At 69.1% G+C, this 111,297-nt stretch carries 110 protein-coding genes (2 of these 110 only partly in view); 60 read left to right on the forward strand and 50 right to left on the reverse strand.

All coding sequences use genetic code 11. The annotated features are described in order from the left end of the window. Together M2352_RS14325 and M2352_RS14330 are read left to right on the forward strand one after the other, a co-directional pair. Positions 1-895, forward strand: the 3' portion of a protein-coding gene (locus M2352_RS14325; protein WP_264665152.1) for an FAD-dependent oxidoreductase. Its footprint begins 407 nt before the window's first position; only the last 895 of its 1,302 coding nucleotides appear in the window; the start codon falls outside the window, past its left edge; its stop codon occupies positions 893-895. Next, a complete protein-coding gene (locus M2352_RS14330) occupies positions 892-1,185 on the forward strand; it encodes a ferredoxin family protein (protein WP_264665153.1) in 294 nt (97 codons plus the stop codon). The genes M2352_RS14325 and M2352_RS14330 overlap by 4 nt, the downstream gene beginning before the upstream one ends. 105 nt (positions 1,186-1,290) lie before the next feature. Here the strand turns inward: M2352_RS14330 and M2352_RS14335 are convergent, their stop codons facing one another. Continuing rightward, a complete protein-coding gene (locus tag M2352_RS14335; protein WP_264665154.1) occupies positions 1,291-2,073 on the reverse strand; it encodes a 3-hydroxybutyrate dehydrogenase in 783 nt (260 codons plus the stop codon). A gap of 80 nt (positions 2,074-2,153) precedes the next feature. Then, on the reverse strand, positions 2,154-5,498 hold the full coding sequence (locus M2352_RS14340; RefSeq protein ID WP_264665155.1) for an AsmA family protein: 3,345 nt from the start codon (positions 5,496-5,498) through the stop codon (positions 2,154-2,156). Between M2352_RS14340 and M2352_RS26500 the strand changes: the two genes are divergently transcribed. Both M2352_RS26500 and M2352_RS14350 read left to right on the forward strand, forming a co-directional pair. Then, on the forward strand, positions 5,479-5,883 hold the full coding sequence (locus M2352_RS26500; RefSeq protein WP_319802040.1) for a DUF4169 family protein: 405 nt from the start codon (positions 5,479-5,481) through the stop codon (positions 5,881-5,883). The two genes, M2352_RS14340 and M2352_RS26500, sit on opposite strands and share 20 nt — an antisense overlap. Before the next feature lie 120 nt (positions 5,884-6,003). Next, positions 6,004-6,447 carry a bacteriohemerythrin gene (locus M2352_RS14350; RefSeq protein WP_264665156.1) on the forward strand — a complete coding sequence of 148 codons (444 nt, stop codon included), beginning with the start codon at positions 6,004-6,006 and terminating at the stop codon, positions 6,445-6,447. A gap of 5 nt (positions 6,448-6,452) precedes the next feature. Here M2352_RS14350 and M2352_RS14355 read toward each other — a convergent pair whose 3' ends face one another. The 4 genes from M2352_RS14355 to M2352_RS14370 form a co-directional block, all read right to left on the reverse strand. After that, positions 6,453-6,941: an SH3 domain-containing protein gene (locus M2352_RS14355; protein WP_264665157.1), complete on the reverse strand. Its 489-nt coding sequence runs from the start codon at positions 6,939-6,941 to the stop codon at positions 6,453-6,455. A gap of 72 nt (positions 6,942-7,013) precedes the next feature. Further along, entirely contained in the window at positions 7,014-8,327 is a 1,314-nt protein-coding gene (gene guaD / locus M2352_RS14360) for a guanine deaminase (RefSeq protein WP_264665158.1), read from the reverse strand. Next, positions 8,324-9,529, reverse strand: coding sequence for a urate hydroxylase PuuD (locus M2352_RS14365; protein ID WP_264665159.1), 1,206 nt, complete (start codon positions 9,527-9,529; stop codon positions 8,324-8,326). Before M2352_RS14365 ends, guaD begins: the two co-directional genes overlap by 4 nt. Positions 9,530-9,616: 87 nt before the next feature. Next, positions 9,617-10,639, reverse strand: a complete 1,023-nt coding sequence (locus tag M2352_RS14370; protein WP_264665160.1) for an alpha/beta hydrolase family protein — start codon at positions 10,637-10,639, stop codon at positions 9,617-9,619. A gap of 141 nt (positions 10,640-10,780) precedes the next feature. On the opposite strand from M2352_RS14370, the gene M2352_RS14375 reads away from it, so the two are divergent. From M2352_RS14375 to trmFO, 3 genes are all read left to right on the forward strand, one after another. Further along, positions 10,781-11,101, forward strand: coding sequence for a heavy metal-binding domain-containing protein (locus M2352_RS14375; RefSeq protein ID WP_264665161.1), 321 nt, complete (start codon positions 10,781-10,783; stop codon positions 11,099-11,101). 79 nt (positions 11,102-11,180) lie between these two features. Beyond that, positions 11,181-13,550, forward strand: a complete 2,370-nt coding sequence (locus M2352_RS14380; RefSeq protein ID WP_264665162.1) for a Tex family protein — start codon at positions 11,181-11,183, stop codon at positions 13,548-13,550. 358 nt (positions 13,551-13,908) lie between these two features. Further along, a complete protein-coding gene (gene trmFO / locus M2352_RS14385) occupies positions 13,909-15,246 on the forward strand; it encodes a methylenetetrahydrofolate--tRNA-(uracil(54)-C(5))-methyltransferase (FADH(2)-oxidizing) TrmFO (protein ID WP_264665163.1) in 1,338 nt (445 codons plus the stop codon). A 42-nt stretch (positions 15,247-15,288) separates the two neighbouring features. Here the strand turns inward: trmFO and M2352_RS14390 are convergent, their stop codons facing one another. Next, on the reverse strand, positions 15,289-16,143 hold the full coding sequence (locus M2352_RS14390) for a phytoene/squalene synthase family protein (RefSeq protein WP_264665164.1): 855 nt from the start codon (positions 16,141-16,143) through the stop codon (positions 15,289-15,291). 130 nt (positions 16,144-16,273) lie between these two features. Between M2352_RS14390 and M2352_RS14395 the strand changes: the two genes are divergently transcribed. From M2352_RS14395 to M2352_RS14410, 4 genes are all read left to right on the forward strand, one after another. Further along, positions 16,274-17,146: a squalene/phytoene synthase family protein gene (locus M2352_RS14395; RefSeq protein WP_264665165.1), complete on the forward strand. Its 873-nt coding sequence runs from the start codon at positions 16,274-16,276 to the stop codon at positions 17,144-17,146. A 12-nt stretch (positions 17,147-17,158) separates the two neighbouring features. Beyond that, entirely contained in the window at positions 17,159-18,055 is an 897-nt protein-coding gene (gene hpnD, locus M2352_RS14400; protein WP_264665166.1) for a presqualene diphosphate synthase HpnD, read from the forward strand. Next, a complete protein-coding gene (gene hpnE, locus M2352_RS14405; RefSeq protein WP_264665167.1) occupies positions 18,010-19,293 on the forward strand; it encodes a hydroxysqualene dehydroxylase HpnE in 1,284 nt (427 codons plus the stop codon). Before hpnD ends, hpnE begins: the two co-directional genes overlap by 46 nt. A 135-nt stretch (positions 19,294-19,428) precedes the next feature. Further along, complete coding sequence (locus M2352_RS14410; RefSeq protein ID WP_264665168.1) at positions 19,429-20,028, forward strand: superoxide dismutase; 600 nt, start codon at positions 19,429-19,431, stop codon at positions 20,026-20,028. An 85-nt stretch (positions 20,029-20,113) separates the two neighbouring features. Here the strand turns inward: M2352_RS14410 and M2352_RS14415 are convergent, their stop codons facing one another. From M2352_RS14415 to M2352_RS14435, 5 genes are all read right to left on the reverse strand, one after another. Next, positions 20,114-20,476, reverse strand: a complete 363-nt coding sequence (locus M2352_RS14415; protein WP_264665169.1) for a hypothetical protein — start codon at positions 20,474-20,476, stop codon at positions 20,114-20,116. Positions 20,477-20,632: 156 nt separating this feature from the next. Further along, positions 20,633-22,786 (reverse strand): methylmalonyl-CoA mutase, encoded by a 2,154-nt coding sequence (gene scpA / locus M2352_RS14420; protein WP_264665170.1) that lies wholly within the window; start codon positions 22,784-22,786, stop codon positions 20,633-20,635. Positions 22,787-22,867: 81 nt separating this feature from the next. After that, positions 22,868-23,458 carry a biotin transporter BioY gene (locus M2352_RS14425; RefSeq protein WP_264665171.1) on the reverse strand — a complete coding sequence of 197 codons (591 nt, stop codon included), beginning with the start codon at positions 23,456-23,458 and terminating at the stop codon, positions 22,868-22,870. A gap of 110 nt (positions 23,459-23,568) precedes the next feature. Next, complete coding sequence (locus M2352_RS14430; RefSeq protein ID WP_264665172.1) at positions 23,569-25,569, reverse strand: acetyl-CoA carboxylase biotin carboxylase subunit; 2,001 nt, start codon at positions 25,567-25,569, stop codon at positions 23,569-23,571. A gap of 13 nt (positions 25,570-25,582) precedes the next feature. Continuing rightward, entirely contained in the window at positions 25,583-27,115 is a 1,533-nt protein-coding gene (locus M2352_RS14435) for an acyl-CoA carboxylase subunit beta (RefSeq protein WP_264665173.1), read from the reverse strand. A gap of 229 nt (positions 27,116-27,344) precedes the next feature. On the opposite strand from M2352_RS14435, the gene M2352_RS14440 reads away from it, so the two are divergent. Then, complete coding sequence (locus tag M2352_RS14440; RefSeq protein ID WP_264665174.1) at positions 27,345-28,805, forward strand: helix-turn-helix domain-containing protein; 1,461 nt, start codon at positions 27,345-27,347, stop codon at positions 28,803-28,805. A 52-nt stretch (positions 28,806-28,857) separates the two neighbouring features. On the opposite strand, the gene M2352_RS14445 is transcribed toward M2352_RS14440, so the two are convergent. The 3 genes from M2352_RS14445 to M2352_RS14455 all read right to left on the reverse strand — a co-directional run bounded on the left by M2352_RS14445 (position 28,858) and on the right by M2352_RS14455 (position 30,060). Further along, entirely contained in the window at positions 28,858-29,166 is a 309-nt protein-coding gene (locus M2352_RS14445) for a hypothetical protein (RefSeq protein ID WP_264665175.1), read from the reverse strand. 64 nt (positions 29,167-29,230) lie between these two features. Next, the gene (locus M2352_RS14450; RefSeq protein ID WP_264665176.1) at positions 29,231-29,752 is read right to left on the reverse strand and encodes a hypothetical protein; all 522 of its coding nucleotides are present in this window, start codon (positions 29,750-29,752) and stop codon (positions 29,231-29,233) included. A 50-nt stretch (positions 29,753-29,802) separates the two neighbouring features. Next, on the reverse strand, positions 29,803-30,060 hold the full coding sequence (locus M2352_RS14455) for a hypothetical protein (RefSeq protein ID WP_264665177.1): 258 nt from the start codon (positions 30,058-30,060) through the stop codon (positions 29,803-29,805). Positions 30,061-30,258: 198 nt separating this feature from the next. Between M2352_RS14455 and M2352_RS14460 the strand changes: the two genes are divergently transcribed. Beyond that, positions 30,259-30,633 (forward strand): hypothetical protein, encoded by a 375-nt coding sequence (locus M2352_RS14460; RefSeq protein WP_264665178.1) that lies wholly within the window; start codon positions 30,259-30,261, stop codon positions 30,631-30,633. A 325-nt stretch (positions 30,634-30,958) separates the two neighbouring features. On the opposite strand, the gene cysS is transcribed toward M2352_RS14460, so the two are convergent. The 3 genes from cysS to M2352_RS14475 all read right to left on the reverse strand — a co-directional run bounded on the left by cysS (position 30,959) and on the right by M2352_RS14475 (position 34,026). After that, positions 30,959-32,338, reverse strand: a complete 1,380-nt coding sequence (gene cysS, locus M2352_RS14465) for a cysteine--tRNA ligase (protein WP_264665179.1) — start codon at positions 32,336-32,338, stop codon at positions 30,959-30,961. Positions 32,339-32,372: 34 nt separating this feature from the next. Beyond that, complete coding sequence (gene gltX / locus M2352_RS14470) at positions 32,373-33,722, reverse strand: glutamate--tRNA ligase (protein WP_264665180.1); 1,350 nt, start codon at positions 33,720-33,722, stop codon at positions 32,373-32,375. A gap of 109 nt (positions 33,723-33,831) precedes the next feature. Then, complete coding sequence (locus M2352_RS14475; protein ID WP_264665181.1) at positions 33,832-34,026, reverse strand: hypothetical protein; 195 nt, start codon at positions 34,024-34,026, stop codon at positions 33,832-33,834. Positions 34,027-34,168: 142 nt separating this feature from the next. On the opposite strand from M2352_RS14475, the gene elbB reads away from it, so the two are divergent. From elbB to M2352_RS14490, 3 genes are all read left to right on the forward strand, one after another. Further along, the gene (gene elbB, locus M2352_RS14480) at positions 34,169-34,837 is read left to right on the forward strand and encodes an isoprenoid biosynthesis glyoxalase ElbB (protein ID WP_264665182.1); all 669 of its coding nucleotides are present in this window, start codon (positions 34,169-34,171) and stop codon (positions 34,835-34,837) included. 171 nt (positions 34,838-35,008) lie between these two features. Next, complete coding sequence (locus M2352_RS14485; RefSeq protein WP_264665183.1) at positions 35,009-35,476, forward strand: preQ0 transporter; 468 nt, start codon at positions 35,009-35,011, stop codon at positions 35,474-35,476. A gap of 113 nt (positions 35,477-35,589) precedes the next feature. After that, positions 35,590-35,898 (forward strand): hypothetical protein, encoded by a 309-nt coding sequence (locus M2352_RS14490; protein WP_264665184.1) that lies wholly within the window; start codon positions 35,590-35,592, stop codon positions 35,896-35,898. A 2-nt stretch (positions 35,899-35,900) separates the two neighbouring features. Here the strand turns inward: M2352_RS14490 and M2352_RS14495 are convergent, their stop codons facing one another. Both M2352_RS14495 and M2352_RS14500 read right to left on the reverse strand, forming a co-directional pair. Beyond that, entirely contained in the window at positions 35,901-37,739 is a 1,839-nt protein-coding gene (locus tag M2352_RS14495; protein WP_264665185.1) for a CHASE domain-containing protein, read from the reverse strand. A 34-nt stretch (positions 37,740-37,773) separates the two neighbouring features. Further along, a complete protein-coding gene (locus M2352_RS14500) occupies positions 37,774-38,157 on the reverse strand; it encodes a response regulator (protein WP_264665186.1) in 384 nt (127 codons plus the stop codon). 170 nt (positions 38,158-38,327) lie between these two features. Between M2352_RS14500 and cimA the strand changes: the two genes are divergently transcribed. Next, on the forward strand, positions 38,328-39,965 hold the full coding sequence (gene cimA, locus M2352_RS14505) for a citramalate synthase (protein WP_264665187.1): 1,638 nt from the start codon (positions 38,328-38,330) through the stop codon (positions 39,963-39,965). A 43-nt stretch (positions 39,966-40,008) separates the two neighbouring features. Beyond that, complete coding sequence (locus tag M2352_RS14510) at positions 40,009-40,815, forward strand: RNA methyltransferase (RefSeq protein WP_264665188.1); 807 nt, start codon at positions 40,009-40,011, stop codon at positions 40,813-40,815. 55 nt (positions 40,816-40,870) lie between these two features. Here the strand turns inward: M2352_RS14510 and M2352_RS14515 are convergent, their stop codons facing one another. Further along, on the reverse strand, positions 40,871-41,482 hold the full coding sequence (locus tag M2352_RS14515) for a GNAT family N-acetyltransferase (protein WP_264665189.1): 612 nt from the start codon (positions 41,480-41,482) through the stop codon (positions 40,871-40,873). 251 nt (positions 41,483-41,733) lie between these two features. After that, complete coding sequence (locus tag M2352_RS14520) at positions 41,734-42,645, reverse strand: substrate-binding periplasmic protein (RefSeq protein ID WP_264665190.1); 912 nt, start codon at positions 42,643-42,645, stop codon at positions 41,734-41,736. 221 nt (positions 42,646-42,866) lie between these two features. Here M2352_RS14520 and M2352_RS14525 point away from each other — a divergent pair, with 221 nt between their 5' ends. Both M2352_RS14525 and M2352_RS14530 read left to right on the forward strand, forming a co-directional pair. Further along, positions 42,867-43,943 carry an IS5 family transposase gene (locus M2352_RS14525; protein ID WP_264662801.1) on the forward strand — a complete coding sequence of 359 codons (1,077 nt, stop codon included), beginning with the start codon at positions 42,867-42,869 and terminating at the stop codon, positions 43,941-43,943. Between the two features lie 214 nt (positions 43,944-44,157). Further along, positions 44,158-45,387 carry a DUF2336 domain-containing protein gene (locus M2352_RS14530; RefSeq protein ID WP_264665191.1) on the forward strand — a complete coding sequence of 410 codons (1,230 nt, stop codon included), beginning with the start codon at positions 44,158-44,160 and terminating at the stop codon, positions 45,385-45,387. 12 nt (positions 45,388-45,399) lie between these two features. Here M2352_RS14530 and M2352_RS14535 read toward each other — a convergent pair whose 3' ends face one another. Further along, a complete protein-coding gene (locus M2352_RS14535; protein WP_264665192.1) occupies positions 45,400-45,804 on the reverse strand; it encodes a hypothetical protein in 405 nt (134 codons plus the stop codon). A gap of 242 nt (positions 45,805-46,046) precedes the next feature. On the opposite strand from M2352_RS14535, the gene mdh reads away from it, so the two are divergent. The 5 genes from mdh to odhB all read left to right on the forward strand — a co-directional run bounded on the left by mdh (position 46,047) and on the right by odhB (position 53,597). Continuing rightward, entirely contained in the window at positions 46,047-47,012 is a 966-nt protein-coding gene (gene mdh, locus M2352_RS14540; protein WP_264665193.1) for a malate dehydrogenase, read from the forward strand. Between the two features lie 212 nt (positions 47,013-47,224). Further along, positions 47,225-48,421, forward strand: a complete 1,197-nt coding sequence (gene sucC / locus M2352_RS14545) for an ADP-forming succinate--CoA ligase subunit beta (protein WP_264665194.1) — start codon at positions 47,225-47,227, stop codon at positions 48,419-48,421. A gap of 1 nt (position 48,422) precedes the next feature. Beyond that, a complete protein-coding gene (gene sucD / locus M2352_RS14550) occupies positions 48,423-49,298 on the forward strand; it encodes a succinate--CoA ligase subunit alpha (RefSeq protein ID WP_264665195.1) in 876 nt (291 codons plus the stop codon). 127 nt (positions 49,299-49,425) lie between these two features. Continuing rightward, positions 49,426-52,323 (forward strand): 2-oxoglutarate dehydrogenase E1 component, encoded by a 2,898-nt coding sequence (locus M2352_RS14555; RefSeq protein ID WP_264665196.1) that lies wholly within the window; start codon positions 49,426-49,428, stop codon positions 52,321-52,323. A 38-nt stretch (positions 52,324-52,361) separates the two neighbouring features. After that, entirely contained in the window at positions 52,362-53,597 is a 1,236-nt protein-coding gene (gene odhB, locus M2352_RS14560) for a 2-oxoglutarate dehydrogenase complex dihydrolipoyllysine-residue succinyltransferase (protein WP_264665197.1), read from the forward strand. A 134-nt stretch (positions 53,598-53,731) separates the two neighbouring features. On the opposite strand, the gene M2352_RS14565 is transcribed toward odhB, so the two are convergent. The 5 genes from M2352_RS14565 to M2352_RS14585 all read right to left on the reverse strand — a co-directional run bounded on the left by M2352_RS14565 (position 53,732) and on the right by M2352_RS14585 (position 58,345). Then, entirely contained in the window at positions 53,732-54,325 is a 594-nt protein-coding gene (locus M2352_RS14565; RefSeq protein WP_264665198.1) for a YajG family lipoprotein, read from the reverse strand. A 37-nt stretch (positions 54,326-54,362) separates the two neighbouring features. Beyond that, the gene (hslO, locus tag M2352_RS14570) at positions 54,363-55,319 is read right to left on the reverse strand and encodes an Hsp33 family molecular chaperone HslO (protein WP_264665199.1); all 957 of its coding nucleotides are present in this window, start codon (positions 55,317-55,319) and stop codon (positions 54,363-54,365) included. A 27-nt stretch (positions 55,320-55,346) separates the two neighbouring features. Beyond that, the gene (gene argF / locus M2352_RS14575; protein ID WP_264665200.1) at positions 55,347-56,261 is read right to left on the reverse strand and encodes an ornithine carbamoyltransferase; all 915 of its coding nucleotides are present in this window, start codon (positions 56,259-56,261) and stop codon (positions 55,347-55,349) included. Next, positions 56,258-57,415: an aspartate aminotransferase family protein gene (locus tag M2352_RS14580; RefSeq protein ID WP_264665371.1), complete on the reverse strand. Its 1,158-nt coding sequence runs from the start codon at positions 57,413-57,415 to the stop codon at positions 56,258-56,260. Before M2352_RS14580 ends, argF begins: the two co-directional genes overlap by 4 nt. A gap of 126 nt (positions 57,416-57,541) precedes the next feature. After that, positions 57,542-58,345, reverse strand: coding sequence for an ABC transporter permease (locus tag M2352_RS14585; protein WP_264665201.1), 804 nt, complete (start codon positions 58,343-58,345; stop codon positions 57,542-57,544). 92 nt (positions 58,346-58,437) lie between these two features. On the opposite strand from M2352_RS14585, the gene M2352_RS14590 reads away from it, so the two are divergent. From M2352_RS14590 to M2352_RS14600, 3 genes are all read left to right on the forward strand, one after another. Continuing rightward, complete coding sequence (locus M2352_RS14590) at positions 58,438-58,998, forward strand: regulatory protein RecX (RefSeq protein ID WP_264665202.1); 561 nt, start codon at positions 58,438-58,440, stop codon at positions 58,996-58,998. Positions 58,999-59,124: 126 nt separating this feature from the next. Further along, positions 59,125-60,150, forward strand: a complete 1,026-nt coding sequence (locus M2352_RS14595) for a pentapeptide repeat-containing protein (protein WP_264665203.1) — start codon at positions 59,125-59,127, stop codon at positions 60,148-60,150. 93 nt (positions 60,151-60,243) lie between these two features. Further along, positions 60,244-60,366, forward strand: a complete 123-nt coding sequence (locus M2352_RS14600; RefSeq protein WP_264665204.1) for a hypothetical protein — start codon at positions 60,244-60,246, stop codon at positions 60,364-60,366. Between the two features lie 12 nt (positions 60,367-60,378). Here the strand turns inward: M2352_RS14600 and M2352_RS14605 are convergent, their stop codons facing one another. Beyond that, positions 60,379-61,392, reverse strand: a complete 1,014-nt coding sequence (locus tag M2352_RS14605; protein ID WP_264665205.1) for an esterase-like activity of phytase family protein — start codon at positions 61,390-61,392, stop codon at positions 60,379-60,381. Positions 61,393-61,628: 236 nt separating this feature from the next. On the opposite strand from M2352_RS14605, the gene M2352_RS14610 reads away from it, so the two are divergent. Then, positions 61,629-62,336, forward strand: coding sequence for a sensor histidine kinase (locus M2352_RS14610; protein ID WP_264665206.1), 708 nt, complete (start codon positions 61,629-61,631; stop codon positions 62,334-62,336). A 65-nt stretch (positions 62,337-62,401) separates the two neighbouring features. Here M2352_RS14610 and cysK read toward each other — a convergent pair whose 3' ends face one another. From cysK to coaBC, 4 genes are all read right to left on the reverse strand, one after another. Then, positions 62,402-63,361 (reverse strand): cysteine synthase A, encoded by a 960-nt coding sequence (cysK, locus tag M2352_RS14615; protein ID WP_264665207.1) that lies wholly within the window; start codon positions 63,359-63,361, stop codon positions 62,402-62,404. 75 nt (positions 63,362-63,436) lie between these two features. Next, positions 63,437-63,892: an RrF2 family transcriptional regulator gene (locus tag M2352_RS14620; protein ID WP_264665208.1), complete on the reverse strand. Its 456-nt coding sequence runs from the start codon at positions 63,890-63,892 to the stop codon at positions 63,437-63,439. Between the two features lie 18 nt (positions 63,893-63,910). Further along, on the reverse strand, positions 63,911-64,360 hold the full coding sequence (dut, locus tag M2352_RS14625; RefSeq protein WP_264665209.1) for a dUTP diphosphatase: 450 nt from the start codon (positions 64,358-64,360) through the stop codon (positions 63,911-63,913). After that, positions 64,357-65,604 (reverse strand): bifunctional phosphopantothenoylcysteine decarboxylase/phosphopantothenate--cysteine ligase CoaBC, encoded by a 1,248-nt coding sequence (coaBC, locus tag M2352_RS14630; RefSeq protein ID WP_264665210.1) that lies wholly within the window; start codon positions 65,602-65,604, stop codon positions 64,357-64,359. The genes dut and coaBC overlap by 4 nt, the downstream gene beginning before the upstream one ends. Positions 65,605-65,882: 278 nt before the next feature. On the opposite strand from coaBC, the gene M2352_RS14635 reads away from it, so the two are divergent. From M2352_RS14635 to M2352_RS14705, 15 genes are all read left to right on the forward strand, one after another. Beyond that, on the forward strand, positions 65,883-67,271 hold the full coding sequence (locus tag M2352_RS14635; RefSeq protein ID WP_264665211.1) for a sigma-54-dependent transcriptional regulator: 1,389 nt from the start codon (positions 65,883-65,885) through the stop codon (positions 67,269-67,271). A 2-nt stretch (positions 67,272-67,273) separates the two neighbouring features. Further along, positions 67,274-68,131, forward strand: coding sequence for a peptide chain release factor N(5)-glutamine methyltransferase (gene prmC / locus M2352_RS14640; RefSeq protein WP_264665212.1), 858 nt, complete (start codon positions 67,274-67,276; stop codon positions 68,129-68,131). A gap of 281 nt (positions 68,132-68,412) precedes the next feature. Beyond that, a complete protein-coding gene (locus tag M2352_RS14645; RefSeq protein ID WP_264665213.1) occupies positions 68,413-68,916 on the forward strand; it encodes a DUF4167 domain-containing protein in 504 nt (167 codons plus the stop codon). Positions 68,917-69,114: 198 nt separating this feature from the next. After that, positions 69,115-69,249 (forward strand): 50S ribosomal protein L34, encoded by a 135-nt coding sequence (rpmH, locus tag M2352_RS14650; protein ID WP_264665214.1) that lies wholly within the window; start codon positions 69,115-69,117, stop codon positions 69,247-69,249. Between the two features lie 5 nt (positions 69,250-69,254). After that, the gene (gene rnpA, locus M2352_RS14655; RefSeq protein WP_264665215.1) at positions 69,255-69,749 is read left to right on the forward strand and encodes a ribonuclease P protein component; all 495 of its coding nucleotides are present in this window, start codon (positions 69,255-69,257) and stop codon (positions 69,747-69,749) included. Beyond that, on the forward strand, positions 69,746-70,039 hold the full coding sequence (yidD, locus tag M2352_RS14660) for a membrane protein insertion efficiency factor YidD (RefSeq protein ID WP_264665216.1): 294 nt from the start codon (positions 69,746-69,748) through the stop codon (positions 70,037-70,039). The genes rnpA and yidD overlap by 4 nt, the downstream gene beginning before the upstream one ends. Positions 70,040-70,101: 62 nt before the next feature. Further along, a complete protein-coding gene (gene yidC / locus M2352_RS14665) occupies positions 70,102-71,817 on the forward strand; it encodes a membrane protein insertase YidC (protein ID WP_264665217.1) in 1,716 nt (571 codons plus the stop codon). A gap of 108 nt (positions 71,818-71,925) precedes the next feature. Then, positions 71,926-72,606 carry a ribosome biogenesis GTP-binding protein YihA/YsxC gene (gene yihA / locus M2352_RS14670; protein WP_264665218.1) on the forward strand — a complete coding sequence of 227 codons (681 nt, stop codon included), beginning with the start codon at positions 71,926-71,928 and terminating at the stop codon, positions 72,604-72,606. 13 nt (positions 72,607-72,619) lie between these two features. Continuing rightward, positions 72,620-73,882 (forward strand): cation:proton antiporter domain-containing protein, encoded by a 1,263-nt coding sequence (locus M2352_RS14675; protein WP_264665219.1) that lies wholly within the window; start codon positions 72,620-72,622, stop codon positions 73,880-73,882. 11 nt (positions 73,883-73,893) lie between these two features. Then, entirely contained in the window at positions 73,894-74,820 is a 927-nt protein-coding gene (gene argB / locus M2352_RS14680; RefSeq protein WP_264665220.1) for an acetylglutamate kinase, read from the forward strand. 22 nt (positions 74,821-74,842) lie between these two features. Next, positions 74,843-75,157 carry a hypothetical protein gene (locus tag M2352_RS14685; protein ID WP_264665221.1) on the forward strand — a complete coding sequence of 105 codons (315 nt, stop codon included), beginning with the start codon at positions 74,843-74,845 and terminating at the stop codon, positions 75,155-75,157. A gap of 40 nt (positions 75,158-75,197) precedes the next feature. Further along, positions 75,198-76,178, forward strand: a complete 981-nt coding sequence (locus M2352_RS14690; protein WP_264665222.1) for a magnesium transporter CorA family protein — start codon at positions 75,198-75,200, stop codon at positions 76,176-76,178. 107 nt (positions 76,179-76,285) lie between these two features. Then, the gene (locus M2352_RS14695) at positions 76,286-76,537 is read left to right on the forward strand and encodes a hypothetical protein (RefSeq protein WP_264665223.1); all 252 of its coding nucleotides are present in this window, start codon (positions 76,286-76,288) and stop codon (positions 76,535-76,537) included. A 114-nt stretch (positions 76,538-76,651) separates the two neighbouring features. Next, entirely contained in the window at positions 76,652-77,266 is a 615-nt protein-coding gene (locus M2352_RS14700) for a glutathione S-transferase family protein (RefSeq protein ID WP_264665224.1), read from the forward strand. Between the two features lie 86 nt (positions 77,267-77,352). Further along, positions 77,353-78,525, forward strand: coding sequence for a M20 aminoacylase family protein (locus M2352_RS14705; protein WP_264665225.1), 1,173 nt, complete (start codon positions 77,353-77,355; stop codon positions 78,523-78,525). 1 nt (position 78,526) lies between these two features. Here M2352_RS14705 and M2352_RS14710 read toward each other — a convergent pair whose 3' ends face one another. After that, positions 78,527-78,940 (reverse strand): group III truncated hemoglobin, encoded by a 414-nt coding sequence (locus M2352_RS14710; RefSeq protein WP_264665226.1) that lies wholly within the window; start codon positions 78,938-78,940, stop codon positions 78,527-78,529. A gap of 553 nt (positions 78,941-79,493) precedes the next feature. Here M2352_RS14710 and M2352_RS14715 point away from each other — a divergent pair. The 4 genes from M2352_RS14715 (at position 79,494) to M2352_RS14730 (ending at position 82,129) form a co-directional block, all read left to right on the forward strand. Then, complete coding sequence (locus M2352_RS14715) at positions 79,494-80,477, forward strand: pyridoxal-phosphate dependent enzyme (protein WP_264665227.1); 984 nt, start codon at positions 79,494-79,496, stop codon at positions 80,475-80,477. A gap of 11 nt (positions 80,478-80,488) precedes the next feature. Then, positions 80,489-81,244: a class I SAM-dependent methyltransferase gene (locus tag M2352_RS14720; RefSeq protein WP_264665228.1), complete on the forward strand. Its 756-nt coding sequence runs from the start codon at positions 80,489-80,491 to the stop codon at positions 81,242-81,244. An 80-nt stretch (positions 81,245-81,324) separates the two neighbouring features. Continuing rightward, a complete protein-coding gene (locus tag M2352_RS14725) occupies positions 81,325-81,567 on the forward strand; it encodes a hypothetical protein (protein WP_264665229.1) in 243 nt (80 codons plus the stop codon). 124 nt (positions 81,568-81,691) lie between these two features. Continuing rightward, positions 81,692-82,129, forward strand: a complete 438-nt coding sequence (locus M2352_RS14730) for a DUF2155 domain-containing protein (RefSeq protein ID WP_264665230.1) — start codon at positions 81,692-81,694, stop codon at positions 82,127-82,129. Here M2352_RS14730 and aat read toward each other — a convergent pair. Further along, positions 82,087-82,797, reverse strand: coding sequence for a leucyl/phenylalanyl-tRNA--protein transferase (gene aat, locus M2352_RS14735; protein WP_264665372.1), 711 nt, complete (start codon positions 82,795-82,797; stop codon positions 82,087-82,089). The genes M2352_RS14730 and aat overlap by 43 nt on opposite strands. Before the next feature lie 97 nt (positions 82,798-82,894). Here aat and M2352_RS14740 point away from each other — a divergent pair, with 97 nt between their 5' ends. Beyond that, a complete protein-coding gene (locus M2352_RS14740; protein ID WP_264665231.1) occupies positions 82,895-83,557 on the forward strand; it encodes a ribonuclease T2 in 663 nt (220 codons plus the stop codon). Here the strand turns inward: M2352_RS14740 and M2352_RS14745 are convergent. The 6 genes from M2352_RS14745 to M2352_RS14770 all read right to left on the reverse strand — a co-directional run bounded on the left by M2352_RS14745 (position 83,504) and on the right by M2352_RS14770 (position 92,219). Further along, positions 83,504-86,392 carry an ATP-binding protein gene (locus M2352_RS14745; protein ID WP_264665232.1) on the reverse strand — a complete coding sequence of 963 codons (2,889 nt, stop codon included), beginning with the start codon at positions 86,390-86,392 and terminating at the stop codon, positions 83,504-83,506. The genes M2352_RS14740 and M2352_RS14745 overlap by 54 nt on opposite strands. After that, complete coding sequence (locus M2352_RS14750) at positions 86,389-87,978, reverse strand: bifunctional metallophosphatase/5'-nucleotidase (RefSeq protein WP_264665233.1); 1,590 nt, start codon at positions 87,976-87,978, stop codon at positions 86,389-86,391. Before M2352_RS14750 ends, M2352_RS14745 begins: the two co-directional genes overlap by 4 nt. A gap of 141 nt (positions 87,979-88,119) precedes the next feature. Beyond that, positions 88,120-88,407, reverse strand: a complete 288-nt coding sequence (locus M2352_RS14755; RefSeq protein ID WP_264665234.1) for a hypothetical protein — start codon at positions 88,405-88,407, stop codon at positions 88,120-88,122. A gap of 140 nt (positions 88,408-88,547) precedes the next feature. Then, positions 88,548-89,414, reverse strand: coding sequence for a universal stress protein (locus tag M2352_RS14760; RefSeq protein WP_264665235.1), 867 nt, complete (start codon positions 89,412-89,414; stop codon positions 88,548-88,550). 193 nt (positions 89,415-89,607) lie between these two features. Next, entirely contained in the window at positions 89,608-91,143 is a 1,536-nt protein-coding gene (locus M2352_RS14765; protein WP_264665236.1) for a bifunctional aminoglycoside phosphotransferase/ATP-binding protein, read from the reverse strand. Positions 91,144-91,184: 41 nt separating this feature from the next. Further along, a complete protein-coding gene (locus M2352_RS14770) occupies positions 91,185-92,219 on the reverse strand; it encodes an alpha/beta hydrolase family protein (RefSeq protein WP_264665237.1) in 1,035 nt (344 codons plus the stop codon). 179 nt (positions 92,220-92,398) lie between these two features. Here M2352_RS14770 and M2352_RS14775 point away from each other — a divergent pair, with 179 nt between their 5' ends. Both M2352_RS14775 and M2352_RS14780 read left to right on the forward strand, forming a co-directional pair. Further along, entirely contained in the window at positions 92,399-92,659 is a 261-nt protein-coding gene (locus M2352_RS14775) for a (2Fe-2S)-binding protein (RefSeq protein ID WP_264665238.1), read from the forward strand. 497 nt (positions 92,660-93,156) lie between these two features. After that, complete coding sequence (locus M2352_RS14780) at positions 93,157-93,468, forward strand: hypothetical protein (RefSeq protein WP_264665239.1); 312 nt, start codon at positions 93,157-93,159, stop codon at positions 93,466-93,468. 25 nt (positions 93,469-93,493) lie between these two features. Here the strand turns inward: M2352_RS14780 and M2352_RS14785 are convergent, their stop codons facing one another. Then, positions 93,494-94,117, reverse strand: a complete 624-nt coding sequence (locus tag M2352_RS14785; protein WP_264665240.1) for a response regulator transcription factor — start codon at positions 94,115-94,117, stop codon at positions 93,494-93,496. Beyond that, the gene (locus M2352_RS14790; protein WP_264665241.1) at positions 94,114-96,078 is read right to left on the reverse strand and encodes a PAS domain S-box protein; all 1,965 of its coding nucleotides are present in this window, start codon (positions 96,076-96,078) and stop codon (positions 94,114-94,116) included. The genes M2352_RS14785 and M2352_RS14790 overlap by 4 nt, the downstream gene beginning before the upstream one ends. Positions 96,079-96,205: 127 nt before the next feature. Here M2352_RS14790 and M2352_RS14795 point away from each other — a divergent pair, with 127 nt between their 5' ends. The 3 genes from M2352_RS14795 to M2352_RS14805 all read left to right on the forward strand — a co-directional run bounded on the left by M2352_RS14795 (position 96,206) and on the right by M2352_RS14805 (position 99,239). Next, the gene (locus M2352_RS14795; RefSeq protein WP_264665242.1) at positions 96,206-97,222 is read left to right on the forward strand and encodes a TRAP transporter substrate-binding protein; all 1,017 of its coding nucleotides are present in this window, start codon (positions 96,206-96,208) and stop codon (positions 97,220-97,222) included. Between the two features lie 149 nt (positions 97,223-97,371). Next, positions 97,372-97,959, forward strand: a complete 588-nt coding sequence (locus M2352_RS14800; protein ID WP_264665243.1) for a TRAP transporter small permease — start codon at positions 97,372-97,374, stop codon at positions 97,957-97,959. Beyond that, on the forward strand, positions 97,956-99,239 hold the full coding sequence (locus M2352_RS14805; protein ID WP_264665244.1) for a TRAP transporter large permease: 1,284 nt from the start codon (positions 97,956-97,958) through the stop codon (positions 99,237-99,239). The genes M2352_RS14800 and M2352_RS14805 overlap by 4 nt, the downstream gene beginning before the upstream one ends. 79 nt (positions 99,240-99,318) lie before the next feature. On the opposite strand, the gene M2352_RS14810 is transcribed toward M2352_RS14805, so the two are convergent. Next, positions 99,319-99,696, reverse strand: coding sequence for a tautomerase family protein (locus tag M2352_RS14810; RefSeq protein WP_264665245.1), 378 nt, complete (start codon positions 99,694-99,696; stop codon positions 99,319-99,321). A 109-nt stretch (positions 99,697-99,805) separates the two neighbouring features. On the opposite strand from M2352_RS14810, the gene M2352_RS14815 reads away from it, so the two are divergent. Together M2352_RS14815 and M2352_RS14820 are read left to right on the forward strand one after the other, a co-directional pair. Then, positions 99,806-100,723 carry a LysR substrate-binding domain-containing protein gene (locus M2352_RS14815; RefSeq protein ID WP_264665246.1) on the forward strand — a complete coding sequence of 306 codons (918 nt, stop codon included), beginning with the start codon at positions 99,806-99,808 and terminating at the stop codon, positions 100,721-100,723. Between the two features lie 41 nt (positions 100,724-100,764). Then, positions 100,765-102,813, forward strand: coding sequence for a molybdopterin oxidoreductase family protein (locus M2352_RS14820; RefSeq protein ID WP_264665247.1), 2,049 nt, complete (start codon positions 100,765-100,767; stop codon positions 102,811-102,813). A gap of 37 nt (positions 102,814-102,850) precedes the next feature. On the opposite strand, the gene M2352_RS14825 is transcribed toward M2352_RS14820, so the two are convergent. The 3 genes from M2352_RS14825 to M2352_RS14835 all read right to left on the reverse strand — a co-directional run bounded on the left by M2352_RS14825 (position 102,851) and on the right by M2352_RS14835 (position 104,475). Beyond that, a complete protein-coding gene (locus M2352_RS14825; protein ID WP_264665248.1) occupies positions 102,851-103,300 on the reverse strand; it encodes an Atg14 domain-containing protein in 450 nt (149 codons plus the stop codon). 109 nt (positions 103,301-103,409) lie between these two features. Then, complete coding sequence (locus M2352_RS14830; RefSeq protein WP_264665249.1) at positions 103,410-103,826, reverse strand: hypothetical protein; 417 nt, start codon at positions 103,824-103,826, stop codon at positions 103,410-103,412. Between the two features lie 160 nt (positions 103,827-103,986). Next, positions 103,987-104,475 carry a YajQ family cyclic di-GMP-binding protein gene (locus M2352_RS14835; protein WP_264665250.1) on the reverse strand — a complete coding sequence of 163 codons (489 nt, stop codon included), beginning with the start codon at positions 104,473-104,475 and terminating at the stop codon, positions 103,987-103,989. Between the two features lie 202 nt (positions 104,476-104,677). Between M2352_RS14835 and M2352_RS14840 the strand changes: the two genes are divergently transcribed. Both M2352_RS14840 and secB read left to right on the forward strand, forming a co-directional pair. After that, a complete protein-coding gene (locus tag M2352_RS14840) occupies positions 104,678-105,718 on the forward strand; it encodes an aldo/keto reductase (RefSeq protein ID WP_264665251.1) in 1,041 nt (346 codons plus the stop codon). A 129-nt stretch (positions 105,719-105,847) separates the two neighbouring features. Then, positions 105,848-106,351 carry a protein-export chaperone SecB gene (gene secB, locus M2352_RS14845; protein ID WP_264665252.1) on the forward strand — a complete coding sequence of 168 codons (504 nt, stop codon included), beginning with the start codon at positions 105,848-105,850 and terminating at the stop codon, positions 106,349-106,351. Between the two features lie 127 nt (positions 106,352-106,478). Here secB and M2352_RS14850 read toward each other — a convergent pair whose 3' ends face one another. Beyond that, positions 106,479-106,652, reverse strand: a complete 174-nt coding sequence (locus M2352_RS14850; RefSeq protein WP_264665253.1) for a hypothetical protein — start codon at positions 106,650-106,652, stop codon at positions 106,479-106,481. Positions 106,653-106,839: 187 nt separating this feature from the next. On the opposite strand from M2352_RS14850, the gene leuC reads away from it, so the two are divergent. Beyond that, entirely contained in the window at positions 106,840-108,246 is a 1,407-nt protein-coding gene (gene leuC / locus M2352_RS14855; protein WP_264665254.1) for a 3-isopropylmalate dehydratase large subunit, read from the forward strand. Between the two features lie 16 nt (positions 108,247-108,262). Here leuC and M2352_RS14860 read toward each other — a convergent pair whose 3' ends face one another. Beyond that, positions 108,263-109,402, reverse strand: coding sequence for a PAS domain-containing protein (locus M2352_RS14860; protein WP_264665255.1), 1,140 nt, complete (start codon positions 109,400-109,402; stop codon positions 108,263-108,265). A 22-nt stretch (positions 109,403-109,424) separates the two neighbouring features. Continuing rightward, positions 109,425-109,943, reverse strand: coding sequence for an MmcB family DNA repair protein (locus tag M2352_RS14865; RefSeq protein WP_319802041.1), 519 nt, complete (start codon positions 109,941-109,943; stop codon positions 109,425-109,427). A gap of 157 nt (positions 109,944-110,100) precedes the next feature. On the opposite strand from M2352_RS14865, the gene M2352_RS14870 reads away from it, so the two are divergent. Continuing rightward, on the forward strand, positions 110,101-111,297 hold the 5' portion of the coding sequence (locus tag M2352_RS14870; protein ID WP_264665256.1) for a hybrid sensor histidine kinase/response regulator. Its footprint extends 165 nt past the window's final position; only the first 1,197 of its 1,362 coding nucleotides appear in the window; the start codon lies at positions 110,101-110,103; its stop codon lies off the right edge, out of view.

Genomic DNA, 111,297 nt, shown 5'->3' on the forward strand with positions numbered 1-111,297 from the left:
CGAGGCGGGCCGCGTGACCGGCGTGCGCACCGACCGCGTGGGCGGCGAGATCCACGCCGACGTGGTGGTGATGGCCGACGGCGTGAACGCGCTGCTGGCCAAGCGCGCCGGGTTCCAGCAGGAAGCCAAGCCGGAAAACGTGGCGCTGGCGGTCAAGGAGATCATGTTCATCGACCCGCAGCTCATCGAGCAGCGGTTCGGGATCAAGGACGACGAGGGCGTCGTCATCGAGATCATGGGCAAGGTCACCAAGGGCATGGTGGGCACGGCGTTCCTGTACACCAACAAGGAATCGCTGACCATCGGCATCGGCTGCCTGATCTCCGACTTCAAGGCCGGCAACACCGCGCCGTACAAGATGCTGGAGGATCTGAAGAACCACCCGGTCATCAAGCCGCTGGTGGAGAACGCCGAGATGAAGGAATACGCCGCCCACATGATCCCCGAGGGCGGGTACAAGGCGGTGCCGCAGCTCTACGGCGACGGCTGGATGGTGGTGGGCGACGCCGCCCACTTCAACAACGCCGCCCACCGCGAAGGCTCCAACCTCGCCATGGCCTCGGGCCGCATGGCGGCGGAGACCATCATCGAGCTGAAGCGGTCCGGCCGTCCGATGACCACGGCCAATCTGGCCGCCTACAAGGCGAAGCTGGACGGCAGCTTCATCATGAAGGATCTGAAGAAATACCGGAACCTGCCGGGCGTGATGCACGGCAACAAGCAGTTCTTTACCGACTACCCCGACCTCATCAACGGTGCGGCGCACAATCTCTTCACCGTGGACAGCGTGGACAAGCTGACCAAGGAGAAGGAGATCATGAAGTCCTTCGCCAAGAAGCGGTCGGTGATGGGTCTGGTGGGTGATGCGTTCAAGCTGGTGAGGGCGTTCCGATGAGCCACATGATCAAAGTCGAAGAGAAGCTGTACCAGAACCGCTACATCGTCGATGAAAGCCGTCCGCACATCGCGATCAAGAACGAGGAGACCTGCAAGACCTGCGAAACGCAGCCCTGCACGTGGTGCTGCCCCGCGGCCTGCTATTCCAAGAACGAAGCCGGCACCGTGACCCTGGTCACCGACGGCTGCCTGGAATGCGGCACCTGCCGGGTGGTGTGCCAGGACAAGGAAAATGTTCTCTGGGACTACCCGCGCGGCGGTTACGGCATCAGTTATAAGTTCGGCTGAGGCAGGCCGCCCGACCATCCGGCGGCTGGACCCTCTCCTATCCGCCAACTCTGGAGACCCCTCCGTTCTTGTGGACGGAGGGGTTTTTTTGTGCCCGCTCCCCCTTTACTGCGCCGTCCAGCCGCCGTCGATCGACAGGGCCGCCCCGGTGATCTGGTCGGCGCTGGGGGAACAGAGGAAGGTGGTGAAGCCGCCGATCTGTTCGGGCGTCACGAAATCCCCCGACGGCTGCTTGGCGCCCAGCAATTCGGCCCGCGCGGCGTCGGTGGTCAGGCCACGGGCGGCGGCCAGCGCGTCGATCTGCGCCTGCACCAGCGGCGTCAGCACCCAGCCGGGGCAGATGGCGTTGCAGGTGACGCCGGTGCCGGCGGTCTCCAGCCCCACCACCTTGGTCAGCCCCACCACCCCGTGCTTGGCCGCCACATAGGCCGCCTTCTGCGCCGAGGCCACCAGCCCGTGGGCCGACGCGATGTTGACGATGCGGCCCCACCCGCGCTCCTTCATCCCCGGCAGGGCCAGACGGGTGGCGTGGAACACCGCCGACAGGTTCAGCGCGATCACCGCGTCCCAGCGCTCCACGGGGAAATCCTCCACCGGGGCCACATGCTGGATGCCGGCGTTGTTGACCAGGATGTCGATGCGCCCCCAGGCGGCCAGGGTCTCCCCCACCAGCGCTTCCACCCCGTCGGTGCGGGTCAGGTCGGCGCCGTTGTGCCGCACCCGCACCCCGTGTTCCCCGGCGATGTCCCGCACCAGCGAGGCGACCGCATCCGGCGCGCCGAAGCCGTTCAGCATCACGTCGGCCCCGGCACCGGCCAGGGCGCGGGCCGTGCCCAGCCCGATACCGCTGGTGGAGCCGGTGACGATGGCGACCTTACCCTTCAACATGGCGCGTTCCTGCCCGTGGTTTTCGTCGAGACGGCAGGAATGTACGCCATCCCCGGCGTTCGTCCAGGGTGGCGTGCGGGTTACGGCGCTCCCCCCTCCCCGCCCGCGCGGCGGGTCAGGAAGGCATGCACCGGGGCCATGTCCAGGGACCGCGACGGCGCATCCGCCGCACCCGACAGGCGCAGGGTGACCGGCGGCGCGTCGGTTTCGGTGGCGGGGGTCATGGTCACCTGCCCGGTCACGGTGCCGGCCAGCAGGTCGTACGACCCCGCCGCCGCCGCCTGCCCCAGGGGTGCCGTCATGCGGGCGTCGTCGGTGCGCAGGACGCCGTGGTCGGCGGTGACCGTCGCGGTCAGCGTGTCGAACGGCGTCACGCCCCCCTTCATGGCCGCGGTCAGAGCCTCCAGCGCGTCCTGCGGGCGGGCCACGCGGGGAAGCCGGTCGCGCAGGACGGCGAAATCCACCCCGCCCAGCCGCCCGTCCCGCACCGTCACCGTGCCGGTGCCGGCCATGCCCAGGGCCATCGCCTGACGGCTGCCGCCGACGGTGGTCAGGTCGAAGCTGGCATCCACCGCCCCATCGGCGATGCCGAAGGGAAAGCCCGCCGCCCCCGTCCCGTCAGGGCGCGCGCCCACCAGGGTCAGCGACAGCGCCGCCGTGGGCGATTGCCCCGGCGGTGCCGACAGGGTGCCGCTCACCCCCAGCCGCCCGCCCAGAAAGCGGGCATCCATGGGATCGAGCGACAGAACGCCATCGGACAGCGACGCCTTCAGCGCCGCGTCGTCCAGACGCCACCCGCCCATGCGGATGGAGGAGGCGGTCAGCGACAGCCGCCCGTCGGCGGCCCGCAGCCAGCCCAGCGGCAGCGGCTGCACCGTCTCGTGTTCCTTGGCCGGGGACGGGGACGGGGCGGCGGAGGCCGGCGCCGTGCCACCCATCAGCCGCTCCAGGTCAAGCCCGCCGGTCTGCAGCGCCGCCTCCACCCGCGGACGCTCGCCGTCCAGGGCGACCTCCACCCGGCCGGCGACGGCGGTGTCCAGCGCATGGCCCTGGATGTTGTTCAGCGTCACCGCCGCCCCCGCGGCGGTCATGTCGGTGTAGAGATCCAGCGCCCCGCCCAGCGCCACCGCCCCATCGGTCACCAGCGGCGCCAGCGCCGACAGGTCGGGGTGGGTGACCCGGACGGTCAGGGCGGAGTCGGGCATCTGGCCCGGCGGCGTGTGGACGGCGTTGCGCACCACCCCGCCCGCCTGCAGCGTGCCGCCGGCGGCCTTCAGCACCACCTCCACGCCCAAGGCGGCGGCATCGCCGGTCAGCCGCCCGTCCAGCGCCACCGGCCCCAGCCGTTCGGGCGCCGGGACCGCCGCCGGCCACGGCAGCAGACGCGCCGCCGCGGCCAGATTGTCCGCCCGCGCCGTCACCGTCAGATCCGCCCCCTGGAGCGGCAGGATCCCGGCCAGCGTGCCACGGACCCGGCCCGACACACCGGCCACATCGTCCACCCGCGCATCCCGGATGGTCAGGGTGCCCCGGGCGACGGTGGCGTCCAGGGCGGCCCCCCTGACCGGCACGCCGGCCATGGTCAGCTCCCCCGCGGACAGCGCCAGATGGGCGTCGAAACCGTCCAGAAACCGCGCCGGGGCCGGGGTGGGCGCCATGCCGCGGGCGATGCCGCCGCCGTTGCGCGCCGCCGGCCGCGATTCCGCCGCGGGAGACGGGGACGGGGACGGGGACGCCGCCGCGGTCAGGTGATAGGCATCGGCGTCCAGCCGGTCGATGGCCAGTTGCACGCCCAGCGCCGGGCGCGGGCGGTTGCCGCCCGCGGCGGCATAGGTGACGCCGCCGGTGGCGCGGGTGCCGTCCACGGTCAGGTCGAGCCCGCTGACCTCCACCACGCCGGGGCGCAGGCCCACCTGCGCTTGCATGGACGCCTTGGCCAGACGGTCCGCGGACACGGCGGCGGTGTCCACCTTCAGCCAGTCCAGCAGGCCGCGCAGATTGGCCGTGCCGGCCCCCAGCCGCAGGGCCGCCGCCGGCTCGCCGTTCTCCGCGCGCCTGACGGTGCCGGCCAGCCCCACCTCGGTCCCGCCGGGCAGCAGGGCGCCGGCCCGCTCCAGGGTGACGGCATCCTCCCTCACCGTGCCCTCGGCCCGCAGCTTCTGCACCGCGGCCCCGTTCCAGGTCACCGATTCCACCGCCAGATCGACGCGGGTTTCCACCCCTGCGGGGAACGCCGGCCAGTCCGGGGCCGCGGCGGGGTCGCTGCGGTCCGTCCTGCCGGCGGAACCGCCGCCCAGCGCGTTCCCCAGCGACGGCAGCGCGGACAGGGACGGCAGCGCCGAGGCCGGCTTCTGCGCCGCCCGCTGCTGCCAGCCGTCCAGGTCGAGACGGTTGACCGACAGCGACACCTCCGCCTGCGCCGGGACCGGAGCCGGGGCGCCACCGGGCGCGGCGGGGCCGGTGCGGTAGGAGGCCGTGCCGCTGGCGTGGGTGTCGCCCACCACGGTTTCCAGGGCCGACAGGCGCACGGTGCCCGGCGATGCCTCCACCGCCGCCTTCAGGGTGAAGGGCTGGGGCGGCGCCCCGGCGGGGGCGGTGCCGATGACCGGTTGGAGCACCGACAGGGTGCGCGCCAGATCGTCGCCCTCGGCCCGCACCTCGCCCTGCAGCCGCACGCCGGGGGCGGCCTCGCCGCCCATGGCGGCCCCGGTGATGATGCCGGCGAAACGGACGGTGGCGTCGGAGTCCACCAGCGACATCCCGACTCGCAGCGACGCGGCGGTGCCTTCGGACAGGCGCCCGACGTTGACGTCCCCCTTCATGGGCAGGCCGCGCAGGGTGAACGACCCTTGCGCCTGCAGCGGCCCGGTGATGGACGAGGCCACCACCCGCGCGTTGACCCCGCCGATGGTTTCGGTCTGGCCGCGGGCGGCGTCGCGGTAGACGATGGTGCCCTGCTCCACCGTCACCTGATCGAAGCTGATGGCCCCGGCCAGCCCGCTGCCGGCGGGGTTGGGGATGGCGGGGCGGGCGCGGGTGCCGTTGAAATCCCAATTGAAGCGGCCGTCGGCCAGCACCTCGAACACGAAGACCGGCTCGATCAGCGTGACGCTTTCCACCTGGATGCGCCCGCTGAGCAGCGGCCACAGCGCCACCGACACGTCCAGTTCCTTCAGCCGCGCCATCACCGGCTCGGCGGCCCCCGGCGGGCCGGCCAGCCGGGCGTCGCGCACCACCAGCGTCGGCACGGGCAACAGGCTGAGGCGGATCGGCCCGGCCAGTTCCAGCGGGCGCCCCGTCACCTCGCTCACCTGGGCGGCGATCTCGTCCTTGTATGCGGTCCAGTCGATCAGCGCCGGCGCCGCCAGCAGCAGCGCCGCCCCACCCCCCAGGACCGCCCCAACCGTGATCAGGATCTTCTTCACCGGATCTCCACCGCGGTTCTCCACCCGTCGTCTGCGCCCGAACGATGCCCGCCCGGCAGCCTTCGGGCAAGGCTTCTCCGACGTGCCGTGTTCGGGTACTCTTTTGCCCCGGACGGACGGCGGCACAACAGAAGCCAAGGAATTTGGGCATTCCCGCGGCAAAGCTGCCGCCAGCGCCGGATTTTGGCGATTTCCGCAGAGGTGCTCCATGGGCGACATCGTGAACCTGAACCGTTTCCGCAAACAGCAGGAACGCCGCCGCAAAGAGGACGAAGCCGCCGAGAACCGCGTGCGCTTCGGCCGGACCAAGGCCGAACGCGTCCAGGACCGCACCGAGGAGGACCGCCGCAACCGCGATCTCGACGGAAAGAAACGCGGCGATTGACCTTTTCCCTGCGCACGCCCTGCGGCACGGCGCCGCAAGGTCCGGGTTTGCCAAAACCGGCGGCACCCGTCACAACAGACCCGTCCCCTGACCGGCAGGAGATGGCCCGAGGTACCCGGCATGACCCCTCACGATCCCATCGACGGCCTGCTGAAACCGACCGGCGTGTCGGAGGTCGATGAACAGCATACCGCCATCCTGGATTCCCTGGACGGGATCCTGGAACAGGACACGGTGGATCTGGCCGATTTGGCCGCGCTGAAACGGCTGCTGCAGGAGCATTTCGACGAGGAGGAGGCGCTGATGCGCCAGATCCTGTCGCTGGATTACGCGGACCATTGCGAAAAGCACCGCCACTTCATCCAGTACATCGCCACGCTGGAAGCGCGGGCGGGCGAAAGCGGGCCGCTGCCGTCCGGCGACGTGCATCTGCTGCGCGCGTGGTTCGTCAGCCATTCCAACGTCCACGACCTGGACATCGCCGACGACATGAACCGGCTGGGCCGGTCGCAGCAGGTCCGCGACCTGGGCCTGTGGCTGGAGGCGCTGAAGGCCCCGTCGTAAGCCGGTTACGACGGGTCCGGCACCGGCGTGGCCTGGATGGCGGTGCCCTTGATGGGGGCGGCCTGCACCTTGGTGCGCGGGGCGGCTTTCATGGCCGGACCGTCGTTGTCGGCGGGCTTGGGCATGACGGTGGTGGTGCCGCGGGGGCTGCTCTGGTTGGTGCCGCGCAGTTCCAGGAGGTCGAGCCGGACATAGGCCATGCCGCCCGCCGCCTGCAGCGCGAACCAGTCGGTGTTGGGCACCCGGCCCAGCACCTTCACCGGCTGGCCCAGCGACAGGCGCCCGACCACGGCGGCGCTGGTGGTGGGGGCGGAGCGCAGGTTGGCGTTCTTTCCCGCCTCCCACTCGCCCGACACGGGCAGCAGTCCCTTGGGCGCCGTCTCAGCCGCCGGGGGCGGCGGGGCCGAGCCGCCGAACCGCCAGCCGCAGCCCGTCACCGGCAGGCTCAACGCCAGAGCCAGAAGGACCGGAACCGCCCGAGACATCCTCACCATCACCAAACCCTCATATTCTTGCGGCGCAGCAGCGGCGGACTGTACGCCAGCGCGGCTTTGCCGTGAAGCCGGTTAAGCTGTGGTTGTAGCGATGTCACGGCATCCCTGGACATAGGTGGCCGTCACCACCCGCTCGTCGCCCAGCGTCATCAGGGCGAACAGCTCATCCTCCAGCCCGCGGGCGGTCTTCATCCGGTGGGCCAGCGCCGGAATGGCCGACGGGTCCAACACCACCGCGTCGGCCCAGGCGCCGGGCACGAACGTCCCGATGGCATCCCCCATCCCCAGCGCCAGCGCGTTGCCGCGGGTCATGGTGTAGAAGGCGGCCAGGGCCGGCAGGTTCTGCCCCTGAAGCTGGAGCACCTTGTAGAGTTCCGCCGCCGTGCGCAGCATGGAATAGCTGGTGCCGCCGCCCACGTCGGTGGCCAGCCCCGTGCGCACCCCGGCACCCCGCACCCGTGCGGCGTCGAACAGCCCGCTGCCGATGAACAGGTTGGACGTGGGGCACGCCACCGCCACCGCCCCCGACGCGGCCAGCCGCGCCAGCTCGCCGTCGGACAGGTGCAGGCAATGGCCCAACAGCGACCGCGGCCCCAGCAGGCCGAAACGGCCGTACACGTCGGTGTAGTCGCGGGCGGCGGGGAACAGGCGGGCCACCTGCCGGATCTCCTCATGGTTTTCCGACAGGTGGGTTTGCAGGTAGCAGTCCGGGTGTTCCGACAGCAGCGCCCCCGCCGCATCCAACTGTTCGGGCGTGGAGGTGATGGCGAACCGCGGGGTGACGGCGTAGCGCTGCCGCCCCCGCCCGTGCCAGCGCCCGATCAGCGCCTTGGAGTCGTCGTAGCCGCGCTGGGCGGTGTCGCACAGGGGGGCCGGGGCGTGGCGGTCCATCATCACCTTGCCGGCGATCATGGCGGTGCCGCGGCGCTCGGATTCGGCGAAGAACGCCTCCACCGATTCCGGGTGGACCGAGCCGTAGACCACGGCGGTGGTGGTGCCGTTGCGCAGCAATTCGTCGAGGAAGAACCGCGCCTGCCGGGCGGCGAAGGCCGGGTCGCCGTACTTCTGTTCCTCGGCGAAGGTGTAGGTGGTGAGCCAGTCGAGAAGCTGCGCCCCATAGGACGCGATCACCTGGGTCTGGGGAAAATGGATGTGCAGGTCGATGAAGCCCGGCATCACCAGCCGTTCCCCATGATCCTCCACCGGGGTTCCGGGCGGCAGATGGGGTTCCAGCACCGCCGCCGGGCCGACGGCGGCGATGCGCCCGTCCTCCACCCGCAGCATGCCGTCGGGGATCAGGGTGTAGCTGGCGGCATCGCCCGCCCCCGCCGGTTCGGCGGTGAAGCTGAACAGCCGCCCGCGGATGGCGCGTACGACGGCGGTCATCGCACCACCCCCGTCCCAACCGCCTCGGCCCAGGCGGCGAGCGTCCGCCGCTCGTCCGCCGTGATGCCGGTGACGTTGCCGGGGGGCATGGCGTCGGTCAGCACCGCGTGCAGCCGGATCAGCGGCGCGTGGCGGCGGATGGCGGCGGGATCATCCAGCCGCACCCCCTTGGGCGGGGACGCCAGCCCTTCCCACACCGGGGTTTCGGCGTGGCACATGGAGCAGCGGGACAGCACGATCTCCTCCACCGCCGCCACATCCACCGATGCGGGAACGGGCGCAGCGGCCACCGCGTGGCGCGGGCCGGCGGCGGACAGCAGCACGATGGCCGCGAACCCCGCCGCGGCCACGCCCCAGGTCCACCACGGGGTGGGCTTGCCGGCGTGGCGGCTGTTGAAGAAATGGCGGATGGCTGCCCCCATCACCAGCACCACCGCCACGATCACCCAGTTGTAGCGGGTGGCGAAGACCAGCGGGTAATGGTTGCTGAGCATCAGGAACACCACCGGCAGGGTCAGGTAGTTGTTGTGCAGCGACCGCTGCTTGGCCTGCTTCCCCAGCGCCGGGTCGGGGATCCTGCCCGCCAGCATGGCCGCCACCGTCTTGCGCTGGTTGGGAATGATGACGAGGAAGACGTTGGCCGACATCATGGTCGCCATCAGCGCGCCGATGTGCAGCATGGCGCCGCGCCCGGTGAACAGGTGCGTCAGCCCCCACGCCACCGCCACCAGAAACACGAAGCCCGCCAGGGCCAGCGTGGTGTCGTTGCGGCCCAGCGGCGATTTGCACAGCCGGTCATAGACGGTCCAGCCCAGCGCCAGCGCAGCCACACTGATCGCCACCGCCCCCCAATGGGGCAGCGCCAGCACCGCCGGGTCGATCAGGTACAGATCCGCCCCGCGGTAATAGAGCACGCACAGCAAAAAGAACCCGCTGAGCCAGGTGCTGTAGGCTTCCCACAGGAACCACGTCAGCTTTTCCGGCAGCCGGGCGGGGGCGACCAGATACTTGACCATGTGGTAGAAGCCGCCGCCGTGGATCTGCCACGCCTCCCCCGCCGCCCCGGCGGGCAGGCCGTCGGCCCGCCGCAGGCTGGCGTCGAGGTGGATGAAGTAGAACGACGACCCGATCCACGCGATGGCCGTCACCACATGCAGCCAGCGCGCCGCCAGATTGACCCATTCCCAAAGCACCGCGTCCATGAACCGCCCCTTCGCCATGACGATTGGGTCAGTGTAAGGCCGGCGTGTGCGCCGCGGAAAGATGGGCCGTGCGGGGACGGCGGAAAATCAGTGCAGGCCCCGGTCCAGCAGGGTGGCGATGCGTGCGGCGATGCGGTCGTGAATCGCCGCGCGGGACGGCACGCCGCCATCGCGGCACAGGGCGGGGTCTTCCCCCTCGTCCTCCAGGATGGCGGCGGCCTTGGCGGTGCAGACGCCGAACAGGCTGAACGGCGTGGCGGCGGGCAGCGCCTCCGGCTCCACGCCGGGGATCAGGGTTTTCAGCGCCCCCGCCGCCGGTCCCGTGTGCAGCAGATGCACAGGAGCCGCCGGCGGGGACAGGCTGGCGGGGGCGAAGCTGTCGGCCAGTTCGGGATCGACGGCCACGGCCAACGCCACGCGGGGATCGCGGCGGCTGGCCCCCGCCTCCGGCCCCGCGGCATCGGCGTGAAGATCGACGCCCTGGGCGGCGAACCAGCCGCAGTCCGGCCCCCGGCGTGGGGCATCGCAGGAGCCGCGGAACCGTTCCCCGTCCAGACGCCCGCCGGCCACGGCCAGCGCCGACGTGCCGCCCATGAAGAACCCCAGCGCCGCCACCCGGCCCGGCGCCGTATGGGATGCAAGCTCCGGGTCGGCCAGCACGGCGTCGAGAGCCGCCGACAGATCGCCGGGGCGCAGCCACGCCTCCGCCACCGCCCGGCGGGCGTCGGTGGGTTTCAGGGGCGGGGGATGGGCGATGACGGCGACGGTGCCGCGCCGGGCCAGGGCCGCGGCGATCCACCCCGCCGCCCCCGGATTGGCGCGCAGCCCGCCATGGGCGATCAGCACGACGGGAAAGCGTCCGTCCGCCACCGCCGCCCCGCGGCGCCCGGCCACGCCGGTGAAGACCGGCGATGCCCCGAACACCGCCGGATCGCCGCCGTCCTTGGCGGGATACCAGACGGTGGCCCCGATGGCCTGTCCACGGGCGGGGGCCTCCACCGTCAGCGTGCGGAAACCGGGGGCACGGTCCGCCCCCTCGTCGGCTCGCAGGGAGGCGGCGTGCAGCCCCAACCCCAGCGCAACGGCCATGCCGATCCCGTGATTGAGCATTCTTCCCCCCATCCAAGCCGCGAAGACATGGGGAGGCTGCCGCCGGAAACCAACACCCCGGCCTCTACCGGGCGGCATCCCCCTTGCACCGCCCCCGCCGCACCCCATCTGCGGACGGACCAACCAACGGAGGCCACGGTCATGCTGCTGTCCACCACCGATTCCATCGAGGGGCGCCGGGTCGTCCAGTATCTGGGCGTGGTGACCGGGGAAGCGATCATCGGCGTGCACATCTTCCGCGACCTGTTCGCCGGCATCCGCGACATCGTGGGCGGGCGGGCCGGTGGCTATCAGAACGCGCTGAAAGAGGCCCGCGAGGCCGCGTTTGCGGATCTGGAGGCCGCAGCATCCGGGCTGGGCGCCAACGCCGTCGTCGCCATCGACGTGGATTACGAGGTGCTGGGCAAGGAAAACGGCATGCTGATGGTGTCGGTCAACGGCACCGCCGTGCGGCTGGAATGACCCAAGCCATTTGCCCCGGCCCGCGTATGGGAGTATAGACCCGGCCCCACAGGTTCCAACCATGAGAGGCGGGCCCTCCATGCTTTCGATCACCCAGCGCATCGCCGACGAGCTTCAGGTCCGCGAGGCCCAGGTCGCCGCCGCCGTCTCCCTGCTCGACGAAGGGTCAACCGTGCCCTTCGTCGCCCGTTACCGCAAGGAGGCGACCGGCGGCCTGGACGACACCCAGCTTCGCACGCTCGACGAGCGGCTGCGCTACCTGCGCGAGCTTGAGGAACGCCGGGCGGCGATCCTCGCCTCCATCGAGGAACAGGGCAAGCTGACCCCGGAACTGGCCGGGCAGATCCGCAGCGCCGACACCAAGACCCGGCTGGAGGATCTCTATCTCCCCTACAAGACCAAGCGCCGGACCAAGGCGTCCATCGCGCGTGAGGCCGGGCTGGAGCCGCTGGCCGACCGTCTCCTGTCCGACCCCACCCGGTCGCCGGAGGCCGAGGCCGCCGCCTTCCTGAAACCCGACGCCGTGCCCGACGTGAAGGCCGCCCTGGACGGCGCCCGCCACATCCTGGTGGAACGCTTCGGGGAAGACGCCGAGCTGGTGGGCCGCCTGCGCACCACCATGGCCGACCGTGGCCGCGTGTGGTCCAAGGTGATCGAGGAGAAGAAGGCGGAGGGCGCCAAGTTCTCCGACTATTTCGATTTCGACGAGCCGTGGAAGCAGGTGCCGTCCCACCGGGCGCTCGCCCTGTTCCGCGGGCGCGCCCAGGGGGTGCTGGACCTGCGCCTGGACCTTGAGGTCGAAGAGGGCCAGCCCCACCCGGCGGAAAACACCATCGCCGCCCATACCGGCATCCGCGGCAACCAGGGCCGCCCCGCCGACAAGTGGCTGGGCGACGTCTGCCGCTGGACGTGGAAGCTGAAGATCGGCCCGCATATCGAAAACGACCTGATGGGCGAACTGCGCGAACGGGCGGAGGACGAGGCCATCCGCGTCTTCGCCCGCAACCTGCACGATTTGCTGCTGGCCGCCCCGGCCGGGCCGCGGGCCACCATCGGGCTGGACCCCGGCATCCGCACCGGGGTGAAGGTGGCGGTGGTGGACGCCACCGGCAAGCTGGTGGAAACCACCACCATCTATCCCCACCAGCCGCGCAACGACTGGGACGGCTCCATCGCCGTGCTGGCGGCCCTGGCCGTGCGGCACAAGGCCGAACTGGTCGCCATCGGCAATGGCACGGCATCGCGCGAAACCGACAAGCTGGTGCAGGACCTGTTCAAGCGCCACCCCGACCTGACGCTCACCAAGATCATGGTGTCGGAGGCCGGCGCCTCGGTCTATTCCGCGTCGGAAGTGGCGGCGGCGGAATTCCCCGGCCTGGACGTGTCGCTGCGCGGCGCCGTCTCCATCGCCCGGCGCCTGCAGGATCCGCTGGCCGAGCTGGTGAAGATCGAGCCGAAGTCCATCGGTGTGGGCCAGTACCAGCACGACGTGGGTGCCTCCAAGCTGGCCCGCTCGCTGGACGCGGTGGTGGAAGACTGCGTGAACGCCGTGGGGGTGGATCTCAACACCGCCTCCATCCCGCTGTTGACGCGGGTGTCGGGGCTGAACGAGACCATCGCCCGCAACATCGTGGAATTCCGCGACCGCAACGGCGCCTTCCGCACGCGCAAGCAGCTTCTCGACGTTGCTCGCCTGGGGCCGAAGACCTTCGAGCAGGCGGCGGGCTTCCTGCGCATCCGCGGCGGCGACACGCCGCTCGATTCCTCCGCCGTCCACCCCGAAGCCTATCCGGTGGTGGAACGCATCCTGAAGACAACGGGCCGCGAGCTGGGCAGCGTCATCGGCGATGCCCGCTTCCTGCGGTCCCTGAGTGCGGAGGATTACACCGACGCCCGTTTCGGCGTGCCGACGGTGGAAGACATCCTGAAGGAGCTGGAGAAGCCGGGCCGCGACCCACGGCCCGAGTTCAAGACCGCCGAATTCAAGGACGGCGTGAACGAACTGAAGGATCTCCAGCCCGGCATGATGCTGGAAGGGGTGGTGACCAACGTCACCGCCTTCGGCGCCTTCGTTGACGTGGGCGTGCACCAGGACGGTCTGGTCCACATCTCCCAGCTTGCCGACAGCTTCGTCAAGGACCCCCACGCGGTGGTGAAGGCCGGTGACGTGGTGAAGGTCAAGGTGCTGGAGGTGGACCTGCCGCGCAAGCGCGTGGCCCTGACCATGCGCATGAGCGAGGCCCCGGCCCGCAACGCCGGCCCCCGGGGCGGCAACGGCCCGTCGCGTGACGAGCGCAACAACAATCGCGACGACCGCAACAGCCGCCCGTCCGGCGGCAAGCCCGCCGGCGGCAAGGGCGGCCCGGCCCCGGCGCGCAAGCCGGAGCCGGCCCCCGGCAACAGCGCGCTGGCCGAAGCCTTCGCCCGCGCCCGCGCCGGCAAGAAGTAAGCCTCTTTCCCCCTCGATCCCCGTTGTGTGGGGAAGAGGAATTGTCCCCGGTCCCAGGCGGCGTGTTGACCGCACGCCGCCTGGCCCCTTTACCCCTGTCCGCCACAGCGCCTTCAATGCCCTTGCCATCGCCCCGCGCGCTCCGGCGGCCCGTGTTGGGGAAATTGTCAACGAACGCCGCTCCGTCACCGTCGATGCGGTTCTGCGTCCTGCCCGCCACTTCGAACCTCCAGCAGATTACGACCTGTCCATCGCCGCGGCGGAGCGGGGGAAGGAAATCGAACGGGACGCCCACCCGTGGGCCACGGAACGCCGCTCCCCCGTTGACCCCGGCCCCGCGCCGCGCCATTGTCGCGCCATGTCCGAGATTCGTCCTGTTCACGTCATCGGCGGCGGTCTGGCCGGCAGCGAAGCGGCCTGGCAGCTCGCGTCGGCCGGTGTCCCCGTCATCCTTCACGAAATGCGCCCCGTGCGCGGCACCGAGGCCCACCAGACCGACCATCTGGCGGAACTGGTGTGCTCCAACTCCCTGCGCTCCGACGATGCGGACTACAACGCCGTCGGGCTGCTGCACGCGGAGATGCGGCGCACCGGCTCGCTGATCCTGTCGTGCGCCGACACGCACAAGGTGCCCGCCGGCGGTGCGCTGGCGGTGGACCGCGACGGCTTCGCCGCGGCGGTGACCCAGGCGCTGGCCCAGCACCCGCTGGTCACGCTGGTGCGCGAAGAGGTGCCGGCCATCCCGCCCGAGGACTGGGACAGCGTGATCGTCGCCACCGGCCCCCTCACCTCCCCCACCCTGGCCGACGCGGTGCGGGAGCTGACGGGCGAGGAGTCGCTGTCGTTCTTCGACGCCATCGCCCCCATCGTCCATCTGGACAGCGTGGACATGTCGAAGGCGTGGTTCCAGTCCCGCTACGACAAGCCCGGCCCCGGCGGCACCGGCAAGGACTACATCAACTGCGGCTTCGACAAGATCCCCTACAACGACTTCATCGACGCCCTGCTGGCCGCCGAGAAGGTTGACTTCAAGGAATGGGAGAAGAAGACCCCCTATTTCGAAGGCTGCCTGCCGATCGAGGTGATGGCGGAGCGCGGGCGCGATACCCTGCGCTACGGCCCCATGAAGCCGGTGGGCCTGACCAATCCCCATGACGGGCGGCGCCCCTACGCCGTGGTGCAGTTGCGCCAGGACAACGCGCTGGGCACGCTCTACAACCTCGTGGGTTTCCAGACCAAGCTGCGCCACGCCGAGCAGGTCCGGGTGTTCCGCATGATCCCCGGACTGGAAAACGCCGAATTCGCCCGGCTGGGCGGCCTGCACCGCAACACCTTCCTCAACAGCCCGCGGCTGCTGGACGGGGCGCTGCGGCTGAAGGCCATGCCCCGTTTGCGCTTCGCCGGCCAGATCACCGGGTGCGAGGGCTATGTGGAAAGTGCCGCCGTCGGCCTGCTGGCCGGCCGCTTCGCCGCGGCGGAACGGCGGGGCCGCGCCATCACCCCGCCGCCGTCCACCACGGCACTGGGGGCGATCCTGTCGCACATCACCGGCGGGGCCATGGCCGACACCTATCAGCCGATGAACGTGAACTTCGGCCTGTTCCCCCCCATCGACGACGCGATCCGCGGCAAGGAACGCAAACTGGCCTACACCCGCCGCGCCGCCGCCGACCTGACGTCCTGGCTGGAGTCCTGACCGGAAGAACCCTCTCCCCGCCGGGGAGAGGGCTTTTGACCCTCAATACCGCCCGCGGAACGCCGCCCACGCCAGCCGCGCGTGACGGAAGGGGTTGGGCATGTGCAGCCGCGCGGCGAACACGTCGTTCCCTTCCCGTTTCAGCACCCCCAGATGGACCGAGGCCAGCACCGCCGGCAGCAGCGCCGGCAGGGCGTCCCTGGGCACGTCCCGCCGGGCGGCGCGGGCCTGGTCCAGATGGGTTCTGGCGGCGGCGGCGACCTCCGCCACCACCGGGCGCAGGGCGGGGGTGGGCTTGAAGTCCAGCACCTCCCGCGCCTTGGCCCCATGGGCCTCCATCCGGTCGGCGGGCAGCAGGGTGCGGCCCTGGCGGGCGTGGAACGGCACGGCGCGCAGCAGACCGGCCAGCGCATAGCCGGTGGCGGCGTGGCGCCCGGCCTCCTGCGCCGCCGCGTCACGCACGCCCAGCGCCTCCAGCGCCAGCCGGGTCAGCGGCACGGCGGTGCCGGCGGCGTAGCGCTCCAGAGCGGCCAGGGTGGCGGGCGGCTCGTCGTCCAGGTCGGATTCCCGCGCGTCGATCAGGGCGTCGAAGGCATCGCGGCTCAGCCCATGGGCAGCCACCGCCTGCTGCAACGCCTGGACCACGCCGTGGACGGGCGCGGCCCCCTCGCCGTACAGCGCGGCCACGGCGTCGCGCCACCATTGCAGGCGGATCTGGCCCAACAGCGGCTCGCTCACCACCTCGCGGGTCTTGGCGACCTCCACGTTGAAGGCGTAGAGGGCGAACAGGGCTTCCCGGCAGCCGGCGGGGGCGAACAGGGCGGTGAGGAAACGGTCGTTGTCGTATTTCCTCACCTCCTGTCCGCAATAGGACAGGGCGGGGGTATCTTTGACCATCGGCAATCCGGTCGGAAAAAAGGGGGTTCAGACGTGCGGGGGGACGGGAAATCCGCGCGCCGCGCTTATATTAAACTCAACGGGCCGCCGTGCCAGCCCATTGCCGCGACAAAGAGCAGGCTCACCCCCCATGGCCGATTTCAACATCGCCCCGCCGACCGCCGCGAAGCCCGGACCCTTTGCCCGCAAATCGGCGGATGAGGAGAATTTTCCCGTCGCATCCCGGCTGCTGCCGCGGCATCTGCGGCCCCACATCATGGCGTTCTACCGCTTCGTCCGTCTGGCGGACGATATCGCCGACGATCCCGGCCTGGAACCGGAAAACAAGCTGGCCTATCTGGACGCGCTGGAAAAATCCCTGAGCAGCGGACAGGCCAAGCACCCCTATCAGCGCCCGGCCCTGGACCTGCGCCAGAGTCTGGCGGTCACCGGCCTGTCCGACCGCCACGCGCGCCAGGTGCTGCGCGCCTTCCGCCGCGACGCCATGGGGGCGCGGTGCCAGACGTGGAGCGACCTGATCCTCTATTGCCGCTTCTCCGCCAACCCGGTGGGCCGCTACCTGCTGGACCTCCATGGGGAGGGGGCGGAGGCCGGGCCGGCGGCGGACGCCCTGTCGTCGGCGCTGCAGGTGCTGAACCACCTGCAGGACGTGCGCGACGACTGGATGGAGCTTGGCCGCTGCTACATCCCGCTGTCGTGGTTCGACGAGGCGGGCATCAGCATCGAACGGCTGGTGGAAACCCGCAGCGACGCCAAGATGCGCGCCCTGTTCGACCGGGTTCTGGACAATGTGGACCAGTTGCTGGACCGGGCATCCGCCCTGCCCGGCCTGATCCGGCACCGCAACCTGCGGCTGGAGGCGGCGGTGATCCTCAGCCTGGCGCATGCGCTGTCGCGGCGGCTGCGGGTGCGCGATCCGCTGCGGGCACGGGTGGCGCTGCCGCTGCACGTCAAGCTGTTCGCCTCGGCAAGGGGTATCGCCCGCGGGCTGCGCTCGCGCTAAGATGACGGGATCATGGCCTCTCCCCTGATCCCATCCCCCGGCCTGTCCCGTCCCTCCGATGCTCCGGCCTCCGGCGCGTCGGGCAGCACGTTCTATTGGCCCATGCTGCTGCTGCCACGGTCCAAGCGGGCGGCGATGTTCGGCATCTACGCCTATTGCCGGCGTCTGGACGACATCGCCGACGAACCCGGCGATCCCGCCGTCAAGCGGCGGGAACTGGACCAGTGGCGCCGGGACATCCACGGCCTGTACAGGGGCGATGCCCCCACCAGCCCGATCCTGGCGGCGCTGAAGGGCGCCATCGACCGCTATGGGCTGCCGCGGGCGGAATTCGACGCGCTGATCGACGGCATGGCCATGGACATCCCCTCCCCCTCGGGTGACGGGGGGATGCGGGCGCCGCCCTTGTGCACCCTGCGGCTTTATTGCCGGCGGGTGGCGGGGGCGGTGGGGCATCTGGCGATCCGGGTGTTCGACCGCGCCGATTCCGACACCGAGATCTTCGCCACCTCCCTGGGCGAGGCGCTGCAGCTCACCAACATCCTGCGCGACCTGGACGAGGATGCGGCCATGGGCCGTCTCTACCTGCCGCGGGAAATGCTGGACGCCGCCGGCATTGCGGAGTCCGACCCGGCGGCGGTGCTGGCCCATCCGAAGCTGGAGGCCGCCTGCACCGCGCTGGCCCGGCGGGCGGAGGGGTGTTTCGGGGCCGCCGAACGGGCGCTGGACCGCTGCCCCCGCCGCGGGCGGCTGTGGGCGGCGCTGGCGATGATGATCCTCTACCGCCGGCTGCTGGCCCGGCTGATGGTGCGGGGCTGGGCCGGCCACCGCCGCGGTGTGCGCATCGGCAAGCGGGAAGCGGCGTGGGTGACCATCCGCTGCACGCTGGGCCACCCCCCGGCCCGCTGATGGTTCCTCCGGTCATCGTGGCCGGCGCCGGGCTGGCCGGGTTGGCCTGCGCCCTGCGGCTGGCCGAAGCGGGCGTGGCCGTGACGGTGGTGGAGGCCGCCCCGCGGGCGGGCGGGCGCACGCGCTCGTTCCACGATCCCCACCTGGACCGCACCCTCGACAACGGCAGCCATCTGGCGCTGAGCGGCAACGGTGCCCTGGTGGATTACCTGCGGCGGTGCGGGGCGGAGGACCGCATGCGGGCGGTGCGCCCGGCCCGCTTCCCCTTCCTCGACCGGCGGGACGGGACACGGTGGACGCTGCGGCCCGGCGGGCTGTGGTTCCTCGACCCGCAGCGGCGGGTTCCCGGTGCCGGGGCCTGGGCGCATCTGGCCGCCCTGCGGCTGCTGACGGCACCGCCCGGCGCCACCGTCGCCGACGTGCTGCCCCCCGGCGGTCCCCTGTTCACCCGTCTGTGGGAACCGCTGGCGGTGTCGGTGCTGAACGGCGCCCCCCACGCGGTGTCCGCCCGGCTGATGGGCGCGGTCCTGCGCCTGACGCTGCTGCGGGGGGAGCGGGCCTGCCGCCCGCTGCTGCCGGTGCGCAGCCTGTCCCACGCGCTGGTCGAGCCGGCCCTGGCGCGGCTGGCGGCGCTGGGCGTGCCGGTCCGGTGCAACGCGCGGGTGGACGCGCTGGAGCGTGACGGGGACCGGGTGACCGGCGTGCGGGTGAACGGGGCCGTGATGCCCGCCGGCCGGGTGGTGCTGGCGGTGCCGCCGTGGGCGGCGGCACGGCTGGTGCCCGGCCTGACGGTGCCGCCGCCGGGGCCACCCATCGTGAATGTGCATTACCGCCTGCCCCCTGACCTTGGACTGCCTGATGACGCGCCGCTGCTGGGCCTGTGCGGCGGCACGGCGGAATGGCTGTTCCAGCGGGGCGATGTGCTGTCGGCCACCGCCAGCAACGCGGGCGCGCTGGCCGAGGAGCCGGCGGACGCCATCGCCGCCCGCGTCTGGGGAGATGTGCGCGCGGCGCTGGGAACCGCCGCCCCCCAGCCGCTGTTCCGCGTGGTGAAGGAGCGGCGGGCCACTATCGCCCAGACTCCGGGGGCCGAGTCGCTGCGTCCGGGGCCGGACGGACCGTTGGTGGGGCTGACGATGGCCGGGGACTGGACCGCCACGGACCTGCCCGCCACGATGGAAGGTGCCATTGTGTCCGGCAACCGGGCGGCACGGGCCATAATCGATCCTGGCAAGTAGAGAAAACAGCCAAGGTTGCGATTTCCCCCCTTTCCTTCGCCGGGGTCACGACATATCTCACCCACGGGGGCGCATTGCCGCCCGCCCAAGTGTGTCCAAACAGGCAAACCAAACTCGAACAGAGGGATAGGACTGATGGCGTTCGAACTTCCGCCGCTCCCCTACGGCTATGACGCTCTGGAACCCGTGATGTCGGCGCAGACCCTGCATCTGCACCACGACAAGCATCACCAGACCTACGTCACCAACCTGAACAACCTGACGAAGGACACCCCGCTCGCCGACGCGTCGCTGGAAGACATCATCAAGCAGACCGTGGGCGACGCCTCCAAGATCGGCCTGTTCAACAACGCCGGTCAGGTGTGGAACCACACCTTCTACTGGAACTGTATGAAGCAGAACGGCGGCGGGGATCTGCCGGCCGAGCTGCAAAAGCGCATCGTCGCCGATTTCGGCAGCGTGGAGAAGTTCCGGGAAGAGTTCACCCAGGCCGCCCTGACCCAGTTCGGCTCGGGCTGGGCGTGGCTCTATGTGGATGGCGGCAAACTGAAGGTGGGTAAGACCGCCAACGCCGACAGCCCGCTGGCCCACGGCCACACCCCGCTGCTGACCGTTGACGTGTGGGAACACGCCTATTACGTCGATTTCCAGAACCGCCGCCCCGATTTCGTGAAGGCGTTCCTGGACAGCCTGGTCAACTGGGATTTCGTCGCCGAACAGCTCGCCAAGGCGTGAGCCTGACGCCGCACGGCTGACACGCAAAACCCCCGCCGGACGCCCGTCCGGCGGGGGTTTTTGTTTCATGGCCGAGAGTGGATGATTACGCCGCCGGCTTCTTCGGGGTTGGCGGGACCACCGGGGCCATCAGGGCGCTGAAACGCAGATCCATGGATTGCAGCCACTGCAACATGACGCTGAGTTGCCCTTCGCTGCGAAGCTGGCTGGCTTCCACCATCGCCATCCGGTCCTTGGTATCCCGCAGGTCGCGTTCGACGGTCTGCAAACGGACATCAATCCCGTCGATCCGCTTGTCGATCCCGTCAAGGCGCCCATCAATTCCATCAAGGCGCTTGTCCATTCCATCGAGGCGCTTGTCGATCCCGTCAAGGCGCACCTCCTGCCGCTGCTGAATGCCGAGCAGGATATCGAGTTTCGCAAGGATCTCGTCGTCACGGCTGGACATGCGGCACCCCCATGAACATCGCAGCCATCATACGGTACACCCCGCCTCATGCAAGTGTACTTTTTCGCGCATAACGCGAAGCCATCTCCCCAAACGCAGCGGGGGCGCCCGGACCTTCGCCCGGACGCCCCCGTCCGCAACCCATGCCCGTCTGGCTTACGCCGCGGCCTTCTGCTTGCGCAGGATCGACAGGATGTCGGCGGCCGCCTTGGGGATGTTGGTGCCGGGGCCGTAGATGGCGGCGGCACCGGCCTTGTAGAGATAGTCATAGTCCTGGGGCGGGATGACGCCACCGCACACGACGATGATGTCCCCGGCCCCCTGCGCCTTCAGCGCGTCGATGAGCTGCGGCACCAGGGTCTTGTGGCCGGCGGCCTGCGACGACACGCCGACCACGTGGACGTCGTTTTCGATGGCCTGACGGGCGGCTTCGTCCGGGGTCTGGAACAGCGGCCCGATGTCCACGTCGAAGCCGATGTCGGCAAACGAGGTGGCGATCACCTTCGCACCGCGGTCGTGGCCGTCCTGGCCCATCTTCACCACCAGGATGCGCGGGCGGCGGCCCTCTTCCTCGGCAAAGGCTTCGATGTCCTTCTGGATGGCCTTGAAGCCCTCGTCACCCTCGTACGCCGCGCCATAGACGCCCGACACCGAACGGATCTGGGCGACATGGCGGGAGAACACCTTTTCCAGCGCGTCGGAAATTTCGCCGACGGTGGCGCGGGCGCGGGTGGCTTCCACCGCCAGACCCAGCAGGTTGCCGGACTTCTCGGCGGCGGCCTGGGTCAGCGCGTCCAGGGCGGCGCGGCACTTGGCCTCGTCGCGGGTGGCGCGGATCTGCTTCAGGCGGGCAATCTGGGCTTCGCGGACGGCGGTGTTGTCGATGTCCAGCACATCGACCTGCTCCGGCTGCTCGACCTTGTACTTGTTGACGCCGACGATGACTTCCTCGCCGCGGTCGATGGCGGCCTGCCGGCGGGCGGCGGCTTCCTCGATCAACAGCTTGGGCATGCCGGAATCCACGGCCTTGGTCATGCCGCCCAGTTCCTCGACCTTCTTGATGAGGTCCAGCGCCTGGGTGGCCAGGCTGTGGGTCAGGTGTTCGATGTAGTAGGAGCCGCCCAGCGGATCGACCACCTTGGTGATGCCCGACTCTTCGGCGATGATGAGCTGGGTGTTGCGGGCGATGCGGGCGGAAAACGCGGTGGGCAGGCCCAGCGCCTCGTCCAGCGCGTTGGTGTGCAGCGACTGGGTGCCGCCCAGCACCGCGGCCATCGCCTCGATGGTGGTGCGGATGACGTTGTTGTGCGGGTCCTGTTCCGTCAGCGACACGCCCGAGGTCTGGCAGTGGGTGCGCAGGGCCAGCGAGCGCGCGTCCTTGGGCTGGAAGTTCTTTTCCATCAGGCTCGACCACAGCAGGCGCGCGGCGCGCAGCTTGGCGATCTCCATGAAGAAGTTCATGCCGATGGAGAAGAAGAACGACAGGCGCGGCGCGAACTTATCGACCGGCAGCCCCTTGGACAGCGCGGCGCGCACGTATTCCAGGCCGTCGGCGATGGTGAAGGCCAGTTCCTGCACCGCCGTGGCGCCGGCTTCCTGCATGTGGTAGCCGGAAATGGAGATCGAGTTGAACTTCGGCATGTTCAGTGCCGTGTACTCGATGATGTCCGCAATGATCCGCATCGAGGGCTCGGGCGGATAGATGTAGGTGTTGCGGACCATGAACTCCTTCAGAATGTCGTTCTGAATGGTGCCCGACAGCTTGTCCTGCGGCACGCCCTGCTCTTCCGCCGCGACGATGTAGCCGGCCAGGATCGGCAGCACAGCACCGTTCATGGTCATCGACACCGACATCTTGTCCAGCGGGATGCCGTCGAAGAGGATCTTCATGTCCTCAACGCTGTCGATGGCGACACCGGCCTTGCCCACGTCGCCGACCACGCGCGGGTGATCGCTGTCGTAGCCGCGGTGGGTGGCAAGGTCGAAGGCCACCGACAGGCCCATCTGGCCGGCCTTCAGGTTCGCCTTGTAGAAGCGGTTCGACTCTTCCGCCGTGGAGAAGCCGGCGTACTGGCGGATGGTCCAGGGCTTGACCGCGTACATGGTGGCGCGGGGGCCGCGGGTGAACGGCGCAAAGCCCGGCAGCGTGTCAAGCTCCAGGCTTTCCAGGTCGGCGGCGGTGTAGAGCGCCTTGACGTCGATCCCTTCCGGCGTCTGCCAGACCAGATCCTGCAGCGAGCCCTTGGCCCCGATATCCTTGGCCGCGAGGGCTTCCCAGTCCGCGATCGTCTTCTTCGGGAAGTCGGTCATGACACCTCTCCTTGAACGTCCGCCGCCGGCCATGATTGGGCACCGGCGGCCAAGTCTATCGCATGTTTCTTATAATAAAGGTCAGGGGCCGTGGCGGCGCCCCACCCCCCACCACGCGGCCTGCATGATGGCAGCGCCCAGCGCGGTCTTCAAAACCGTGGCGGCCAGGAAGGGCACCAGCCCCACCGCCACCGCCTTTTCCGCGCCGAACAAGGTGGCGAGCCACCCCACCCCGGCACCCAGGATCACGGCATGGCCCACGAACATGGCGGCCAGCGCCTTGACGGCGGAGCGGTCCCAGCCGCGTTCGGCCAGCCAGCCGGTGACGAAGGCCGCGGCCACGAACCCCGCCAGATACCCCGCGGTCGGCCCCGCCATATAGGCCGGGCCGGCGCCGGTTCCGGCGAAGACCGGCAGGCCCGCCAGACCTTCGGCCAGATAAAGGAGAACCGCCGCCGCACCCAGCCGGCTGCCGTAGGCCAGACCCAGCACCAGCACGGCCATGCTCTGCATGGTCATGGGGACGGGCCAGAACGGCACCTGCACCTTGGCCGAGGCGATGAGCAGCAGGCTGCCCAGCACCACGGCCAGACCGGCGGTGACCACGCCGCCCTGCGGGCGGAGCCTGGTCAGCAGCGGCACGGCGGGGGCGGCGGCGGTTTCTTGCACCATAGGAAGCGTCCCAATCCTTTGATGGACCGGCGGCCCTCGTTGAAGGCCGGGGCCGCCTGATCCGTTTGCTTTTTGTTTTTACAGCGTTTCTTGAGGCTTTTTTATCAGACTTACGCGAACTCGATGATCTTCTGGTCCACCGCCAGGCTCGACCCGGCCTGGGCGTGGATCTTGCCGACGGTGCCGTCCTGCACGGCGCGCAGGATGTTTTCCATCTTCATGGCCTCGACCACCGCCAGCACCTCACCGGCCTTCACCTCCTGACCCTCGGTCACGGCGATGGAGACCAGCAGGCCCGGCATGGGCGACAGCAGGAACTTGGACATGTCCGGCGGCGCCTTGAACGGCATCAGCGCGTCAAGCTGGGCCGCCCGCGGGGTCAGCACCTTCACATTGGCCTGGGAGCCTGAGTGGAACAGGCGGTAGCCGATGCCGTGGCGGTCGATCTGCACGCACACCGGGCGGCCATCGACGGTGCCCTGGAACAGCGGCTGGCCGATCTGCCAGTCGCTCCACACCTTGTGAACCTTGCCGGCGATCTCCACGCCGTACCCGATGCGCTGCGGGCTGTCGGCCAGGGGGTGCAGGTGCACCGGGTGGGCGTTGCCTTCCACCACGACAACCCAGTCGTTGCGGACCTTCACCGGGGCCGCCGGGATCTTGCCCGAAATCTGGATGTCGCGGTCGTTGAGCACCCGGTGGGCCACCGCGGCCACCGACACCAGCACCGCGGGATCGTCGGGGGGCAGGTCGGCGGCGTGGAAGCCGTTGGGGTACTCTTCGGCGATGAAATTGGTGGTCAGACGTCCGTCCACGAAGCACTGGTTCGCCATCAGCGAGGCCAGGAACGGGATGTTGTGGCTGACGCCGCGGATGTAATACTGGTCCAGCGCCTCCCGCATCCGCGCGATGGCGGCGTCGCGGGTGGACCCCCAGGTGCACAGCTTGGCGATCATGGGGTCGTAGTACATGGAGATCTCGCCACCGTCGTACACGCCGGTATCGACGCGCACGTGGGGATCTTCCGCCGGCGGCTGGTAGTGGGTCAGACGGCCGGTGGAGGGCAGGAAGTTGCGGTACGGGTCTTCGGCGTACACGCGGGCTTCCAGCGCCCAGCCGTTCAGGCGGACGTCTTCCTGTTTGATGGCCAGCTTTTCGCCGTTGGCGACGCGGATCATCAGCTCCACCAGATCCAGGCCGGTGATCAGCTCGGTGACCGGGTGCTCCACCTGAAGACGGGTGTTCATCTCCAGGAAGTAGAAGTTGCGGTCGGCGTCCACGATGAACTCGACCGTGCCGGCGGACTTGTACTGCACCGCGTTGGCAAGCGCGCACGCCTGCTCGCCCATGGCCTTGCGGGTGGCTTCGTCCAGGAACGGCGACGGCGCTTCCTCGATCACCTTCTGGTGACGGCGCTGGATCGAGCATTCACGCTCGCCCAGGTACAGGGTGTTGCCCTGGCCGTCGGCGATGACCTGGATTTCGATGTGGCGCGGCTGCTGGATGTATTTTTCGACGAACACCCGGTCGTCGGCGAAGCTGCTGCGCGCTTCGTTCTGGGCCGAGATGAAGCCTTCGCGGGCCTCCTCGTCGTTCCAGGCCACGCGCATGCCCTTGCCGCCGCCGCCGGCCGACGCCTTGATCATCACCGGATAGCCGATGTCGCGGGCGATCTTCACCGCCTCGTCACCGTCGGCGATGACGCCGAGGTAGCCGGGCACGGTGGAGACACCGGCTTCCTTGGCCAGCTTCTTGGATTCGATCTTGTCGCCCATGGCCTGGATGGCGTGGGCGTCGGGACCGATGAAGGTGATGCCTTCCTTGGCCAGCGCTTCCTGGAAGTCGCGCTTTTCCGACAGGAAGCCGTAGCCGGGATGGACGGCCTGGGCGCCGGTCTTCTTGCAGGCATCGACGATGCGGTCGATCAGCAGGTAGCTCTGGGCGGACGGGGCGGCACCGATGTGCACGGCCTCGTCGGCCATCTCCACGTGCAGCGCGTTGCGGTCGGCGTCGGAATAGACGGCGACGGTCTTGATGCCCATGCGCCGTGCGGTCTTGATGACGCGGCAGGCGATTTCGCCACGGTTGGCGATCAGGATCTTGGAAAACATGGTACGCCGGCCCTCAGAGCGGGATGTTGTCGTGCTTGCGCCAGGGGTTTTCCAGCGACTTGTTCTTCAGCATCGCCAGCGCCTGGCAGATGCGGCGGCGGGTGCCGTGGGGCATGACCACATCGTCCAGATACCCGCGCGACGCCGCGACGAAGGGGTTGGCGAACTTGCGGCGGTATTCCTCGGTGCGCGCCTCGATGGCGGCGGTGTCGCCGATGTCGGAGCGGAAGATGATCTCCACCGCGCCCTTCGGCCCCATCACCGCGATTTCCGCCGACGGCCACGCATAGTTCATGTCGCCGCGCAGGTGCTTGGACGACATCACGTCGTACGCACCGCCGTAGGCCTTGCGGGTGATCAGCGTCACCTTCGGCACGGTGGCTTCGGCATAGGCGAACAGCAGCTTGGCGCCGTGCTTGATGATCCCGCCGTATTCCTGCGCGGTGCCGGGCATGAAGCCGGGGACGTCCACGAAGGTCACGATCGGAATGTTGTAGCAGTCGCAAAAACGCACGAAGCGCGCGGCCTTGATCGAGCTGTCGATGTCCAGGCAGCCGGCGAGCACCAGCGGCTGGTTGGCGACGAAGCCGACGGTCTGGCCGTTCATGCGGCCGAAGCCGATGATGATGTTCTTCGCGTGCTCGGCCTGAAGCTCGAAGAAGTCCCCCTCGTCCACGACCTTCAGGATCAGTTCCTTCATGTCGTAGGGCTTGTTGGGATTGTCGGGCACCAGGGTGTCGAGGGAGAAGTCCTGACGGTCCCAGGCGTCCACCACCGGGCGCTCCGGCGCCTTCTCGCGGTTGGACGAGGGCAGGAAATCGACGAAGCGGCGGATCTGCAGGATCGCTTCCACGTCGTTTTCAAAGGCGAGATCGGCCACCGACGACTTGGTGGTGTGGGTGATGGCCCCACCCAGTTCTTCCGCCGTCACCACCTCGTGCGTCACCGTCTTCACCACGTCGGGGCCGGTGACGAACATGTAGGAGCTGTCCTTCACCATGAAGATGAAGTCGGTCATGGCCGGCGAATACACCGCACCACCGGCGCACGGCCCCATGATCAGCGAGATCTGCGGCACGACGCCCGAGGCCAGCACGTTGCGCTGGAACACCTCGGCATAGCCGCCCAGCGACGCGACACCTTCCTGGATGCGCGCCCCGCCGGAATCGTTGAGGCCGATGACCGGCGCGCCGACCTTCATCGCCATGTCCATGATCTTGCAGATCTTTTCGGCATGGGATTCCGACAGCGAGCCGCCGAAGACGGTGAAGTCCTGGCTGAAGACGAAGACGAGGCGCCCGTTGATGGTGCCGTGGCCGGTCACCACGCCGTCGCCGGGAACCTTCTGCTCTTCCATACCGAAGTCGATGCAGCGGTGTTCGACGAACATGTCGAATTCTTCGAACGACCCTTCGTCGAGGAGCAGCTCGATGCGCTCGCGCGCGGTCAGCTTGCCCTTCTTGTGCTGGCTGGCGATGCGCTTCTCACCGCCCCCCAGCCGCGCCCCTTTGCGCATCGAATCCAACTTGGCGAGAATCTCTTGCATCAGGCGTATCCCACGATGACCGGCCATCCCACGCCGCGCTGTAAGCCGCAGCGGATGTTACCTTCAGACGGCCCGAATTATTCACAAAGTTAGAATGTGGGCAATTGCGCCGCGGGCGTAGGCCGGCAAAATCGTGCGAACTTGCAAATGCCTTTGCCAACACAGGGGATAATTTGCAACAGTTGCGAACCCATCCGTTCCCCCTGCCCGGCCCCTGTTCCGCGTCCCGATGCAAAAGAAACTCTTTCTCGGTTACAAGCTCCGCCGGCTGCGCGAACAGCGCGGCCTGACCCAGGCGGCCCTGGCCAAGACGCTGGAACTGTCGCCCAGCTACCTCAACCAGTTGGAAAACAACCAGCGTCCGCTGACGCTGGCCGTGCTGCTGAAGGTCAGCGCGGTGTTCGAGGTGGAGCTGACCAACTTCATCGAGGACGACGAGGCCCGGCTGGTCTCGGACCTGCGCGAAGCCCTGGCCGACCCCATGTTCGCGGGGGCGCCGCTGGGCATGGCGGAGCTTCGCGGGGTGGTGGGCGCCTCGCCGGAGCTGGCCCGCCGGGTGCTGGCGCTGCATCAGGCGTACCAGAAGCTGCACGAGCGGGTCCAGTCCCTGGCCGACAGCCTGTCGAGCCAGGAACGCAGCGGCGACCCGGCCAGCGCGCAGTTCCCCTATGAAGAGGTGCGCGACTATTTCCATTACTGCAACAACTACATCGGCCCGCTGGACGAGGCCGCCGAACGGCTGTGGGAGACGGAGGGCTTCCGCTCCGCCGACCTGACCAACGATCTGGCGGCGTACCTGAAACGGCGCCACGACGTGCGGGTGACCCTGGCCACCGACGACGACGAGGGCACCACCGCCATGCGCTCCTACGACGCGCGCACCGGCACGCTCAGGCTGTCGTCCATGCTGTCGGAACCGTCGCGCGCCTTTCACATGGCCCACCAGATCGCGCTGCTGGGGTTCCGCGACGTGATCGAGGCGCTGATCGTGGAGGCGGGGTTCGCCAGCGACAACGCCCGGTCCATCTGCCGGGTGGGGCTGGCGAATTACTTCGCGGGCGCGCTGGTCATGCCCTACCGCCCGTTCCTGCACCAGGCCCGCGCGCTGCGCCACGACGTGGAAAAGCTGCAAAGCCGCTTCAACGCCAATTTCGAGCAGGTGTGCCACCGGCTGTCCACACTCCAGCGGCCCGGCGCCCGCGGGGTGCCGTTTTACTTCGTGCGCGTGGACATGGCCGGCAACATCACCAAGCGCCACTCGGCCACCCGCTTCCACTTCGCCCGCTTCGGCGGCGCGTGCCCGCTGTGGAACGTGCACGAAGCCTTTGCCCAGCCGGGCAAGATCCTGGTGCAGTTCGCCCAGATGCCCGACCGCACCACCTACATCGGCATCGCCCGCACGGTGACCAAGCGCGGCGGCGCCTATATGCGCCCGTCGCGCCAGTTCGCCATCGGGCTGGGGTGCGAGGCCACATACGCCAACGAGCTGGTCTATTCCGCCGGCATCGACATCGCCAGCGAGGAGGCGGCGGTGCCCATCGGCGTCAACTGCCGCATCTGCGAGCGCACGGATTGCCAGCAGCGCGCCTTCCCGCCCATCGGCAGCAAGCTGTCGGTGAACGAGAACCACCGCAGCTTCGTGCCCTACCTGTTCACCCAGGCCGGGCACGCCAGCGACGAGGACGCCTGATGCCCTTGCGTGTGATGGACGTTCGAACAGTCCTGTCTGAACCGATCACACCCTAGCCGAAGGCCGGGACCGGGCGGCGCATGTCCGGCCCCTCGTTCTGCACGGTGATGGTCAGCGTGCCCTGCACATCGCCTTCCATCCCTTCGGGAATGGTGAAGCCGGTGACGGCGATGTGCCGTTCCTCCAGCGCCGTGGTCAGGATGCCCACCTGATCCGCCGGCACCTCGAACGCCGCCATCAGCATCACATTGGAAAAGAGCTGGTGGTTGACGATCCAGCCGCCGGCCGTGCCGATGGCCTCCGCCACCTCCATCAGAACGGCGCTGAACGGGCGGTGGGTCACCGCTTCCAGGCGGATCATGATCCGGTCTCCTCACGGGGATTGGTCCGGGAAGAAGCGTCCTCCATCCCCGGCCGCCGATCAATCAGAAAGCACCGTCCGGCACAGCCAGAAATGGCAGGCGCGGCGTCATCAGCAAACCCGCCAGCCCCACCGCCATGGCATAGGGCACGGGCGCGCCGGGGGCGAACAGCCGCGGCAAGGGTGCCTCGCCCTGCCCCATCACGCGGAACAGCGGCGGCAGCACCAGCCGGGTGCCGAACACCCCGAACGCCAGCAGCGCCCCCAGAATGCCGGCCAGCATGGCAAAGGACAGGATCTGGTCCATCCCCTGCCACCCGGCCACCAGGGCGGCGAGAACGGCGGTCCGGCGGTTCATGGCGCGGGCCAGGATCAGCAGCGCCGCCGCCGCGGCCCCCAGCCCCAGCGCCTCCCCGTGGCCCAGCCATGCCGCCGGGGCCTGGCCCAGCAGGGCCGCCACCGGCAGCCCCGCGGCGAACGCCGCCACCACCACCCACGGGATGCGGGCGAACATCAGGTCGGTTCCCATCGCCAGCAGCAGCGGCAGCGCGTACAGCGCCACGATCACCGGCTCGCCCCATGTCATGGCCGTCGTCCGCGTTCCGTTGTGGTTCCGCCGCCTTTATCGCCCCATCGTCAGCGCAGGGCAATCACCACCGGCAGGGCCTGAAGCACCGGAGGGTACATCAGCAGCAGCGCCAGCAGCGGCACCGCCGCCACCATCAGCGTGATTCCCCGCCGCCACATCCCCACCGCCGCCACGGCGACGGCGACGATGGCCAGCGCCAGCCATTCCACGGGGCGCCGCCCCGGCGCGTCGGGAACCGCCCAATCCAGCGTCAGGGTCAGCAGAACATCCACCAGCCGGGCCGCAACAGCGGTCATATCGCCCATGGCACCCTCCCCGCACGGTCATCCACGGGGGAAACGGATGGAACGGGCACACGGCCCCGCCGAAGCCGTAAAATCAGCGCGGGCGAAATTGGGACAAACCGGCGTATCCGGGTTATACTCTTTCGCATACCGGATTATTCCTGTCCCCGGCGGCCCGGCCGCCGCTCGGGACGGAGAGCGAGGAAGGAGGGGGAACACATGCCGTTCAGCGTGATCGAAATCGCCGTCTACGCCATGGTTCTCAGCGCTTCCCAGCCACGGCCCTTCGAATGCGTGGAGGTGCAGCCCCAGGGGGTGAACTGCACCAACGGCATGGCCGCAGATCCCCTGCCCGACGACGGGCTGCGCTTCAACACCGGGGTGACCATCAGCCGCGGGCGCAACCGCGATCTGATCTTCAGCAACGGGCTGCAGGTCCATCTGGACGCCTCCGCCTGGGCGCAGTTCCAGAAGGACGGGGCCACCATCGTCTCCGTCCGCCGCATGGACGCCCGCGGCAGCCGCTTCGTGTTCAACAACGGCTACGCCTGCCAGTCGGTGGACAAGGGCACCGCCCGCTGTTACCGGCAATAACCCCCGGCCGCCCCCCACCGGGGAGAAGGTGGCGCGAAGCGCCGGGTGAGGGCGGGATGTCGCGCAAACCACCCGGCATCCGGTGCCAAGCAACGTCAAACCTTGAGCTTGAAGAGCCTTGCGGCTCGATTCTTGGGCCAACGCGCGAAGAAACGCCGACCATAGGACGGCAGGATACACCGCTGGCGAGGACCAGCCGAGGCCAACAGCCGCCCAGAGGGCGGACGCCCGCCAGCGAGGCGCCTTGACAGGATGACCCGCGGTTTACGCGCTTTTTATCCTCATCAGGGTTGCCCTCCCCGGTGGGGGAGGGTTCCTGCGTGCATCACCCGCGTTTCCAGGTGGTGCCCTGCGGTCCGTCTTCCAGCACGATGCCGTTGTCGGACAACTCCTTGCGGATGCGGTCGGCCTCGGCGAAGTTGCGGGACTTGCGGGCGGTCTGGCGGTCCTGGATCAACCGCTCGATGGCGGCGTCGGTCAGACCGGCCCCGGCGGCTCCGGCGGGCGCCCAGCGGAACCACGCTTCCGGCTCCTGATACAGCAGGCCCAGCGCCTGCCCCGCGGCCAGCAGCGCGCCCTTGGCCGCCGCCTTGGCCGCATCCCCCTCGGCCTTGTTCACCGCGCCGGCCAACTCGTGCAGGTGGGCGATGGCCAGCGGGGTGTTCAGATCGTCCTCCAGCGCCGCCAGCACCTCGAACGGCAGGTCGGCTTCGGCGGGGGCCGGGGCGCCGCGCAGGGCCTGATACCAGCGGTCCAGCGTGGTCTTCGACACCTTCAGCCCGTCCTTGGTGAAGTCCAGCGGCTGGCGGTAATGGGCCGACATCAAGGTCAGGCGGATCGCCTCCCCCGGATGGTCGTTCAGCAGGTCGTTGACGGTGAAGAAGTTGCCCAGGGACTTGGACATCTTCTCACCCTCGACGGTGACGAAACCGTTGTGGACCCAATAACGGGCCAGGGCGGCACCGTCGTGGGCGCAGCGGCTTTGGGCGATCTCGTTCTCATGGTGGGGGAAGATCAGGTCCAGCCCGCCGCCGTGGATGTCGAAGGTGGCGCCCAGATGCTCCTTGGACATGGCCGAGCATTCGATGTGCCAGCCGGGGCGCCCGCGGCCCCACGGGCTGTCCCAGCCGGGCTGGTCGTCGGATGAGGGCTTCCACAGCACGAAATCCTGCGGGTCGCGCTTGTAGGGCGCCACCTCCACCCGCGCGCCGGCGATCATCTCGTCCGGCGAGCGGCGCGACAGTTGCCCGTACTCGGCCATGGACGGCACGGAGAACAGCACGTGCCCTTCGGCGGCATAGGCGTGGCCGCGCTCGATCAGGGTGGCGATCAGCGCCACCATGTGGGCGATGTGGTGGGTGGCCCGCGGCTCGATATCCGGGCGCAACGCGTTGAGCGCACCCATATCCTCGTGGTACTGCCGGGCGGTGCGCTCGGTCAGCACGTCGATGGGTTCGCCCGACGCGCGGGAGCGGTCGATGATCTTGTCGTCCACGTCGGTGATGTTGCGGACATAGGTGACGTGCGGGTACAGCCGCCTCAGCAGGCGGTAGAGCACGTCGAACACCACCACCGGGCGGGCGTTGCCGATGTGGGCGGTGTCGTACACCGTGGGACCACAGACATACATGCCGACCGTGCCGGGGGTCAGGGGCTCGAACGTCTCCTTGCGGCGGTTCAGCGTGTTGTAGAGTTCCAGGGGCACGGGTCAGGCTCCTTCCGGCAGGTCGGACGGGGTATCAGGCGGTTTCGCCGGCCAGCCGCTTCACGGCGCGCTCCCGGCCGATCAGGGGTAGCAGGTTCTTCAATTCCGGTCCATGGCCGCGGGCGGTCAGCGCCAGACGCAGGGGCAGGAACAGCGCCTTGCCCTTGGCCCCCGTGGCGTTCTTCACCGCGGCGGTCCAGGCCCCCCACGTGCCCTCGTCCCACGGTTCCGGCGGCAGCAGGGCGGCGGCGGCGGCGGTGAAGGCCGCGTCCTCGATCACCGGGGTGACGGGGGCGTGGGTCACCTCCCACCATTCGGCCACACCGTCCAGCCGCGACAGGTTGGGGCGCACCGTCTCCCAGAAGATGCGATCGGCACCGGCAAAGCCCATGGCCTCCAGCCGCCCGGCCACCGCGTCGAACGGGGTCGCGTGCAGCACGCGGGCGTTCAGGCGCACCAGTTCCTCGGGGTCGAACTTGGGCGTGGCGCGGGAGACCTTGGCGAAATCGAACTCGGCGGCCAGCGCCTCCAGGCTCGGGCGCGCCTCGATGGGGTCGGAGGTGCCGAGCTTGGCCAGCAGGCTGGCCAGCGCCAGCGGCTCGATCCCCTCGTCGCGCAGGGAATTCACGCCCACACTGCCCAGCCGCTTGGACAGCCCCTGCCCCCCCGCATCGGTCAGCAGCGGCAGATGGGCGAAGGTGGGCACCGCGGCCCCCAGCGCCTGCCAGATCTGGATCTGCACGGCGGTGTTGGCCACGTGGTCCTCGCCGCGGATCACGTGGCTGATGGCGAAGTCGGCGTCGTCCACCACCGAGGTCAGGGTGTAGAGCGGGCGCCCGTCCTCGCGGATCAGCACCGGGTCGGACAGGGCCGCCCCTTCGAAATGCACGGCCCCGCGGACCAGATCGGTCCATTCCACGGGGGTGTGGTCGAGCTTGAAGCGCCAATGGGGCCGGCGGCCCTGGGCCTCCAGCTTGGCCCGCGCGTCGTCGCTCAGGCGCAGGGCGGCGCGGTCGTAGATGGGCGGGCGGCCCTGGGACATCAGCGACGTGCGCTTGAGCGCCAGTTCCTCCGGCGTCTCGTAGCAGGGGTAGAGGCGCCCGGCGGCCTTCAACTGCGCCGCCACCGCGTCGTACCGGTCATAGCGGTCGCTTTCGCGGGCGAAACGGTCCCAGGTCAGGCCCATCCAGGTCAGGTCCGCCTCGATCGCCGCGGCGTATTCGGGGCGGGAGCGTTCCTCGTCGGTGTCGTCCAGGCGCAGCAGGAAGCTGCCGCCGGTGCGGCGGGCGTAGAGCCAGTTCACCACCGCCAGCCGCAGGTTGCCCACATGCAGCAGGCCGGTGGGGCTGGGGGCGAAACGGACGGCGGCGGGGGCGGTGCTCATGATCGGGCGGGCTTCGCTGACAAGGTACGGGAAAGGGTGTCAGCGATAGCACGGCCCGCCCCCTGGGGGAAGACGCCCGCCGCGGGCGCCCTCCTGCACCGATGCCACCTTATTTCAGCTTGGGATCGTGGGTGTGGTGGCGGTCGCGTTCGCCGCCGCCGCCCGACACGCGGCTGTGGTCGGGGTTGGTGGGTTCGCCCGGCATGGGGCCGGTGCGCTTGGGCGGGGCGGGCTTGTCGGCGTTCTGGTGGCTGCTGCCCGGCCCGCCATGGCTGCGGTCGGTATGATCGGTGTCTCGGGCCATGGGAAAAGCCTTTGCCGTGGTTGGTCCTGCCCCTTCCAACAGGCGGTTTTCCCGGCGGGTTCCCCCTTGCCGCCGTGGCGGGGGGCCGGGGGCTTGGGGTACAGTCCGCACGGCAAAACCCGTGGGAGGAGTCACCAGAACCATGAGCAAGAAGCCTGTGCGCATCGCCGTCATCCTGTCCGGCTGCGGCGTCTATGACGGTGCGGAAATCCACGAAGCGGTGCTGACCCTGCTGGCCATCGACCGGGCGGGGGCCGAGGCGGTGTGCTTCGCCCCCGACGTGCCCCAGGCCCACGTCATCGACCACCGCACCGGCACCGAGACGGGCGAAACCCGCAACGTGCTGACCGAGGCGGCGCGCATCGCCCGCGGCAAGATCGCCGACCTCGCCACCTTCGACGCGGCGGATGTGGATGCGCTGATCCTGCCCGGCGGCTTCGGGGCGGCCAAGAACCTGTCCAGCTTCGCCTTCGACGGCCCCGGCTGTACCGTCAACGCGGATGTGGAAAAGGCCATCGCCGCCATGCGCGCGGCGGACAAGCCCATCGGCGCGCTGTGCATCGCGCCGGCCATCCTTGCCAAGCTGCTGGGCGGCCAGGGGATCACCCTGACCATCGGGTCCGACGCCGGCACGGCGGAAGCGCTGGAATCCCTGGGCGCCCATCACACGGTCACCACCCATGGGGAGATCGTGGTGGATCGGGGGCTGAAGGTCGTCACCTCCCCCTGCTACATGCTGGACGCCGGCATCGCACAGATCGCCGACGGGGCGGCCAACACGGTCAACGCGCTGATCGAGATGGCCGGCTGACGCAAGCGGACGCGGTGGAGAAAACGGGCGGGGGCCATTCCCCGCCCTTTTCTTTTTCCGCGGCCTTCGGCTATAGGTGCGCGGGTTCGGGGCGCCCGTTTTTCCGCGGGGCCTGCCCCTTGTCTGTCATCAGCGCCCGTTTTCCCGCGGGTTGCCTTGGAGGATACCGCCATGCTGTGGGCCGCCGCCTATATGGGCAGCGTCATCGCCATCAATTACGCCTTCAGCCTCGCTCCCCACCTGGACCTCGTGTGGTCCTGCTGGGTCGGGCTGATCTTCATCCTGCGCGATATGGTGCAGGTGCGCTTCGGCCACTGGTCGCTGCTGGCCATGGCCGCCGGCACGGTGGTGTCGTACCTGCTGGCCGACCCCATGGTCGCCACCGCCAGCGTTCTGGCCTTCGCGGTGTCGGAGACCATCGACTGGCTGGTCTTCACCGTCACCCGCCGCCCCTTGCGCGACCGGCTGTGGCTGAGTGCGGCCCTGTCGGTGCCGGCGGACACGGCGATCTTCTTCGGCCTGCTGGACATCTGGGATCCCACGGTGTGGACCGCCAGTGCGGCGTCGAAGCTGGCCGGCGTCACCGTGGTGTGGGTGCTGATGCGCACCCGCGCGGCCCGCGCGCCCCTCCCGGCGTAACCCGCCGCCACCGCCGTTCCGGCCTAAACGCCCCGCCCGTCTTGCCGCCGCCCCGCACGCATCATACATGATGATCAAGGGGCAATGCGGGCAAGAACGAGTGGAGCCGCCGGATGACCGACCTGTTTTTGGCGCTGGCCGCATGGTACGCCTGCGGCGTGGCGGGCTATAGATACTGGTGTTTCGACGGCTGGCGCCCGGAACGGGCGTCGGACTGGGGTGTCGCCCTGGCCCTGGGCGTCCTGGGGCCGGTGGTGCCGCTGGCCGGATGGCTGGTGCGCCTCGTCTCCGGCGACGACACCCCCGACGACCACAACCACCATGACCGTGGCCCCGATGACCGGGACGGCGGGTGGCAGGACGACGGCCGCCGCCTGATCCCCATCCGCATCGATGACCGCCGGCGCCGCCGGCGCCGGTAAGGCTACATCCTCTCCCCCTCCCCCTTCCCCTCCGTTCCCGGTCCCGCCGGGCCATGGAGGGACGGGCGGTGGGGAATGGTGATGGTGAAGACGGCCCCGTGCCCGGACCGCGACAGCAGCCCCAGCCGGTAGCCCAGCAGCCGCGACAGCCGCGACACGATGGACAGCCCCAGCCCCAGCCCCTTGGACCGGTCGCGTTCGGGGTTTCCCACCTGATAGAAATCCTCGAAGATCAGATGCTGACGGTCCGGCGGAATGCCGGGACCGGTGTCCTGCACCTTGATCACCACCCCGCCGCGGGCGGGACGGCAGGCCAGCAGGATCACGCCGGACACGGTGTATTTGACCGCGTTCTGCATCAGGTTGCGGACCACCCGGTCCAGCATGGCCGGATCGGTGCGCACCGACAGGTCGGCAAGCTTCATCCGCACGTCCAGCCCCTTGATGGCCGCCTCCGCCGCGGTGTCGGTGCCGATGCGGGTCAACAGCGGGGCCAGCGCCACCATCTCTTCCTGCGGCTGGGCCACACCCAGTTCCAAGGCCGCGATGTCCATGATGGAATTCAGCATGCGCTGGGCGGTGTCGAACGCCTCGTTCGCCGCGGTCATCAGCGCCGACATGCCGTCCGCCCCCGGCTGGCTGCCCAGCAGGTGCAGATAGATGCCCAGCGTCTGCATGGGCTGGCGCAGGTCGTGGCTGGCCGCGGCCAGGAACCGGGTCTTGGCGGCGTTGGCGTGCAGCGCCTCCGTCCGGGCGCGGGCCAGTGCGTTGTAGCTGCAGCGCAGCGCCGCCGCCCGGCGCCGCTCCGCCAGCAGCGAGCCGGTGATGATGACCATCAGCCCGGTGATGACCAGCCCGGCGGCCAGCACCACCAGGGCGGTGGTGCGGTTGGTTTCCCCCTCGAACGCCGCCGTGGTGGCGATGTCCAGCAGCCAGGAGCGCCCGAACACCGACAGGGCCATCTGCCCGGTGAAATGCCCCTCCGCCTCCTGGGGTGCCCGTTCGGCGCCATCGCTGGCGTAGAGCAGACGGCGGGACGGAGGATCGATCCCGTCATAGAGGGCGACGTCGAGAGCGCCGGCGAACGGCGGCCCCAGGATCGCGCGCATCAGGTCGCCCATGCGGAACGGGCTGTAGACGAAACCGCGGATGGCCCGCCGCCGCTCCGCCGCCGTATCCGCCGGCATGCCATAGGTGTAGACGGGCAGGTAGATCAGGAACCCCGCCTGCACGTCGTGCCCGTCCTCCTGCACCAGCCGCACACGCCCGGTGGCGGCGGGAACGGCGGAGTCGCGCGCCCGTTCCATGGCCGCGCGCCGCTCGGGTTCGGAAAACATGTCGAAGCCGAAGGCCCGCAGGTTCCGCCCGGTGAACGGCTCCAGGAACACAATGGGGTATGCGTCTGGCAGGGTGGAGCGGGGAGAGACGGCATAGGCCGGGAACCCCTCGGCCCGCACCGCGGCTTCGTGAAGGGCGATGCCGTCCCGCGGCACGCGGGGGGAATAGCCGATGCCCAGAATGCCGGGATAATGATCCTCGACCCGCAAACCGGCGACATAGGTGCTCCACGCCTGCCGGTCGGGGGTGGCGCCGCGTTCGGCCTGGGCGTCGATCAGCGCCACGCCGCCGCGCAGGATCTGTTCGTAGCTGGCCAGCCGGACCGTCAGGGTTTCCGCCAGTTCCTGGCCCATCTCGTGGAAGCGCTGACGGGCCTGCCTGTCCGCCTGCCGCTCCAGCAGGGCCCAGGCCAGCAGGGTCAGCACCAGACCGGCCAGCGCCACCACCGCCGGCTGCCAGTACCACAGCCGTCCACGGGCGAGCGGCGCCTGGGGATCCTTCACGGGATCGTCAGGGAAAGCGCCCGCCCCCACCGCGTCACCCCCCCGCCTGCCGCAGCGCCTGGGTCACCATGCTGTGCAGGTAGGGCGGCATCACCGGCTTTTGCAGCACCGGCACGCCACGGGCCCGCGCCTCGTCCAGAGCCTCGGTGCTGGTGTCGCCGGTGATGATGATGCTGGGGATGGGATGGCCGGCGGACTCAAGGATGCGCTGGATCGCCTCCAGCCCCGTGCGCCCCTCGCGCAGGCGGTAATCGGCCAGGATCAGCGACGGCGGTTCGCCCGCGTCGGCGATGCGGTCGATGGCATCGGTCTCGCTTTCCGCCGCCAGCACGCGGAACCCCCACGCCTCCAGCAGGATGTGAAGCGCCTGAAGCACCGAACGCTCGTCGTCGATGACCATGATCAGGTCGTTGGGCATTGCCGTGTCGCCTCGTGGCCTTTCGTCACCATGTCGCCGCTCCCCTGTTTTACGCAGGAATCGGTTGAGAAGCGCAAGCGCTTCCGCCATTCTCCGCCTTTCGGCGGGGGGCTATGCCACCCGGATATAACCCCCGGAAAGTTCCGGGAACAGGTCATGAAGGTCGAGCGATGACGGGCGAGCGGATCTACCTCTACGACACCACCCTGCGCGACGGGGCACAGACCCAGGACGTGGATTTCACGGTCGCCGACAAGATCGCCATCGCCCGCGATCTCGACGCGCTGGGTATTGATTATGTGGAGGGCGGGTGGCCCGGTGCCAACCCGACCGACGACCAGTTCTTCGCCGATCCCCCGGCCTTTTCCCGCGCCATCTTCACCGCCTTCGGCATGACCCGCCGGCCGGGGCGCAGTGCCGCCAACGATCCCGGCCTGGCCGGGCTGTTCAACGCCCGCTGCGCCGCCGTGTGCATGGTGGGCAAGACGTGGGACTTTCACGTCGATGTGGCGCTGGGCATCCCGCGCGACGAGAACCTGGAGCTGATCCGCGACAGCGTTGCCGCCGCCCGCGCGGCCAAGGGAGAGGCGCTGTTCGACGCCGAACACTTTTTCGACGGCTACAAGCGCAACCCCGCCTATGCCGCGTCGTGCATCAAGGCGGCGTACGAGGCCGGCGCCCGCTGGGTCGTGCTGTGCGACACCAACGGCGGCACCCTGCCCCACGAGGTGGAGGCCATCGTCCGCGAGGTGGTCGGGACGCACGGCATCCCCGGCGACCGGCTGGGCATCCATTGCCACAACGACACGGAAAACGCCGTCGCCAATTCGCTGGCCGCCGTGCGGGCGGGGGCGCGGATGATCCAGGGCACGCTGAACGGCCTGGGCGAGCGCTGCGGCAACGCCAACCTCGTCTCCCTCATCCCCACGCTGATCCTGAAGATGGGATTCCAGACGGGGGTGAAGGCCGAAGACCTGCCCCGCCTGACCGAGGTCAGCCGCAACCTGGACCGCATCCTCAACCGCGAATCCAACCGCCACGCCGCCTACGTCGGCGCCAGCGCCTTCGCCCACAAGGGCGGGCTGCACGTCTCGGCCATCGAGAAAGACCCCGACACCTATGAGCATGTCCGCCCCGACGCGGTGGGCAACCGCCGCCGCATCGTGGTGTCGGACCAGGCCGGGCGGTCCAACGTGCTGGCCCGCCTGCGCGATTTCGACATCCAGGACATCGACCCCGCCGACCGCCGCATCGGGTCGCTGGTGGATCTGATCAAGCGCCGCGACACCGAGGGGTATGCGTACGACGCCGCGGAAGCCTCGCTGGAGCTGCTGATCCGCAGCCATTTCGGGTCGGTGCCCAGCTATTTCACCCTGGAACGCTTCTGGGTGACGGACGAGCGGCGCTACCGCCTGAACGGTGCCATGATCACCGAATCGGAAGCGGTGGTGAAGATGACCCTGCCCAACGACGATTCCCGCCTGGAAGCGGCGGAGGGCAACGGGCCGGTCAACGCGCTGGACAACGCGCTGCGCAAGGCGCTGGAGCCGTATTACCCGGCGTTAAAGGCCATCACGCTGACCGATTACCGCGTGCGCATCATCGCCAACGAACGGGGCGAACGGGTGGGCAGCGGCACCCGCCCGCGCGTGCTCATCACCACCCGCGACAGCGCCACCGGCAAGGAATGGGCGACGCTGGGCGTGTCCACCGATATCATCAACGCCTCCGTTGACGCCCTGCTCGACGCCTATGGCTTCAAGTTGCTGAAGGATGGGGTGGAGCCGTGGCGGGGCACCGCCCCCTGACCCCCGTTCCCGCATCTTCCGCTGTCACCCGTATCGGCCTGTCATGACCTCCGGCAAAGATCCCAACCGCCCGTCCATTCTGGGCGGCCCCACCGTCATCCTGGTTCATCCCCAGATGGGGGAGAACATCGGCGCCTGCGCCCGCGCCATGCTGAACTGCGGCCTGACCGACCTGCGTCTGGTCAAGCCGCGCGACGGCTGGCCCAACGAGAAGGCGGTGTCCGCCTCCTCCGGTGCCGACATGGTGCTGGAAAACGCCACGCTCTACGAGACCACCGCCGAGGCGGTGGCGGATCTGGAGGTGGTGTACGCCACCACCGTGCGCACCCGCGGCATGATCCAGGAATTCGTCACCCCCCGCGTGGCCGCCACCGAAATGCGCGGCCATTACGCCGCCGGGCACAAGGTGGGCATCCTGTTCGGGCCGGAACGCACCGGGCTGGTCAACGACGACCTGACGCTGGCCCACCGGCTGATCACCGTGCCGCTCAACCCCTCCTTCTCCTCGCTCAACCTGGGGCAGGCGGTGCTGCTGATGGGGTACGAGTGGTTCCAGACCGGCGAGATCCCGCCCGACCGGGTGCTGCACACCGGCGCCACCCGCCCGGCGACCAAGGCGGAACTGCTGAACTTCTTCGATCATCTGGAAGGCAAGCTGGACACCACCGGCTTCTTCACCACCCCGGAAAAGCGCCCGTCCATGATCCGCACCATCCGCAACGCGTTCGAGCGCATGCAGATGACCGAGCAGGAGGTCCGCACCTTCCACGGCATCCTGACCGCGCTCACCGGGCGGCCCAAGGTGTCGCGCCGTGACGGCGGGGACGGCAACGGCGAGGGCCAGGGCTGAGCGGAGCCCGCCCCCAACGGAAAAGCCCCTTCCCGGCGGGAAGGGGCTTTTTGTTTTACGCAACCACCCGGTTGGCGGCGGCCCGGCTCATGGCGACCCACAGGCCGCCGGCCGGCCGGCTTTCGGTCAGACCGCCTGACGGAACGGGAAACCCGGCGTCAACCGCCTCGGCCCTCCCCACCATGCCGGTGACGCCGGTCAGGGCACCCGGCACCATCTCCAGCCCCAGGAACCGGTCGAGATCCACCGGCCCCGGCAGCGACATCCCCAGCGTCAGGCCGCGGGTGAAGCCGAACCGGTTGTAATAGGGCGCATCCCCGACCAGCAGCACGGCCCGGTGGCCCGCCGCCGCGGCCTTGTTCAGGCTCATGCGGATCAGCTTGCTGCCCAGCCCGCCGCCCTGCCAGTGGGGGGCCACGGCGATGGGGCCCAGCAGCAGGGCCGGCGTGGTCCCGCCGATGGTCACCGGCCAATAGCGGATGGTGCCTTCCAGGGTTTCGTTGCCGTCCTCGTCATGGTCGATGGCGACGAGGCACAGATCCTTCACCGGTTCCACGCCGTCGCGCAGCCGATAGGCGGTCTTGGTGAAACGGCCAGGGCCGAACGCCTTGTCGAGCAGGGCTTCGATGGCGGCAGCGTGCTGCGGCCCTTCGGTCGTGATGATCATCGGTACGGGTCTCCCGGCGTTCGGGGAAGAGGAAGGGGGACGAAGCCGCGCCTTCAGCCGGACGGAGACGGATGGTGAGGGGATCAGCCCTGACCGAAGCTCCCGGCGTCTGCACGCGACCCAAGGACCGCCGCGCCCGCGCTGAGCGCGGCGTGCGTACGTCGTCGGATGCGTATGGAATGCAGACGCAGCATGGACCGATCTTTCGGTCGTTTCGGGGAAGCCTGATATAACAGCTTCGTGACAGCCCTTCAATGGCCTCTATGACGTTCGGCGGCGCGGGGGAGATCTTCGCTTTTTGCCGGGCGGCCCATGACCGGCTGGGCCGGGCGGGCCGCCCAATCCTCCACACCGTAGCGGGCCAGGATCGCCGCCAGCGCCCCGCTGGACCGCAGACGGGCGATGCCGGCGTCCAGCAGCCCCACATAACCGCTGGCCCGTGGATCGACGGGGGAAAAGGCGATGTAGACCGGCACCGCCGCGCCGATCTCCACCACCGCCACATCGCCCTGCAGGCCCATGTCGGTGATGGCCTGAGACAGGACGGCGGCGGAATCCAGCACGGCATCCACCTGCCCCGCCATCAGCCGGCGCAGGTTGGCGGCGATCACATCCTCGCCGCGGGCCGACACCACGCGGCCCGATCCGGCGTTCTCCTCCTCCCGCAGATAGGCGTCCAGGGGGCCATTGTCGTAGGTGTAGCCCATGGCCACCCCCAGCCGCAGCCCGCGCAGGGAGTCCGGCCCGGTGTACCGGAACCCCGCCCCCGCCGCCAGCCGGGCGGCGGGCAGGGCCAGCGCGTTGATCTGCATGCCCACGGGTTCGCGCCCGAAGACCAGATCCCGGCCATCGGTGACCGTCGCCCCGATGGCGCCGCCGAACAGGCCACGGCGCACCCCTTCCAGCGCCCGCGGCCAGGGGAGAAGGCGGTAATCCACCGTGTGCCCGGCCGTGGCGAAGACGGCACGGGCCATTTCGACCACATAGCCGGGCTCCTCGGAATCGGGTTCGCAGGTGTACGGACACCACAGGTCCGAGCGCAGGGACACCACATCGCCCCGCACCGGTGCCGCCGCCAGGATGCCCAGCAGCGCCACCAGCAGCCCGGCCGCCGTCAGCCTCTTCACCGCCCGTGCCCCTGCCGCCATCGACCGAATCCCCATGCCCCTGCCCGCGGCGCTCCCGACGCGCCGCCGATCTTGCGTGGACCGGCTTATGTTGTGCATTAGTAATTGTTATTACGCACCGCTTCCAATTGACACACCCCCGTGCCCACACCACCAAAGGGGGGACCGGCGCATTAGCAGGGCGCGGAAAAAGGCTATGCCCGGCTGGCCGGTCGTGATTCTCTCATTTCGTAGAGAATGAGGCCGGCGAGGGGGCGATGCGGGGTTCGGACGAACGCAGCGAGGGTCTGTTCAGCTACGTGAGCTGTGAGGCTCGGGTTCCGGCCAACCACCCGTTGCGGGCGATCCGGGCCATCGTGGATGAAGCGCTGGAGGTGATGTCGCCAGCCTTCGAGGGTCTGTACTCGAAGATCGGGCGGCCGTCGATCGCACCGGAGAAGCTGCTGCGGGCGCTGCTGCTCCAGGCCTTCTACTCGGTGCGCTCGGAACGCCAGTTGATGGAGCAGCTTGATTACAACCTGCTGTTCCGCTGGTTCGTCGGGCTGTCGATGGACGCCCCGGTGTGGGACGTGACGGTCTTCACCAAGAACCGTGAGCGTTTGCTGGCGGGGGATGTGGCGGCCACGTTCCTGGCCACCGTGCTGGATCAGCCGCGGGTCAAGGCGCTGCTGTCGGACGAGCACTTCTCGGTGGACGGCACGCTGATCGAGGCGTGGGCCAGCGTGAAGAGCTTCCGGCCCAAAGATGGCAGCGGTGAGCCGCCGGGGCCGGGCCGCAACGGCGAGCGCGACTTTCACGGTGAGAAACGGTCCAACGAAACGCATGCCTCCACAACCGATCCCGAGGCGCGTCTCTACCGCAAGGGCAACGGGCAGCCGGCGAAGCTGGCCTTCATGGGCCACGCGCTGATGGAGAACCGCCATGCTCTGGTGGTGGATGTCCGGCTGACGGCGGCTACGGGCTTGGCCGAACGCGAGGCGGCGGTGTCGATGGTCGAGGCCATCTCCGGCTGCCACCGCATCACGCTGGGCGCCGACAAGGCTTACGACACCAAGGATTTCGTGGCGAACATGCGCCGCCTGGGCGCCACCCCGCACGTTGCCCAGAACACCAGCAACCGCCGCTCAGCCATTGATGGCCGGACCACCCGTCACCCCGGCTATGCCGTGTCCTTGCGCATCCGCAAGCGGATCGAGGAGGTCTTCGGCTGGATCAAGGGGGCGGGGCTGCGCAAGACCCGCCACCGCGGCACCGCCCGCGTCGGTTGGATGTTCACGCTGACTGCCGCCGCCTATAACCTGATCCGTCTGCCCAAGCTGCTGACAACGGCATAATCATCCCGGAGTCCGCCTGAATGGCGGCTCCAGGAGCCTGAGGGCGCGGAAAAAGGCGCCATCCAGACCAAAACAGGCCCCGAAAACACCATTTCCAAGCTTCAGCGGAGACAATGCCACCGCATCGGTCCGTTTTTCCGCGCCCTGTTAGGCGGTCCTTAACCGTTCCGGCGGTCCCATGGTTGGAAACGTGCTTTTCCGTCCGGTGCTTCCCGTGATCCACCCTGCCCACCCCTCCCCGTCCACCACGCTCCCGGCCCTGCCGGCGCCATTGGATTCCGTCCCGGCGGATCATGGCCATGAGGACGGCGGCAGCGCAGGGCTGGAACCCGAGGCGCTGGATTACCTGTTCGCCGACGCAGCATCGGCACCGGCATCCCCCGCCGCCCTGCCGGTTCCCGCCGGCCCCATGGCGGCCACCCCGGCGGCGGATGGCAGCGTCCGCGCCGCCCTGGCCCGCAAGCTGTGCCGGCTGCTGCCCGGCCTGCCCGCCGACACCCGCTCCGCCGCCACCCAGGCCGTGTGCCGCACGCTGGAGGCGCTGGCCCGCGACCACATCGTCCATGTGCGCGCGGCGTTGGCCTCCGCCATCAAGGACGTGGCGTGCGCGCCGCCGCCGGTGGTGCGGCAGTTGGCCCAGGATGTGGAGCGGACGGTGGCCGAACCGATCCTGCGCTGCTGCGCCGCCCTGCCCGACCGCGACCTGCTGGACATCATCGCCGCCCATCCGGCGGGGTGGGCGCTGGCCGCCATCGCCGGGCGGGCACGGGTCAACGGGCCGGTGTCCTCGGCCATCGCCGGGGCGGGCGATGCGGCGGCCACCGGCATTCTGCTGGACAACACCGGAGCCATCATCCCCGAACCGGTGCTGGAACGGCTGACGAGCGAGGCCCGCCATCACCCCGATTGGGGGGACAAGCTGGCCCGCCGCCCGGCCTTTCCCCCGCGGCTGGCGGTGAAGCTGGCGGCCTTCGTGGACCGCGCGGTGGTGGAGGCGCTGAAGGCCCGCCCCGATTTCGACGACGCCACGGTGGCTGAAATCGCCGTCACGGTCCGCCGCCGGGTGGACTGGATCGAAAGCCGCGACCCGGCGGAGGGGCCGGAACGGCGCGCGGTGCGGCTGCACCGTCTGGGCCGGCTGGACGAGGCGTCCATCGGCGATGCCCTGTCGTGGGACGAGGCCGGATTCGTCCATGCCGCCCTGGCGCTGGCGTCGGGGGTGGACCCGGCGGTGGTCACCCGCATCCTGGAATCGGGAAATCCGCGGGCGGTCACGGCGCTGGTGTGGCGCTGCGGATTTGGCATGCGCTGCGCCATGATGGTGCAGGCGCGGGTGGCGCGCATCGCCCCGCGGTCGATGCTGAACGCCCGCATGGGGACCGAGTTTCCCCTGTCCCCCGCGGACATGCGCCGGTCACTGGCCCATTACGGGGCCATGTGCTGACCGGAACCGGGCTTACTGGATCGGCGGTGCCATGGCGCGGCGCAGTTCTTCCTCGGACTGCTCGCGCACCGGGGTGACGATTTCCTCGTTGGACCCGGCGGGGCTGAAGACGGCGACCGCCTGATTGCGGGTTTCCAGGCACGCGGCGCGGCGGGCCTCCAGATCGGGATCGTCGGAACCGCCGCCGGGCAGCAGCGACAACAGCCACGGGCGCTTGATCTCCCCGTCCGGCAGGGATGAGGCCGCGTAGTTCAGCAGCGGGCGGCAGGCGCTCTGGGCCTGGAGCAGCGGCACATCCACCACCGGCGCCGCCTTCAGCGCGGCGTGGTAATCGGCCACGGTCTGGGCCTGCGCCGGCAGGGCGGCCAAGAGTCCCAGGCCGAAAAGCGCGGCGCCGGCAGTTGCGAGGCGAGACATCCTCTTTCTCCTTTTTGGTATGACCACGGGTCATATAAAGCGCTACAGCGTAGCATTTTGGAACGATTTATCGGAATTGATACCTCGTTCCTGTTCCGTGCGCCCTTCCGCCCTTGCCCTGAACACGGATTCGCGGTACGAAGCCGGCCTAAATCATCAGGGCGCTGGATCCCCGAAGAACATCCCATCCAATTGGTTGGTCCTCCGCGGAAAGGGGGACGCACATCATCAGGGAATGCTCCATGGCACGCAAGAAGATCGCGCTCATCGGCGCCGGGCAGATCGGCGGCACTCTGGCCCTCCTGGCCGGCCTCAAGGAGATGGGCGACATCGTCCTCTTCGACATCGCCGAAGGGATGCCGGAAGGCAAGGCCCTCGACCTGGCGGAAACCTCCCCGGTCGAAGGCTTCAACGCCAAGCTGTCGGGCGGCAACGACTATTCCGTGATCGAAGGTGCTGACGTCATCATCGTCACCGCCGGCGTGCCGCGCAAGCCGGGCATGAGCCGCGACGACCTGATCGGCATCAACACCGGCGTGATGGTCTCGGTCGGCGAGAACATCAAGAAGTACGCGCCCAACGCCTTCGTCATCGTCATCACCAACCCGCTCGACGTGATGGTGTGGGTGCTCCAGCAGGCCTCCGGTCTGCCGCCGGAAAAGGTCGTCGGCATGGCCGGCGTGCTCGACTCGGCCCGGTTCCGCTACTTCCTGGCCGACGAATTCAACGTGTCGGTGGAAGACATCACCGCCTTCGTGCTGGGCGGCCACGGCGACACCATGGTCCCGCTGACCCGCTACTCCACCGTCGCCGGCATCCCGCTGCCCGACCTGGTGAAGCTGGGCTGGACCACCCAGGAAAAGCTGGACGCCATCGTTCAGCGCACCCGTGACGGCGGTGCGGAAATCGTCAAGCTGCTGAAGACCGGCTCGGCCTTCTACGCTCCGGCGGCCTCGGCCATCGAAATGGCCGAAAGCTACCTGAAGGACAAGAAGCGCGTCCTGCCCTGCGCCGCCTATCTGACCGGCCAGTACGGCCAGAACGACCTGTACGTGGGCGTCCCGGTCATCCTCGGCGCCGGCGGCGTCGAGAAGATCGTCGAGATCGAGCTGAACGCCGAAGAGCGCAAGATGTTCGACCACTCGGTCGATGCTGTGAAGCAGCTCGTCGAGGTCGTCAAGAAGCAGCAGGCGGAAAAGACCGCCTGATAAGGCGCTCCATCCCCTTTTGCCCGTCAGGGGGGATACGTCAAGGGACCATCATGGGTGCGGACGGTTGAACCTCCCGCCCATGGTGGTACACTGGCGCCGGCTCGGCTTGACGAACGGATTAGAACCGTTCGTACAAAGGCTGTGCCGCGCGGCGTAGTCCCCCGCGTCCTGCCATCGTCAGCCGACCTAATAAACAAGATGGACGCCCAATGAACATCCATGAGTATCAGGCCAAAAGCCTGCTGAAGAAGTACGGCGTCGCGGTGCCCCGCGGCGGCGTTGCCTATACCTCCCAGGAAGCCGAGACCGTCGCCCGCGAGCTGGGCGGTCCGGTCTGGGTCGTGAAGTCCCAGATCCACGCCGGCGGCCGCGGTGCGGGCCGTTTCAAGGACAACCCCGAAGGCAAGGGCGGCGTCCGCGTCGTCAAGTCGATCGAGGATGTGGGCAAGAACGCCGGCGAAATGCTGGGCCACGTTCTGGTCACCAAGCAGACCGGGCCGGAAGGCAAGGAAGTCAAGCGGATCTATGTCGAGGAAGGCGCGGACATCAAGCGCGAACTCTACCTCGGCATGCTGGTTGACCGTGGCACCGGCCGCGTCACCATCATCGCCTCGACCGAAGGCGGGATGGAGATCGAAGAGGTCGCCCACAACACGCCCGAAAAGATCATCAAGGTTCCGGTCGATCCCGCGTCCGGCATCTCCGGCTTCCACACCCGCAAGATCGCCTTCGGCCTGGGCCTGGAAGGCAAGCAGGTGGGTGCGGCGTCGAAGTTCCTGACCGCCATGTACCAGGCGTTCATGGATCTCGACTGCTCGATCGTGGAGATCAACCCGCTGATCGTCACCGGCGGCGGCGACATCCTGGCGCTCGACGCCAAGATCAGCTTCGACGACAACGCCCTGTTCCGCCACAAGGACGTGGAAGAACTGCGCGACGAGGCGGAAGAAGATCCGTCGGAAATCGAAGCGGCCAAGCACAGCCTCAACTACGTCAAGCTCGATGGCAACATCGGCTGCATGGTCAACGGCGCCGGTCTGGCGATGGCGACCATGGACATCATCAAGCTGTACGGCGGCGAGCCGGCCAACTTCCTCGACGTCGGCGGCGGTGCGACCAAGGAACGCGTGACCGCGGCCTTCAAGCTGATCCTGTCCGACCCCAACGTCGAAGGCATCCTGGTCAACATCTTCGGCGGCATCATGCGCTGCGACGTGATCGCCGAGGGTGTGGTGGCGGCTGCCCGCGAAGTGCACCTGCACGTTCCGCTGGTCGTCCGCCTGGAAGGCACCAACGTCGATCTGGGCAAGAAGATCCTGTCCGAATCGGGTCTGCCGATCCTGTCGGCCGACAACCTCGCCGATGCCGCTGAAAAGGTGGTCAAGGCCGTGAAGGAGGCCAAGTAAGATGGCTGTTCTCGTTAATTCCAATACGAAGGTCATCTGCCAGGGCTTCACCGGCGCCCAGGGCACCTTCCACTCCGAACAGGCCATCGCCTACGGCACCAAGATGGTCGGCGGCGTGACCCCCGGCAAGGGCGGTTCCAAGCACCTCGACCTGCCGGTGTTCGACACCGTGGCCGACGCGGTGGAAAAGACCGGCGCCAACGCCTCCGTGATCTATGTGCCGCCTCCCTTTGCGGCCGACGCGATCCTGGAAGCCATCGACGCGGAAATCCCGCTGGTGGTCTGCATCACCGAAGGCATCCCGGTGCTGGACATGGTGCGCGTGAAGCGCGCGCTCGCCAACTCCGCCACCCGCCTGATCGGGCCGAACTGCCCCGGCATCATCACGCCGGACGAATGCAAGATCGGCATCATGCCCGGCCACATCCACAAGCGTGGCAAGATCGGCATCGTGTCGCGTTCGGGCACGCTGACCTATGAAGCCGTGGCGCAGACCACCGCGGCCGGCCTGGGTCAGACCACCTGCATCGGCATCGGCGGCGACCCCGTCAACGGCACCAACTTCGTCGATTCCCTCCAGCTCTTCCTGGACGACCCGGAGACCGAGGGCATCATCATGATCGGCGAAATCGGTGGCGACGCCGAGGTCAAGGGCGCCCAGTTCATCAAGGATTCGGGCACCAAGAAGCCGGTGGTCGGCTTCATCGCCGGGCGTACCGCTCCTCCGGGCCGCCGCATGGGCCATGCCGGTGCGGTGGTGTCGGGCGGCAACGACACCGCCGACTTCAAGATCGACTTCATGAAGAGCGTGGGCATCGCCGTGGCGGACAGCCCGGCAAGCCTCGGCTCGACCATGCTGAAGGTCATGAAGGGCTGATGGCGATGGCGCGGAAGACACCCTCTTCCGCGCCGTTCCATTTGCGGGCGCCGCCCTACGCTGGCGGCGCCTGTTTCACGTCAACGGACGCAAAAGGGAACCGGGCGCTTTCGCCCGAGGCAAAACCATGTCGGTGAATCTGGAGAGGTCTTCGTTCCTGTTCGGCACCAATGCCACTTACGTCGCCGAGCTTTATGCCCGCTACCTGCAGGAACCCGCCAAGGTCGATCCGAGCTGGGGCGACTTTTTCAAAGAGCTGGACGACGACTCCCGCGCCGTGCTGGACGAACTCCGCGGTGCCTCCTGGACGCTTCGTGAAGAAGACGCCGCCGGCCTGGACGACGAGGCGCCCGTGGCCGGACGGGGCAACGGCAAGCTGATCGCCCACACCCAGGCCACCTTCGGCGGCATCAGCCCCGAACAGCTTCGTCAGGCCGTGCTGGACAGCATCCGCGCCCTGATGCTGATCCGCGTCTACCGCGTGCGCGGCCACATGAACGCGCATTTCGATCCGCTGGGCCTGGAAAAGCGCAAGCCGCACGCGGAACTGGACCCGGCCACCTATGGCTTTGGTCCGGGCGACTACGACCGCCCCATCTTCCTGAACTACTCGCTGGGCCTGGAAACGGCCACCCTGCGGCAGATCCTGGACATCCTGACCAAGACCTACTGCGGCACCATCGGCGTGGAGTTCATGCATATCCAGGATCCCGAGGAAAAGGCCTGGATCCAGGAACGCATCGAGGGCGGGCGCAACCACACCGATTTCACCGTCAACGGCAAGCGCGCCATCCTGGACCGCCTGACCGCCGCCGAGTGCTTCGAGAAGTTCCTGCAGATCAAGTACACCGGCACCAAGCGCTTCGGCCTTGAGGGCGGTGAATCGCTGATCCCGGCGCTGGAACAGATCCTGAAGCGCGGCGGCCAGCTGGGCCTGCGCGAAGTGGCGCTGGGCATGGCCCACCGCGGCCGTCTGAACGTGCTGACCAACTTCATGGGCAAGCCGTTCCACGCCGTGTTCTCCGAATTCCAGGGCAACCCCTCGGCACCGGAGAACGTGCAGGGTTCGGGCGACGTGAAGTACCACCTGGGCACCTCGTCGGACCGCGACTTCAACGGCACCACCGTCCACCTGTCGCTGACCGCCAACCCGTCGCACCTGGAATGGGTCAACCCCGTGGTGCTGGGCAAGGTCCGCGCCAAGCAGATGCAGCGCAAGGACGACGACCGCGAACAGGTGTGCGGCGTGCTGCTGCACGGCGACGCGGCCTTCGCCGGCCAGGGCATCGTGGCGGAAACGCTCGGCCTGTCGGAGCTGAAGGGCTACCGCACCGGCGGCACGGTCCACGTCATCATCAACAACCAGATCGGTTTCACCACCAACCCGCACTTCTCGCGCTCGGGCATCTATTGCTCGGACATGGCGAAGATGGTGCAGGCGCCGATCTTCCACGTGAACGGCGACGACCCCGAAGCGGTGGTCCACGTCAGCCGCATCGCCATCGAATACCGCCAGCGTTTCAAGAAGGACGTGGTGGTGGACATGGTGTGCTACCGCCGCCACGGGCACAACGAAGGCGACGAGCCGGCGTTCACCCAGCCCATCATGTACAAGGTCATCCGCAGCCACCCGACCACCCGTGAAATCTACGCCAAGCAGCTCGTGGCGGAGAACGTGGTGACCCAGGCGGAAGCCGACCAGATGACCGCCGACTTCATGAAGAAGCTGGAAGGCGAATTCGAAGCCGCCAACGCCTTCAAGCCGAACAAGGCCGACTGGCTGGAAGGCAAGTGGAGCGGGATGGAGGGCGCCAAGGAAGGCGATGACCGTCACGGCAACACCGCCGTCAGCCTGGACGTTCTGAAGGAAGTGGGTCTGAAGCTCTGCGAATACCCCAAGGGCTTCAACATCAACCCCAAGATCGCCCGCCAGCTCGACGCCAAGCGCAAGACGATCGAAACGGGTGAAGGCATTGATTGGGCCACGGCGGAAGCGCTGGCCTATGGCACGCTGGTGGCCGAGGGCAACCCCGTCCGCCTGTCGGGCCAGGATTCGGGCCGCGGCACCTTCTCCCACCGCCACGCCATCATCCACGATCAGGTGGATGAGTCGAAGTACGTCGCCCTGAACCACATCCGCGAGGGGCAGGCGGCGTTCGAGGTGCACGACAGCCCGCTGTCGGAAGCCGCGGTGGTCGGGTTCGAATACGGCTATTCGCTGGCCGAGCCGCACTCGCTGACCCTGTGGGAAGCCCAGTTCGGCGACTTCGCCAACACCGCCCAGACCATCATCGACCAGTTCATCTCGTCGGGTGAGTCGAAGTGGCTGCGCATGTCCGGTCTGGTGATGCTGCTGCCCCACGGCTACGAAGGCCAGGGGCCGGAGCATTCCTCGGCCCGCCCGGAACGCTTCCTCCAGATGTGCGCCGAAGACAACTGGCAGATCTGCAACATCACCACGCCGGCCAACCTGTTCCACGCCTTCCGCCGTCAGGTCCGCCGTCCGTACCGCAAGCCGATGGTGCTGTTCTCGCCGAAGTCGCTGCTGCGTCACAAGCTGTGCATCTCCAACCTGTCGGAGTTCACCGGCGACAGCCACTTCAAGCGGGTTCTGCCGGAAACCGGCACCGATCTGGTGGGCAACGAGCAGATCCGCCGCGTGGTGGTCTGCACCGGCAAGGTCTATTACGACCTGCTGGCCGAGCGCACCGCGCGCGGCATCAAGGACGTCGCCCTGGTCCGTCTGGAACAGATGTACCCGTTCCCCCGCACCTCGCTGACCAACGAGTTCGCCAAGTACCCGAACGCGCAGGTCGTGTGGTGCCAGGAAGAGCCGGAGAACCAGGGCGGCTGGCATTTCGTTGACCGCCGCATCGAGGATTGCCTGACCGCCATCGACCACAAGGCCCGCCGCCCGGTCTACGCTGGCCGCATCGCCAGCGCCGCCCCGGCCACCGGTCTCCTGAAGCGCCACAATCAGGAACAGGCCAAGCTGATCGACGACGCGCTCACCGTCCGTTCGTAACGTCACGCCCAAGTAAAAAAGAAAGCTAAGAGGAACACATGGCTACCGAGATCAAAGTTCCGACTCTGGGTGAATCGGTGTCCGAAGCCACCGTCGCCCGCTGGCTGAAGCAGCCGGGGGCCGCCGTCGCTCTCGACGAGCCGCTGGTGGAGCTGGAAACCGACAAGGTGACGCTGGAAGTCAACGCCCCGGCGGCCGGCACCCTGGCGGAAATCATCGCCGCCGAAGGTGCCAACGTCGAAGTGGGCGCCGTGCTGGGCATTCTGTCCGACGGTGCCGCCAACGCCTCGGAAGTGGCCAAGCCGATCCAGGCCAAGCCGGAACCCACCCCGGCGGCGGCCCCGGCTGCCGCTCCGGCCAAGGGCGGCCACGAGCCGATGCCCGCCGCCAAGAAGCTGATCGCCGAAAAGGGCCTGGACGCCGGCTCCATCGCCGGCACCGGCAAGGACGGGCGCGTGACCAAGGGCGACGTCATCGACGCCGCCAAGAAGCCCGCCCCGGCCCCGGCTGCCGCCGCCCCGGCCCCCGCCAAGTACCAGTGGGCCGCCGGCACCGCCGGTGACCGCCCGCGTGCAGGCCAGGAAGAACGGGTCCGCATGACCCGCCTGCGCCAGCGCGTGGCCGAACGCCTGAAGGAAGCCCAGAACAGCGCGGCCATGCTGACCACCTTCAACGAGGTGGACATGACCAACGTCATGGCGCTGCGCAACGAATACAAGGACTTCTTCGAGAAGCGCCACAAGGTGCGCCTCGGCTTCATGTCCTTCTTCGTGCGCGCCGCCATCCAGGCGCTGAAGGAAATCCCGGCGGTCAACGCCGAGATCGACGGCACCGACATCGTGTACAAGAACTACTATGACATCGGTGTCGCCGTCGGCACGCCGCAGGGTCTGGTGGTTCCCATCGTGCGCGACGCCGACAAGATGAGCTTCGCCCAGATCGAAGGGAAGATCGGCGAGCTGGGTAAGAAGGGCCGCGACGGCAAGCTGTCGATGGAAGACCTGACCGGCGGCACCTTCACCATCTCCAACGGTGGCGTGTACGGCTCGCTGATGTCCACGCCCATCCTGAACCCGCCGCAGTCGGGCATCCTGGGCATGCACAAGACCATGGACCGCGCGGTCGTGGTCAACGGCAAGGTCGAAGTCCGCCCGATGATGTATCTGGCGCTGTCCTACGACCACCGGATCATCGACGGCAAGGAAGCGGTGACCTTCCTCGTCCGCATCAAGGAATGCATCGAAGATCCGCGCCGTCTGCTGCTGGACGTGTAATCGGTCAAGAAGGACGCGGGAGGGCGCTGCCCTCCCGCACCCCTCCCGCCAAAGGCCGGGGGGCCTTTGGAAACCCAAAAGAAAAGGGCCGGAAGCATCAGCCTCCGGCCCTTTTCTTTTGACGGAAAAACCCCTCAGCGCATGACGGCGAAGGACAGATCCTTGCGGATGCCGCCGTCCAGGCGGGCGTTCAGGTCGTCCATCATGCGCGACACCAATTCCTGCAGCGTCGCATCCCGGTTGGCCGGGGTGATGTTCTCCGCCGTGGTGGTGGAGCGGGTCACGAACGCCTTGGTCGAGCCGCGGTGGGTGGCCGCACCCGACACTTCCGCCGAAATCTCCACCTCGATCCGGCCGTCGTAGCGCATGGCCTGATCGTTGGTGAAATAGCCCTTCACACCGCTGGTGGCCTTTTGCAGCGGCACGGCGACCAGGCTGGCATCCTTGATGGTCACGCGGGCCGAACCGCCGGTGCCGGCGGCGCGCAGGCGCTGCTGCGCCCACAACTGCACCGCCTGCGACGGCGACACCGGGGCCGCCGCCTGTCCCGCCGGAATGCGGGCGGCATCGACCACGTTCACCGACGCCACCGACAGCATGATCGGCGCGTAGTTGGAGAAATCCACGGGCCGCGCCGTCACCGGCGGCTGGCTGGTGGAACAGGCGGCCAGGGCCGCCACCATCATCGCCCCCAGAACCGAGCGGCGGAGCACAAAAAGGCGGGTCACGACAAGGATACTCCCGGCTTATAAGACCGCCGGGGGCTTAGGCCCCCGGCGCGGTTCCGTAAAGCTGATCCAGATCGGCGTCGGAAAAGCGGTAGGCGGTGGAGCAGAACTGACAGGTCACTTCCACCTGTCCATCCTCGGTCTTCAGCCCCGCCACCTCGTCCCGCGGCAGCCGACTCAGCATGTCCGTCACCTTCTGTCGCGAACAGCGGCAGCCGAAGCGCAAGGAATGGGGCGCCCACGCCCGCACGCCGTCCTCGTGGAACAGGCGGTACAGCAGATCGCCGGCCTTGAGCGCCGGGTCCAGCATCTCGTCGGCGGTGGCGCTGGCCAGCAGCGCCATGGCCCGGCGCCACCCGTCCTCGTCGCCGTCCGACAGCACCGCCTGCTGCCCCGGCTGGGGTTCGGGCAGGCGCTGGACCATGATGCCGCCGGCACGCCACGGGCCACCCTCCCCGTCCCGGTCCACCGCCACCGTGATGCCGGTGTCGATCTGTTCGGACTGGCGGAAATAGTGCTGGACGCAATCGGTCAGGGTCTTGCCCGACAGCTCCACGATGCCCTGATAGCGGTCGGTGTTCGGCCCCTGATCGACGGTGAAGGCGATGTAGCCCTTGTTCAACAGCGCCGGGGCCGGGGCGATGGCGATATCCTCCGCCGCCGTCTCCACCGCTTGCGCGTCGAACTGGGCATAGGCGCGCACGTCGCCGGTGGAGGTGACGTCGGCCACCACCAGTTTCATCGGCCCGTCGCCCTTGGCCTGAAGGGTGAAAATCCCCTCGTACTTCAGCATGCTGGCCAGCAGCACCGCCAGGGTGGCGGTTTCCGCCAGGAAGCGGGCCACGGTGTCGGGATAGGCGTGCCGGGTCAGGATCTCGTCCAGCGTCGGTCCCAGCCGCACCATGCGCCCGCGCAGGGCGGACGCTTCGATCTGGAACGGCTGGACCAGATCATCCAGCGCCGAGGGGGTGGACACAGAAGAAGGTTCGGTCATCCGTACATCACACGAAGGATAAGGAGATCAGAGGCCCAGGCACCAGGCCAGGACCGCCTTTTGCGCGTGGAGACGGTTTTCCGCCTCGTCCCAGACGGCCGACTGATGGCCATCCATGACCGAATCGGTCACCTCTTCCCCACGGTGCGCGGGCAGGCAATGCTGGAATATGGCGTGCGGCGCGGCCAATGCCATAAGCGCATCGTTCACCTGATAGCGGCCCAGCACTGCGTAGCGCTCGGCCATCTCCTCTTCCGTGTGGTTCATGGACACCCAGGCGTCGGTGACGACGCAATCGGCGCCGCGCACCGCCTCTGCCGGGTCTTCCAGCAGGACGATGTTCCCGCCCTCGCTCTTCGCCCACTGCACCAGACTGTCGGACAGGCACAGGCTGGGCGGACAGGCCAGGCGCAGTTCGAACCCGAACCGCACCGCGGCGTGAACCCAGCTTGCCGCCACGTTGTTGGCGTCGCCCACCCACGCCACCGTGCGCCCGGTGATGGTCCCCAGACGTTCCTCGAACGTCTGGAGATCGGCCATGATCTGGCAGGGGTGGGATTCGTTGGTCAGCGCGTTGATGACCGGCACCGAGGCGTATTTCGCCAGCTCCAGCAGGCGCTGTTCGGCGCCGGTGCGGATCATGATCGCATCCACGAAACGGGACAGCACGCGGGCGGTGTCGGGGATCGTCTCCCCGCGGCCCAACTGCATCTCGTCGCTGCGCAGCACCACGGGCGTGCCGCCGAGCTGGGCCATGCCCACCTCGAACGACACGCGGGTGCGGGTGGACGGCTTTTCGAACAGCATGGCCAGCGTGCGCCCGGATGCCAGCGTGCGATAGGCCGCCGGATCACGCTTCATCGCCACCGCGCGGTCGAGGATGCCGCGCAGCGTGGCCGTGTCGAAATGATGGATGTCGAGAAAATGCCGGGGCGACGTCATGCGGCGAACTCCTGCGCCGTGCGGTCCAGAATGGCGATGGCTTCGTTCACTTCCCCCTCGCCAATGATGAGCGGCGGCAGCAGACGGACAACATTGTCCCCAGCCGGAACCGACAGCATCCCGTTGGCGCGCAGCTTCGCCACCACGTCGCCGTTGGCGGGCACGCACTTCAGGCCCAGCAGCAGCCCCTTGCCGCGCACCTCGCTGAACACGGCCCCGCGGCGGCTCACCAGCTCTTCCAGCTTGGCGTGCATGTACGCACCGACCCGCTCCACGTTTTCCAGGAATCCGGGGGCCAGCAGATGATCGAGAACGGCGTTGCCCACGGCGGTGGCCAGCGGGTTGCCGCCATAGGTCGAACCATGGGTGCCGGCGGTCATGCCCACCGCCGCCTTTTCGGTGGCAAGGCAGGCCCCCAGCGGGAATCCGCCGCCGATGCCCTTGGCCGAGGCCACCACGTCCGGCGTGATGCCGGCCCATTCATAGGCGAACAGCTTGCCGGTGCGGCCCATGCCGGTCTGGATTTCGTCCAGGAACAGCAGCAGGCCGAATTCGTCGCACACCGCGCGCAGGCCCCGGAGGAAGTCCACCGAACCTTCGCGGATGCCGCCCTCGCCCTGGATCGGCTCCAGGCAGATGGCGGCGGTCTCGTCGGAGACGGCGTTGCGCACCTCGTTCAGGTTGCCGAACGCCACCTGATCGAATCCGTCGGGCATGGGGCCGAAGCCCTTGACCAGCTTTTCCTGTTTCGCGGCGGCGATGGCGGTGGTGGTGCGCCCGTGGAACGCCTGTTCAAAGGTGATGACGCGCCACTTCTGCGGATTGCCGGTCTCGTAATGGTACTTGCGGCAGACCTTCAGCCCGCACTCCCACGCTTCCGCACCGGAATTGGTGAAGAACACGGTGTCGGCAAAGGTGTTTTCCACCAGCCGCTTGCCCAGCGACTCCTGCCCCGCCACCCGGAACAGGTTGGAGGTGTGCCAGATCTTCTTCGCCTGCTCGGTCAAGGCGGCGACCAGAGCGGGGTGCGCGTGACCCAGCGCGTTCACGGCCACACCCGCGGCGAAGTCAAGGTATCGTCGGCCCGCCGTGTCGAAGATATACGGACCTTCCCCCCGCTCGAAAACGACGTCCGCACGGGCATAGGTGGGCATGACGACGGGAATCACGGCACAAACTCCCAAAAGCAAAAAGGCCCGGCGGGCACCCTTGCACGCCGGGGACGGGAACTATCGGGGGATTACCCCCTTCTGTCAATCGCACCGCACCGATTTCGGCGGTCAGGCCTTCAATTTGTAGCCGCTGCGCACCATGCGCCACGCCAGCCACCACAGGGCCACGTTGATGCCCAGCATCACCGCCACACCCACACCCAGCGTGCCGTCCGACCGCCCGATGAAGCCGTAGCGGAACCCGTCGATCATGTAGAAGAACGGGTCGAAATGGGCCACCCACCAGAACGGAGTGGGCAGGTTCTCCACCGAATAGAAGGTGCCCGACAGGAACGACAGCGGCGTGACCACGAAATTGGTCACCGCCGCGATGTGGTCGAACTTCTCCGACCACACCCCGCCGATGAAGCCCAGCAGCGCCAGCAGCGAGGCCGCCATCACCGCGTGGTACACCACGAAGAAGGGGTGCGCCACGTGCACCGGCACGAACAGCGCGATGGCGACGGCGGTCACCAGCCCCACCACCAGGCCGCGGGTCACCCCGCCCAGCACGAAGCCGGCCACGAATTCCATGGGCGACAGCGGCGGCATCAGGATATCGACGATGTTCCCCTGCACCTTGGAAATCACCACCGAGGACGAGGTGTTGGCAAAGGCGTTCTGGGCCAGCGCCATCATGATCAGGCCGGGAGCCAGGAATTCCATATAGGGCACGGTGCCCACCGTGCGCACCGCCCCGCCCAGCGCGAGCGCAAAGACGGCGTAGAACAGCAGCGTGGTCACCACCGGCGCCCAGATGGTCTGCTGATGGACCTTGACGAACCGCCAGACCTCGCGGGCATAGAGGGTCCACAGCCCGATCCAGTTGACGGAACCGATGGTGCGCGGCATGGGAGGAAGCGGGTGAGTCATCGCCTGTCGGAACCCAACGCATCGTGTCGAACGGGACGGGAACCTAGGCCGGTCCCCGGTTCGGAGCAACCTTTACCAACGGAAGGGCCGCCATGCCATCCCCCCGCCAGCCCCCCCGCCCGCCCAGACCCGTGACCCCGGACTCGCTGGAACGCTCGGCCCTGCGCTACCTGGAACGCTTCGCCACCTCGGCGGAAAATTTCCGCCGGGTGCTGATGCGCAAGGTGGATGCCGCCGCCCGCGCCCACCCGGGCCTGGACCGGGAGCAGGCCGCGGGATGGGTGGAGGCGCTGATTCGCCGCTACACCGGGGCCGGGCTGCTGAACGACGCCGCCTATGCCGACATGAAGGCCGGCAGCCTGCACCGCCGCGGCACCTCCACCCGCGCCATCCGGGAAAAGCTGGCGGCCAAGGGCGTGGACCGCGGTGCGGTGGACCGGGCACTAGACGGTCTGGACGCCGACACCGACGGGCCGCTGGACCGCGCCGCCGCCCTGGCGCTGGCCCGCCGCCGCCGGCTGGGCCCCTTCCGCGCGCCGGACAAGCGGGCCGCACTGCGCGACAAGGATCTGGCGGCCCTGGGACGCGCCGGCTTCGATTACGCCACCGCCCGCAGCGTCATCGACGGAAACACGGACGGGGAAGAGGAGTGACGCCGAAACGAATACCTATGAATTCCAACGCACCACTCCATTCGATAACAATTCTATTTTGTGGACTTGGGCATTACAGCGGACTTTATTACCGTCCGCCGTGATTGACGTTCGGGATCGTGTCCGATGATTGAAATTCTGGCCGGATTGGGGGCGGCGGCGGGGACCGTCTATGCCGCCGCCTATGTTTTCCTGCCGCGCTATTTGTCCAAGAGCATTCCCACCCCGGAAAAACGGTCGGACAGCGAAGACCGCAACCGCGCCATCATTTCGGCCACCTTCGCCGCCATCGGCGCCGTCGCCGCCTTTCTCTACAACGTCTACGACGACTCGGAGAAAGAGAAGCTGCGGATCGAGAACGAGGCCCGCAAGACCCGCAGCGACTACATCGCGCGGCTGAACGGCTACACCCGCGACATCTTCCACGCCAACCCCGCCGAGGTGGTGTCGATGCTCTATTCCGTCGGCCTGATGGCCGCGGAGGACGAGGACATCCACCGCATCATGACCGAGGTGATGCGCACCTACCTCCATGCCCAGGTTCCCCTGCCCACCGACGTGGATTTCCACAGCGTCACGCCCGTTGCCGGCATCACCATGGGGCCGCAGACCGCCATCAACGTGCTGGGCTGGCGCCATCTGGCCTATGACCCGCCCCATCACACCCCGGACCTGAGCCATCTGATGCTGAAGGGCGCCACGTTCCGCGGCATGAACGGCTACGCCAAGGCGCTGTTCTACGGATCCATGCTGCCGGCCACCGATTTCCGCTACGGCGATTTTTCGGGCACCCGGTTCGACGGCGCCGTCTTCGACGATTGGGTGGCCTATCAGACCAGCGGCACGGGCGGGCCCTGGAACAGCGGCATTCCCCAGCGGCCCGGCTGGACGTGGGAGCGCTATTCCTACGCCGCCAACTTCTTCAGCGCCAATCTGGAACGGGCCCAGTTCAGCGGAGCCCGCCTGTCGGGGGCCATCTTCACCAACGCCCGGCTGGCCGGCGCCCGCTTCGACGGCGCCACCCTGACGCGCGCCGATTTCACCGGCGCCATCGACATCGACAAGGCGGTGTTCGACGGCGCCTGTTCCGATGACATGGCCCATTTCCCCGCAGCCCTGAAGAGCAACCCCGCCATCCGCAACGGGTGCTGAGCCGCATCGCCGAGCCCGCCCTTGGCGGCGGCGGGCCGGGCGGGTATGGTTGGGACACGCCCCTGTTTTTCCATAAGGAAAGGCCCCACGCCCATGAAGGCGATGCTCCTCGGCTTTGCCGCCGCCATCCTGATCGCCGCCGGTGCCGCCGCGGTGCTGACCACGGCGGACCATTCCAGCGCCCAGCGCTACGCCACCCCGTCCGCCCGGCTGTGACCGCGGCCCCGCTTACGGGTCGAGGCTGAACATCAGCAGCAGGGTCCGCTGCAGCGGGCTGAAATTGTCGTCGGAGACGAGGTAGACCAAAAGCCGCCCGTCGGGGCCGGTGCGCACCGACAGCCCTTCGTAATTGTCCAGCGGCAGGGGCGGGCCGATCCGGGCCACCTCCTCCCCCTCCAGCACGGCGCCGGGGCGCACGGCGGCGGCGGGCACCCGCACCAGCCGCGACCCCCAGCCGCCCAGCAGGGAAAAATACCGCTCCAGCACCAGAAGGCCGCCATCCGGCAAGGCCGCCGCCGAGGTCGGACGGTAATGGGGCCGGGCGCGGTAGGTCACCCGTTGCCAGCCGTCCGCCGTGGCCGGCAGCGACGGCGCCAGCCAGCCGCGCCGTTCGGGTACCCCGTCGTCCTCCCCCTCCTCCAGCAGCAGGAAGCGGCCGTCGGGAAACAGGGCCATGGCCTCCAGCCCGCCGTTGGGGGGCGAGGTGGCGGTGTCGGCCGGAACCGGCACCGGAACCGGCAGGGTGCCGGATTCCCCGATCGCCGGGGGATAGCGCCACACCCGCGGGGTGCCTTCGAACGAAACCAGCCAGCCGCCGTCGGGCAGGCGCAGGATGTCTTCGGAATCGCCGGGGCTGATCAGCGTCTTGTCCTGGGTGCCGGGCAGCCGGCGGGCGGTCAGGCTGGACGCGCCTGCCAGCCAGCCGCCGGCGTCATAGGTCAATGCCCCCCGCACCACGAACCCATGGTCGCTGACCGCGGCAAAGCGCTGGCCGCCGTCGAACACCGACAGGCCCGACAGCCCGCCGATGGCCCCCCCATGAATCTCGATGCCGCCCTGATAGGTCAGCCGGCCCAGACGCACCGGCTCCCCGGCCTGGGCCGGGGCCACCCGGTCCGGCACCACCGGACGGACGGAGGATGGCGGCGGGCGGCGGGCCGTGTCGGCGGCACAGGCCACCGACATCCCCAGCGCCACCAGGGTGGTCATCCAGCGCCCCAAACCCCCGCGGTCGTCACGCATCCCCGCTGTTTCCCCCCAGCCACCATAAAAAATCAATAGGCGATAAGGCCGGACCAAGGCTTGCGGAAAGACCGGCCCCCTTCCCTTTACCCCTATGCGAACGGAAGTACACCCTTTGATTTTCCCCGGCGGCGGCCAAAATTCCCTAAATACTCAGGGCTCCGCGGCGCCGCATGCGTCCGCAACCCGCTCCAGCCGGTTCCGTTCCAGAACCCAACGCCGCCCCCATGGTGCCCATGCCGAAGCCTGTACGGATACGCGCCCTGCTCCTTCCTCCCGACCGGCCTCCCGGCGGCGGCGGGACGGCGGGCGATCCTTCCCCCGGCGATCCCCACCTGGCCCGCATCCAGGAGCTGGAAAGCGAACTGCGGGAACTGCAACACCGGGCCAAGAACAGCCTTCAGCTCGTGCTCAGCCTGCTGAAGCTGCAGGCCGGGCGGATCCGCGACCCCGACGCCCGCGCGGCCTATGAGCAGACCCTGGTGCGGATCGAAGCGCTGGCCATCCTCTACCGCCAGCTTCACGAGACGGGATCGGGCACCCACGTGGCGCTGGGCCGCTATGTGGAGGCCCTGTGCGAGACGGTGAAGGCCGGCACCCCCGGCGGCCTGTCCACCATCCCCATCACCGTCACCGCCGAAGCCATGGAGGTAGGGCTGTACGAGGCCATGCCGCTGGGCCTGATCGCGGCCGAGCTGGTGTCCAACAGCCTGCACCACGCCTTTCCCGACCAGGGGTGGATCCAGGTGTCCATCGCCCGCAGCAGCGGCCAGCGCGGCCGGCTGATGGTGGAGGACAACGGCCGCCCCCTGCCCGCCGGGTTCGACACCACCGTGGACGACGGGCTGATGCTGGCCGAGGCGCTGGCCGCCCAGCTCGGCGACACGCTGGTGACCGAAACCGATTCCCGCGGCACCACCGCCGCCGTCAGCTTTCCGCTGTAGCACCGGGCATGGAAAAGGGAGGCCGAAGCCCCCCTTTCCCACCGGCATCGCCTGTGCCGTATGCCTTATTCCAGCCCTTCGAACAGGGCGGTGGACAGGTAGCGTTCGGCGAAGCTGGGCAGGATCACCACGATCAGCTTGCCCTCGTTCTCAGGCCGGGCCCCCACTTCCAGCGCCGCGGCGATGGCCGCACCGGAGGAGATGCCGACCGGGAAGGCGTCCAGGCGGGCGGCCTTGCGGGCGGTCTCGAACGCGCGCTGGTTGGAGATGCGCACCACCTCGTCGATGATGCCGGTGTTCAGGGTTTCGGGCACGAAGCCGGCGCCGATGCCCTGGATCTTGTGCGGTCCCGGCATGCCGCCCGACAGCACGGGGCTGTCTTCCGGTTCCACCGCGATGGCCTTGAACGACGGCTTGCGGGCCTTCAGCACCTCCGACACGCCGGTCAGGGTGCCGCCGGTGCCCACGCCGGAAATGAGGATGTCAACCGCCCCGGCGGTGTCGTTCCAGATTTCCTCCGCCGTGGTCTTGCGGTGGATTTCCGGGTTCGCCTGATTCTTGAACTGCTGAAGCATGTAGGTGTCGGACCCGGACGCGGACAGCTCCTCCGCCTTGCGGATGGCGCCCTTCATGCCCTCCGCCGCCGGGGTCAGCACCAGCTCCGCCCCCAGGAGCTTCAGCATCTTGCGCCGTTCCACCGACATGCTTTCCGGCATGGTCAGGATCAGCTTGTAGCCCTTGGCCGCGGCGACGAAGGCCAGAGCGATGCCGGTGTTGCCCGAGGTCGGCTCCACCAGGGTGGTGCGGCCGGGGGCGATCTTGCCCTCCGCTTCCGCAGCCTCGATCATGGCGCGGCCGATGCGGTCCTTGACGCTGGCCAGCGGGTTGAAGAATTCCAGCTTGCCGACGATCTGGGCCTTCGACCCCGCCTCGTCCGCCAGACGCTTCAGCCGCACCAGCGGGGTGGCGCCGATGGTATCGACGATGCTGTCATAGATCCGTCCGCGAAACTCTGACCCAGCCATTCTTTTTACTCCCACGACACGTGATTTAAGACATTTCACACCTTGGCGCCGAGTTTACCCGGCGTATCAGGGGAATCAAATGCTAAAATCGATGCGTTCCTCGGTTTCGCTTTCCACACCGGCGGCGCGGGCGCGCATGCATAGATCCTCGATGGTGATGGAATCGAGCTTGGCCATGCATTCGGCCTGCAGGTCGGTCCACACCGGGCGCACCACCAGATGGCCCAGCACGGAACCGGCGGGTTCCTCCACGGGATCGGTCGCGGTTTCCATGGCCCGCACCACACGGACGATTTCGCCCAGGTTGATCCGGCGGCGTTCGCGCGCCAGACGGTAGCCGCCACGGGGGCCGCGCACGCCGGCCAGGATGCCTTCACGCACGAGCTGCTGGAGCACCTGTTCCAGATAACGCTTGGGGATGCCCTGGCGGCGGGTGATCTCGCCCGACTGCACCGGCTCGGTGCCGGCGTTGTAGGCGATGTCCAGCACCGCTTCGATGGCGAACATCAGCTTCTTTGAAATACGCAGCATCGTTTTCCGCTTCCCCCCTTAGCGTCCCGTGGACCCGAAGCCGCCCGAGCCGCGGGCGCTGGCGTCCAGGGTATCGGTCTCGGCCCAGACGGCGCGCTCGTAGCGCGCGATGACCATCTGGGCGATGCGCTGGCCCCGTTCGACGGTGACGGGCTGGGCGCCGTGGTTGATCAGGATCACCCCCACCTCGCCGCGGTAATCGGCGTCGATGGTGCCGGGGGCGTTCAGCACCGTGACGCCGTGCTTGAGCGCCAGGCCCGAGCGGGGGCGCACCTGCGCCTCGAACCCCGGCGGCAGGGCGACGGCGATGCCGGTGGGCACCAGCGCGCGGGCACCGGGTTCGATGGTGAGGGGGGCGTCCACCGCCGCCGACAGGTCCAGCCCCGCCGAATCGGGGGTGGCGTATTCGGGCAACGGCAGGTCCGCCCCATGGGGCAGGCGGCGGACCGCCACCGTCACGGCGCTCATCGGGTGTCTCCCTGAGTGGATTCGTTTTGTGTGAAATGATCCGCGATGGCGCGGGCCAGCCGCTCCGCCACCGCGTCCTTGCTCATGGTGGGCCAGGATTCCTCGGCGTCCGCACGGATGACGTGAACCGTGTTGGCATCGCCGCCGAAGGTCTGGGTTCCAAGACCGACGTCATTGGCGACGATCCAGTCGCAGCCCTTGCGCAGCCGCTTGGCACGGGCATAGGCGGCCACGTCGCGGGTTTCGGCGGCGAAGCCCACCACCAGCGCCGGGCGGCTCTCCGCCCTGGACAGGGTGGCCAGGATGTCGGGGTTTTCCTCCAGCTCCAGCACCGGGGGGCCGCCGCCGTCCTTCTTGAGCTTGTGGCCCGCCGCCCCCTTGACCCGCCAGTCGGCGACCGCGGCGGCGCACACCGCCACGTCCGCCGGCAGGGCGGCACGGCAGGCATCCAGCATCTGCTGCGCCGATTCGATGGCGACGGTGGTGCAGCCGGGCGGATCGGGCAGCCGCACCGGCCCGGTGACCAGCGTCACAGCCGCCCCCAGCCGGGCCAGGGCCGCGGCGATGGCGTGCCCCTGCTTGCCCGACGAGCGGTTGGCGATGTAGCGCACGGGGTCGATGGCTTCTACGGTGGGGCCGCTGGTGACCAGCGCCCGGCGCCCGGCCAGGGGCCGCGGCCCCGCCCGCTCCGTGAAGACGCCGATGATGGCGTCAACGATCTCAAGGGGTTCGGCCATGCGGCCGGGGCCGTATTCGCCGCACGCCATGTCGCCGTCGTTGGGGCCGACGCGGCGCACGCCGCGGGCCTCCAGCCGCGCCAGATTGTCCTGGGTCGCCGGGTGCAGCCACATGCGCACGTTCATGGCCGGCGCCATCAGCACCGGCTTGTCGGTGGCCAGCAGGGCGGTGGCGGCCAGATCATTGGCCATGCCGGCGGCCATGCGCGCCATCAGGTCGGCGGTGGCCGGGGCCACCACCACCAGATCGGCGTCGCGGGACAACTGGATGTGCCCCATGGAGGATTCATCGGTCAGCGACCACAGATCCTGGTACACGGTGTCGCCGGTCAGCGCCTGCACCGACAGGGGCGTGACGAACCGCGCGCCGGCCTCGGTCAGGATGGCGCGCACCGACGCCCCCCGCTCCTTCAGGCGGCGGATGAGGTCCAGCGACTTGTAGGCGGCGATGCCGCCGGCGATGACCAGCAAGATCCGCTTGCCGGCCAGCGGAACGGAGTTGGACAAAACGCACCTCGACCGGGGAATGGAACCAACCTGCCCATGGGTTTGACAGTTTTTGGTGTGGAATTCAAATATTCCATCACACGGCGCGCGACAAGAGCGGCGCAAGACACAAGGTGGACTCGCGAAATCAGCCGGCCCGCCCGTCCCGGCCGCCGGCGCCGGCCCGCGCATGGCCGGTGGGCGAGGCATGAGGGAATCATCCCTGGCATATCTCGTGCCGCGGTTGTAGCGTCGGAAATCGGTCGATTTATCTTCAATGCTTCGCTAGTTTGGGTGTCATGGTTGCCGCCACCTCCATCCTGCTCGTCGAAGACACGCCTTCGCTTGCCCGTGTCTACGTCGAATATCTGAAGAAAGAAGCGTTCACGGTCGTTTCGGTCGATACCGGCGCGGCCGCGCTGGCGGCTGTGGACGACGGGGCGCCACGGGTCGTGCTCCTCGACCTCCAGCTTCCCGACATGCACGGAATGGATGTGTTGAAACACATCGCGGCCCAGGGGCTGCCCTGCGCGGTGGTGGTCATCACCGCCCACGGGTCGGTCAGCGTGGCGGTGGAGGCGATGCGCTACGGCGCCTATGATTTCCTGGTCAAGCCGTTCACGGCCGAACGCCTGACCATCACCGTGCGCAACGCCATGGAGCGGTTGCGGCTGGCGCAGATCGTCGATACCTACCAGCGCGACCTGGGCCGCGACCGCTACCACGGCTTCATCGGCTCGTCGCTGACGATGCAGGCGGTGTACCGCATCGTGGACAGCGCTGCGTCCAGCAAGGCCACCGTCTTCATCACCGGCGAATCGGGCACGGGCAAGGAGGTCTGCGCCGAGGCCATCCACCGGCAGAGCCCCCGGCGCGAGCGGCCCTTCGTCGCCATCAATTGCGGCGCCATCCCCAAGGATCTCATGGAAAGCGAGATCTTCGGCCATATGAAGGGCGCCTTCACCGGGGCGGTGTCGGACCGCGAGGGTGCGGCGGCCCGCGCCGACAGCGGCACGCTGTTCCTGGACGAAATCTGCGAGATGGAGCCGAACCTCCAGACCAAGCTGCTGCGGTTCATCCAGACCGGCACCTTCACCCCCGTGGGCGGCAACCGTCTGGAAAAGGTGGATCTGCGCATCATCTGCGCCACCAACCGCGACCCGCTGAAGGAGGTGGAGGAAGGCCGCTTCCGCGAGGATCTCTATTACCGCCTGCACGTCATCCCCATCCACCTGCCGCCGCTGCGGGAGCGGGAGGATGACGTGCTGGAAATCGCCCGCGGCTACCTGCGCGACTATGCCGCCGAAGAGGGCAAGGGCTTCCGCCGCTTCGATGCGGAAGCCGAACACATTCTGCGCACCTATCACTGGCCGGGCAACGTGCGGCAGGTGCAGAACGTGATCCGCAACGTGGTGGTGCTGCACGACGGCGACAGCGTGGTGCCCGAGATGCTGCCCCCGCCCTTGGGCCGGCAGGCGCGCACGCCCCAGCCCCCGCCGGCCGCCGCCGCCGCCGCGCCATCCGGCCCCCGGCCCATCAAGCCGCTGTGGCAGGTGGAAAAGGATACCATCGAGGAAGCGATCGAGGCGTGCGACGGCAACATCCCCCGCGCCGCCGCATTGCTGGAGATCAGCGCCTCCACCATCTACCGCAAGCGCCTGACCTGGCAGGCGGAAGGCAAGCTCTGACCATGAGCGCCCCCGTCACCGTGCGCGCTCTCCGCCGGATGGCGGAGGAGCGGCTGGCCGCCGCCGGGGTGGACACGCCGGGCCTGGACGCCCGGCTGCTGCTGGAACACGCCCTGGGGCTGGACCGCAGCGCGCTGCTGGCCCGTGCCGACGATCCGGTGGCCGAAGACGCCGCCGCCCGGGCGCTCGCGCTGGTGGACCGGCGCGCGGGGCGGGAACCGGTGTCGCGCATCATCGGCGAGCGCGGCTTCTGGACCCTGGATTTCACCCTGGCCCCCGACACGCTGGACCCCCGCCCCGACACCGAAACGGTGGTGGAGGCGGTGCTGAACAGCCTGCCCGACCGGAACGTGCCGCTGCGCATCCTGGATCTGGGCACGGGCAGCGGCTGCATCCTGCTGGCGCTGCTGGCGGAACTGCCGGCGGCCACCGGGCTCGGCATCGACATCAGCGCGGGTGCGGTGGCGGCGGCCACGGCCAACGCTGCCCGCAACGGCCTGTCGGCCCGTGCCCGGTTTCAGACCGGCTGCTGGGCCGAGGGGCTGGCCGAACGGTTCGACCGGGTGGTGTCCAATCCGCCCTACATCCCCACCGCCACCATCGCCGGGCTGGAGCCGGAGGTGCGGCTGCACGACCCCCTGCGCGCGCTGGACGGCGGGGCCGACGGGTTGGATCCCTACCGCATTCTGGCGGGTCAGGTGCCGGGGCTGCTGGTGCCCGGCGGGCTGGCGGCGTTCGAGGTGGGGGCGGGCCAGGACGGCGACGTCGCCGCCCTGATGACCGCCGCCGGGCTGGACCTGGCGGGGATCCACCGCGACCTTGGCGGCGTGGCGCGCTGCGTGTGCGTGCGCAAACGCTGACAAAGAGGGGGATTCCCCAAAAAACGGTTGGATTGGGACGTTCAAGCCGTTAGGGTGCGGAAAGGCGAAGATCCACGGGCGAGCGGGCGGTATGCCTGCCGCGGTGTTTCCAAGGGGGTGGTCCCGTATGGGCACTCCGCCGGAATGGAAACCGGAACACGCCATTTTGACTCCCCGCAACCGACCCGCAGCCCTGGCGCTGCGGCGGGCCAGGTGGCCGATCCTGCCACCCGAGCGCGCGAGGGCGATGCATATCTCTTGCATGGGGCCTCTAGACCCGGATGAGACAAGGACCGAACAACAGGCGTTCGCGCAACCGTGGCGGTGGGAACAACGGCGGTGGCGGCGGCGGTGGCGGCGGCAACGGTGGTGGTGGCGGTGGCGGTGGCGGCGGGAACAACAACGCCGGACGCCGCCAGAACGTCCCGATGCGCCATCAGACGTTCGACAGCAACGGCCCCGACGTGCGCATTCGCGGCAACGCGTGGCAGGTCCACGAAAAGTATCAGGCCCTTGCCCGTGACGCCGCGTCGTCGGGTGATCGGGTGATGGCCGAGAATTACCTGCAGCACGCCGAGCATTATTTCCGCATCATCACCCAGATCCAGGAAGCCGAAAGCCGGCAGCGCGAAAACCGCGGCGGCAATCCTGGCGGCGGTGGCGGCGGCAACCCTGGCTACAACGCGCAGCAGCCCTCCCAGGCCCCGGGCGAGGAGGACGACTCCGGCCCCGAGAGCGAGGACGGCGGCGACGCCGGGTCCGAACGGACGGCGGTCAGCGCCTGAGTCGCGGGTGATTCCGCGCCCTCTCCCTCTCCCTGCCGGAGGGAGGGAGAGGGCAAGACATCACGAGCCCCCCATCGAACGGCCATTATCCGCAGTTTTATGGGCCGGGACCGCTGCCGGGCGTTGACTTGGACGGTGGTCCTCTTTATAGAGCGTGGCTCGTTTTTCCTGTGATCTGATGTTACGGAGTATTGTGTCGTGAAACGCACGTTCCAGCCGAGCAAGCTCGTCCGCAAGCGCCGGCACGGCTTCCGCGCCCGTATGGCCACCGTCGGCGGCCGTAAGATTCTGGCCCGTCGCCGCGCCCAGGGCCGCAAGGTTCTCTGCGCCTGACCGCGATGACGGCGCCCAGCCCACGGGTCGGGCGCCTGAAGCGACGGCCGGAGTTTCTGGCCGTGGCCGGGACGCGCCGCAAACACGTCGCTCCCGGTCTTATCCTGCAGGTGCGCCGACATGATGAACGGCAGGCCCCGCCACCCGGCGGGCCGGTGATTCGTCTCGGCCTCACCGCCAGCCGCAAAGTGGGCAACGCGGTCGTGCGCAACCGGGCACGCCGCCGCCTGCGCGAAGCGGCACGGCTTATTCTTCCTTTCCACGCCCGTCCCGGCCATGATCTGGTGCTGATCGCGCGCCAGGAAACCGCCGTGCGGCCCTGGGCCGACCTGATCGCCGACCTGACGGCGGCGCTGAAGCGGCTGGGCCTGTGGCGTGAGCGTGACGGCGGAGCGGCCATTCCGGTGCGGGAAACCCCCGTCCGCGATACGCCCGATACCCCATCATCACCGGAAAACGCGCCGGCATCGGCCGGCGCTGCGGCGGAGCATGGCCCATGAGTCCCCTGGCTCATGGGCTTCGTGCGTTTGTCCATCTCTATCGCTGGACATTCTCCCCCTTCGTGGGGCATCACTGCCGCTATCTTCCGACCTGCTCCACCTATGCGCTGGAAGCGCTGGCCAAGCACGGCGCGCTGCGCGGAGGCTGGCTGACCATCCGCCGGCTGGGGCGCTGCCACCCATGGGGCGGGGCGGGATATGACCCGGTGCCGGACCCCCAGGGGCAGCCGGAACCAAAGGCGGGCCACGGCAACCGTTCCTGTTGCGGCCCGGCGCATTGCGATCACTAAAGACCGGGGTGGCGGCCACGCCGCCCCGGGCCAACAGGCTGGACGGACACTCTCGGGAAGCCATGACCGAACAACGCAATCTCCTCCTGGCTATCGTGCTGTCGATCGCCATCCTGCTGGGGTTCCAGTATTTCCTTGCCCCGGCGCACAAGCCGCCGCCCGCCGATCCGGCGCAGCAGCAGACGGCGGCGGTGCCCGGCGGCCCGGCGGCCATTCCCGGCGGCCCCGCCGTGCCGGAAGCGCCCAAGGACCGCGCGCAGATCCTGGCCGAACAGGCCGGGGCGCGGGTGCGGATCAACACCCCGTCGCTGCACGGCTCGATCAATCTGGCCGGCGGGCGAATCGACGACCTGACCCTGGCCGCCTACCGCCAGACCACGGACAAGGACAGCCCGGAAATCGTGCTGCTGGCCCCGTCGGCGTCCAACGACGGCTATTACGCCGAATTCGGCTGGGTGCCCGAGGACCGCTCGATCCCGGCCCCCGGCCAGGACACGCCGTGGTCGGCCCCGGCGGGCGCCACCCTGACCCCCGACACCCCGGTCACCCTGACCTGGGACAACGGCCAGGGCCTGGTGTTCGAAAAGACCTTCGCGGTGGACCGGGACTTCATGTTCACCGTGACCCAGAAGGTGCGCAACACGACATCCAAGCCGGTGTCGCTGCTGCCCTATTCGCTGGTGTCGCGCCACGGCACGCCCCACACCTCGGGCTATTACATCCTGCATGAAGGCCCGCTGGGCGTCTTCGACGGCAAGCTGACGGAAGAGAAGTACGACAGCCTGAAGAAGACCCCGACCATCACCAAGACCTCGACCGGCGGCTGGATCGGCATCACCGACAAGTACTGGCTGGTCTCGCTGGTCCCGGACCAGACGGAGCAGGTCACCGCCCGCTTCGTCTACAACCAGCGCAACAACCAGGACCGCTATCAGGTGGACCTGATGGGTGCGGCCAAGACGGTGGAGCCGGGTGCGGTGGCGGAAAACACCGCCCGCCTGTTCGCCGGCGCCAAGCAGGTGAAGCTGCTGGATGCCTATAAGGAAAAGCTGGGCATCTCCAGCTTCGACCTCGCCATCGACTTCGGCTGGTTCTATTTCCTGACCAAGCCGTTCTTCTATGCGCTGGATTTCCTGGGCACCCTGTTCGGCAACTTCGGCATCGCCATCCTGCTGTTCACCGTGGTGGTGAAGGCCGCCTTCTTCCCGCTTGCCAACAAGTCGTATCACGCGATGAGCAAGATGAAGAAGCTGCAGCCCAAGATGCAGGAGCTGCGGCAGAAGTACGCCGACGATCAGGCCCGCATGAACCAGGAACTGATGGGCCTGTACAAGCGGGAAAAGGTCAACCCGGTGTCGGGCTGCCTGCCCATCCTGATCCAGATCCCGGTGTTCTTCGCGCTGTACAAGGTGCTGTTCGTCACCATCGAAATGCGGCATGCGCCGTTCTTCGGCTGGATCCATGACCTGTCCGCCCCCGATCCGACCACCATCTTCAACCTGTTCGGCCTGATCCCGTGGCACCCGCCGGCCATGCTGATGCTGGGCGCGTGGCCGCTGATCATGGGCGTGACCATGTGGCTGCAGCAGAAGCTGAACCCGGCGCCGCCCGATCCGGTGCAGCAGAAGGTGTTCATGTTCCTGCCCGTCGTCTTCACCTTCATGCTGGCCAGCTTCCCCGCCGGTCTGGTGATCTACTGGGCGTGGAACAACCTGCTGTCGGTGGCGCAGCAGTGGTTCATCATGCGCCAGGACGGGGTGAAGGCGCCGCTGGCCTGATCCTGCTGGCCTGATCCCTGGTTTCGTGCTTCTTTCGGGGGGCTCCGCCGCTGACCGCGGCGGGGCCCTTTCGCTGTTCGTGCTGTTTTGTTGTCAGGATGTCCCGTTATGACCGACGCTTCCGCCTCCGGCCCCTCCCTCACCGCCACCTTGTCCGCCGAGGAGATCGAAGCGGGACGGCTTCTGTTCGCGCAGGCGTGCGATTTCGTCTGGGGTGCCGACCGGCTGGACCAGTTGCCCGAAGCGCGGCTGCCGGAAATCGCCTTTGCCGGGCGGTCCAACGTCGGCAAATCCAGCCTGATCAACGCGCTGACCGGGCGCAAGACGCTGGCCCGCACCTCCAACACGCCGGGGCGCACGCAGCAGCTCAACTTCTTCGACCTGGGGCGCCGGCTGCTGCTGGTGGACATGCCGGGCTATGGCTACGCCAAGGAATCCAAGGAGAAGGTGGAGGCGTGGAACGACATGGTCCGCCGCTTCCTCAAGGGCCGGGTCACGCTGCGCCGCGCCTTCGTGCTGGTGGACGCCCGCCACGGGCTGAAGCCCAACGACGACGAGATCATGAAGATGCTGGACCAGGCCGCCGTGATGTATCAGGTGGTGCTGACCAAGGCCGACAAGGTGAAGCCCCCCGCCCTGGTGACGGTGAAGGCCGCCACGGAAAAGGCGCTGAAGAAACACCCCGCCGCCTTCCCCGAGGTTCACGTCACCTCGTCGGAGAACGGCACCGGCATCGCCGAGCTGCGGGCGGTGATGGCGCAGATGGCCGAATCGGCCCCGCTGACGTAAAGAGACCATACCCATGCACCTGTCCCCCGCCTTCGTCTTCCTGATCCAGGCGCTGCTGCTGATCGTCGGGCCGTTCGCCCTGTGGCGGGCGGCGGGCGTGCGGCGGGTGGCGCCGATGGTGGTGGTGCAGATCCTGTTCGGCATCGCCCTCGGCCCCTCCCTGCTGGGCCGCATGGCGCCGGAGGTGTGGGGCACCCTGTTCGGCGGCGCGGTCCTGGCGCCGCTGACGGGCCTGGGCTGGCTGGCGGTGGTGTTCTTCGCCTTCCTCACCGGGCTGCATCTGGACGTGGCCGACATGCGCGGGCGCGGACGGGCGGTGGGGGCGGTGGCGGTGTCCAGCATGGTCATCCCCACCCTGGCCGGGGCCGGCACCGGCCTGTGGGTGGCCGATGCCTTCCCCGCCATGGCCGGGCCGGCGGCCACGCCCGCCCTGTTCGCCGCCGGATTCGGGGTGTGCCTGGGGGTGACGGCGCTGCCGGTGCTGGGAGCGATCCTGCGGGAAATGGGGCTGACCTCCACCCGGCTGGGGGCGCTGGCGCTGGCCTGTGCGGCGGTGAACGACGCGCTGTTGTGGGTGGCGCTGGCGGCCCTGCTGGGGGCGGCCACCGGCGGCGGCGAAGCGGTCCTGCTGACGCTGGCCGGCGGGGCGGCGATTCCGGCGGTGTTGTGGGGCGTGGTGCGGCCCTGGCTGGCCGCCCGCATCGGCAGCCAGCCGCCGATGCTGGACGACGCCCACCTGATCGGCATCTGCGCGCTGCTGCTGCTGACCGCGGCGGTGAGCGAGGCCGTGGGGCTGCATTACATCCTGGGCGCCTTCCTGGCCGGCACCGCCATCCCGAAGCCGCTGGCCGCCGCCGTGCTGGCGCGGGTGGAATCGGTGACGACGCTGGTGCTGCTGCCGTTCTTCTTCACCCTGACCGGGCTCAAGGTGACGGTCACCGCCGATTCGCCCGCGCTGTGGGCGGTGTTCCTGGTGGCCACGGCGGTGACCATCGTCACCAAGCTGCTGGGCAGCGCGGTCCCCGCCCGTCTGGCCGGCATCCCCCCGTACGATGCGTGGCGGCTGGGGGCGCTGATGCCGTGCAAGGGGTTGATGGAGGTGGTGGTTCTGACCGTGCTGCTGGAGGCCGGCATCCTGTCGGGGGCCGGTTTCTCGGCGCTGGTGCTGATGGCGGTGGCGGTCACGGCACTGACGCAGCCCATGACCCGTCTGGCCGCCCGCCTCGCGCACGGTGACACGAAAACTCCGCTAGGCAGGACCGCCGGCTTCCGATAAAGAAGCGGTCCATGTCCACGCTGACGGATGATAGTCCCGTGACGATGACCGAACGCGAAGAGTGGCTGGGCAAGGCCCGCACCCTGTCCGAAGCCCTTCCCTACATGCGCCGCTACGCCGGCCGCACCTTCGTCATCAAGTATGGCGGGCACGCCATGGGTGACGACAGCCTGGCCGAGCTGTTCGCCCGCGACATCGTGCTGCTGAAACAGGTGGGCATCAACCCGGTGGTGGTCCACGGCGGCGGGCCGCAGATCGGCCAGATGCTGGACCGGCTGAAGATCAAGTCGAGCTTCATCGACGGCCTGCGCGTCACCGACAAGGAGACGGTCGAGGTGGTGGAGATGGTGCTCGCCGGCTCCATCAACAAGCAGATCGTCTCGGCCATCAACCGCCAGGGCGGCAAGGCCGTCGGCCTGTCGGGCAAGGACGGCCAGCTTCTGATCGCCCGCAAGCTGCGCCGCACCCAGCGCGACCCCGACAGCGCCATCGAACAGGTGCTGGACCTGGGCTTCGTCGGGGAACCGCATCAGGTCAACCCGCAGATCATCCACGGGCTGACCCAGGCCGACATCATCCCCGTCATCGCCCCCATCGGCGTGGACCGCCAGGGCGAGACCTACAACATCAACGCCGACACCGCCGCCGGGGCCATCGCCGCGGCGCTGGGGGCGACCCGCTTCTTCCTGCTGACCGACGTGGCCGGTGTTCTGGACAAGAACAAGGAACTGATCCCGCGCATGACGCTGGAGGATGCCCGCACCGCCATCGCCGACGGCACCGCCAAGGGCGGCATGATCCCCAAGATCGAAACCTGCATCGACGCGGTGGAACAGGGCGTGGACGCCGCGGTGATTCTGGACGGCCGGGTGCCCCACGCCCTGCTGCTGGAAATCTTTACCGAGGGTGGGGCCGGGACACTGATTGGCCGGGAGTGATCCCGGCCCTATATACCGTCCCATGACCGATCTGCGCCGACAGTTGCTCCGCCAGATGGAGGCGATCCGCCAGCGCCTGGACCCCAAGGTTCTGGACCGCGCCCGGTGGGCCGCCTTCGGCAAGGTTCCCTATGACCGGGACGAGGCCCGGCAGGCCGTCAGCCTGTTCCTCGATTCCCGCGACGACGGCGGCGTCTTCCGCGCCAAGCTGGAGGACGCCCTGCGGAAAGAGGGGGAGACGCTGGACCTTCCGGCCCCCTCCCCCCCATCCGCCGATTCCGGCGGGCCGTCCGGCCCCCACCCGCTGAAACCGCGGCGGACCGGCCGCATCACCTGACCACCCGGAAAAACCCGTTCCCCCGCGGGAGGTGCCGCCGATGCTGCAGGTTTTCATCAACGAGGGCGGGCGGCTGGTGCGGGCGCGCTGGACCGAGGGGGCGGAGCTGCCCAGCGCCACCGTGTGGGTCGATCTGCTCAACCCCACCGCCGACGAGGTGGCCGCCGCCGAGCGCTGCCTGGGCCAGCGCCTGCCCACCCGCGCCCAGATGGCCGAGATCGAGGATTCCAGCCGCCTGCGCCTGGGCACCGCATCGCTGCACATGACCGTTCTGGCCCTGGTGTGGGCCGACACCGATCAGCCCAAGATGGCGCCAGTCAGCCTCGTGCTGTCCGGCGGGCGGCTGGCCACGGTCCACCACATCGACCCCCAGCCCTTCCTGACCTTCCGCCGCAAGGTCACCCATCAGGGCTTCGTGCCGGCGCGGGCGGATGCGGTGATGACCGCCCTGATCGACGCGCTGCTCGAACGCACGGCCAACGTGCTGCGCCGGGTGGGGATCGAATTGGAAGCCATGGGCCAGCGGTCGTTCCACCGCGGCATACCGGGCCGGGCCGCCCCGCCCCGCGACGACGGCCGCACCCTGCGCCGGCTGGGGCAGGCCGGGCAATTGGTGGCCAAGGCCCACGAAAGCCTGTCGAGTCTTCACCGCATTCTCGATTTCCTGGCCCGCGGCAGCGGCGATGCCCTGCTGTCCAAGGACTCGCGGCGCTGGTCGCGGGGTGCGGTGCTGGACGCCAAGGGGCTGACCGAATACGCCCAGTTCCTGGCGTCGAAGGTGCGGCTGCTGCTGGAAACCACGCTGGGCCAGATCAACGTCGAGCAGAACGAGATCGTCAAGATCCTCAGCGTGGCGTCCGTCGGCCTGTTCCCGCCCACGCTGATCGCCAGCCTGTGCGGCATGAATTTCATTGCCGAACCGGGACGCCATTGGGAATTCGGCTATCCCCTGGCGATGCTGGCCATCATCGCATCGGGTCTTATCCCCATGTGGTATTTCCGCCGGAAGAGGTGGATGTAGCCGCCCCGCAGCACCCCCGGACAAAGGGGGCACACCCCTTTTGGACGCAAGCCTTCGCCGCGATTACGGGTTAAATTGAACCCGTTCAACCAAGCGGGTGCCCTCCCATGACCCACACGCTGACCGACCCGGTTCTGCCATCCTCCACCAGGGAAAACCCGGCCGGTGCGCGGGGCGAGCGCTCCACCCCATCCCCTGGCCTTCCCCCCGGCCTGCTGCCTCTGCCCCCCGCCGGCGAACCCAAGATGCGGGGGATGAAGCTGGTGGCGGTGTGGGCCGGGCTGGCGCTGGGAGCATGGGGTGCGGTGGCCGGGCTCGGCTATGGGCTCTATTGGCTGGTTCAGGCCCTGCTCGGCTGAGAACGGCGCCGCCGGGGTAACCCGGATGGTTCGTCCCCCCTGGCCTTCCTGCGGCAAATGGGCCAAAGTGGCGTGCCCGCCCAGGGAGCAGGCGGCAAACATCCGGGGGGATAGATGATCACGCTCTACACCTTCGCCACGCCCAACGGGCACAAGGCGTCGATCCTGTTCGAAGAGCTGGGCATCCCGTACCGGGTCCACGCGCTGGACCTGATGGGGGGAGAAAACAAGTCACCGGCGTACAAGGCCATCAGCCCCATCGGCAAGCTGCCGGCGGTGGTGGAGGAATTGCCGGGCGGCGCCCAGCGGCGGCTGTTCGGGTCGGGGGCCATCCTGCTGCACTATGCCCAGCGCACCGGGCGCCTGCTGCCCGACGGCGACCAGAAGGGCGAGGCGCTGTCGTGGCTGATGCTGGGTGTCAGCGACCTGGGTCCGGCGGCGGTGGACATGTTCCGCTTCTCGGTCCGTGCGCCGGAAAAGATCCCCTATGCCATCGACCTGTTCAAGGGCGAGCTGGTCCGCTGCTACGACGCGCTGGAACAGCGGCTGGGCGCGGTGGAGTATCTGGCCGAAACCTATTCCATCGCCGACATCGCCTGCTACCCCTTCATCGCCGCGGCGGCGGTGGCGGGCAGCGGCCTGCTGGACCGTTACCCCAACATCAAGCGCTGGCACGACACCGTGGGCGAGCGCCCGGCGGTCAAACGGGGGATGGCCGTGCCGGAATAAGCGGCCATGCACACCGGAATCATTCCAGCCTGATGACAAACGCCCTTTGCGGCCTAGATAGCGTCTGGCCGTAGCGGAGTTGCACGATGCCGATCCTACCCCGTCTGTCCGAATTGCACGCCGACATGGTGCTGTGGCGGCGCGACATCCACGCCCACCCCGAACTGGCGTACGAGGAGCACCGCACGTCGGATCTGGTGGCCGGCGTGATGGCCGGCTGCGGGATCGAGGTGCACCGGGGGCTGGGGTCCACCGGGGTGGTGGGGGTGATCCGCGGCCGGGAACCGGGGGATCGCGCCATCGGCCTGCGCGCCGACATGGACGCGCTGCCGATGCCCGAGGCCAACGGCTTCGCCCACGCGTCCTGCAACCACGGCACGATGCACGCCTGCGGCCACGACGGCCACACCACCATGCTGCTGGGAGCGGCGCGGTATCTGGCCGAAACCCGCAATTTCAAGGGCACCGTCTACGCCATCTTCCAGCCCGCGGAAGAGGGCAAGGCCGGCGCCCAGCGCATGATCGACGACGGGCTGTTCACCCGCTTTCCCATGGATCAGGTCTATGGGCTGCACAACTGGCCGGAAATGCCGGCGGGGCGCATCGCGGTGCACCCCGGCCCGGTGATGGCGGCGGCGGATCATTTCACCGTCACCGTGTCGGGGCTGGGCACCCACGCGGCCATGCCCCACCGCGGCGTCGATCCGGTGCTGGTGGGGGCCCACATCATCACCGCCGCCCAAAGCCTGGTCAGCCGCGGCACCGATCCGCTGGATTCCGCCGTGCTGTCGATCACCTGGGTCGAGGCCGGCACCACCTTCAACGTCATCCCGCCCGAAGCCAAGCTGCACGGCACCATCCGCAGCTTCCAGCCCGAAACCCGCGAGCGGCTGCACGCCCAGTTCGCCCGGCTGGTGGAAAACGTGGCCGCCGCCTTCGGCGCCAACGCCGAGTTGGAGCTTGACCCCGGCTATCCCCCCACCGTCAACAGCGTGGCCGAGGCCGAGGCCGCCGCCCGCGCCGCCGCCCTGGTGGTGGGAGAGGACAACGTGGATTGGGCACCATCCCCGTCCATGGCGGCGGAGGATTTCGGCTACATGCTCCAGCAACGGCCCGGCTGCTACATCTGGCTGGGCCAGGGCGAGGCGGTGCCGGGGGCCAAGCTGCACAACCCCCGCTACGACTTCAACGACGCCATGCTGCCGGTGGGGGCCAGCTATTGGGTGACGCTGGCCGAATCGCTGCTGCCGCTGGAATAAGTCACTCCGCCGTCTTGGGCGGGCGGTAGCCGCGGCCCGGAATCGGGAACAGCCCGGCGGTCAGGCTCTTGCCCATGTGCTCGGCCTTGGCATAGGCGCGCTCGGCGTCGGCGGGGGACAGCACCTCGTCGCAGGTCTGGCGGAACAGCGCCAGCCAGCGGGTGAAGTGCGCCGGCTCCAGCCCCAGTCCCACATGGGTCATGAAGGGGCTGCCCTTGTATTTCCGGTTGCCGATCAGATGGGCGGCCCAGAAATCGTCCAACTGGCCGAAATGCGCCTCCCAATTCATGTCCGCCCGCTCGAACACCGGCCCCAGCTCGGCATCGGCGCGCGCCCGCTCATAAAACCGCCGGACCAGCCGGGTCACATCGTCCATGGTCGCCGTGGCCGGGGTGGGAGCGGGATCGTGGGACATGCGGGTGCCTCATAAAACAATGGGGTGGACGGACAGTTTCCGTTGTATCCCGAACACCACAGCGGAACAAGACCGCTCAGGGCAATCGGGTGAAAGGTCTTTTTCGAAATATAGGATTATCGTCATTCCCGCGAAGGCGGTAATGACGATAATCCTAATATAGCTCTGAAGTCCTTCGCCCGATTGCCCTGCAAGACCGCTTGACCGGGGCGGCAGCGTCGGCTACACCTGACAGCATGAACACGATCCTTATCCCCCATCGAATGCGAATTACCCACCCGGCGTGCTGACGCGCCGGGGTGTGTTGCCTTCGCTTGATGTCTGGATAAGGGGTGTGGCCGTGGTGCCGCGCAATCATCGTGACGGGGACCGCTGCCGGTCCTCCCTCCGTTCTCCCTCGCAAAACACCTGTGAAACGGCGGCCGGGTCTGTCCTGGCCTGGGTGCGGCGTGCGCCCGGTTTCCGAATGCGGCGAATTTTTCGCCCGGTCCGCTGAGGCGGGCCGGGTTCGCATCCCTCGTCGCCGCATTCCCCGTATGATCGCAGGTTTTCCATGCTCTCCGCCCGAACCGGCGCGGCGTGTGCCGCCGTTCTGTCCGCTCCCGCCCCGTCCGCCGTCACCCTGCCGTCCTGGCTGCCGCTTCAGGCCATCGAAGACGCCGCCGCCCGCCTGCACGGGCATCTGGTGCGCACCCCGCTGCTGCCGGTGCCGGGGCTGCTGCCCGGCCTGTGGCTGAAGGCGGAAACCTTTCAGGCCACCGGCGCCTTCAAGGAACGCGGGGCGCTGAACCGGCTGCTGCGGCTGACGCCGGAGCAGCGGCGCGCGGGGGTGGCGGCCATGTCGGCGGGCAACCACGCCGCCGGTCTGGCCCGCCACGCCCAGCGGCTGGGGGTGCGGGCGGTGATCGTGATGCCGGCGGGCGCCCCCCAATGCAAGATCGACCGCACCCGCGGTTTCGGGGCCGAGGTGGTGCTGTCGGGCGCCACGGTGGCGGAGGCGCGCGGGCGGGCGGTGGAACTGGCGGCGGAACGGGGCCTGACCTTCGTCCACCCCTATGACGACGCCGACGTGATCGCCGGCCAGGGCACGGTGGGGCTGGAGATCGTGGACGACCTGCCCACGGTGGATACGGTGGTGGTGCCGGTGGGCGGCGGCGGGCTGCTGGCCGGGGTGGCGGCGGCGGTAAAGGCGCGCCGGCCCGGTGTGCGGGTGATCGGCGTGCGCCACGCCCGCTATGTGGGCGGTCCCGCCCCCGACGGCGCCTCGCTGGCCGACGGCATCGCGGTGGAGCATCTGGGTGCCCTGCCGCTCGACGCCATCGAGTCGCTGGGGGTGGAGGTGGTGGGGGTGGACGAAACCGCCATCGCCGACGCCATGGCCACCCTGCACACCCGCGCCGGTCTGGTGGCGGAGGGGGCGGGAGCCGCCGCCGCCGCCGCCCTGCTGACCGGCGCCGTCACCCCCGGCCCCACCACCGTCGCCGTGGTTTCGGGCCGCAACGTGGACACCGGCGCGCTGACGCGCCTGCTGCAATAGGAACCGCACCCATGTCGAACGCGCAAACATGGCAGCCCGACGATTACCGCCGCAACGCCGGCTTCGTCTCCACGCTCGGCCTGCCCGTGGTGGACCTGCTGGCCCCGCAGCCGGGGGAGGCCATCCTGGATCTGGGCTGCGGCGAGGGCACGCTGATGGAGCGGCTGCGGGATCTCGGCTGCCGCGTGACCGGGGTGGATGCCAGCGCCGAGCAGATCGCCGCCGCCTGCGCCCGCGGGCTGGATGCGCGGGTGGCGGATGCCCACGCCCTGCCCTTCACGGCGGCGTTCGACGCGGTGTTCTCCAACGCCGCCCTTCACTGGATGCTTAATCCCGACGCAGTGATCGCCGGGGTGGCCCGCGCGCTGAAGCCCGGCGGGCGGTTCGTCGGTGAAATGGGCGGGGCCGGCAACGTGGCCGCCATCGTGGATGCGCTGGTGGCCGGGCTGGACCGCCGCGGGCTGGACGGGCGGGCGGCGCTGCCGTGGTATTTCCCCACCCCGGCGGAGTACCGCGGCCGGCTGGAACGGGCGGGTTTCACCGTCACCGCCATCGACCTGTTCCCCCGCCCGACCCCACTGCCCACGGGGCTGCGCGGGTGGCTGGCAACCTTCGCCCAGGCCTTTACCGCCCGGCTTCCCGCCGCCGAACACGCCCCCTTCCTGGACGAGGTGGAGGCGGCGGTGCGCCCGGTCCTGCGCGGCGCGGATGGGGGATGGCACGCCGATTACGTGCGGCTGCGCTTCGCCGCCCGGCGGACCGGCTGAGATCCGGGGGCCGGAACCAACGGCCCCGGCGCCCCGTTCTCCTTCCGATTGCGTTGTCCAACGGAAGAAACGAGGAAGCCATGTCCGTGCGCGCTCTGACCCGCGTTCTGCCCGTCGCCGGCCTGTGCCTGCTGGCCGCCGCCTGCGGCAACACCACCGAAGAGAAAGCGGCCAGCGGCGGGCTGGGCGGCGTTGCCGCCGGGGCCGTGGTCGGCGGCCCGGTGGGGGCGGTGGTCGGCGGCGTCGCCGGGGCCGGGGCCGGCACCGCGGCGCAGAAGGTGGAAGAGGACCAGAAGACCAAGGGTACCGGCAGCGGCTACTGACGCGCGCGGCACGCATCCCGGCCCGCATGGGGCGGCGGCTTTCCCCCGGCACGGTCCTGAGCTATAACCGGGCCGGGCCGGGCGATGCCGGCCCCCCTGCCGTCAGCGATGGGATGCCCGTGCCGTGACCTGCGTTTCTGCCCTTTTCCGGCGTGCCGCCCTCGGCGCCGCCACCCTGGCGGCGGCCCTGACCCTTGGGGCCGGCGGCGCGCTGGCCCAGTCCTCGTCCGCCGCCCCGGCATCCTCCGCCATGGTGGACCGCCCGGCGGCCAAGCTGCAGGGGCTGGACAAGGTGACGGCCCGCACCTCCACCTTTTCCCTGAAGGTGGGGCAGACGGCGAATTTCGGCAGCCTGCGCATCACGCTGCGCGCCTGCCGCTCCTCCCCCCCGGTGGAGGTGCCGGAATCCGCCGCCTTTCTGGAGGTGGAGGACGTGAAGCCGGGCGAAACGGCCGAACGGGTGTTCAGCGGCTGGATGTTCGCCTCCAGCCCGGCCCTGTCGGCCATGGAGCACGCCATCTACGACGTCTGGGTTCTGACCTGCGAGGACGGTGGTTCCTGATCCCCGTCCCGCTGACCCTGCTCCTCGGGCCGTCCATAATCCAGGAGGGCGGACACCGCCCGGTCCTGGTCGATGCCGTGGAAATTCCCCTGCACCCGCTGGGCGGCGGCCAGCCGCCGGCGGTACTCGGCGCGGGGGATCTCGACGGCACCGAACCGGCTCAGATGCTCGGTGACGAACTGGGCGTCCAACAGGCTGTACCCCCCCGCCCTGAGCCGCGCCACCAGATGGACCAGCGCGACCTTGCTGGCATCGGTCTCGCGGCTGAACATGCTCTCGCCGAAAAAGGCACCGCCCAGCGACACCCCATAGAGCCCGCCCACCAGCCGCCCATCCCGCCAGCATTCCACCGAATGGGCGTGGCCGCGGGTGTGCAGGTCGGTGTAGAGCTGCAGAATGTCGCGGTTGATCCAGGTGTTGGTGCGGGTGCCGGTGATGGCGGCACACCCCTGCATCACACCGGTGAAATCATGGTCGAACCGCATCTCGAACCGGCCCTGGCGCACGGTGCGGCGCAGCCGGCGGGGCACATGGAACCCATCCAGCGGCATGACCCCACGCTGTTCGGGATCGAACCAGTAGAGACCGGGGGAATCGGCGCTTTCGGCCATGGGAAAGATCCCGGCGGCGTAGGCACGCAACAGCAGCATGGCGTCGAGCGTGAACATGGTCCCCTTGCGGATGGTCGGACGGGACGGTCGGAACAAGACCCCATCCCGTGCTATGACGGGGCCGGGGTTAAACGGCAACTGGGGTGTGCTGAGAATGATGGCAAGGGCATGGAAGCGAAAGGGCGCCATCGCCGCCCTGCTGGCCGGCATGGTTTTGGCCGCGGCACCGGCACCGGCCCAGACGGTGGGGGAACCGGGAAAGTTCGATTACTATGTGCTGAGCCTCTCGTGGTCGCCGGCCTTCTGCGCCGGACGCCCGGCGGACAAGCAGCCGGAGCAATGCCGTGCCACCCCACGGTTCGGCTTCATCGTTCACGGCCTGTGGCCCCAGCACGCCAAGGGCGGCTGGCCCGAACGCTGCTCGGCGGAGCGGCGGATCCCCCAGGCGGTGATCGACAAGACCCTGCCGCTGATGCCGTCCAAGGGCCTGATCCTGCATGAATGGCTGAAGCACGGCACCTGCTCGGGCAAGAATCCCGCCGCTTACTTCGCCGATATGGCGGCGGCCCGCGCCCGCGTGACCCTGCCGCCGGAAGCCGCCAGCGCCACCCCGCCCGCCCCGGTCCCGGCGGAGGTGCTGCGCGACCGGCTGATCGCCGCCAACCCCGGCCTGACGGCGCAATCGCTGGCGCTGGTGTGCAGCGGCCCACGGGTGGCGGAGGTGCGCCTGTGTCTGAACCCGGACCTGAGCTTCCGCGCCTGCTCACCCGACGTCCGCACCACCTGCCGCCGCGGCGCCGTGCTGAGCGGGGAGTGACCCCTCCCCCTGCACCGGCATCACCCGCGGAAAGGTCAGGGTGAAGCGGGTGCCCTTGCCGGGTTCGCTGTGGGCCTGGATGGTGCCGCGCAGGGTGGCGGTGACCAGATTGTAGACGATGTGCAGCCCCAGCCCGCTGCCGCCGCTGCCCCGGCGGGTGGTGAAGAAGGGGTCGAAGATCTTCGGCAGCACATCGGCCGGGATGCCGCGGCCGTCGTCGGCGAAGGTCAGAACCACCCGGCCGCCGGTGGGGCAGCGCACGGTGATGGCGATGCTGCCCCCCGGCCCGGCGTCGAAGGCGTGCAGCAGCGCGTTCATCACCAGATTGGTCAGGATCTGCGACACCGCCCCCGGATAGCCGTCGATCTCCAGATCCTCGCCGCAGTCCACGGTGACGCGGCAGGCGGCGGTGCGCAGGCCGGGGCCCAGGCTGCGCAGCGCCTCCTCGATGTAGGATTTCAGGGGGAAGCGGCGCCGCTCCTCGCTCGACTGGTCGATGGCGACCATCTTGAAGCTCTGGATCAGGTCGGCGGCCCGCTGGCTGTTGGCGAGGATCAGGTCCGACAGATCCCCCGCCATCCCCAGGAACCGCTCGAAATCGCTGCGCTTCATGGTGCGGGCGGCGTGCAGGCCGCGGATGTCCTCCACCTCGATCTGAAGCTGGGAGGCGCCGGTGACGGTGATGCCGATGGGGGTGTTGACCTCGTGCGCCACCCCGGCCACCAATTGGCCGAGGGAGGCCATCTTTTCCGCCTGGATCAGGCTGCGCTGGGCGTCCTTCAGGTCCGACAGCGCCCGTTCGGCGGCATCGCGGGAGCGCTGGAGTTCGCCGCGGATGCGTTCCTGTTCGGTGATGTCGGTGAAGGTCAGCACCGCACCGCCATGATCGGCGGACTGGCCCTGAATCAGCATGGCGCGCCCGTCGGGCAGCGCCCGTTCCACCATCAGGGGCTGCCCCGCCGACAGCACGCCCGTAACGCGCTGGAAGATGCTGTCCGCCGTCTGGCCGGGGGGCAGGCGGCCCGCGGCCTCCTCCTCCCGCAGCATCGCGACGAAGGGGGTGCCGGGGGTCAGCAGGGAGGCGGAATAGCCGGTCACCTCCCCCAGCCGCTCGTTGGCCAGCCGCACCGTCCAATCGGCGTCCAGCATCAGCAGGCCGCTGGGCATGGCCGCCACGGCGGTGGACAGCTCCTCCGACGCACGGGCCAGGGCGGCTTCGGCCTCCATCTCGCGTGTCACGTCCACCACGACCGATTGCGCCGCCGGCTCGCCCATCCAATCGATGCGGCGGTCCCACAGCTCCACCCAATAATCGCCGCCGCCGGGCCGCAGGTTGCGCAGGCGGCGGCGGGGCATCACCTCCCCCGTCGCGATCAGGCGGCGGTAGGTGGCCAGCGCGTCCGCCTGGTTTTCCGGCGGAATGAGCGTCAGCAGGCTGGGCATGGCCAGCACGTCGGCCACCCCGACCCCGACGACGGCGGCATAGGCGTCGTTGGCGTAGAGGGGGCTGAAATTCCGGTGAATGACGATGCCCTGGATCGAGCCTTCGACCAGATCGCGGAACCGCCGTTCCTCCTCGGCCAACGCCTGCTGGCGCCGCCCGATCTCGTCGATGAAGAAACGGATGGATGCGGCGATGTCGGTGATCTCGTCGTTCCCGCCCACCGGGATGGCGACGCCGGCATCCACAACCGCCCCGCGGGTGGCGCGCAGGGCCGACAGCCGGCCCAGCACCGCATGATTGAGCGCCAGAAGACGGGTGGACAGGGACGCGCGGAACAGGAAATAGACCGCCGCCGCCACCATCACCGACAAGGCCGCCAGCATCAGCACCAGCCGGCTTTCGCGGTCGATCATCATGCCCAGCGACAAGGTGCGCTCGCGGGCCTGGGCCTGGATGTCGTCGAACAGGCTGTGGGCGGCGCGGTCCAGGGTTTCCACCAGCACCCGCGACTGGCTGAGCAGCCCCTGCGCCCGGTAGCGGGCCTGAAGCCGGGCGGCGGCGGCGGCGAACACCCCGTCGTCGCCCAGCAGCACCGATTCCAGATCCCGTTCCAGCCGGTCCATGGCCGCGTGCACCGGCGCCGGCAGGCCGGGGCCGCTGACCGGCAGGCGGTGCAGGGCGTCGGCCACCTGCCGCTGTTCGCTGCGCAGACGGTTCAGGTGGTCGAGCTGGATGGCCGCCGCCGTGCGGGTGACCAGCGCCCCCACCCGCACCGCCCACGGCCCCAGCGCCCGCAGCGCCGCGTCCCCCGCCGGGCCGGCGCCGGCCTGATCCCCGGCGGTGCCGGTCACCAGCCGGTCCATGCCATCCGTCAGCCGGTTCAGGGCGCCGATGGCCTGGGCCTGCCGGTCGGCGGCGGCGGCGTGGCGGCCCATTTCGGCGTCGAGATCCGCCACCGTCTGCGCCAGGATCGCCAGGGTGCTGTCGATCTGGTCCAGCACCTGCACCGTCTGGGGGGACGCGCCGGAACCGGCCAGCCCCCGGATGTCCCGCGTCTGCCCGGACAGGAAATCGATCTGGCGCGACGCTGCTTCCATGGCCGCGCGGCGCTGGGGGGAATTGCCGGCCACGGCCAGGGCGGGAAGCTGGGCGATCAGCTTCTGCATCTCGCTCAGCAGATTGGCGCCGGCCACCACATGGGGCACGGTGGCGGACGACAGGTGCGTCACCTCGCCGTCGAACTGGCGGAACGCGGTCAGCGATACGGCACCCATGCCCACCACCACCAGCCCCATCACCGTCAGCCCGACGGAGATGCGCACGGCGATCCCCACCCGCCGCCGTTTCGGCATGGCATGGGGGGGTGGCGGAAACACCGGGGCCACGCTCACTTGCCCTCCTGCCCGGCGGCGGCGGGGGCGGGGGCGGCGGTCAGGGTCAACCGCCCGTCGCGGCGGGGGGCGATGCTGCCCGTGCGGGCCGCGGCGGCGATCACCAGGGTGGACAGGAATTCGGCGTCGCGGTCGTCGGTGATCCGCGGCGCCCGCGCCAGCATGGCATAGCCGTCGCCGCCCCCGGCCAGGAACCCCACCGTCGCCAGCCGGTAGCGGGCATCCGGGTCCACCGGCCGGCCGTTGACGGTCAGGGCGGTGATGCGCGCCCCCGGCGGACGGGCGAGATCGGCGGCCACCCGCACGCCCGACACGTGGGGAAAGCGCCCCTGCCCCTGTTCCACCGTGCTCAGGCCGTGCTCCAGCGCGGCGCGCAGCGCCTGGCCGGTGACGCCGATGACCACCACCGGGTCGGGGTACGGCAGTTCGGCGTGGATGTCGCGGCGGGTCAGTTCGGTTCCGGCGTCGTAATCCCGGTCGCCGCGGATGCCGCCCCCGTTGATCAGCGCCACGTCGGCGTCAAGGGCGGTGCGCATGGCATCGGTGACGGCGTTGGCGAAGGCGTTCTCCTCCTGCCGCACCCGCTCGCGGCGGGTGGTCATCGGCGCCTCCAGCCGCGCCACCCGCAGCCCGAGCTGGGCGCCCAGCCGGGCACGGTAGGACGCCACCCGCGCGGCGATGGCGGGGTCGGGGGTGACGGCGGCGGTGTCGATGACCCGCGGCTCGGCGGTCCAGCTCACCGGGCCCCCGCCGTCGGTGCCCTCCACCGACAGGTCGAGCGCCAGCACCTGCATGGCCTGGGGGGCCATGGTCAGGAACAGGGTCCGCCCCTCCCGCCCCTGGGCGAAGGCGTGGTTGCGGTCCTCGTACAGAACGATGTCGGCGGCCTGGGCGGCGATGGCGGCACGGTGGGTGTCGTCGCTGACCGTGGTCAGCACCACCACGAGATCGGCGCCGTCGGTGCGCAGGGCCGCGGCCTTTTCCGTCAGCGCCGCCCCCGCCGGCAGGAAGCGGGCGCGGGCGTCGGGATACATGGAGCCGTTGCGCACCGGCGTCAGCGCCAGCACGCCCAGACGCACGCTGCCGGCCTTCAGCACCACGGAATCGGCCAGCCCCTCCAGCGGGCGCCCGGTGGCGTTGTCCACGGCGGTGGAGCTGACGATGGGAAAGCCCGCTTCGAACGCGCGGGCCATCAGCGCATCCTCCCCATGATGGAAATCACGGTTCAGCGCCGCCATCACATCGGGTTCGATGTCGTTCAGCAGGTCGATCATATGGGCGCCGCGGTCGTAGAACGACAGCACGCTGGGCGCCAGGGTCTGTCCGCCGTGCAGAAGAAAGACGGTGCGGCCCGTCCGTTCCCGCTCCTGCCGGACCACCGCCGCCAGCCGGGCCAGACCGCCGCCCTGCCCCGGCACCCCATCGATTTCCGTGGTGGTGTGGACATAGAGCAGGGTTACCTTCTCCACCGCACCGGCCACGCCGGGCACGGCGCCGGTGGCGGCCATGCCGCACAGCCACAGCACCCCCAGCCGGCGGATGACAGCCGCACAGCCCACGCGGCGCAGGATGATCCCAAAAGTCACGGTTGCGTCTTATCTCCTCCGGCACCCGGCGGCGGAACCCGCCGGGGCGGAGCGGATTATGGGCCAGCAACTATCCTTGCGGAAGCATCCGCTGCGGACGTAGCGTCGCAACGCACCGGCGTGGGCATCGGACCGGGGCGGTCACTGGCGGTAATGCCCCGGTCCCATATAGAGGCCGCGGTGGTGGTCCATGTATTGCTGCAGAACGCCGGCCAGCTCCGCCATATGGCGGGCAGCCCCATGGGCACGGGCATGGGCGATGTCGTCGCGGATGAAGGCGGCGATCACCCGCTGGCCGGTCGGATCACGCTCCAGGCAGCAGCCCAACTCCGCCGCCACGATGGGCGGCAGGTGTTCGTGCTCGGCAATGGCATCGACTTCCGCTTCGCTCAGACCGCTGAGAGCGATGCAATCCACGATCGTCAGCATGGCACGGTTCCTCCCATCGTTGGAACCGGCCCGTTCCGGCGGCATGGCCGTCCGGCGTGGCGGAGCGATAAGGCACTCCGCCGGGTCAGACACGGAACCATCCGTGCCGCCCGGCGGAAACGCCCGCGCGTCGGGTCAGGTCAATGGGCCATCAGCACCGGCAGGCCGGCATGGCTCAGCATATACCGGGTCACGCCGCCCAGGATCATTTCCCGCATGCGGCTGTGACCGTACCCACCCATGACCAACAGGTCGGCACCGATCTCGGCGGCCCTGTCGTTCAGGGTCTTGCCCACGGGATCGGAGCCGGGCTTGAGAATGGTGAGCTGACTGGCCACCCCGTGCCAAGTCAGATAATCGGCGATGCGGCGACCCGCCGCAGCCGAGGTGACCGAGGTCTCGGCGGTCAGCACATGGACCACCTCGGCCTTTTGCAGGAAGGGCATGGCGCCGGCCACGGCGCGGGCGGATTCGGCACTGCCGTTCCAGGCCACGGCCACGCGGCGCCCGATCTCCGCCGGGGCGCTGCCGGGGACCAGCAGCAGCGGACGGCCGCAGCCCAGCAGGGCGGTTTCGACGGTGACGTAGCCTTGGGCGTCCTTGTCCAGGGCGGGATGGGCGAAGACCATCAGGTCGGCCAGCCGGCCTTCCTGCGGCACCACCTCTTCCCCGCGGCCCACCACGTCGCGCCAGCCGGCGGTCGGCTCGTCGCCGGCCTTGGGGGCTGTGCTCTGGGTGATGCCGGCAGCGGCGACCGCGGTCTGGAAATGACCGCGGGCGACGGTCAGATGGGCGTTCGCCTCCCCTTCGGCGGCGCGCATGATCTCGTCCACCATGGCGCCCGACATGCCTTCGCCCAGCATGGGCACCGCGTCGCGCGGGTCCAGGCGGACGAACAGGGCGTCGGCGTGGGCGCCGAAGCGGCGGGCCACACCCAGGGCGGCGCCCAGCGCCACCGGATCGGTGTCGGACCCGCTGAGCGGCACGAGAATGGTTTTCAGCGACATGATCTAATCCCCCCAAAGAGCGCCCGGACGGGCGGCTCCTGTGCGTCAGCGGAGCGGGGTGCGGGACCGGAACACCGTGGCCGCCCCCCGTTTCCCTCTACCCTGCTCTTTCGCGGCGGGGTGGTCGATGGCTGGGCCGGCATGGCTGGCATGGGCTTGACGCACCCGGCCCGCGGGGCAGGCTCTGGTGGTATTAGGACAGGAATTCCCGTGCCCTGGCAAGCACTTCCGCCGTGTCCCCCCCCGCCGCGACGCGGTGCCACGCCATCACGCCGATCCCGTACCCCTCCTGCGCCGCCGCCACCCCCGCATCGGCGTCGGAGGCATCGCGCGCCCGCGCCGACACCCGGCGGCAGCGCTCGTCCACCCCCGCCTCCAGCCACAGACCGGTGAAGGGAACCCCGGCCAGGGCGGCGGCGCGCGCCAGCCCGTCCCGTTCGTCCGCCCGCGCCGACACGGCGTCCACGATCACCGCGCGGCCCGCCCGCGCCAGCACCTCGGTCCAGCGGACCAGCCGGGCATAGACCGCCGCCGTCACCGCCGGGGCATAGGCCGCGGGCGGCAGCCGGGTTTCCGGGTCCACCCCCCACATCCGCTTGCGCAGGACATCGCTGCGCAGGATCACCGCCCCCGGCGCCGGCCCCAGTCCGGGCGCCAGGGCACGGGCCAGCGTGGTCTTGCCGGTCCCCGACAGCCCCCCCACCGCCACCACCCGCGCCGGCCCCTCCGCCGGTCCCGGCGGGGCCAGCAGCCGGCGGGCGAGGGCCAGATCGTCCAGCGCCGCGTCACCCCGCCCCATGGCCGCCGCCACCTTGGCCCGCACCGCCGCCCGCAGCGACAGGAACAGCGGCAGCGCCCCCAGCCCGCCCCAGTCGCCCGTGCGCTCCAGCCAGCGGTTCAGCACGGCGTGGGCCGCGGCCCGCAGCCCCAGCCGCTCCAGATCCATCACCAGGAAGGCCAGATCGTAGAGCACGTCGATGGTGGCGAAGCTCTCGTCGAATTCGATGGCGTCGAAGGGGGTGGGCCGCCCGCCCCACATCACGATGTTGCCCAGATGCAGATCCCCGTGACAGCGGCGCACCCGGCCCGCCACCCCGCGCGCTTCCAGCAGCGGCCCCCAGCGCCGCAGCGCCGCGGCGGTGGACCGGGCCAGATCCTCCACGGCGTCGGCGGGGAACGAGGTGGTGCGGGCGCGCATCTCCGCCGCGTTGCCGTCGGCCACGGCGGCGAGGGCGGCGGCGGCCCCCTCCCCCGCCCGCACCGGCGCCTGGGCGTGAAGGTCCGCCACCGCATCGCCCAGGTCGTGGGCCAGCGCCGGGGTGATGGTGCCCGCCGCCGCCATGCGGTCCAGGGCTGCATCGGCGGGGAAGCGGCGCATCAGCAGCACCGGCTCCGCCGCCGCCTCATCGGCCACATCGTCGGCGGGAAGCAGGACGGGGGCACCGTCCCGCCACGCCACCGCCCACAGGCCGAGATACAGGCCGGGAGCGGTGGAGGCGTTCAGCGCCAGCTCCGTCCGCAGCGCCGCCCAGCGGCGGGCGCGGGTGGAGAAATCGAGATAGGGAAGCCGGACCGGGCGCTTGATCTTCCACGCCCGGTCCCCGGCCAGGAAGACCGACGCGGCGTGGGTGTCGATGCGCTCCACCGCCGCCCCGCCGTGGGTGCGGGGGTCGCCGAGGAAAGCCGGGACATCCGCCGTCCCGCCGGGGCCGTGGGGATACGCGGTCATGATGGGAAGCACTTTAGCACACCCCGGCGCTTCCCGCCGGCTCACTCCGCCAGGGTGCGGCGGAAGAACGCGGTCACCTCTTCGTTCAGGCGGGCCAGGAAGGCGGGGCGGTCGAAACCGGGCGGGTCGTGCGCCGGCGGCCCCACCTCGGCGGCGATGAAAGCGGGGAACGGCGCCATGAAGGCATAGTGCCCGGCCCCCTCCACCGTTTCGTAATCGGGCGGCGGGGTCAGCAGCGCGCGCACCCGCTCCACCTGCACCGGCCCGACCACGTCGTCTTTCCCCGCGCGGTAGAGGCGCACGGGGATGTGGAGGTCCGCCAGTTCCGACGGCCCGAACAACGCCCCCACCGGGGCGGCCAGCACGGCGGCACGGATGCGGGTGTCGGGCGGGCGGCTGATGCGGCCCACCGCCCCCTCGCCCACGGCGCGCTGGTCGGGGGAATGGCCGCAGAAGCCCCAATCCTCCGGCACCGTCTCGCAGTAGCGGCGCACGCCCGACAGGTCGGCCCGCCCGCTGGCCGCCGCCAGCACCGTGTACCCCCCGGCGGAAAAGCCGAAGGCGCCGACGCGGCCGGGGTTCACCATGGCCCCCAGCACCGGGTCGGCCAGCACCGCGTCGAGAGCGGCGGAGAACTGCGCCGGACGGTTGCGCCACAGGGCGCCGGTGCCGGCGGGGTTCAGCCCGGCGGTGGAATCGTCGCCCGCCGTGTTGCCGGCATGGACCGGCGCCACCGCCACGAATCCGTGACGGGCCAGATACCGGGCCAGCCCCCGGTGCGCCAGCGCCGTGCCCCCCGATCCATGGGAAATCATCACCAGCGCAAAGCGCCCCGCCGCCGGTTCCGCCCGTTCCGCCACATCCATGGCAAAGGGGCCGCGGCGGACCGTGCGCTCCTCGGCCGCCGTGGGATACCAGACCAGCATGCCGGCCCGCCCCCCGCGGGCGGGATCGGCGTAGGAGGCTTCGCGCAGACCCGCGTTGAACGGCGCCTCCTCCGCCCGCACGGCGGTCCCCGCCGCCACCAGCCATGCCAGCCCCGCCGCCAGCCCCACCAGCATCCGCGCCGCCGCCATCGTCCCCCCTTGTCCGCCTGCCATGACCGAGGTCAGCACATAGGGGTTAGGCCAGTCATTGCAACCCTTTCGGGGGCTGTGACAAAATCGGTCCCATCCGCATGAGCCAGGGATTTTATTGACAGTCATTCTCATTTTCACTATCACCAAAGGGCAATCGCAACCGGAGGCCACGTCGCATGTACGTCTGCATCTGCAACCCGATGACTGAAAAGCAGGTCAAACAGGTTCTGGGCCTCGGCGTGGATACGGCAGCGGGCGTCTTCCGCCATTTCGGCCACAAGGTCCGGTGCGGCAAATGCGTTCCCTACCTTCGGGAAATGGTTGACGATCACAAGCAGCAGCAGGCGGGCTGCAACGGGTGCGGCAAATGCCACGGCGGCGAACACGCCAACGAGGATGCCCCCGAAACCGTGGCCTACGGCGTGGCCGCGGAATAACGCCCGCCGCCTCCGGCTTCCGCAGCAGGCCGCCCCCTGGGCGGCCTGCCGTCTTTTGGCCCCATCATCCGCCCGGCGAATGGTCTATGCCCTTGGTCGGATTGACGATACCCGGCATTTCAGGCAAAAGACGACGCAACAGGCTTAAGTAAAGTTGCTACAGTCAAGAACGGCAACAAAAAAGCCACGCAACGGCCAACCCGTTGCAGAGGAAACGCCACCACAAAAAAATGATCGACTCCGAATAAACCGGATTGGTTTGCCACCGTTGGAGCAAGCCTTCCGGCTGTTTTTCGTGTCATCCGTGGAATGATGCGGGAGAGAGGCTGTGCACACACCGCCTTTATGCTGTTTCATGGGGGATCGGGATGACCGGGCGGACACCCGGCACCGGATGCCCCCGCCGGCAGCGTGCCCCCGGTGACGGAACGAACCCCCGTCACCACATACCCGCGGACCGGCAACGGTCATGGTCCAACAAGAACGAGGTGAATGGGATGAGCGTGCAGCGACGCGGCACCCACGACGCTCACAGCCGGGACCGGCTGGAATCGGCCACCCGGCGTCTGGACGATCTGCGCAGCATCGTCGAACGCCTGCGCAGCAGCGAGGACCGGGGCGATTTCGAACGCACCCTGGACAGCCTGCGCGGCCAGCACAACCGTGCCCTGGCCCGGCTGGAGGCGGCCCGGCTGGCCCTTCCCGACTCCTGGCCCCTGGCCCGCGCCCAGGCGGATCAGGCGCTGGACGACCTGACCCGCGGCCTGGACGAGGTGGAACGCCGTCTCCAGCAGAAGCAGGCGGCCTGACCTTTTTCCATTTCCCGCCGGCGGGTCAGGGGGCCGACACCAGCAGACGGGCCAGTTCCACCGCCGTCTTGACCCCCATCTTCTCGAACACGTGCGCACGGTGGACCTCCACCGTGCGCATGCTGATTCCCAGATCGTCGGCGATGACCTTGTTCAGCTTGCCGGCCACCACCAGCTCCATCACCTGCCGTTCGCGCTGGGTCAGGGTGGCAAGCCGGGCGGCCAGGGTCGCCTGCCCCGCGGTGCGGGCGCGCCGTTCGGCATCCTGGGTCAGCGCTTCGATCACCCGGTCCACCAGGGCGTTGTCGTCGCACGGCTTTTCCATGAAATCCAGGGCACCCTTCTTCAGCGCCGCCACCGCCGCCGGCACGTCGCCGTGGCCGGTCAGGAAGATCACCGGCAGCCGGCAGCCGCGGGCCAGCAGGGTGTCGAACAGCTCCGGCCCGGTCATGCCGTCCATGCGGATGTCCAGCAGCAGGCAGCCGGCCATGCCGGGGTGATAGGCGTCCAGAAACGCCTCCCCCGAGGGCCAGGCATGGGCGGCGACGCTGCGCGACTGGAACAGCCACAGCAGCGAATCGCGGATGGCCTCGTCGTCATCGACGATGTGGACGGCTCCCCGCTCCTGGCCGCCGGCAAGGCCGGTCATGGCGTATCCTCTGCCGCGGGAAGCGTGAAGACGAACACGGCACCGCCGTCGTCCGGCGTCTCGTGCCACAGGCGCCCGCGGTGATGCTCGACGATGGAACGGCAGATGTTGAGGCCCATGCCCATGCCTTCCGTCTTGGTGGTGAAGAAGGGTGAAAACAGGGTCTTTTCGACCTCCGGCCCGATGCCGGAGCCGGAATCCCGGACCCGCACCAGCACGCCCCCATTCTGGACCGCCACCGAAACGTGAAGCAACCGCCGATCGCGGGGGGTGTGGGCCATGGCCTCCATGCCGTTGCGCATCAGGTTCAGGATCACCTGCTGGATCAGGATGCGGTCGGCGCGCACCGGGGGGGTGCCGCCGGGGGCCTCCACCTCGATCTGCACCCCGTGCTTGCGGGCGTCGGGGCTGAGAAGCGCCACGCTGTCCTCCATCACCTCGATGATGTCGCAGGGCGCCACGTTGGGCTCGCGCTTGCGCACGAAATCATGGACGCGGCGGATGATCTGGCCGGCGCGGCGTGCCTGCTGCGCCAGCTTTTCCAGGGCCACGATCACCTCGTCCCGGCTGGACGCGTCGGAGCGCAGCCGGTTCAGGCAGCCGGTGGAATAGCTGGCGATGGCCGCCAGCGGCTGGTTCAGCTCGTGGGCCAGGGTGGAGGCCATCTCGCCCATGGTGATCAGGCGGGCGGTCTGCTGCAGCCGCTCCTGCTGGTGGCGGGCCAGCTCCGCCTCGCGCTTCCTTTCGGTGATGTCGAGGATGGAGGCCATCCAGCCGGTCTGCCGCCCGTCGGCGTCGATCAGCGGCGCCTCGTACACCAGCGCGTCGAACCGTTCGCCGTTGCGGCGCATGAAGCGGATCTCGAACCCGTCGGGCGGGGCCTGTCCCGCCATCACGGTGTCGAAGGCGGCCTTCACCTTGTCCATATCCTCCGGCGGCCAATAGGGCATGACCGGGCCGTGGCCGATCAGCTCGTCCGGCCCCCACCCGAACATGCGGCAGAAGGCGGGGTTCACATAGGTCACCCGCCCCGCCAGATCGCGGGCACGCATGCCCACGGTCAGCGAATCCTCCATGGCCTTGCGGAAGGCGTGCTCGTCGCGCAGCGCCTGTTCGGCCCGCAGCCGCCGCCCGATGTGGCGGCGCACGGTCCACAGGCTGAACAGCGCCAGCGCCGTCAGCGCGAAGATGGCCACCAGCAGCGCGTTGCGGACGGCGTTGCTGGGGATCTGATGAATGGTCGCCACCAGCGCCAGCCCGCCGCCGGGCGGGTCGAAGGGGATGGCGTGGCTGCGCCGCGGTTCCGGCACCGTCACCCGCGATTTCGCCGCCAGCACGGTGCCCAGCGCGTCCACCACCTCAACCTGATAGCGCCCGGCGATCCACCACGGGACGTGATGGGCCAGAAAGGCATCCAGCGACACCACCGCCACCAGGATGCCCGACATGCCCGTGCCGTCGAACACCGGCACCACCGCGTCGAAGGCCCAGCCGCCCCCCATCTGCCGGTACGCCGCACTGTAGGCCGGGCGCCCCAGGGACCGGGCCATCATCACCGCGTCCACCCGCGGGTTGGGGCCGAAGGCGTCGTCCACCACCCGTCCTTCCGGTCCCGGCGGCACCGACAGCACCACGGTCCCGCCCGAGTCGAGCCACAGGAGCTGCTCCAGCGCCGGATTCGTCGCCACCACATGGCGCAGGGCCGGCAGGTGGACCGCCGGATCCCCATCCCCCCGCCCCAGGGTGTCGGCCAGACCCTGGAGTTTTTCCACATCGGAATTGAGCTGGAAATGCAGGGTCTGTTCGACCCACAGCACATCCTTTATAAGAGTAAGCTGTTCTTCTTCGCGCTCACTGCGGTTCAGCACCGCCATGAACACGCCCAGCAGCACGACCACCAGGGCCATCGCCACCACCGGCATGAACTGCACCGCCGTGCGCGGCTCGAACAACCTGACCACTCTCCCCGTCCCTTGTGAGGTTTTCTGCCGCCGTTTACCGATGCGGATTTCCACAATAGCTCACAAAGTGAAATTATCGAACTATTGCGCCTCGCCGTCGAACGACAAAAACCGGAGGAATGTCCCCATGAAACTGTCCAAGCTGCTGGGCGCCGTGATCGCCGCCGGCTGCCTGATGACCAGTGCCGTGGCTCTCGCACAAGACCCCATCGTCATCAAGTTCAGCCACGTCGTCGCCCCCGACACGCCCAAGGGCAAGGGTGCGGAGAAGTTCAAGGAACTGGCTGAAGCCAAGACCGGTGGCAAGGTCAAGGTCGAGGTGTACCCCAACAGCCAGCTCTACAAGGACAAGGAAGAGCTGGAAGCGCTCCAGTTGGGCGCCGTTCAGATGCTGGCCCCGTCGCTGGCCAAGTTCGGCCCGCTGGGTGCGAAGGAATTCGAGGTCTTCGACCTTCCCTACATCTTCCCGTCCAAGGACGTGCTGGTCCGCGTGACCACCGGCCCCGTGGGCAAGAAGCTGTTCCAGAAGCTGGAGTCCAAGGGCATCACCGGGCTCGCGTACTGGGACAACGGCTTCAAGATCCTGAGCGCCAACAAGCCGCTGCTGAAGCCCGAGGACGTCAAGGGCCTGAAGATGCGCATCCAGTCGTCGAAGGTGCTGGACGCCCAGATGCGCGCGCTGAACGCGCTGCCGCAGGTGATGGCCTTCTCTGAAGTGTATCAGGCGCTGCAGACCGGCGTCGTTGACGGCACCGAAAACCCGCCGTCCAACATGTACACCCAGAAGATGCACGAGGTGCAGAAGCACGGCACGCTGACCAACCACGGCTATCTGGGCTATGCGGTCATCGTGAACAAGAAGTTCTGGGACGGGCTGCCCGCCGACGTCCGCGGCCAGCTCGAAGCCGCGATGCAGGAAGCGACCGTCTACGCCAACGACATCGCCCAGACCGAGAACGACACCGCCCTGGCCCAGATGGCCGCTTCGGGCAAGACCCAGTTCCACACCCCCACCAAGGAAGAGCTGGAAGCGTGGCGCAAGGCCCTGCTGCCGGTCCACAAGGAAGTGGAATCCCGCGTGGGCAAGGACATCATCGAAGCGGTCTACAAGGAAGCCGAGGCCGCCGGCTTCAAGATGCAGTGACGTGCTGACAGCCTGAACCGTCCGGGGCGGCGCTTTCCCGCCGCCCCCATGGCTTCCGGCCACGGATCCCGCGGCACGCCCGCGGGATCATCCCCGTGCTTCCCCCGCCCGGAGCACCGCCGGAAAGCCCCCCGTTCCCCGGAGACACCATGTTCCTGAAACTCCTCGACCGGCTGGAGGAGATGATCATCGCAACGCTGATGGCGGCGGCGACGATCATCATCTTCGTCGCGGTGGTGCACCGCTACGCCTCCGGCATCCCGGTGATCCAAGACTACATCCTGCACTGGAACTTCGCCTGGGCGCAGGAGCTGTGCATCTTCATGTTCATCTGGATGGCGAAGTTCGGCGCCGCGTACGGCGTGCGCACCGGCATCCACGTGGGCGTGGACGTGCTCATCAACCGGATGGAAACCCGTCTGCGCAACAAGTTCATCGTGTTCGGCCTGCTGGCCGGCGCGGTGTTCACCGGCGTGGTCGGCACGCTGGGCGCCAATTTCGTCTGGCACCTGTCGGAATTCGAGCAGACCACCCCCGACCTGGAATGGCCGAGCTGGATCGTCTATCTGGCCATCCCGCTGGGGTCGTACCTGATGTGCTTCCGCTTCCTTCAGGTGTGCTGGACCTTCATCCGCACCGGCCATCTGCCGTCCCATGACCATGCCCATGTGGACGGGATCGAGCCGGTGGACGGCATCGACCCGATCCAGGCCGCCAAGGAAGGAGGCCCGTCGTGAGCGCCGCCATCATCTTCGGGCTTCTGCTGGCCCTGATGCTGACCGGGATGCCGATCTCCATTTCGCTCGGCCTCACGGTTCTGACCTTCCTGTTCACCATGACCCAGGTGCCCATCGAATCGGTGGCCCTGAAGCTGTTCACCGGCATCGAGAAGTTCGAGATCATGGCGATCCCGTTCTTCATCCTGGCCGGCAACTTCCTGACCCACGGCGGCGTGGCGCGGCGGATGATCAACTTCGCCTCGAGCATGGTCGGGCATTGGTACGGCGGGCTGGGGCTGGCCGGCGTCATGGCCTGCGCCCTGTTCGCGGCGGTGTCGGGGTCCAGCCCGGCGACGGTGGTCGCCATCGGCTCGATCATCCTGCCGGCCATGGTGGCGCAGGGCTTCCCCAGCCGATTCGGCGCGGGCGTCATCACCACCTCGGGCGCGCTGGGCATCCTGATCCCGCCGTCCATCGTGATGGTGATGTATTCGGTGTCCACCAACACCTCGGTGGGCCAGCTCTTCATGGCGGGCGTCATCCCCGGCCTGATGCTGGCGGCCCTGCTGGGGCTGACCACCTGGTACCGCGCGTGGAAGAACAACTATCCCCGCATGGAAAAGGCCAGCCTGGCCCGGCGGCTGAGCGCGCTGCGCGAGAGCATCTGGGGGCTGATGCTGATCGTCATCGTGATCGGCGGCATCTACACCGGCGTGTTCACGCCGACGGAAGCGGCGGCCATGAGTGCGGTCTACGCCTTCATCGTCGCGGTGTTCATCTACAAGGACATGCCCCTGAGCCGCGTGCCCAAGGTGCTGCTGGACAGCGCCAGCATGTCGGCGATGCTGCTGTACATCATCACCAACGCGGTCCTGTTCTCGTTCCTGATGACGTCGGAGAACATCCCGCAGGCGATGGCGAGCTGGATTTTGGGCCAGCACCTCAGCCCGTGGGTGTTCCTGCTGGTGGTCAACGTCCTGCTGCTGCTGGCCGGCAACGTGATGGAGCCGTCGTCGATCGTGCTGATCATGGCGCCCATCCTGTTCCCGGTCGCCATGTCGCTGGGCATCGACCCCGTGCATTTCGGCATCCTGATCGTGGTGAACATGGAGGTGGGCATGTGCCACCCGCCGGTGGGCCTCAATCTCTATGTCGCCAGCGGCATCACCAAGATGGGCATCACCGAACTGACCATTGCGGTGTGGCCGTGGCTGCTGACCATGCTGGTGTTCCTGGTGATGGTGACCTACATCCCGGCCATCTCGCTGTGGCTGCCGCGCATGCTGGGCATGATGTAACGGCACTCTTGTTTCCGGGTTGCGGGACGGAATGGACGGCGGGGAGACAACTCCCCGCCGTTTTCCGTTTGGTTTCCGTTCAACGGCGGGCCGCCTGGGTCCGGCCGTCGTAGCCCCAGCTATCGGCGGCAATCTCGCGCACCACGCCATAGGTGGCCAGCGGCAGACCGGGGCCGGCCTCCTCCTTCAGCAGTTCCATGGCTTGGGCGATGAAGCGGGCCTTGTCCGCCGCGCTGTTGGTGCCGGCGGTCACCGTCGCCTCCAGGTGTGCCGCGGGGGACACGGGTGTCCCGCCGACGGTCCACAGGCCGGTTTCCGCCGTTTCCACCCGCACGGCGGTCAGGGCCGGGTCTTTGCCCAGCACTTCGGCCATCAGCCGGGTCAGGCCGGCGGCAAGGCGGCGGCGGGCCGCGTCGGTGGGGGCGGGACCGGCAATGGTCAGGTGGACATAGGGCATGGTGGTCTCTCTCTGCGGGTGTGGGATGAGCGAAGCCTAGGCCCGGACAATTCTTTTGAAAATTTTGAAGTTCCGAACCTATGATTTGGAAAAACGGAACGATGGCCCGATGCTCCGCAATCTCGACATGGATGTGCTGCGCACCTTCGTCCTCGGCATGGATGGGGGCAGTTTCGCCCAGGCCGCCCAGCGCGTGGGCCGGTCGCAGGCGGCGGTCAGCCTCCAGCTCCGCAAGCTGGAGGAGCAGACCGGCCACACCTTGTTCCGCCGCCAGGGCCGCGGGCTGGCCCTGACCCCGGCGGGGGAAACACTGCTGTCCTATGCCCGCCGCATCCTGGCGCTGAACGACGACGCGCTGGCCGCCCTGGACGGGGCGGCGGTGGCGGGGACGGTGCGGCTGGGGCTGGTGCAGGATTTCGCCGAGCGCCGGCTGCCCGCGGTCCTGGGCCGTTTCGCCCGCACCCACCCCGCCGTGCGCATCGAGGTCGCCATCGACCGCGGCCCGGCCCTGGTGCGCGGCCTGGAGAGCGGCACCCTGGATCTGGCGCTGCTGTGGGGGGAGGCCGCCGCCCTGCCCCATGCCCAGCCGCTGGGCCGCCCGCCGGTGGCGTGGCTGGCCGCCGACGGGTGGGTGCCGCCGGACGGGCCGCTGCCGCTGCTGGTGATCGAGCAGCCCTGTGCCTTCCGCGCCGCGGCGGTGGCGGCGCTGGACCGGGCCGGCATTCCCTGGCGCGTGGCAGTGACCAGCCCCAGCCTGTCGGGGCTGTGGGCGGCGGCCCAGGCCGGGCTGGGCGTGACGCCGCGGGCGGCAGACGGGGCACCCGCCGGGGTGGCCCCGGTGGCGGCCGGGCTGCCGCCGTTGCCGCCCATGCCGCTGGCCCTGGCCGCGGCGGCAGACGGCGACACGCCCGCCGCCGCCCGGCTGCGCGTCCTCCTGTGCGAGGCGGTGACGGGGGAAGACAGTCTGTATGGAGCGGTGCATGGCACCCCCTCTTCCGCCCGCTCTCCCCGCGGGGATGGGAACTGAGGTAGGCTGCGGTCCCCCTCCCTACCCCGTGAGCGCACCCGGTGAGCACCTACGTTTCGACCGTCTGTCCCCACGATTGTCCGTCCACCTGCGCGCTGGAGGTGGAACGGCTGGCCCCGGACCGCATCGGCAAGGTGCGCGGGGCCGCCGACAACAGCTACACCGCCGGCGTGATCTGCGCCAAGGTCAGCCGCTATGCCGAGCGGCTGCACAACCCCAACCGCATCACCCGCCCCCTGCTGCGCACCGGCCCCAAAGGCAGCGGCCAGTGGACCCCCATCGCGTGGGACGAGGCGCTGGACCGCATCGCCGACGCCTTCAACACGGCGGAACGGCGGTACGGGGCCGAAGCGGTGTGGCCCTATTACTACGCCGGCACCATGGGGCTGGTGCAGCGGGGGGCGATCCAGCGGCTGCGCCACGCCAAGGGCTATTCCCGCCAGATCAGCACCGTCTGCGACACGCCGGCCAACATGGGCTGGATGGCCGGGTACGGCGACATCCGCGGTGCCGACCCGCGCGAGATGGCCGACAGCGACCTGATCGTCAACTGGGGCGGCAACCCGGTGGCGACCCAGGTCAACGTGATGACCCACGTGGCCCGCGCCCGCAAGGCCCGCGGGGCCAAACTGGTCACCATCGACCCCTACCGCAACGGCACCGCCGAGGTGTCGGACCGGCACCTGATGCTGCGGCCCGGCACCGACGGGGCGCTGGCCTGTGCGGTCATGCATGTGCTGTTCAAGGAGGGGATGGCCGACCGCGCCTACCTCGCCCGCTACGCCCAGGACACCACGGCACTGGAAGCCCATCTGGAAAGCCGCACACCGGAATGGGCCGCCGCCATCACCGGCCTGAGCGTCGATGAGATCGTCGGCTTCGCCCGGCTCTACGGCACCACCCCGCGCAGCTATCTGCGGCTGGGCTACGGCTTCACCCGCACCCACAACGGGGCGGCGCAGATGCACGCGGTGTCGTGCCTGCCGGTGATCACCGGCGCGTGGCAGCAGCGGGGCGGCGGCGCACTCTATTGCTCCAGCGGCATCTTCACCCTCGACCGCACCCTGGCCGAGGGGCTGGACCGGCTGGACCGCAGCATCCGCGGCATGGACCAGGCCCTCATCGGGCGGGTGCTGACCGGCGACCCCGCCGCCCTGGCCGGCGGCCCGCCGGTCATGGCCATGCTGGTGCAGAACACCAACCCCGCCGCCATCTGCCCGGAACAGGCGCTGGTGCGCCGCGGGCTGATGCGCGATGACCTGTTCGTCGCCGTGCATGAACAGGTGATGACCGAAACTGCGCAGTTGGCCGATCTGGTCCTGCCAGCCACCATGTTCCTGGAGCACGACGACATCTACCGCGGCGGCGGGCAGATGCACATCCAGATCGGGCGGAAGGTGGTGGACGCCCCCGGCGCGGCGCGGGAGAACCTGTGGGTCATCCACGAACTGGCTCGGCGGGTGGGGGCTGAGCACCCCGGCTTCGCCATGAGCGCGTGGGAAATCATCGACGCCATGCTGCGTGTCTCCAACCTGCCGGATGCGGAAACGCTGCACGCCGCCCGCTGGTACGACGCCCAGCCGGACTTCGAGACCTCCCACTTCCTCAAGGGGTTCCCGTGGCCCGACGGGCGGTTCCGCTTCGCCCCCGACTGGGCGGCGCTGGGACCGCTGGGCGGGCTGCCGCCCCTGCCCGACCATATGGAACCGGGACGCCCGGCAGACACCGACCATCCGTTCCGGCTGGTCACCGCCCCGGCGCGGCAGTTCCTCAACACCAGCTTCAACGAAACCCCCACCTCGCAAAAGCGCGAGGGGCGTCCCACCGCCCTGCTCCACCCCGACGACTGTGCCGGCCTGGGCATCGCCGACGGCACGCTGGTGCGGCTGGGCAACGGCCAGGGGGTGGTGTCGGTACACGCCCGGCCCTTTGCCGGGGTTCAGCGGGGCGTGGTGATCGTGGAAGGGCTGTGGCCCGACGCGGCCTTTGTTGACGGGGTAGGCATCAACACCCTGACCTCCGCCGTTTCGGTGCCGCCCGCGGGCGGTGTCGGGTTCCACGACACGGCGGTGTGGGTGCGGGCGGCCTGACGCCACCCGGCAGGGATGAAAGGCCCGGCGGCCCCGTTCAGGCCGCCGGCTTCCCGGCGATCAGCCGGTCCACCCGCTCGTCCACCTGGGAAATGCGGCCCATCACCTTGAAGTGATTGGCGCCGGTCACCCGCCGCAACTCATCCTGCCCGTACTGCAAGGCGGCGACATCGGCACGAAGCTCATCCTGGCCGCGTTTGAGGGCCTCGACATCGGTGCGAAGCTCGTCCTGGCCGCGTTTGAGGGCCTCGACATCCGTCTTGAGAACGGCAACATCGGCCTTCAATTCAGCCACGTCAGCTTTCAGCCCGGCAACGTCGGTCTTAAGCACCGCCACGTCAGTCTTGAGAATCGCGACGTCAGCCTTAAGAATTGCGACGTCAGCCTTAAGCTCAGCGACGTCAGCCTTCACCTCCGCCATATCCGTGCGGAGGTCGTCGATCTTACCGACCAGAAGGGTCAGAACGTTTTTCAACTCGGCGTCCATGCGGCCTCGTCCCTCGTCCGATGAGGGAAAGATGAACCCACTGCACACACTTGTCAACAAGACCGGCACTACCGGGAGCCGATGAATATCCTGGCATGCACAACTTTCATCACGCCTGTTCCTGGGCGGCAATCAGGGTCGCCATCCAACGGAAATCGGCGTTGGGGGCCAAGGTCACGGTGTCGCTGCCGGTGGTTCCCGCAGCGGTCGCGGCACCGAATCCGGCCGCCGTCTGATCGTCGCCACCCTGCCCGCCGGTCAGGCTGTCCAGCCCGCCCTGAGCGATGAGGGAGGCCATGCCCGCCGACACCGGGCGATCCACCGGCTGGGAAGCCGAAGCCGCGTCCAAGGAATCTTGCGCATTGGATGAGCCGCCGGTGCTGCTGCTCACCATCTGCAACAGCGCGCCGAAGCTTTCCGCCGCGGCGACCCGCTCCTGTGCTCCGGCTGCGTTTTTCCGGTCCTGAACACCGTCAAGGCGCAGGTTGGAAACGCGGGAGATCTCGGCATTGGTCAGGGCGGACACGGCCACACCCCATCGGTTATGGAACGCACCAAAGCCTTACGCAAGAAACATGCCGCCGATAAAGATGAATGATTTCAAGGCCCACCTCAGCAGGGCCGGTCAATCCTGCCCGCAGCACCCGGCAAGAATTGCCGGATCCCGCAGGCAGTTTCTGCCGCCGTCAGTCGCGGAAGTTCATATACTGCAAGGGCTGCTCCAGTTTCATCCCCCGCACGTGCGCGATGGCGGCCTGCAGGTCGTCGCGCTTCTTGCCCGACACGCGCAGTTCGTCGCCCTGGATGGCGACCTGCACCTTCATCTTGGCATCCTTGATCGACTTGACGATCTGCTTGGCGAGATCCTGGGCGATGCCCTCGCGCACGGTCACCGCGTGGCGGACCATGTCGCCGCCGGCCCGCTCCGGCTTCGCGGAGAAGTCGAAGAAGCCGATCTCCAGCTTGCGGCGGGTGACGTAGGTGCGCAGCAGGTCGTGCATCTGGCCCAGGCGCGGCTCGTCGTCGGCCAGGATGGTGATGGTGTTGCCGTCGCGCTCCACCGTGCCCTTGGTGCCCTTGAAGTCGAAGCGCTGCTCCATCTCCCGCCGCATGCCGGCCAGGGCGTTGTCCACCTCGTGGATGTCGGTCTTGGAAACAATGTCGAAGGACGGCATGGCGGCGGCTCCCGAAGCTTGGGCGGTTCTTGAATGCGCAAAAAGACGGATCGGCCCGGACGTTAAACCACCGCCGCCCCCGCCGTCCAGGGGCAGAGCCGCATGGCGGGGATCTAGATCTTCTGGCAGGCAGAAACCGCCGCGTTTCCGTGGCAGAGTTAATCATCAGCGTTGCCACCCTTTCGCATAAGGAACCGGCGGAATGCAGTATCAGACATTGGGCAACACCGGCCTTGCCGTGTCGCGGCTTGCCTTCGGCGCCATGACCTTCACCAACGGCAATCAGGATCTGGGCACGGTCTACAAGGTGGGGGCGGAGCTGGCCGACGAGCTGGTGGGCCGCGCGCTGGAGGCGGGAATCAACTTCTTCGACACCGCCGACGCCTATGCCGGGGGCGAGTCCGAAACGCTGCTGGGCCGCGCGCTGAAGGGCCGGCGGGACGAGGTGGTCATCGCCACCAAGGTGGGGTTCCGCACCGGCCCGGCGCTGGCCCAGGCCGGGCTGTCGCGCCGCCACATCCTGTGGTCGGTGGACCAGAGCCTGAAACGGCTGGGCACCGGCTGGATCGACGTCTACATCGCCCACAAGGAAGACCCCTTCACGCCGCTGGACGAAACGCTGGAGGCGCTGGACGCCGTGGTCCGGGCGGGAAAGGTGCGTTACCTGGGTTTTTCCAACTGGCCGGCGTGGAAGGTATCCGCCGCCCTGGAGATCCAGAAGGCCCGCGGCCTGGCCCCCTTCACCCACGGGCAGATGCATTATTCCCTGCTGGGCCGCGACGTGGAGCGGGACGTGGTGCCGATGATGCGCCGCTACGGGCTGGGGCTGACGGTGTGGAGCCCGCTGGCCTCCGGCTTCCTCAGCGGCAAGTACACGCGCAAGACGCTGGACGACCCGGCCAACCGCATCTCCGGCTTCGACATCCTGCCCTTCGACAAGGAGCACGGTTTCCGCGTGCTGGAAAAGCTGCGCACCATCGCAGCGTTGCGCGACATCACGGTGGCCCAGGCGGCACTGGGATGGCTGCTGGCCAAGCCGGCGGTCACCAGCATTCTGGTCGGGGCCAGCAAGCTGCACCAGCTGGAAGACAACCTCGCCGCCGTGGACGTGGCGCTGAGCGAGGAGGAGGTGGCCGACCTGGACGCCGCGACCGCCCTGCCCCCGGTCTACCCCAACTGGTTCTGCGACCGGCTGATCGACCAGCCCATGGCCCAGGCGCTGGCCCCGCCCCCGGGACGGTAAGGTGGGGATGGGAGGGAGAAACCGCAGACGGATGCGGGCTGTTGTCGGACGGGGGTGATCCGTGATAGCCACTCGCACCGGAATCCCTATCGTCCAACCACGGCCGCACCCGCGGCCAGGAGTCATCCCATGTCCGATCAGGCGGCCAACGGCCAGGATCAGCAGGGCGGCGCCAACGCCCTGCCCATCAACGTTCTCGTCCAGTACGTGAAGGACTTCTCGTTCGAGAACCCGAACGCCCCCCAGAGCCTGCTCCCCAGCGAGGTGCAGCCGCAGGTGGGCATCGGCGTTGACGTGGGCGTGCGCGCCGTCGGCGAAGAGGTGTTCGAGGTCATGCTGAACCTGCGGGCCGAGGCCAAGGCGGGCGAGAACACCCAGTTCCTGGTGGATCTCAGCTACGGCGGCCTGTTCCAGCTCGTCGGCGTGCCCGAGGAACACCAGCACGCGGTGCTGTTCATCGAAGGCTCGCGGCTGCTGTTCCCGTTCGCGCGCTCCATCGTGGCCGACGCCACCCGCGACGGCGGCTATCCGCCGCTGATGATCAACCCCATCGACTTCACCGACCTCTACCGCCGCAAGCTGGCCGAGGCCCAGACCCCGCAGGGCGAACAGCCCCAGCAGCCGCCGTTCTGATCCGGCGCGCCATCCGGTTCCTTTGCGGAAACGGCGGCCCCGACCGGGCCGCCGTTTTTGTTGCCGGCCGTGGGTTCCCCGGATGGGGATCACATGACCGGATGGGGATCACATGACCGGATGGGGATCACATGAACAGCACGGCCACGAACCATCCGCCGATGGCCAGGATGCCCAGTGCGATGACCGCGGCCAGGATCACGCGGTTGGTGGCGCGGATGGACCGGCAGCGCGGGCACTCCGGTTCATCGGCGGGGATGCGGGCGCCGCAGCGGTCACAGGCGGTCTTGGCGTCGCTCACGGTACTTTTCCTCCACAAACACGGCGCGGCAGCCGAACAAAGCGTGCCTCCCATGTGCGGTATGGGACACATGCTGTTCTTGTCGGGACCATGACACATGGGTATTGTGCCCGCCATCGGGCTAACACCCCTGTCATTTCCTGCATTGGGTACCGGACCCGGCCCGCCGCCCGCAAGAGAGATCACCATGTCCAAGCCGCGCACGCTCTTCGACAAGATTTGGGACAGCCACGTCGTCCACCGCCAGGAAGACGGCACCTGCATCCTTTACATCGACCGCCACCTCGTCCACGAAGTGACGAGCCCCCAGGCGTTCGAGGGCCTGCGCATGGCCGGCCGTTCCGTCCGCCGCCCCGAAGCCACCCTGGCGGTGCCGGACCACAACGTCCCCACCACCGACCGCTCCAAGGGCATCGAGAACGAGGAAAGCCGCATCCAGGTCGAAACCCTGGACAAGAACGCCCGCGATTTCGGCGTGCGCTATTTCCCCATGGATGACATCCGCCAGGGTGTGGTGCACATCGTCGGGCCGGAACAGGGCTTCACCCTGCCCGGCGCCACCATCGTGTGCGGCGACAGCCACACCGCCACCCACGGCGCCTTCGGCGCGCTGGCCTTCGGCATCGGCACGTCGGAGGTGGAGCACGTGCTCGCCACCCAGACCCTGCTGCAGAAGCCGGCCAAGAACATGCTGGTCCGCGTGGACGGCGAGCTGTCCCCCGGCGTGACCGCCAAGGACATCGTGCTGGCCATCATCGGCAAGATCGGCACCGCCGGCGGCACCGGCCACGTGATCGAATTCGCCGGCGACGCCATCCGCGGCCTGACCATGGAAGGCCGCATGACCGTCTGCAACATGGCGATCGAGGGCGGTGCGCGCGCCGGCCTGATCGCGCCCGACGAAAAGACCTTCGCGTATGTCAAGGGCCGCCCGCTGGCGCCCAAGGCCGGTGCCTGGGAACAGGCCGTGGCCTATTGGAAGACGCTGCCGTCGGACGAGGGTGCGGTCTATGACACCACCGTGGTCCTGAACGCCGCCGACATCGTGCCGCAGGTCACCTGGGGCACCAGCCCCGAAGACGTGCTGCCCATCACCGCCGTGGTGCCGAACCCCGCCGACGTGGCCGATGCCGGCAAGCGCGCCGCCGTCGCCCGTTCGCTGGACTACATGGGCCTGACCCCCGGCCAACCGCTGAACAGCATCAAGATCGACACGGTGTTCATCGGTTCCTGCACCAACGGCCGCATCGAAGACCTGCGCGCCGCCGCCGACGTCGCCAAGGGCCGCAAGGTGGCCGCGGGCGTGCGCGCCCTGGTCGTCCCCGGCTCGGGCCTGGTGAAGGAACAGGCGGAGGAAGAGGGTCTGGACAAGGTCTTCCTCGAAGCCGGCTTCGAATGGCGCGAACCGGGCTGTTCCATGTGCCTGGCCATGAACGCCGACCAGCTCGCCCCCGGCGAGCGCAGCGCCAGCACCTCGAACCGCAACTTCGAAGGCCGCCAGGGCCGCGGCGGGCGCACCCATCTGGTCAGCCCGGCCATGGCCGCCGCCGCCGCCATCACCGGCCACCTGACCGACGTGCGCGACCTGCACTGACGTTGCGGAACGGCCCCTACCCGGCGGTGGGGGCCGTTTCGGCCAGACGAACGGCGTCGCCCACCGTGGCGGCGCCGTTTTTCATGGCGGCCTGCAGCAGCAACGACGCCGCCTCTCCCACCGGCTGGGCCAGATGGCCGTCCGGCGGGGCGGCGTCCAGCCCCAGGGCCGCCGCCAGATGGCCCAGGTCCAGCCGGGCCAGCGGCTCCAGCGGCGGCAGGCCGGCGCGGGCCAGTTCGGCGGCCAGGACGCCCAGCGCCTCCTCCACCCCATAGCCGGCCACCACCGCGTGGTGCAGGCTGTCGTGGATCACCGGCCACGCCAGGGGGAACAGCCGTTCGCCCGCCACCATGGCGGGGGTCACCCCAGCCACCGCCGCGGCCGGCGCCACGCCCGGATTGACCAGCACGTCCAGCGACAGGGTGCGGAACAGCCGCGCCCCCGACAGCCGCACCGTGCCCATGGCCAGCACCCGCCCGCCGTCGGGGTCCGTCACCACCCGCAGCGCCGCCATGGGCGCGGTGGCCAGCGCCTCGTCCAGCATGGCGCGCACGGGGAACGGCGGCAGCACCGGCGGCGCGTCTTCCCCGTCCGCCACCGGGGGCGGCACGGGGAAGACCAGCGCCACCCCGGCCCCCAGCCCCTGATCGGCCACCCGCACCGGCTGTTCGCCGCCCCCCGCCGTCGGCAGGGTGGTGGTGATCATGCCACCGGCCCCGCGGGCGCGCTCGACGGCGCGCAGCAGCGCCGCCCGGTCCAGCACCCCGCCCACGGGACGCCCCGGCGCCGCCCCCTCCCCCAGGAGCCGCAGGGCGGCGGGGTTGGCATCGGCCACCCGCCCACCCTCGCTCACCACCAGCACCGGCTGGTCGAGCGCAGCGGCAATCGCCGGCCAGCGCCCTTCGCCGCCGCGGTGGGACTCGGACGGGCGGGAGGACTCCGCGGCGTCGGCCAGGGCGCGGAAATGACGGTTCAGGCGGCTGAAGGCCAGCCACAGGGCGCCCAGCCCCACGGCCACCGCCGCCAGCGGCACCACCCCTTCCACCGTGCCCATCCGCGACAGCAGACCGTTGGCGACGAACACCAGCGCCGCCGCCGCCGCCACCAGACAGGCCAGCGCCAGACGGCGCGTGCGGGAAAGGTCCGGGGAGGTCATGGCATTCTCCTAACGCGGGACTCTAAACGCTGGCCTGATCGGCGGTGAAGCCGGGGTCTTCGGCGCGGTGCAGGCGGGCCGCCGCGGTCAGCGCCACCCGCAGCACCAGCGCCTTGCGCCGGGCGGCGGCCAGCCGCTCCTCCGGTGCCTCCCGCACCACGGCGGCACCGAAAGCATCCGCCACCATCAAACCACAGTCGGCGGGGATAAGATCCACGGGAAACGCCTCGTCCACCGCAAAGAAGAAACGGTCGCACCAGGGACGGTAATCCGGCCACTTGCGGTCGCTGCGGAAATCGGCCACCGAGCTTTTCACCTCGACGATCACCACCGCACCATCGGCGTCCACCGCCATCACATCGGCCCGCCGCCCGCCGTTCAGGCGGAATTCCGTGACGCTGGCGTACCCCCGCTGGGCCAGCGCCCGCCGCACTCCGCGGGTGATCGCCGCCGCCCCCGACGCCATCCCGCCGTCCGGGCAGGATATCCCCTCGTCCTGCGTATCAGGGACAGGCGGAACGGGATCGGGGGAACCGGGCATGGCGGCGGCAACCATTGGAACAGACGACGAACATATTATCACGCCCACCCACCGTTCCGTCCATTGCGGAATCCGGCGCGCTGCGTGCTTGGCGGTTGGGGCATCGGTGCGTTGGGGCTAAACTGCCGGGTGGGTTCTCAGCCGGGCCGGAGGGAGCATGGAGACGACAGGGAACGGGATGGGGTTGCTGGTGTTCGACGCCGGCCAGCGCCTGACAGCGTGGAACGAGGCGGCGTCCGCCCTGCCCGCCCTGACGGGCGTTCTGGCGCCCGGCCTGTTCCGCGCCACGCTCGACCCGCTGCTGGCCGGGATCCCCGCCATGGACCGCCCCCTGGCCGACGGCGGGCTGGTGCGCATGCTGGGGCCCGGCGCCAGCATGACGGGCACCGCCGGCAGCCGGCTGTTCGCCGCGGCCAGCCACGACCTGCGCCAGCCGCTGGCGGCGCTGTCGCTGCTGATGGGCGCGCTTGACGGCCGCATCGGCGACCCCGCCGCGCGGGAGGTGATGCGCGCCATGGGGCTGGCCGTCGATTCCATGAAGACCATGGTGGACGGGCATCTGGATCTGGCACGGCTGGAAGCGGGGCTGATCGACCCCGACATCGGCCCGCACCCGGTCAATGGCATCCTGACCCGGCTGGCTCTGGAGTTCGCCCCGCGGTTCGAGGAGCGGCGCGCCCGCTTCTCGGTCATGCCCTGCTCGGTCATGGTGGAAACCGATCCCGTGCTGCTGGAACGGCTGCTGCACGCGTTGCTGTCCAACGCACTGGCCCATGCCGGCTCCATCGTCGGGACGGAGGGCGGGCGGAGCCGGGTGTTGCTGGGCTGCCGCCGCCGGGGGGGCATGCTGTCCATCGGCGTGTGGGACACCGGGCGCGGGCTGGCCCCCGGTCCGCTGTCCAGCCTGCGCCAGGCGCTGGAGCAGCCCGCCGCCGACGAGGGCGCGCGGGTTCTGGGCCTGGGGCTGACGCTGGCCCGCGGGCTGGCCCGGCGCATGGGCCACCGGCTGACGCTGGAGTCCCGCGCCGGATCCGGCACCGTGTTCAGCGTTCTGGTCCGCCGCGTTCCCGACAGCGAGGAGGCCGCACCCCTTCGCCCCCCGCCCGCCACCCCCGCCCCCGACATCAGCCACACCCATGTTCTGATCATCGAGGACGACACCCTGGTGCGCGAGGCGTTGCAGGTGCTGCTGGGCGAATGGGGCTGCACCGTGACGGGCGCTGAGTCGTTCGACGATGCCATGACCCGCATCGCCCCCGATGGCCCGCCCCCCGAACTGATCATCGCCGACCTGCGGCTGAAGGGGGCCGCCAACGGCATCGTCGCCATCCGCCAGATCGCCAAGAGCCTGGAC

This window comes from Azospirillum fermentarium (assembly GCF_025961205.1).
GTDB lineage: Bacteria > Pseudomonadota > Alphaproteobacteria > Azospirillales > Azospirillaceae > Azospirillum > Azospirillum fermentarium.

Bases quoted from the DNA above. Each gene is read 5' to 3' on its own strand.
- M2352_RS14330 (WP_264665153.1), top strand. From the start codon at position 892: ATGAGCCACATGATCAAAGTCGAAGAGAAGCTGTACCAGAACCGCTAC.
- M2352_RS14335 (WP_264665154.1), bottom strand. From the start codon at position 2,073: ATGTTGAAGGGTAAGGTCGCCATCGTCACCGGCTCCACCAGCGGTATC.
- M2352_RS14350 (WP_264665156.1), top strand. From the start codon at position 6,004: ATGACCCCTCACGATCCCATCGACGGCCTGCTGAAACCGACCGGCGTG.
- M2352_RS14355 (WP_264665157.1), bottom strand. From the start codon at position 6,941: ATGGTGAGGATGTCTCGGGCGGTTCCGGTCCTTCTGGCTCTGGCGTTG.
- guaD (WP_264665158.1), bottom strand. From the start codon at position 8,327: ATGACCGCCGTCGTACGCGCCATCCGCGGGCGGCTGTTCAGCTTCACC.
- M2352_RS14365 (WP_264665159.1), bottom strand. From the start codon at position 9,529: ATGGACGCGGTGCTTTGGGAATGGGTCAATCTGGCGGCGCGCTGGCTG.
- M2352_RS14370 (WP_264665160.1), bottom strand. From the start codon at position 10,639: ATGCTCAATCACGGGATCGGCATGGCCGTTGCGCTGGGGTTGGGGCTG.
- M2352_RS14375 (WP_264665161.1), top strand. From the start codon at position 10,781: ATGCTGCTGTCCACCACCGATTCCATCGAGGGGCGCCGGGTCGTCCAG.
- M2352_RS14380 (WP_264665162.1), top strand. From the start codon at position 11,181: ATGCTTTCGATCACCCAGCGCATCGCCGACGAGCTTCAGGTCCGCGAG.
- trmFO (WP_264665163.1), top strand. From the start codon at position 13,909: ATGTCCGAGATTCGTCCTGTTCACGTCATCGGCGGCGGTCTGGCCGGC.
- M2352_RS14390 (WP_264665164.1), bottom strand. From the start codon at position 16,143: ATGGTCAAAGATACCCCCGCCCTGTCCTATTGCGGACAGGAGGTGAGG.
- M2352_RS14395 (WP_264665165.1), top strand. From the start codon at position 16,274: ATGGCCGATTTCAACATCGCCCCGCCGACCGCCGCGAAGCCCGGACCC.
- hpnD (WP_264665166.1), top strand. From the start codon at position 17,159: ATGGCCTCTCCCCTGATCCCATCCCCCGGCCTGTCCCGTCCCTCCGAT.
- M2352_RS14410 (WP_264665168.1), top strand. From the start codon at position 19,429: ATGGCGTTCGAACTTCCGCCGCTCCCCTACGGCTATGACGCTCTGGAA.
- M2352_RS14415 (WP_264665169.1), bottom strand. From the start codon at position 20,476: ATGTCCAGCCGTGACGACGAGATCCTTGCGAAACTCGATATCCTGCTC.
- scpA (WP_264665170.1), bottom strand. From the start codon at position 22,786: ATGACCGACTTCCCGAAGAAGACGATCGCGGACTGGGAAGCCCTCGCG.
- M2352_RS14425 (WP_264665171.1), bottom strand. From the start codon at position 23,458: ATGGTGCAAGAAACCGCCGCCGCCCCCGCCGTGCCGCTGCTGACCAGG.
- M2352_RS14430 (WP_264665172.1), bottom strand. From the start codon at position 25,569: ATGTTTTCCAAGATCCTGATCGCCAACCGTGGCGAAATCGCCTGCCGC.
- M2352_RS14435 (WP_264665173.1), bottom strand. From the start codon at position 27,115: ATGCAAGAGATTCTCGCCAAGTTGGATTCGATGCGCAAAGGGGCGCGG.
- M2352_RS14440 (WP_264665174.1), top strand. From the start codon at position 27,345: ATGCAAAAGAAACTCTTTCTCGGTTACAAGCTCCGCCGGCTGCGCGAA.
- M2352_RS14445 (WP_264665175.1), bottom strand. From the start codon at position 29,166: ATGATCCGCCTGGAAGCGGTGACCCACCGCCCGTTCAGCGCCGTTCTG.
- M2352_RS14450 (WP_264665176.1), bottom strand. From the start codon at position 29,752: ATGACATGGGGCGAGCCGGTGATCGTGGCGCTGTACGCGCTGCCGCTG.
- M2352_RS14455 (WP_264665177.1), bottom strand. From the start codon at position 30,060: ATGGGCGATATGACCGCTGTTGCGGCCCGGCTGGTGGATGTTCTGCTG.
- M2352_RS14460 (WP_264665178.1), top strand. From the start codon at position 30,259: ATGCCGTTCAGCGTGATCGAAATCGCCGTCTACGCCATGGTTCTCAGC.
- gltX (WP_264665180.1), bottom strand. From the start codon at position 33,722: ATGAGCACCGCCCCCGCCGCCGTCCGTTTCGCCCCCAGCCCCACCGGC.
- M2352_RS14475 (WP_264665181.1), bottom strand. From the start codon at position 34,026: ATGGCCCGAGACACCGATCATACCGACCGCAGCCATGGCGGGCCGGGC.
- elbB (WP_264665182.1), top strand. From the start codon at position 34,169: ATGAGCAAGAAGCCTGTGCGCATCGCCGTCATCCTGTCCGGCTGCGGC.
- M2352_RS14485 (WP_264665183.1), top strand. From the start codon at position 35,009: ATGCTGTGGGCCGCCGCCTATATGGGCAGCGTCATCGCCATCAATTAC.
- M2352_RS14490 (WP_264665184.1), top strand. From the start codon at position 35,590: ATGACCGACCTGTTTTTGGCGCTGGCCGCATGGTACGCCTGCGGCGTG.
- M2352_RS14500 (WP_264665186.1), bottom strand. From the start codon at position 38,157: ATGCCCAACGACCTGATCATGGTCATCGACGACGAGCGTTCGGTGCTT.
- cimA (WP_264665187.1), top strand. From the start codon at position 38,328: ATGACGGGCGAGCGGATCTACCTCTACGACACCACCCTGCGCGACGGG.
- M2352_RS14510 (WP_264665188.1), top strand. From the start codon at position 40,009: ATGACCTCCGGCAAAGATCCCAACCGCCCGTCCATTCTGGGCGGCCCC.
- M2352_RS14515 (WP_264665189.1), bottom strand. From the start codon at position 41,482: ATGATCATCACGACCGAAGGGCCGCAGCACGCTGCCGCCATCGAAGCC.
- M2352_RS14520 (WP_264665190.1), bottom strand. From the start codon at position 42,645: ATGGGGATTCGGTCGATGGCGGCAGGGGCACGGGCGGTGAAGAGGCTG.
- M2352_RS14525 (WP_264662801.1), top strand. From the start codon at position 42,867: ATGCGGGGTTCGGACGAACGCAGCGAGGGTCTGTTCAGCTACGTGAGC.
- M2352_RS14535 (WP_264665192.1), bottom strand. From the start codon at position 45,804: ATGTCTCGCCTCGCAACTGCCGGCGCCGCGCTTTTCGGCCTGGGACTC.
- mdh (WP_264665193.1), top strand. From the start codon at position 46,047: ATGGCACGCAAGAAGATCGCGCTCATCGGCGCCGGGCAGATCGGCGGC.
- sucC (WP_264665194.1), top strand. From the start codon at position 47,225: ATGAACATCCATGAGTATCAGGCCAAAAGCCTGCTGAAGAAGTACGGC.
- sucD (WP_264665195.1), top strand. From the start codon at position 48,423: ATGGCTGTTCTCGTTAATTCCAATACGAAGGTCATCTGCCAGGGCTTC.
- M2352_RS14555 (WP_264665196.1), top strand. From the start codon at position 49,426: ATGTCGGTGAATCTGGAGAGGTCTTCGTTCCTGTTCGGCACCAATGCC.
- odhB (WP_264665197.1), top strand. From the start codon at position 52,362: ATGGCTACCGAGATCAAAGTTCCGACTCTGGGTGAATCGGTGTCCGAA.
- hslO (WP_264665199.1), bottom strand. From the start codon at position 55,319: ATGACCGAACCTTCTTCTGTGTCCACCCCCTCGGCGCTGGATGATCTG.
- argF (WP_264665200.1), bottom strand. From the start codon at position 56,261: ATGACGTCGCCCCGGCATTTTCTCGACATCCATCATTTCGACACGGCC.
- M2352_RS14580 (WP_264665371.1), bottom strand. From the start codon at position 57,415: ATGCCCACCTATGCCCGTGCGGACGTCGTTTTCGAGCGGGGGGAAGGT.
- M2352_RS14585 (WP_264665201.1), bottom strand. From the start codon at position 58,345: ATGACTCACCCGCTTCCTCCCATGCCGCGCACCATCGGTTCCGTCAAC.
- M2352_RS14590 (WP_264665202.1), top strand. From the start codon at position 58,438: ATGCCATCCCCCCGCCAGCCCCCCCGCCCGCCCAGACCCGTGACCCCG.
- M2352_RS14595 (WP_264665203.1), top strand. From the start codon at position 59,125: ATGATTGAAATTCTGGCCGGATTGGGGGCGGCGGCGGGGACCGTCTAT.
- M2352_RS14600 (WP_264665204.1), top strand. From the start codon at position 60,244: ATGAAGGCGATGCTCCTCGGCTTTGCCGCCGCCATCCTGATCGCCGCC.
- M2352_RS14605 (WP_264665205.1), bottom strand. From the start codon at position 61,392: ATGCGTGACGACCGCGGGGGTTTGGGGCGCTGGATGACCACCCTGGTG.
- M2352_RS14610 (WP_264665206.1), top strand. From the start codon at position 61,629: ATGCCGAAGCCTGTACGGATACGCGCCCTGCTCCTTCCTCCCGACCGG.
- cysK (WP_264665207.1), bottom strand. From the start codon at position 63,361: ATGGCTGGGTCAGAGTTTCGCGGACGGATCTATGACAGCATCGTCGAT.
- M2352_RS14620 (WP_264665208.1), bottom strand. From the start codon at position 63,892: ATGCTGCGTATTTCAAAGAAGCTGATGTTCGCCATCGAAGCGGTGCTG.
- dut (WP_264665209.1), bottom strand. From the start codon at position 64,360: ATGAGCGCCGTGACGGTGGCGGTCCGCCGCCTGCCCCATGGGGCGGAC.
- M2352_RS14635 (WP_264665211.1), top strand. From the start codon at position 65,883: ATGGTTGCCGCCACCTCCATCCTGCTCGTCGAAGACACGCCTTCGCTT.
- prmC (WP_264665212.1), top strand. From the start codon at position 67,274: ATGAGCGCCCCCGTCACCGTGCGCGCTCTCCGCCGGATGGCGGAGGAG.
- M2352_RS14645 (WP_264665213.1), top strand. From the start codon at position 68,413: ATGAGACAAGGACCGAACAACAGGCGTTCGCGCAACCGTGGCGGTGGG.
- rnpA (WP_264665215.1), top strand. From the start codon at position 69,255: ATGACGGCGCCCAGCCCACGGGTCGGGCGCCTGAAGCGACGGCCGGAG.
- yidD (WP_264665216.1), top strand. From the start codon at position 69,746: ATGAGTCCCCTGGCTCATGGGCTTCGTGCGTTTGTCCATCTCTATCGC.
- yidC (WP_264665217.1), top strand. From the start codon at position 70,102: ATGACCGAACAACGCAATCTCCTCCTGGCTATCGTGCTGTCGATCGCC.
- yihA (WP_264665218.1), top strand. From the start codon at position 71,926: ATGACCGACGCTTCCGCCTCCGGCCCCTCCCTCACCGCCACCTTGTCC.
- M2352_RS14675 (WP_264665219.1), top strand. From the start codon at position 72,620: ATGCACCTGTCCCCCGCCTTCGTCTTCCTGATCCAGGCGCTGCTGCTG.
- argB (WP_264665220.1), top strand. From the start codon at position 73,894: ATGTCCACGCTGACGGATGATAGTCCCGTGACGATGACCGAACGCGAA.
- M2352_RS14685 (WP_264665221.1), top strand. From the start codon at position 74,843: ATGACCGATCTGCGCCGACAGTTGCTCCGCCAGATGGAGGCGATCCGC.
- M2352_RS14690 (WP_264665222.1), top strand. From the start codon at position 75,198: ATGCTGCAGGTTTTCATCAACGAGGGCGGGCGGCTGGTGCGGGCGCGC.
- M2352_RS14695 (WP_264665223.1), top strand. From the start codon at position 76,286: ATGACCCACACGCTGACCGACCCGGTTCTGCCATCCTCCACCAGGGAA.
- M2352_RS14700 (WP_264665224.1), top strand. From the start codon at position 76,652: ATGATCACGCTCTACACCTTCGCCACGCCCAACGGGCACAAGGCGTCG.
- M2352_RS14705 (WP_264665225.1), top strand. From the start codon at position 77,353: ATGCCGATCCTACCCCGTCTGTCCGAATTGCACGCCGACATGGTGCTG.
- M2352_RS14710 (WP_264665226.1), bottom strand. From the start codon at position 78,940: ATGTCCCACGATCCCGCTCCCACCCCGGCCACGGCGACCATGGACGAT.
- M2352_RS14715 (WP_264665227.1), top strand. From the start codon at position 79,494: ATGCTCTCCGCCCGAACCGGCGCGGCGTGTGCCGCCGTTCTGTCCGCT.
- M2352_RS14720 (WP_264665228.1), top strand. From the start codon at position 80,489: ATGTCGAACGCGCAAACATGGCAGCCCGACGATTACCGCCGCAACGCC.
- M2352_RS14725 (WP_264665229.1), top strand. From the start codon at position 81,325: ATGTCCGTGCGCGCTCTGACCCGCGTTCTGCCCGTCGCCGGCCTGTGC.
- aat (WP_264665372.1), bottom strand. From the start codon at position 82,797: ATGTTCACGCTCGACGCCATGCTGCTGTTGCGTGCCTACGCCGCCGGG.
- M2352_RS14740 (WP_264665231.1), top strand. From the start codon at position 82,895: ATGATGGCAAGGGCATGGAAGCGAAAGGGCGCCATCGCCGCCCTGCTG.
- M2352_RS14755 (WP_264665234.1), bottom strand. From the start codon at position 88,407: ATGCTGACGATCGTGGATTGCATCGCTCTCAGCGGTCTGAGCGAAGCG.
- M2352_RS14760 (WP_264665235.1), bottom strand. From the start codon at position 89,414: ATGTCGCTGAAAACCATTCTCGTGCCGCTCAGCGGGTCCGACACCGAT.
- M2352_RS14765 (WP_264665236.1), bottom strand. From the start codon at position 91,143: ATGACCGCGTATCCCCACGGCCCCGGCGGGACGGCGGATGTCCCGGCT.
- M2352_RS14770 (WP_264665237.1), bottom strand. From the start codon at position 92,219: ATGGCGGCGGCGCGGATGCTGGTGGGGCTGGCGGCGGGGCTGGCATGG.
- M2352_RS14775 (WP_264665238.1), top strand. From the start codon at position 92,399: ATGTACGTCTGCATCTGCAACCCGATGACTGAAAAGCAGGTCAAACAG.
- M2352_RS14780 (WP_264665239.1), top strand. From the start codon at position 93,157: ATGAGCGTGCAGCGACGCGGCACCCACGACGCTCACAGCCGGGACCGG.
- M2352_RS14785 (WP_264665240.1), bottom strand. From the start codon at position 94,117: ATGACCGGCCTTGCCGGCGGCCAGGAGCGGGGAGCCGTCCACATCGTC.
- M2352_RS14795 (WP_264665242.1), top strand. From the start codon at position 96,206: ATGAAACTGTCCAAGCTGCTGGGCGCCGTGATCGCCGCCGGCTGCCTG.
- M2352_RS14800 (WP_264665243.1), top strand. From the start codon at position 97,372: ATGTTCCTGAAACTCCTCGACCGGCTGGAGGAGATGATCATCGCAACG.
- M2352_RS14810 (WP_264665245.1), bottom strand. From the start codon at position 99,696: ATGCCCTATGTCCACCTGACCATTGCCGGTCCCGCCCCCACCGACGCG.
- M2352_RS14815 (WP_264665246.1), top strand. From the start codon at position 99,806: ATGCTCCGCAATCTCGACATGGATGTGCTGCGCACCTTCGTCCTCGGC.
- M2352_RS14825 (WP_264665248.1), bottom strand. From the start codon at position 103,300: ATGGACGCCGAGTTGAAAAACGTTCTGACCCTTCTGGTCGGTAAGATC.
- M2352_RS14835 (WP_264665250.1), bottom strand. From the start codon at position 104,475: ATGCCGTCCTTCGACATTGTTTCCAAGACCGACATCCACGAGGTGGAC.
- M2352_RS14840 (WP_264665251.1), top strand. From the start codon at position 104,678: ATGCAGTATCAGACATTGGGCAACACCGGCCTTGCCGTGTCGCGGCTT.
- secB (WP_264665252.1), top strand. From the start codon at position 105,848: ATGTCCGATCAGGCGGCCAACGGCCAGGATCAGCAGGGCGGCGCCAAC.
- leuC (WP_264665254.1), top strand. From the start codon at position 106,840: ATGTCCAAGCCGCGCACGCTCTTCGACAAGATTTGGGACAGCCACGTC.
- M2352_RS14860 (WP_264665255.1), bottom strand. From the start codon at position 109,402: ATGACCTCCCCGGACCTTTCCCGCACGCGCCGTCTGGCGCTGGCCTGT.
- M2352_RS14865 (WP_319802041.1), bottom strand. From the start codon at position 109,943: ATGCCCGGTTCCCCCGATCCCGTTCCGCCTGTCCCTGATACGCAGGAC.